This window comes from Massilia sp. X63, from assembly GCF_041023745.1.
Lineage (GTDB): Bacteria > Pseudomonadota > Gammaproteobacteria > Burkholderiales > Burkholderiaceae_D > Telluria.
Window position 1 is genome coordinate 286,367 of the sequence record NZ_JBFTEF010000002.1, and the last position, 115,111, is coordinate 401,477.

Genomic DNA, 115,111 nt, shown 5'->3' on the forward strand with positions numbered 1-115,111 from the left:
TGAAGACTTCCCACAGCGGCCATTCTTTGCTCATCTTGTATCTCCGTAATTCTTGTGCGGTCATGCGTAAGCTGGTTGAACGCGGGGGCGTTTGTAATTCCGGCCATTGGCCGAAATTACCCCGCCCACCCTACGAAAGGCGATTATGCGGCGGCCTTGGCGGCGGCTTTTTTCTCGGCGTGGGCGACCAGCGCGTCGCGGAACCATTCGCCGTCTTCATAGGCCTTCACACGGGTGCGCAGGCGCTCGCGGTTGCAGGGGCCGTTGCCCTTCAGGACGTTGTGGAACTCGCTCCAGTCGATCTCGCCGAAATCGTAGTGGCCGCGTTCCTCGTTCCATGCCAGGTCGGGGTCGGGAATGGTCAGGCCCAGGTATTCGGCCTGCGGCACGGTCTGGTCGACCATGCGCTGGCGCAGCTCGTCGTTCGAGAACAGCTTGATGCGCCAGGCGGTCGACTGCGCGCTGTTGACCGACTCGGCGTCCGAGGGGCCGAACATCATCAGCGAAGGCCACCACCAGCGGTTCAGCGCCTCCTGGGCCATCGCCTTCTGCTCGGGCGTGCCGCGGCACAGCGCCATCATGATGTCGTAGCCCTGGCGCGCGTGGAAGGACTCTTCCTTGCAGACGCGGATCATGGCGCGCGCATACGGCCCGTAGGAGCAGCGGCACAGCGGGATCTGGTTGATGATGGCCGAGCCGTCCACCAGCCAGCCGATGGCGCCCATGTCGGCCCAGCTCAGGGTCGGGTAGTTGAAGATGCTCGAGTATTTCGCCTTGCCCGCGTGCAGGGCCTGCAGCAGCTCGTCGCGCGACACGCCCAGCGTTTCGGCGGCACTGTACAGGTAGAGGCCATGGCCGGCCTCGTCCTGGATCTTGGCCAGCAGCACCGACTTGCGCTGCAGCGTGGGGGCGCGCGTGACCCAGTTACCCTCCGGCAACTGACCGACGATCTCGCTGTGCGCGTGCTGCGAGATCTGGCGGATCAGGGTCTTGCGGTAGGCCTCGGGCATCCAGTCCTTCGGCTCGATCTTGATGCCGGCGTCGATGCGGGCCTGGAACGCCGCTTCATCAAGGCCCATGTCTTCTTCGGACCTGACTTTCGTGAGTCCGGTCTCCACCATTTGTGCGTACATGCTGGTCTCCGTTGCGAACTTCTTCAAACCATAATACGATACAAAAAATCGGATGTACACCAAAATTTTGAATCATATTGCGCCAGTCTGCTACCATTACCAACATGCCAAGACTTACCAGCGGCGAGTGGATCGACCACTTCCTCAGCACCGACCCGCCACGCCATAAATCGCTGGTGATGACCGTGTGCGGCGACGCCATCGCCCCGCACGGCGGCGCCTTCTGGCTGGGCAGCATGATTGAGCTGCTGGGCCCGCTCGGCGTGTCCGACCGGCTGGTGCGCACCAGCGTGTTCCGCTTGGTGCAGGAAGGCTGGCTGGTCGCCAGCCGCGAGGGCCGGCGCAGCCGCTACGCGCTGGAGCCCAGGACCGTGCCGCGCTTCGAGCGCGCCAACCGCCGCATCTATTCGCCGCCGGCCCTGCACTGGGACGGCCGCTGGACCTTCGTGCTGGCGCCCACTAGCAGCATCGACGGCGAACTGCGCGCGCTGCTGCGCAAGGAAATGGAATGGGAAGGCTTCGCGATGCTGGCCACCGGCGTGATGGCCCATCCGGCGCCCGACCGCGACACCCTGCGCGAACTGCTGGCGCGCGCCGGCGGCGCGGACAAGGTCTTCGTGTGCGATGCCGCCGAGCTGCCCGGGGTGGGTTCGCGCCCGCTGCCCGAACTGGTGGGCGATGCCTGGGACCTGTCCAGCGTGGCCGCCGCCTACCGCCAGTTCATCGCCGGCTTCGCGCCGGTGGCGGCGCTGCTGGAAGACAAGCCCGACGTCGACGCCCAGGACGCCTTTGCCATCCGCAGCCTGCTGATCCACGCCTACCGCCGGGTGCAGCTGCACGATCCGATGCTGCCGGTCGGGCTGCTGCCCGACCCGTGGCCGGGCTCGGACGCCTACGAACTGGCGCGCCGCATCTACCGCCTGACCTGGGCCCGGGCCGAGGAACACATCATGGCGATGCTGCGCAAGGAAGACGAATTGACGCCGCCGGCCGACGGCCATTTCCATGACCGGTTCGGCGGCCTGGCCTGAGCCTTACGGTATCATGAACGTTTTTACCCAACACCCATAATCGGGACACACCATGTCTATCAAGATCAGCAGCCAGTTCGACGCTGGCGCCATCGAGGTCGTGAACGCCACCAGCGCCAACGCCATCGACCTGAACATCCGCAAGGACTCGCACGCCGATATCATCCAGTGGTTCTACTTCCGCCTGCAGGGCGCGCAAGGCCAGGCCTGCACGATCCGCTTCCTGAACGCCGGCCAGGCCGCCTATCCGGCCGGCTGGGAAGGCTACCAGGCGATGGCGAGCTACGACCGCGTGAACTGGTTCCGCGTGCCGACCTCGTACGACGGCCAGGTGATGAGCATCGAGCACACCCCGGGCATGGACAGCGTCTACTACGCCTACTTCGAGCCCTATTCGTGGGAACGCCACCTGGAGCTGCTCGACCGCGCCCAGATGTCCGAGCACGTGCGCATGCTCGACCTCGGCTCCACCGTCGACGGCCGCGACCTGAACATGCTGGTCATCGGCGAACCGGAACCCGAAAAGAAAAAGGTCTGGGTGATCGCACGCCAGCACCCGGGCGAGACCATGGCCGAGTGGTTCGTCGAAGGCATGCTCGACGCCCTGCTCGACCCGGCGCACCCGTTCGGGCGCCAGCTGTTGAAGGAATCGGTGTTCTACGTGGTGCCGAACATGAACCCCGACGGCTCGGTGCGCGGCAACCTGCGCACCAACGCGGCCGGCGCCAACCTGAACCGCGAGTGGATGAACCCGAGCATGGAACGCAGCCCGGAAGTCTTCCTGGTGCTGCAGAAGATGCATGAAACCGGCGTCGACCTGTGCCTGGACGTGCACGGCGACGAGGGCCTGCCCTACGTGTTCGTGGCCGGCAGCGAATCGCTCCCGACCTGGACCGAGGCCCAGGCCGCGCAGCAGCAGCGCTTCATCGACGACTTCAAGATCGCCAGCCCGGACTTCCAGGACGTGCACGGCTACGGCAAGACCCCGTTCACCGACGAGACGCTCACCATGGGCTCCTCGCACATCACCCACGCCTTCGGCTGCCTGTCGCTGACGCTGGAACTGCCGTTCAAGGACAACGCCAACGACCCGGACCCGCAAGTGGGCTGGGACGGCGCCCGCAGCGCGCGCCTGGGCGGCGCGGTGCTGCAGCCGGTGCTGAACGCGGTGCGCGCGCTGGGCGCGAAGTAGGAGCAGGCCATGAGCGTCTTTTCCGCTTCCGTGTTCGACGCCAGCGTCGTGTATGAAGGCCAGGAGCTGTTCAAGGGCCGCGGCGCGGCCCAGACCTGGGCCGAGAAGGTGGCCAAGGAGCTGGAAACCGAGGTGACGGTCGAGAAGATCGGCACCGGCTGGGCCCTGAAGGCCACGGTGGATGGCGAGCCGGTCGCCTGGGGCATCTATGGGCAGCGGCTGAGCCGCATCGAGCGGGCCGGCTAAGTCCGGCAAGCTCGCACAGTCGGCAAGCGCCCCGGATCGGTTTCCGGGGCGTTATTCATTGTGGGGTAACTACAGTTCGACGCCCAGGTGCTTGCCGACCCAGTTGCCGGCATCCTCGAGCGAATCGAAATGCAGGGTGGCGATGGTGGTCTTGTCCGGCGCCAGGAAGGTGGCGTAGGCCTTGCGCGCCTCGTTGCCCGAGCTGAGCAGGTCGGAAGGCTGGGACAGCTCGACGGTGGCCACGAGGTCGAGGTTGAGCAGGACGCTCTTCTGGCTGTTTTCTTTGTCGATGCGAACGAACTTGCTCATGCTCTCTCCTCAGGAACCGGCAACGACCATCTTCTCGATCAGGATCGAGCCGGTCGATTTATTGCCACGGGTAAGGACATCGTTGCCGATTGCCACGATTTGCGTGAACATCTCGCGCATATTGCCGGCGATGGTGATCTCTTCCACCGGGTACTGGATCACGCCGTTCTCGACCCAGTAGCCGGAGGCGCCGCGCGAATAGTCGCCGGTGACGTAGTTGACGCCCTGGCCCATCAGCTCGGTGACCAGCAGGCCGGTGCCCATCTTGCGCAGCATGCCTTCGAAGTCGTCGGCGCGTTTCGTCTGCGTCGAGACGATGTCGAGGTTGTGCGAGCCGCCGGCGTTGCCGGTGGTCTGCATGCCCAGCTTGCGCGCCGAGTACGACGACAGGAAATAACCCTGCAGAACGCCATTGTCGACCACCTTGCGGCGCACGGTGCGTACCCCTTCCTCGTCGAACGGGGCGGAGCCGACCGCGCCGACCAGGTGCGGGTCTTCGACGATGTTGATGTGGTCCGGGAAGATCTGCTTGCCCAGCGTGTCGAGCAGGAAGCTCGACTTGCGGTACAGCGCGCCGCCCGAGACGGCTTGCACGAAGGCGCCGAGCAGGCCGGCGGCCAGCGGCGCCTCGAACAGCACCGGGCAGGTGCGGGTGTCGAGCTTGCGGGCGTTCAGGCGCGCCAGTGCGCGTTCGGCGGCGTAGCGGCCGACCGCTTCGGGCTTGGCCAGTTTCCTGGGGTCGCGCGCCGAGGTGTACCAGTCATCGCGCTGCATCCGGTTGCCCTTGCCGGCGATGGGGGCGACCGAAATCGTGTGGCGCGAGAACGGGTAGCCGCCGATGAAGCCGCGCGAATTGGCGCCGACGAAATGCGACTGCTGCACGTAGACGCTGGCGCCTTCGCTGTTGGTGATGCGCGGGTCGACGCCGAAGGCCGCGTTCTCGCAGCGCTGGGCCAGTTCGACGGCTTCCTCGGTGCTGATCTGCCAGGGGTAGAACAGGCGCAGGTCGCGCGGCTTCGTTTCCAGCAGCTCGGCGTCGGGCAGGCCGGCGCAGTCGTCTTCGGCGGTGAAGCGGGCGATGTTCCAGGCCGCTTCCACGGTGTCCTTCAGGGACTTGGTGGAGAAGTCGGAGGTATTGGCATTGCCGCGCCGCTGGCCGTAATACACGGTGACGCCGATGCCCTTGTCCTTGTTCTGCTCGATGGTCTCGATCTTGCCTTTACGCACGGAAACCGACAGGCCGCTGCCTTCGCTGATCTCGACCGAGGCATCGGTGGCGCCCTGCTCCTTCGCGAAGGCCAGTACGTCGCGGGCGAGCTGTTTCAGCTGGTCCTGGGTATGGGTAAACGCAGAGGTGATCGCGGAGTCGTTCATATCGTGTTTTTCGTAGCTCGCCCTAAAACAGTTATCATAGCAGCCGTTTACAGTTTTCACTGATCGGCCCAGTGCCAATCGGATCAATCACCATCATGCCTAATCCAAACCGCGGCTCCGTCGGCTTCCAGTCCAACGAATTCGACCAGGAGTACGAACGCCCGTCCAAGTCCGAAGCCAAGCGCCATTCGAACGAGCTGCAGAAGCTCGGCGAACAGCTCGTCGAGGCGCCGCGCGACCGCGTCAAGCGCGTCGAGATGCCGGAAGACGTCAAGGAAGCCATCCTTACCTGCCAGACCATCAGCAACCACGAGGGCCGCCGCCGCGCCCTGCAGTTCGTGGGCAAGAAGATGCGCACGCTGGACGAGGAAGAAGTCGCCGTCATCCAGCGCACCATCGACAGCTGGAAAGGCGCCTCGAAAGCCGAGACCGCCGCGCTGCACGCCCTCGAGCGCCGCCGCGAAAAGCTGCTGGCCGACGACAAGGCCCTGACCCAGCTGCTGGAAGAGAATCCGGAGCTCGACGCGCAGCACCTGCGCACCCTGATCCGCAACGCGCGCAAGGAACAGGCGGAGAACAAGCCGCCCAAGGCCTACCGCGAGATCTTCCAGATCCTGAAGGACCTGGGCAAGAAGTCGAAGCAGGCCGACGCCGACGACGAGGAAACGGGCGATGACGAGTCCGACGACGAGTGATCAAACTCTGGTGATCGGCCTGGTGTCGGTCTCGGACCGCGCCAGCGGCGGCGTCTACGAAGACAAGGGCATCCCGGCCCTGTCCGACTGGCTGGCGCAGGCGATCACCACGCCATACCGGATCGAAACCCGATTGATCCCGGACGAACGCGCCGGCATCGAACGCACCCTGGCCGAACTGGTCGACCAGGCGCGCTGCCACCTGGTCCTGACCACCGGCGGCACCGGCCCGGCGCGGCGCGACGTGACGCCCGAGGCGACACTGGCCGTGGCCACCAAGGAGATGCCGGGCTTCGGCGAGCAGATGCGCCAGATCAGCCTGCGCTTCGTGCCGACCGCGATCCTGTCGCGCCAGACCGCGGTGATCCGCGAGACGCCCGACCACGCGGCCCTGATCATGAACCTGCCGGGCCAGCCCAAGTCGATCAAGGAAACGCTGGAAGGCCTGAAGGACGATGCCGGCAATGTGCTTGTCGGCGGCATCTTCGCGGCGGTCCCCTACTGCATCGACCTGATCGGCGGCCCCTACATGGAAACCGATCCGCGCGTCAGCAAGACCTTCCGCCCGAAATCCGCGCTGCGGCCTCCCGCCGCCTGAGCGCAAGCAAAGGAATCCCATGGAACTGCTGCAAAACATCGAGATCGAAACCGCGCCGAACCCGCAAGTGGCGGTGATCTGGCTGCACGGCCTGGGCGCCGACGGCAACGACTTCGTCCCGCTGGTCAACGAACTGGACCTCTCCGGCCTGCCGGGCATCCGCTTCGTGTTCCCGCATGCCAAGACGATGCCGGTGACGATCAACGGCGGCTACGTGATGCGCGCCTGGTACGACATCACCGGCGCCGAGCTGACCCGCCGTGAGGACGAAGGCGGCCTGCGCGCCTCGCAGCGCGACGTCGAAGCCCTGATCGCGCGCGAGAAGTCGCGCGGCATCCCGGCCTCGCGCATCATCCTGGCCGGCTTCTCGCAGGGCTGCGCGATGACGCTGCAGACCGGCATGCGCCACCCGGAAAAGCTGGCGGGCATGCTGTGCCTGTCGGGCTACCTGCCGCTGGCCGCGTCGGTGGCCGCGGAGCGCACCGAAGAGAGCCTGGCCACCCCGATCTTCATGGCCCACGGCACCCACGACAACGTGGTGCCGTTCGCGCGCGCACGCGACTCGAAAGAGGCGCTGGTGTCGCTGGGTTACCAGGTCGAATGGCACGAGTACACCATGCAGCACTCGCTGTGCCTGGAAGAGGTGCAGGACATCTCGAAGTGGATTCGCAAGGTGCTGGCGTAAGACGGCACCAATACCGTAGGGTGGGCGGCTCCACCCGACAATATGACTGGCAGTACCGTCAATGCCGCCCACGCGTTCAGCCGGCAGGAGAATAGCCGTTTCGGCGGTTCGAAGGCGATCTGAACGCGTGGGCGGCGTTTGCATTACCGGTGCATCGTATTGCAGGGTGGAGCCGCCCACCCTACTGCTTCAGCGCCGCCTCCACCGCATCCGCCAGCCGCGACACGATCTCCGACAGGTCCGCCGCCGTCGCGATGAAGGGCGGCGCCAGCAGCACGTGGTCGCCGGACTGCCCGTCGATCGTCCCGCCCATCGGGTAGACCATCAGCCCGTTTTCCATCGCCCTGGCCTTGATCGCCGCGTGCAGCTTGCGTTCCGGCGCGAACGGGGCCTTGGTCGCGCGGTCCTGCACGAGTTCCAGCGCCATGAACATCCCGCGCCCGCGGATGTCGCCCACGTGCTCGTGGGTCCCGAACACGTCGCCCAGCATGCGCCGCAGGGTCGCGCCGCGGCTGCGCACGCGGCCCAGGAGGTCGTCGCGCTCGATCACCTTCTGCACCTCGAGCGCGGCGGCCGCCGCCACCGGATGCCCGATGTAGGTATGGCCGTGCTGGAACATGCCGCTGCCGCTGCGCAGGCAGTCGACGATGGTCCGGTGCGCCAGCACCGCGCCGATCGGCTGGTAGCCCGCGCCCAGGCCCTTGGCGATGGCGACGATGTCCGGCGCCACGCCGTCCTGCTCGATCGCGTACATGGTGCCGGTGCGGCCCATCCCGCACATCACCTCGTCGGCGATGAACAGGATGCGGTAGCGGTCGCAGATGTCGCGCACGCCCTGGAAGTAGCCCGGCGTCGGCGGGATCGCGCCGCCGGTAGCACCCACCACCGGTTCGGCGACGAAAGCGATGATGTTCTCCGGACCCGCCTCCAGGATCCGGGTTTCCAGCTCGTCCAGCAGGCCGGCCGTGTAGTCGTCCACGCTCAGGTAGCCTGGGCGGCCGCGGTATTCGTAGCAGGCTGACACGCGCACGGTGTCCATCAGGAGCGGCGCGAAGGCCTTGCGGCGCCATTCGTTGCCGCCCACCGCCAGCGCGCCCAGCGTGTTGCCGTGGTAGCTCTGGCGCCGCGCCATGAACAGGCGGCGCTGCGGCTCGCCCGCCTCCACCCAGTACTGGCGCGCCAGCTTGAGCGCCGTTTCCATCGCTTCCGAACCGCCCGAGACCAGGTAGACGCCTTCGAGGTCGCGCGGCGCGCCGGCAACCAGGCGGTCCGCCAGCTCCTCGGCCACGTCGGTGGTGAAGAAGGCCGTGTGGGCGTAGGCACAGCGGTCGATCTGGCGGTGCATGGCGGCGATGATGTCCGGATGTCCGTGGCCCAGCGAGGACACGGCCGCGCCGCCGCTGGCGTCGATATACACCCGGCCGGCCTTGTCGCGCATGCGGATGCCGTCGGCGGAGACCGCGGTCGGCGGTACCTGGCGCAGGTTGCGGTGAAGGATATGGCTCATTGCGGCTCCTTGGTCAGAACAAGGCTTTGACGATAAGCGTGCGGCGCGCCGGTTCTTTTGATTTTTAGAGAACGCTGTGCAATTATTTTCTAATTACAACATTCCACGCTTCTTATGGACGACCGACTCGGACCGATCGCGCTGGAGGACATGACCCCGGCCCAGCGCACCGCGGCGCAGGCCATCATCGACGGGCCGCGCGGGGCCGTGTACGGGCCTTTCGTGCCGCTGCTGCGCAGTCCGGAACTGATGGAGTACGCCCAGCGCATGGGCGAATACCTGCGCTACCGCAGCGCGATCGGGGTGCGGCTGTCGGAACTGGCGATCCTGGTCACGGCGCGCCAGTGGAACCAGCAGGTCGAATGGGCGATCCATGCGCCGATCGCGGCGCAGGTGGGCACTCCCGCCTCGGTGATCCACGCGGTCGCCGAGCGCCGCCGGCCGGACGACATGCTGGTGGACGAAGCGGTGGTGCACGACTTCTGCATCGCGCTGCACCAGGGGAAGTCGGTGCCGGACCGGCTGTATGCGGACGCGCTGGCGCTGTTCGGCGAGCACGGGGTGGTCGATCTCATGGGGATCAACGGGTATTACACCTTCCTGGCCATCGTGATGAACACGGCCAGGACGGCGGTGCCGGCATCGAGCGCGGCGCCGCTGCCGGACTAGCGGCTTACTTCGGGAAGGCCACCACTTCCTGCTGCTGCTCGCCGAGGCCGGCGATGCCGAGACGCAGCTTGTCGCCCTTCTTGAGGAAGCGCTGCGGCGAACGGCCCATGCCGACGCCCGGCGGGGTGCCGGTGGTGATGATGTCGCCCGGCTCCAGGGTCATGAAGCGCGACACGTAACTGACGATGTGCGCCACCGAGAAGATCATGTTCGACGTGTTCCCGGTCTGCATGCGCTTGCCGTTCAGTTCCAGGTACAGGTCGAGGTCCTGCACGTCATGGATCTCGTCGCGGGTCACCAGGAAGGGGCCGACCGGGCCGAAGGTGTCGCAGCCCTTGCCCTTGTCCCACTGCGAACCCATCTCGAACTGGAAGGCGCGCTCGGACACGTCGTTGACCACGCAGTAGCCCGCCACGTACTTGAGCGCCTCGTCTTCGTCCACGTACTGCGCGCGGGTGCCGATCACCACGCCCAGCTCGACCTCCCAGTCGGTCTTCTTCGAGCCTTTCGGCAGCTGGACCGGATCGTCCGGACCGGACAGGCTGCTGATCGCCTTGGTGAAGAAGATCGGCTCCTTCGGCACCTCGGCGCCAGTTTCACGGGCGTGGTCGGCGTAGTTCATGCCGATGCCGATGAACTTGCCGACGCCCTTGACCGGCACGCCCAGGCGTGGGTTGCCGCGCACCAGCGGCAGCGTTTTCCAGTCGGTCTTCGCCAGCTTGCGCAGCGCCTTGTCCGACAAGACCGACGCGTCGATGTCGTCGATGATGCCGGACAGGTCGCGCAGGCGGCCTTCTTCGTCGAACAGGCCCGGCTTTTCCTTGCCCGGACGGCCATAGCGTACCAATCTCATTCTTGTATTCCCCGTGTTGAACAGGCCCATGCATGGGCATGGCGGCGATGATACCAAGGATCGCGCGGGACAGTCCGGCGCTCAGCGCGTCAGCAGATAGGCGCTGATGTCCAGCGCATCGCGTTCGCTCACGCCCATGTTGGGCATGGCGGTAGCGGGATCGACCGATTGCGGGTCGCGGATCCAGCGCACCAGCCCGGCCTGGTCGTTCGGCACCGCGCCGGCCAGCACCTTGCGCCGGGCCATGTCTTCGAGCGGGCGGCCGACATACACCTTCGATCCCGGCACGCCGGGAATGATGTGGCAGGACTGGCAGGCGTACTGCGTCACCGCGATCTTGCCGCGCTCCGGGTCGCCCTGCACGCCCACCGGCGGACGCTTGGGAGAACAGCCGGCCAGGCAGGCCAGCGCCAGCGCCACGGCGATGATGTGCGGCGCCCTCATTGCGGCGCCTCCTGCATGGCGACCTGGGCCATCCTGGCCCGGTAATCCTGGGCGCTCATCGCCGGCAGCCTTGTGACGAAGGCGGCCACCGCCCAGATCTCGTCTTCGCGCAGGTGGTATTCCCAGGCCGGCATGCCGCTCATCTTGATGCCGTGCTTCGTGATCCAGTACAGCTCGCGGGCCTCCCAGCGCTGGCTCGCATCCACCAGCGGACCGGGAATCGGCTGCATGCTCATGCCGATGGTCGACTGCGCCACGCCGGGCGCGCCGTGGCACTGCACGCACTTGTCGCGGTAGACCTGCGCCCCAAGGCGCAGCTGTTGTTCGCCGCCGAGCCGCGGCACCCGGATGTCCTGGGCGTGATGGCGCACCGAGTACATCATGCCCTCTTCCAGCACCGTGTAGACGATGGGGAAGTGCTGGGCGGTGGCGCCGATGTTGTACCAGCCGCCATACAGCACGGCCAGCCCGGCCGCGCCCGCGGCGGCGCCGGCCGCCAGCAGCGTCAGTACAGCGGTCTTCACGATCAGCCGGCGGCGGTTGGAAAGCATGTCGGGGTGCGTCCGATTGGATTCGTTAAAAAAAATGCATCACGCTTTGTGTATTATAAAAGCCACTCCACAATTGTGATTTCCAAGCGTGCGCCCCCGTCCCTCCCGCGATATCGTCCGCAAAAACACACAGCGTCTCGGCATGATGCTGGCCTGCGCCGCACTGCTCGCCGGGTGCAAGGACGCGCCGCGCTCGATCGTCCCGGGCGGCGAGGTGCAGCAAGGCCTGCGCCTGGTGACGCAGTACCAGTGCGGCGCCTGCCACGCGATTCCCGGGGTGCAGGGGGCCGCCGGCGGCGACGGGCCGGCGCTGGACCACATCGGCCGGCTGAGCTACATCGCCGGCGGCATCCCCAACCAGCCCGCCAACATGGTGCGCTGGCTGCGCGTGCCGCATGCCGTCAAGCCCGGCACCGAGATGCCGCCGATGGGCCTCACCGACCAGGAGGCGCGCCACATGGCGGCCTTCCTGTACACCCTGAGGTGAGCCCATGAACCAACACCTGCAATCGGTCCTGCACCCGGCCGGCTGGGACGCCGCCGTCATCAGCCAGTTCGCCTGGGTACTGTTCGGGGCCGGCGCCCTGATCCTGGCCGCCGTGATGGCGCTGCTGTTCCTCAGCCTGCGGCGCCGCGAACGGCCGGCGCGCGCCCTGTTGTGGATCGGCGGCGGGGGCATCGCCTTCCCGGTCGTGGTCCTCACCGCGCTGCTGGGGTGGAGCACCTGGCGCAGCGCCCAGCTGGCGCCGCAAACCTCGCGCGACGCGCTCACCATTTCGGTGACCGCCAAGATGTGGTGGTGGGAAGTGCGCTACCACGATCCGGCGACCGGACGCGACATCGTCACCGCCAACGAGATCCACATCCCCACCGGGCGCGCGGTCTACCTCGGCCTGAATTCGGCCGACGTGATCCACAGCCTGTGGGTGCCGGCGCTGGCCGGCAAGCGCGACATGGTGCCGGGCCGCGTCACCGGCCTGAACCTGCGCGCCGACAAGCCCGGCATCTACCGCGGCCAGTGCGCCGAATTCTGCGGCGCCCAGCACGCGAAGATGGCGCTGCACGTGGTGGCCCATCTCCCGCAGGATTTCGATGCCTGGCTGGCGCGCCAGGCCCAGCCTGCCCTGGCTGCGGACAATACGATCCTCGAACGCGGCCGCAGCGCTTTCCTGGAACAGCGCTGCCAGGCCTGCCACACGATCCGCGGCGTGGCGGAAGGCGCGCGCCTCGGCCCCGACCTGACCCACGTCGGCAGCCGCATGCACATCGGCGCCGGCGTCCTGCGCACCCACCGCGAGAACCTGTCGGGCTGGATCGCCGACCCGCAGGCAAGCAAGCCCGGCGTCTTCATGCCCGGCTCGCCGGACCTCGACCGCGCCACGCTGGACGCGCTCGCCACTTACCTCGAGCACCTGAAATGACGCGCCAGCTTCCCAACTCCCTGCCACGTCCGGACGGCGAATTCGAGCGCCTGAAGGAAGTCTGGCGCACGCCCACCGGCTGGCGTTTCTTCACCTCGGTGAACAACACCAGCATCGGCTTGCTCTACATCGGCACCGCGCTGCTGTTCTTCATCCTGGCCGGTATCCTGGCGCTCGTGATGCGGGTGCAACTGGCCGTGCCCGACAACACCCTGCTCAGCCCCGGCACCTACAACCAGGTCTTCACCATGCACGGCACGGTGATGATGTTCCTGTTCGCGATTCCGATCGTCGAGGCGATCGCGGTTTACCTGCTGCCCAACATGCTGGGCGCGCGCGACCTGCCCTTTCCGCGCCTGTCGGCCTACGCCTTCTGGGCCTATGCGTTCGGCGGCCTGGCCTTCTTCTGCACCATTTTCGTCGGGCTGGCGCCGGACGGCGGCTGGTTCATGTACCCGCCCAATACCGGCAACACCTATTCGCCCGGCCTGAACGCCGACTTCTGGCTGCTGGGGATCGGCTTCATCGAGATCTCGGCCATCGCCGGCGCGATCGAGCTGATCGTCGGCATCCTGTTTACGCGCGCGCCGGGCATGACGCTGCGCCGCATGCCGGTGTACGCCTGGGCCATGCTGGTGGTGGCGGTGATGATCGTGTTCGCCTTCCCGGCCGTGATCGCCGGCACCGCCCTGCTGGAACTGGAGCGCGCCTTCGACTGGCCTTTCTTCATCGCCGAGCGCGGCGGCGACCCGATCCTGTGGCAGCACCTGTTCTGGTTCTTCGGCCACCCCGAGGTCTACATCATCTTCCTGCCGGCCGCCGGCATGGTCTCGACCATGATCCCGACCATCGCCGGCACCCCGCTGGTGGGACGGCGCGCCATCATCGTGGCCCTGGTCGGGGTGGGCTTCTTCAGCTTCGGCCTGTGGGCCCACCACATGTTCACGGCCGGCCTGGGCGTGCTGGAGATGAGCTTCATCTCGGCCGCCAGCATGGCGGTGGCGATCCCGACCGGCATCCAGGTGTTCGCCTGGATCGCCACGCTGTGGAACGGCCGCGTGCGCATGCACGCTCCGGCCCTGTTCCTGATGGGCTTCATGTTCATCTTCGTGCTGGGCGGGCTGACCGGCGTGATGGTGGCGGTGATTCCCTTCGACTGGCAGGTGCACGACACCTACTTCATCGTGGCCCACCTGCACTACGTCCTGATCGGCGGCATGGTGTTCCCGGTGTTCGCGGCGATGTACTACTGGCTCCCGCTGGTCAAGGGCCAGCGCCTGTCGGAGCGCATGGCGCGCTGGGTGTTCTGGCTGATGTTCGGCGGATTCAATCTGTCCTTCTTCCCGATGCACATCACGGGCCTGTACGGGATGCCGCGCCGGGTCTACACCTACGATGCGCAGATGGGCTGGGATTTCCTGAACATGCTGTCCACCGCGGGCGCCTTCGTGTTCGCCTTCGGCGTGCTGCTGTTCATCGTCGACGCCGTGCGCACCCTGCGCCGGCCCGAGAAAGAGGTCGGCAATCCCTGGAACGCGCCGACGCTCGAATGGCTCCCCTCCGAGTCCTACGGCAACCGCAGCATCCCGCGCATCAGCTCGGTCAATCCGCTGTGGGACCAGCCGACCCTGTCCGCGGAAGTCGAGCGCGGCCAGCACTACCTCCCGCAAACCGCCACCGGCCTGCGCGAAACCATCGCCACCAGTCCGGTGAGCGCCGAACCGCGCTACCTGATGGTGCTGCCCGGCGACAGCTGGCTGCCCGTGATCGCCGCTCTCGGCACCGCCGGCTTCTTCCTGCTGCTGACGGTGAAGGCGATGCTGCTGGCCTGGATCTTCGGCCTGATGGCGGTGGGCGGCACCATCGCCTGGCTGTGGCAGTCGGACCGCAAGCCGCCCATCAAGGAGGCGCGCGTGGCCGACGACCTGGTGCTGCCGGTGAATGCCAAGACCACGGCCTCGCAGTCGTGGTGGGGCACGATGGTGATGCTGGTCGTGGATGCCTGCATCTTCGCCTCCTTCGGCTACGCCTACATCCACGTGTCGATGCGCCTGCTGGTCTGCCCGCCGCCGGGCGCGGCATTGCCGGCCCTGCCCTGGCAGCTGGCGTCAAGCGGCCTGCTGCTGGCCAGCTCGGCATCGATGCTGCTGGCGGTGCGCGCGCTCGGCAAGCGGCGCCTGCCCTGGCTGGTGCTGCTGGCGCTGGGCTGCACCACGGCCGCCTTCCTGCTGGACCTGCGCGGCCACCAGTTCGCCGGCCTCGACCCGACGGCCAGCGCCTGGGCCGCCGCGATCGGCGCCCTGCTCAGCTACCAGGGCCTGCACGTGGTGGTGCTGGCGATCGCCGGTCCCTACCTGTGCCTGCGCGCCTGGCGCGGCCACCTGGGAGAGCACAGCCGCGCCACGCTCGACAATGTGGCCCTGCTGTGGCACTACACGACGCTGCAGGGCATCGCCGGCATGGCGCTGGTGCAGGTCCTGCCGCTGCTGATGGAGTAAATCATGCACGACCATTTCTTCCGGCAGCTCCTGCGCGGTACCCTGCCCTTGCTGGTCTGGGCAACCCACTTCACCTTCTGCTACCTGCTGGCGGCGGCGCAGTGCACGCCGGCCTCGATGCGCACGGAGGGGCCGGACCGCATGCTGCTCGGGGCAGCAACGGCGGCGGCGCTCGGGCTATGCCTGTGGCTGGCCTGGCGCGAGCGCGCGATCCTGCGCCCGGGCGCCGGCGCCGCAGCCGGCCTGCTCGATTGGGCGGCGGCCCTCTCGGCCCTGCTGGCGCTGGTGGGAATTACCTGGACCGGCTTGCCGCTCCTGCTGGCGGGCGGCTGCGCGTAAGCTATCGGCGTGCGTTCGGCGTCACGCGCAGGGCCGATCAGGAAGTGCGACGGCGGCGAGCGCCTGCCAAGCCGAGAACGCCCAGGCCAATCAGCGCGAGGGAGGCTGGTTCAGGTACAGCCGCCGCGACATCCGCGCGCCAGACGTAATTCACGAATTGGCTGCCGAGGCCATCCTGCACAAAAGCAGAGCGGGCGCTCTGAGCACCGCCAGGGGTGTTGTAGCCAGGCGCGCCGAGATCGAGCTTGTAGTTTTCGTCGAACTCCATTCCCCAGTGCTCGCCCCAGCCGTCATACCAACCGGTATGCGTGATCGTGGTATGGTCCCTGGAATTGACGATCGAAATGAAATAATCGGACGCCTTGCCACCGAAGATCAGTGCGGCGGCTTCCGTCGCGGAATACACTTCCGGATTGACCACCCAGGCCGGACCGTCGTTGACCTGGTATGCGCCGACGAAAGTTGGAACCGCCTGGGCGGCCAGCGAGAACGTAGCTAATGCGAGCGCGGCGAGTGCTTTTTTCATGATATCCCTAGTTTTATTGTCGAGTTGGCAGTGCAGAACGGGTTTAGCAAAAGCCATGCCACTACGCAAACGTTATAAAATTCAACTACTTGCAGCCCCCTCGTCAATACACCCTGCTCGACTGTAAAAGATCCCGACAGGGCAATTTGCTGCGTGGCGATCTCGGCCTTGACGAGGGCGGCCCGGGAACTACCGGCCGACCGGCGCCACCCGCCATACCACGTTGCCGACGTCGTCCGCCACCAGGATCGCTCCCCGCTTGTCGATGGCCACCCCGACCGGGCGCCCGAGCGCATCGCCATTCCCGTCCACGAAACCGGTCAGCAGCTCGACCGGTTTCCCGGCCGGCTTGCCCTCCCTGAACGGCACATAGACCACGTTATAGCCGGCCAGCGGCTTGCGGTTCCAGGAGCCGTGCTGGCCGATGATGGCGCCGTTCTCGAACTGCGGCAGCAGCGCACCCGTATAGAAGGCCAGGCCGAGCGCCGCCACGTGGGCGCCGAGCGCGTAATCCGGGACGATCGCCTGTTCCACCAGGTCGGGGCGCTGCGGCGTGACGCGCTCGTCGACATGCTTGCCGTAGTAGCTGTACGGCCAGCCGTAGAAGCCCCCCTCCTTCACGGAGCTCAGGTAGTCCGGCACCAGGTCGCTGCCCAGCTCGTCGCGTTCGTTCACCACGGTCCAGAGCACGCCGCTTTGCGGATGCCAGGCCATGCCGTTCGGGTTGCGCAGGCCCGATGCGAACACCCGCGTCCGGCCGGTGGCGATGTCCACTTCGAGGATGGCGGCGCGGCCGGCCTCCTTGTCGATGCCGTTCTCGGCGACGTTGCTGTTCGAGCCCACGGTGGCGTACAGCCGGCGGCCGTCCGGGCTGGCGACGATGTTCTTGGTCCAGTGATGGTTCAACGGACCGCCCGGCAGCGGCGCCACCGGCTGCGGCTGTGCGCCGATCGCGGTGTCGCCTTCGCGGTAGGGGAAGCGCACGATGCCGTCGGTGTTCGCCACGTACAGCATGTCGCCCACCAGGGCCATGCCGAAGGGCGAGTTCAGGCCCTTCAGGAAGACTGTCTTCAGCTCCGCCACGCCGTCGCCGTCGGCATCGCGCAGCAGCGTGATGCGGTTCGCGCTCGGCACCGCGGCGCCGGCCTTCGCCATCACCTTGCCCATGACGTAGCCGCGGATGCCCTTGCGGTCTTCGGGCCGCTCGGGCGCATTGGTTTCGGCCACCAGCACGTCGCCGTTGGGCAGCACGTACAGCCAGCGCGGGTGGTCGAGGCCGGACGCAAGGGCCTTCACCGCCAGGCCGGCGGCGGGGCGCGGGGCGCCGCCTGGCGGCCAGCCCCTGGCGGGTGCGATGTCGACGGTCGGGATCAGGCGCCTGACCGGCGCCTTGATGGTCGGCTGCGGGCCGACGTCGGCGCCGCTCGGCAAGATGGATTGTTCGGCACAGGCGGCAAGCAGCAGGAGCATGGCGCCCGCGGCCAGGCGGGGCAGGATGGGGTCTCGCATGGTGCTCTCCCGGGAACGACGGACGGCGTCCATTCTGGCACGATATTAGCCAGTCCGGGCACATCGCGCCGTCCGTTACCCGAGAAATACCCGGCCTTCAGGACGTTACCGCCATGCCCTCGTCGACCGTGGGAGCCGTGTCGGCCCTGCGTTGGCGCCGGCGCCGCATGACGAAGCCGGCCAGTCCGGGCAGCTGCACCAGCACCAGTACCGCAAAGGCCACGCGGTAGGCCATTGCGGGAGCGTGGCCTGCCGCGTCGGCCGTCCACAGCCCGATCATCAAGCCGAATCCCGCCTGCACCACGAAGGCGCCGATGAAGATCAGGAGGTTCAGGCAGGTCGCCGCGCGCCCGGTCAGCTCACGCGGCATCGACTGCGCGATGATCGCGTACTCGATGCCGGTGATCGTCCCGACCAGCGTAAACAGCACCGACAGCAGCTGGAAGCTCGGCGCGTAACTGACGACGAAGGCGGCCTGCACCAGCAGGAAGACGCCGATGCCGGCCGCGGCGACGTCGAGCGGGGCGATGCCGCGCTTGCCCGCCCATTCCGTGATCGTGCCCACGGCGATGGCGCCGAAGATCACCGAGGCCATGCCCATGTAGAGCAGGTAGGCCACCGCGTCGTCCGGGAAACGCGCGACGTCGGTCAGCCAGCGCCCGATCCACAGGCCCTGGATGCCGAAGAACACCGCATGCGGAATCAGCACCAGCGAGGCCGTGGTGCGGAACACCGGCGCGCGAAACACGTCGCGCAAGGCCTGGCCGAGCGGCCCGCGCGAAGTCTGCGTCCCCGTGTCGCGCGGGTACAGCAACGCGATCAGCAGGCCGGAACAGGCCGTGAGCCCGGCCAGGATGGCGAACAGCCCGCGCCAGTCGGTGTACTCGAGCGCCAGGCGCACCGGCATGGTGGCGGTGGCCGCGCCCAGGCCGCCGACCGCGATCAGGTAGCCGTGCACCGAAGGCAGCTTGCTTGGGGCGATCCAGGTGGAGACCGCCTTGACCGCCGCCATGAAGCAGCCGCCCAGGCCGAAGCCCATGATGGCGCGCGCCACCACCAGTTGCCCGAAACCGCTGCCGCGCGAGAACAGCAACGCGCCGATGGCGCCGACCAGCATCATCGCCAGCTGCACCCGGCGCGGTCCCCAGCGGTCGAGCGCGATCCCGATCGGCAGCTGGACCAGCGCGAAGGCAAAGAAGAAGGCGCTGGTCAGCAGGCCCAGCTCGCCCGGGGTGAGCGCGAGCGCGCCCACCAGGTGCGAAGCCAGCACCGCGTTCACGTTGCGCAGCAGCGTGGATAGATAGTGCCCCAGCGCGAACGGCAGGAACACGTAGAAAAAAACCGCCACCCCGGACAGGCGTGGCGTGGTGGCGGAGTCCTGCATGGGCCAGGTCTCGATCGGTTCCCGGGGAGCGTGTCCGGTCTGGTCTCAGGCCGCGTCCTGGGCGCAGTGATCGCCGGGCTTGCCGTCGCTGCCCTGCCCCGCCGGCACCAGAGGAATCACGCGCCCGCCCGGGCCGCGCAGGGGACCGCCGCTCTCCTGCTCGAAGAAGAATTTGTCGCGGCCGAAGGCCGGCTTGAGGTGGTCGAGCCAGGTGGCGTCCGGATCGTACTTGGCGAAGAAGGGGCGGCGCACCCATTCCGGATTGCGCGCCTGCAGGAACTGCAGCGCGAACAGCTTTTCGCCGTTGATCGTGACCACGCCGTCGATCACCACCTTGCCGGGGAAGGCGCTCATCGACGGACCGCGCACGGTGCGCGACAGGCCCGACACCATGGAATAGGCCTCCTGGAAGATCTCGTGCGCGCGCGCCAGCGGCAGCGCGAAGTAGTCGCGCGGGCCGGTGTCGCGCTCGACGAACATGTAGTACGGGATGGCGCCCAGGCGCACGCCGGTGGTCCACAGCTCGGCCCAGCTCTTCGGGTCTTCGTTGATGTGGCGGATCAGCGGGCCCTGCATGCGCAGCGTGGCGCCGGTGCCGACGATGCGCTTGACCGCCTGCTGGGCGATCGGATGGCGCAGCTCGACCGCATGGTTGTAGTGGCCCATGATCGCGAGGTTCTTGCCGGACCTGACCACCTTCTCGAACAGGCGCATCAGGTCGTCGCTGTCCTTGTCCGACACGAAGCGCTGCGGCCAGTAGGCTACCGACTTGGTGCCGATGCGGATGTTCTGGATGTGGGCCAGGTTGGGTTCGAGCAGCGGTTCGAGGAACTCGGCCAGCGAACGCGTGTTCATGATCATCGGGTCGCCGCCGGTGATCAAGACGTCGGTCACGTCGGGATGGGTCTCGAGGTAGGACACCAGCTCGCTGGACTCGCGCGCATCGAACTTCATGTCGTCCATGCCGACGAACTGGGGCCAGCGGAAGCAGAAGGTGCAGTAGGCGTGGCAGGTCTGGCCAGAGCTCGGAAAGAACAGCACGGTTTCCTTGTACTTGTGCTGCAGGCCCTTGAGCGGCGCATCGTTCACGCGCGGCACGTTGTGCGTCATCTGCCCGGCCGGGTGCGGGTTCATGCGCATGCGGATGCCATGCACCAGCCTGGCGATGGCCGCCTCGTCCTTCTTGTACAGCACCAGGTCGCGCAGCTGCGCGTATTCGTTCGACGGCAGCATGTCGCGGTGCGGGAAGGTGAGCCGGTAGATCGGATCGTCCGGCACCTTGTCCCAGTCGATCAGCTCCTCCAGCACGTAGGCGTTCACGCGGAACGGCAGTACGTGGGACACCACCTGCACCGCTTCCTGCAGCTCCGGCGTCAGCCATTGCCATTGGCGCGCCGTGTGGATCGTCTGCCGGGTATAGGGCTTGAACTTGGAGGGCGTCGATTCGGTCGTGGTCACGGGAATTCTCCAGGATACGTGGGGATGAAAGAACCGGCTGACAGCGAGCGCACAAGTGCAGCGTTGCCGGGAAGAATTCATCTTACGCGGTGGAAATCATGGAAAATTGCCGTCAATCAATCAGATTGTTCCTATAGCGGGAGCTAAAACAATGAAGACTCAGAACGGGTCAATGATTGGACAGCGCCCGTTGCCGCATCCACTCGGCGAAGTGCGAGCCCACCAGCAGGTCGCCCTCATAGCTCAGGTGATTGGCGTCGCGGTACATCAGGCGCCCGTCGATCATGGCCTGGCAGCGATGGTTGTCGCACAGCGCAGTGGACGAATCGAACCAGGCGATCTGCGGGAACTCCCGCGCGAATCCAGCCAGCACCTGGCGATGCTGGACGACCTGCTGTTCCCATTCGGCGCGCGTGATCGCGCAGGGCACCCGCGTGGCCGACGAAGCGACGCCGGCGCGCTTGATGCACGAGCGCGGGTCGAAGCCGATGATCGGCACGTCGTTCATGAAGATCACCTGCTTGCCGGCCGCGATGAAGCGGCGGAAGGTGTCGCGCGCGGCGTCCACCCAGACACGCTGGTCGGGATTGGTCCCGAACCGCAGGTGGGTCGAGAACACCACGGTCTTCACCGAGGGCATGCCGAGGGCCAGTTCCAGCATCGGCTGGGTTGCCTGCTGGTAGGGATCGGCCTCGGGATCGAGGCCCCAGTACGGGTGGCGGGTGCCCAGCATCAGCAGGTTCTCGCCCACGCTGCCGTAATACTTCGTCAGGCCGGCGACCACGTGGTAGGCATGGCTGTCGCCGAGCAGCACCACGGTCGGATCCTTCACCGCATCGGCCTGCAGGCAGTACTCGTACATCGAATCGAAGCCGTAGCGCTTCTTGCAGGCCGCGGCGTTGGCCTTGTCCTCGACCACCACCAGCGCCTTCTGGTTGGCCAGGTTGTCCTGCACCACCTTGCGGGTCGGCAGGCCTTCGTTCAGGTAGATGTAGCCGGCAACCGCGGCGCAGGCTGCCATCAGCACCGACAGCAGCGCGACCTTCCAGCGCGCGGCGCCGCCGCGCAGCGGGCGTTCCACCACACGGTAGGTCAGCCAGGCCAGCAGCAGCGCCAGCAGCACCGCCCCGGCGCGGATTGCGGGCGCCGGCTCGCGCGATTCGATGATCTGGGCGAAGGACAGCAGCGGCCAGTGCCACAGGTAGAGCGGGTAGCTGACCAGCCCGACCCATACCATGGGGCGGTTCGACAGCACCACGCGGTTGAACCAGGCCTGCGGCCCGGCGGCGATCAGCAGCAGCGCGCCCAGCGCCGGCAGCAGCGCATACCAGCCGGGGAACTGGCTGGCGCGCGTGATGGACGCCAGGCCCGCGGCCAGCAGCGCCACGCCCAGCCAGGACAGCAGGTTCGGACCGGGGACCGGCAGGCGCCGGCTTGCGGCGGAGGCACGCGCATGCAGGCAGGCCAGGCCTGCGCCCAGCAGCAGTTCCCAGGCGCGGCTGGCCGGGGAATAGAAGGTGGCGGTGGGATGGCCGGCGATGCCGCCGACGTTGAGTGCGAAGGACGCCAGCGCCAGTATGGCCGCCACCGCGAACAGGTTGGCGCGCAGGCGCCAGCCCAGCAGCAGGATCACCGGCCACAGGATATAGAACTGTTCCTCGATGCCGAGCGACCACAGGTGCAGCAGCGGCTTGGTGTCGGCCGCGGTGTCGAAGTAGCCAACCTGGGCCCAGTAGAAGAAATTGGCGGCGAAGCCGGCGCCGCCGACCACGTGCTTGCCGAGCTGCTGGTATTCGTCGGGGAACAGGGCCAGCCAGCCGAAGGCCAGGCAGGCCGCCAGCACCAGCACCAGGGCCGGGAAGATGCGGCGCACGCGGCGCGCATAGAAGCCGGCAAAGCTGAACGTTCCATGCTGGAGCTCGCGCAGCAGGATGCTCGAGATCAGGAAGCCCGAGATGACGAAGAAGATGTCGACGCCGATGAAGCCGCCGCGCAGGACGGTGGGGAAGGCGTGGAACAAGACCACCGCCAGCACGGCGATGGCGCGCAGGCCGTCGATGTCGCGCCGGTAGGCCAGGTGCGTGGGGCCAGCAGGCGCAGGCGAATCCCCGTAAGGAATCTGTTTCTCTAGCTTCATGCTAACTCGTCAACAAAACTATCGATTTTACATTAGTAAATTTCATAAGAACAACATTTGTACTGAAAACCAACACATCTTTCCAAGGGTGCCGAATGAGGAAAGGGTCGGCATTGACTGACACCAATGTGAAACCTTCCTACGACGCTGCGCAAGGCCATTGCGCCATCGCAATTACTACCAATCCCAGCCCGGTACATTTGCCAATGCACTTTAGCAATATTGGTCCCAGAACATTCCAACTGAGGAGTCAACATGAAACTGTTCGCCACTACCGCCGCTGCCCTGTGCCTGGCCATCGCCGCCGTCCCTGCCCTTGCCAACAGCCCGACCGAGAAGGACGCCATCGCGATGGTCGAGCGCGGCGTGGCCCTGGTCAAGGCCAAGGGCAAGGATGAGATGATGAAACGCATCAATGCCAAGGATGCGGAATACGTCCAGGGCGAGCTGTACATGGACATCCGCGACCTGAAGACCGGCATCGTGCTGGCCCACCCCTACAACCCCTCGATCGTCGGCAAGGACCTGACCGACGTGCCGGACGCGAACGGCAAGAAGTACCGCCGCGAGATCATCGAGCTGGCTGCCGCCAAGGGCAAGGGCTGGGTCGACTACCAGTACAAGAACCCGACCAGCGGCAAGATCGAGCCGAAGACCACCTTCATCCAGCGGGTCGACGACGTGGTGCTGGAAGTCGGCATCTACAAGAAATAATCCCGGTCACCACCCGTCCACGCCCGGAGTCAAAGCATGCTGAACAAACTGAGGATCGGCCCGAAACTCCTGCTGGCCCCGGGCCTGGTGCTGGTGCTGCTGACGATGCTGTCGGCGGGCGCCTATTACGGCATGGTGCGCCAGAACGCCTCGCTCGAGCACATGGTGCAGGTGCGCGCCGCGCGCCTACAGGCCGTGGCCGACGTGGCGGGTGAAGCGCGCTTCGCACATGCCAACATCTACCAGTTGCTGGCCTGGGTGAACGGCAGCTTTGCAAAAGAACGCCTGGACGCCCTGACCGCCGACATCTACAAGAAACATGCGGCGATCGGCACCAAGCTCGGCGAGCTGGCCAAGCTCGCCGAACCGTCCGAGCGCACGCCGATCGAGAATTCGCTGGCGGCGCTGGCCAGCTACCGCAAGCTGGTGGGCGAGACCATCGAGCTGGCCCAGGTCGACCAGTCGATCGCCACCAACTCGATGCAGAAGGCCGAGAAACAGTTCGTGGCGCTCGACAGCGGCCTGCAGAACCTGGCCGCCCTGGAAAAGAAGCTGAGCGTCGAGGCGCACGCCGCCGCCAATGCCGAATTCCACACGCTCGGGATCACCATGGCCGGCCTGGTGCTGCTGTCGATCGGGCTGTCGCTGACGGTGACGATGCTGGTGCGGCGCGCCATGCTGTCGGACATCCGCTCGATCGCCACCGTGGTGCACGACCTGGCCGAAGGCCGCCTGCACCCGTCCGGCACCCCGGGCAACGGACGCGACGAGATCGCCGACACCTCGCGCGCCCTCGACCACTCGATCGTGCGCCTGAACGGCGCGCTGCACAGTATCCTGAATTCGGTGCATTCGATCGACACCGCCTCGAAGGAAATCGCGAGCGGCAACCTGGACCTGTCGACCCGCACCGAAATGCAGGCCGGCTCGCTCGAGCAGACCGCCAGCACGATGGAAGAGCTGACCACCGCGGTGAAGGAAAACGCCAACAATGCGCGGCTGGCATCCGACCTGGCGGCCGAGGCGGCGCAGCTGGCCTCGAACGGCGGCCAGGCCGTCGGCCGTGCGGTGGCGACGATGGAATCGATCCAGGCCAGCTCGCGCAAGATCGTCGAGATCATCAGCGTCATCGACGGCATCTCGTTCCAGACCAATATCCTGGCGCTGAACGCCGCGGTGGAAGCGGCGCGCGCCGGCGAGCAGGGACGCGGCTTTGCGGTGGTGGCGGCCGAAGTGCGCACGCTGGCGCAGCGCTCGGCGGGGGCGGCCAAGGAAATCAAGACCCTGATCGCGGATTCGGTGAAGATCATCGAGGACGGCAGCGCCTCGGTGAGCCAGGCCGGCGCCAGCATGGGCGACATCGTCGCTTCGGTGCGGCAGGTAAACGACATCATCGGCCGCATCAGCGTCGCCAGCACCGAGCAGGCCGACGGTATCGCCGAGGTGAACAAGGCGGTCGGCCAGATGGACGGCATGACGCAGCAGAACGCGGCCCTGGTGGAACAGGCCGCGGCGGCGGCCGAAAGCCTGCACGAGCAGACCGTCAACCTGGCCAAGGCGGTCTCGATCTTCAAGATCGACGGCGAAGCCGCCCCCATCGAAGACGCCGGCGAGGGCCAAGCGGCCGGGGACGAAGACGGCGACGAAGGCTTCCACGGCCTGCAGGAGCGGCGCGCGACGGGCAGCCCGATGCGCTGCCGTCCGGTGGCGGCCCTGCCTGCTGCCATTAGCGCCAAGGCGCAGCGCCGGCGCCAGGCCTGACGGCCCGGCTCAGCGGAACGGCCGGCTGACGAAACGCGAGCCGGCCAGGCCGAAGCGCCAGGGCACGTCCATCGCCTTGGAAATCCCGATGCGCGGGCCGGTCACGATCTCCAGCCCCGGCGGCGCGGCTTCCAGCTGGAAGGGCGGCAGCGCGATCGAGCTGCCGTTGAACGCGCGCGTCACCCCGAGCGCCTGGCACAGCTTGCCGGGGCCGGAACACAGTAGCCACTCGTCCTGGGCGTCGCGCCGGCGCCGCATCTCGTCGAGCCCGGCGAGCGGTTCGAGCGCGCGGATCAGCACCCCGGCGCCATGGCCTTCCTCGCGGCAGACGAAGTTCAGGCACCAGTGGATGCCGTAGGAGCGATAAACGTAGGCATGGGCGGGCGGCCCGAACATCGCCGCATTGCGTTCGGTGGGGCCGGAAAAGGCGTGCGAGGCGGGGTCTTCGCGGTCGTAGGCTTCGGTCTCGACGATCCGTCCGCCGATCCCGTCCACCAGCACTGTCACGCCGATCAGCTGGCGTGCGACGATCTCCGCCGGCTGGAAAAAATCGATTCCCGCTATTGTCGAAATGGCCATGCGCCGATTCTAACCCGGCCCGTTTCCGGGCGTCGCTTTGGTGAAATTGACACAGAATATGGTTTCGACGACAAGGCTTTTACATTGCTTTGCTGCAATAAAATAAGGCCTGGGGTATAGTGGCACGGTAGTTCGTTTCACTCTCGCAACTCTCCCGCCTGCCCCCATGAATACCGTCGCCGATCCCGTTCCGCACCTCGACCAGGTCGATGCCCTGATCAAGTCGATCCGCATCCCGCCCCGGCCGAGCCTGCTCGCCGACATGCAGCGCGAACTGGCGTCCGACGATCCGTCGCCGGAAGCGATCGGCAAGATCGTGGCGAGCGACGTCGGCATGTCCGGCGCCCTGCTCAAGCTGGCCAATTCGGCGATCTACGGCGGCCGCCGCAAGGCCAAGTCGGTCGAGCAGGCGATCCTGTTCCTGGGTATCAACCAGGTGGCGGCCCTGATGACCGGCCTGCTGGCACGCCAGGCGATTCCGGCCAACAGCGCCGCGCTGGCCAGCTTCTGGGATATCAGTACCCGGCGCGCCCAGGCCATGGTGTTCCTGTCGCGCCGCCTGCGCATCGGCGAAGCGGACGTGGCCCATACCTTCGGCCTGTTCTGCGATACCGGCGTGCCGCTGCTGATGGAGCGCTTCGCCGACTATGCCGCGACCCATGCCGCCGCTTCCCTCGAGACGGCGCGCCCGTTCACCGCGCTGGAGGACGAACGCCATTCCACCTCCCATGCCGCGGTCGGCTGCCTGCTGGCGCGCAACTGGGGCCTGTCGGGCGACGTCGGCTGGGCCATCCTGCACCACCACGATGTCGCGGTCCTGGACGACGCCGCCACCGCGGGCACGGTGCGCTCGCTGGTGGCGCTGTCGCTGCTGGCCGAGAGCGCGATCTGCCGCTACCAGGGCCATGCCGAGTCGCTGGAATGGAACAAGGGCGGCGCCGCCGCCTGCGCCTACCTCGGCTTGTCGGACGAAGAAACGGCAGAGCTGCTGGACGAACTGGTCGAAGCCTTCCACGAAGAGTAAGAGCTCTCCTTTGACATGACTCCGGTACAGGCAGATACTTCAGCCTGTAATTACACCGCACCGGAGCAAGTCATGAAGTGCATCGCCATCCTGCTATCCCTGTCCCTGCTGGCGGGATGCGCCAGCGTGCAGCCGCCCGCCGTGCCCCTTCCCCCGCTCGCGGACGCACGTTTCGTGCCGCCGTCCGAAAAGGTCGGCGCCGACGACCTGTTCACCCTCAGCCCTGAGATGCGCTCTTACCTGACCAGCCAGGCCTTCACCCGGCATCTGCGCCAGAAGGGCCAGCGCCACGGCCTGGTCGAGGCACTGTACAGCAAGACCGACCTGAGGCTCGAATACGAATCCTCGCGCACCCGCACGGCGGCGCAGACCTATGCCGACCGCTCCGGCAACTGCCTGTCGCTGGTGATCATGACCGCGGCCTTCGCCAGGGAGCTGGGCATGCCGGTGCGCTTCCGCAGCGTCGACGCCGACAGCACCTGGAGCCGCAGCGCCGGCCTGTACCTGGGCAGCGCGCACGTCAACATCAGCCTGGGCGACCGCCCGGACGTCGGGACGCGCAGCACCGACCAGTACGACGCGCTGGTGGTCGATTTCATCCCGCAGGACGAAGCCGCGCGCCTGCGCGCGCGCGAACTGGACGAAGACGACATCAGTGCCCTGTACCTGAACAACCGCGCCGCCGAGATGCTGGTGCAGGACCGCATCGACGACGCCTACTGGTGGGCGCGCGCGGCGGTGGCCAAGCGCCCCGGCATGGTCGCGGCACTGAACACGCTGGCGGTGATCTACGACCGCCACGGCGACGCCGCGCTGGCCGAACAGACCTACCGCACGGCGCTCGAGCGCGAGCCCGAGAACGTGATGGTGATGCGCAACCTGCAGCCGGTGCTGGCCGCGCTGGGCAAGCACGGCGAGGCGCAGGCGCTGGGGCAGCGTATCGCCGGCATCGAGCCCTTCCCGCCCTACTACTTCTTCGAGCAGGGCACGCTGGCCCTGCGCGAGGGCGACTACGACAAGGCCAAACGCCTGTTCGAACGCGAGGTCAAGCGCGCGCCCTACAACGACGAGTTCCGCTTCTGGCTGGGCGTGGCCCACCTGCGCCTGGGCGACGTCAAGCACGCACGCGAGCAGATCGCCAAGGCGGTCGACACCAGCACGCGCCAGGAAAATCGCCAGGCGTATTCGGCCAAGCTGGCCTACCTGCGGCGGGTGAGCGCGGGGACGGGGACGCTGATCCGCTGAAGCAGCGAGAAGGCACGGGCCTTCCGGATGAGGAAAGGCCTGCGCTGCTATACTCGTGACACCGCCAACCGGGCTGCCTCATCCGCCCTTCCTCAGTCTGCTCGAGTACCCATCTTGTCCGGCCGAATTGTCGTCGAAAACTTCGCAAGCAGCGTCCTCTTCAACAACCCGCTGGGCGACCCGGCCCTGCGCCAGGTGCCGGTCTACCTGCCGCCCGGCTATGACGCCGACACGGACATGCGCTATCCCACCGTCTACCTGCTGGCCGGCTTCAACGGCCGCGGCACCGTCTTCCTGAACGATACGCCGGGGGACGAGACCATCGCCCAGCGCATGGACCGCCTGATCGCCGCCGGCACGATCCGCCCGATGATCCTCGTGATGCCCGACTGCCTCACGCGCCTGGGCGGCAGCCAGTACATCAACTCGAGCGCGACCGGCCGCTACGAGGATCACCTGGTGGGCGAACTGGTGCCCTGGATCGACGCCCGCTACCGCACCCGCGCGACGCGCGACGCACGCGCCATCGCCGGCAAGAGTTCCGGCGGCTACGGCGCGCTGATCCAGGCGATGCGCCATCCCGACGTGTTCGGCCTGGCGGCCTCGCACAGCGGCGACCTGTATTTCGAACTCTGCTACAAGCCGGCCTTCGTGAAGTATGCCGGCGCGATCGGCAAGCTGGGCGGGCTGGATGGCTTGCTGCGGAACCTGCACACGCTGCGGCCGCGCGATGCAGGCTATCGCGCCGCGGTGAACACGCTGGCGATGGCGAGCTGCTACTCGCCGAATCCGCAAGCGCCGCACGGCTTCGACCTGCCCTTCGAGCCGCACACGGCGGAAATCATCGATGCCGTGTGGGCGCGCTGGCTGGAATGGGACCCGGTGCACCTGGTCGGACGCCACGAAGACGCCTTACGTTCGTTGCGCCTGCTCTACCTGGACGCCGGCAGCATGGACGAATTCCATCTCCAGTACGGCGCCCGCATCTTCTGCAACAAGCTGGCTGAGCGCGGCATTCCCTTTGTCCACGAGGAATTCGAAGACAGCCACCTGAACATCCCCTACCGCTTCGACAGCTCGCTGGCGGCGATCTCCAGGGCGATGTCAGAATAAGGAGGACTGCGGCGGCGACGCCTGCCGCCCGCTGTCCGGTCCGGCGGCCAACTGGCGCCAGACCTCCTGTTTCTGTTCGAACGTCATCGCCATGTGCGCCGGAGAACTCGACGGCAGCACCACGGTGCGATACCCATGCGCCGCGAACTGCGGGGCGAACTTTCCCGATGCCTGGCCGTTGAAACCCACCGTTTCCAGCAACGGACACAAGACGCGCAGGCGCGCGAAATCGTTGGCGGCCGGCTTGCGGATGGCGGAATCGAGACTGCCTTCGCGCTCGCAGGCCGCCAGCACGTCCCACAGGCCGACGTGGTGGGCCAGCAGGCGCGGCAGGCGCTCGGCATAGGGCAGCGCGGCCAGGTCGTCGCCGATCACGGCGGAGATCAAGCGCCAGAACTGGTTGCGCGGATGGGCGTAGTACTGCGCTGCGGCGAGCGACGCCGCGCCGGGAAAGCTGCCCAGCACGAGGATGCGCACGCCGGCATCGATGACCGGCGCCAGGCCGGTCAGGGTGGAAGATGATGCGGTCGTCATGCCGGCATTGTAGCGGCGCCGGTACTGGCGCCGCGCCAGGGTGGCCGGCTGCCCGTTTCATCGAGACCGAAAAAAAGCGGCGGGCGCTCGCGCGCACCGCCGCAAAGGGCAACAGCTTGGCAGGTGAATCGATCAGTGGCTTGCCAGCGCCACCTGCGGGACGGCGGGGGCATCCCAGCCGCCGCCCAGCGCGCGGATCAGCGCCACCGTCGTGACGGCGCGGTTGCCGCGCAGTTGCACCGCCGTGCGCTCGACCGCCGCCAGGTTGCGCTGGGCGTCGAGCAGTTCGAGGTAGCTGGAGCGCCCGGCCTCGTACAGCTTCTGCGCCAGGTCCGCCGAACGGCGCGCCGACAGCAGCGCCGCGTCGATCTGCTCGGTCTGCCCCGACAGGATGCGCAGGCCGGCCAGGTTGTCCTCGACCTCGGCGAAGGCCGCGAGCACGCTCTGGCGATAGGCGCCCACCGTTTCTTCCAGCACCGCCTCGCTGCGTTCCACGTTGGCGCGATTGCGGCCGCCGTCGATGATCGGCATCGAGGTGAGCAGGCCCAGCACCCAGGAGCGGCTGCTCCACTTGAACACTTCGGAGAAGGCGCCGCCGACGCCGGCGCCCGCCGCACTGATGGTCAGGGCCGGGAACATCGCGCCGCGCGCCACGCCGATGCGGGCATTGGCCGCCTCCATCGTGCGCTGGGCGGCCACAATGTCGGGGCGGCGCTCCAGCAGCGAGGACGGCAGGCCGGCCGGAATGCCCGGCAGCGCCGCCGCATCCAGCAGCGGGCTCAGGCCGGCCACGTAGTGCGACGCCGGCTTGCCCAGCAGGACCGCCAGCGCATGCTCGGCGGTGGCGCGCTGGCGCTGCAGGCCGATCGCCTCGGCGCGGGCGGTGGCCAGCTCGGTACGGGCGCGCGACAAATCGAATTCGCCGATGTCGCCCAGGTCGAAGCGGCGCTGGGTCACCTTGACGCTTTCTTCGCGCAGGCGCACGGTCTGCGCCACGGTGTCCAGTTCGGCATCAAACGCGCGCAGGCGGAAGTAGGTCTGCGCCACGTCGGCCTGCAGCGCCAGCAGCACCGAGCGGTAGTTCGCCTCGGAGGTGGCCGCATCGCTGCGCGCCGCCCACACGCCCGCCGCGACGCGGCCGAACAGGTCGACCTCGTAGCTGGCGGTGAGGTTCGCGGTGTAGCTGGTGGCCGGCTGGGTCGGCGCGCCCTGCGGCAAGCCGCTTTCCAGGGCCGATGGACGGGCGCGCTGGGCGCCGATGCCGACGCCGACCTGCGGCGCGCGGTCCGCCGCTGCGATGCCGGCGATCGCCCTGGCCTGCTTGACGCGGGCGGCGGCCACCGCCAGGTTGGCGTTGTTGGCGCCGGCTGCCTCGACCAGGGCGGTGAGTGCCGGGTCCTTGAAAGCCAGCCACCACTGGCCGCGCGGCTGCGCTTCGGCCGGCTCGGCCTTCTTCCAGCGGGCACCGTCGATGCCTGCGACGTCGGCGGCTGCCGGCGCCTGCGATTCGCGGAAGGCGGCCGGGGTCTCGACGGCCGGCTGCCGGAATTCCGGGGTGGCGCAGGCGCTCAGCAGCAAGGCTGCCATCAGTGTGGACAATGCGGGGGCCACGCCCCTTGCGATCATGCCTGTCATCTCAATGCACTCCTTCCAGGTCCAGCACCGGCGCCTTGGCTGGCGGCGCCTTTTTCTCGAAACGTTTGCCCAGCGTGCGCAGCAGGACATAGAACAGCGGCGTCAGGAACAGGCCGAAGAAGGTCACGCCCAGCATGCCGGCGAACACCGCCACGCCCATCGCATGGCGCATCTCGGCGCCCGCACCGGTCGAGAACACCAGCGGCACCACACCCATGATGAAGGCGATCGAGGTCATCAGGATCGGACGCAGGCGCAGGCGCGACGCTTCCAGCGCGGCGTCGATGACGCTGCGGCCGTGGTCTTCCAGCTCGCGGGCGAATTCCACGATCAGGATCGCGTTCTTCGAGGCCAGCCCCACCAGCACGAACAGGGCGATCTGGGTGAAGATGTTGTTGTCGCCGCCGGTCAGCTTGACGCCCACCAGCGCGCACAGGATCGACATCGGCACGATCAGGATCACCGCCAGCGGCAGGGTCCAGCTTTCGTACTGGGCGGCCAGCACCAGGAACACCAGCAGCACGCACAGCGGGAACACATAGACCATGGTGTTACCGGCCAGGATCTCCTGGTAGGTCAGCTCGGTCCATTCGTAGGCGATCCCCTTGGGCAGCGTTTCCTTGGCCAGCTGCTCCATGATGGCCTGGGCCTGGCCCGAGGATACGCCCGGCGCCGCACCGCCGTTGATGTCGGCCGCCACGTAGTTGTTGTAGCGCTGGACGCGGTCCGGGCCATAGCTGTCCTTCACGGTCATCAGGCTGGACAGCGGGATCATCTCGCCCTTGTCGTTGCGCACCTTCAGCTGGGCGATCTGCTCTGGTTGCGAGCGGAACTGCGCATCGGCCTGCACCCGCACCTGGTAGGTACGTCCGAACTGATTAAAGTCGTTCACGTACAGCGAGCCCAGGTTCACCTGCAGGGTCTGGTAGATGGTGGCCAGCGGCACGCCCAGCTGCTTGGCTTTCACGCGATCGACATCCGCGAACAGCTGCGGCACGTTGATCTGGAAGCTCGAGAACACGCCCGCCAGTTCGGGGGTGCCCCAGGCCTTGGCCTGCAGCGCCTGCGTGGCCTTGAACAGTTCGTCGTAACCGAGGTTGCCCCGATCTTCCAGCATCAGCTTGAAACCGCCGGTGGTGCCCAGGCCGTTCACCGGGGGCGGCGACAGCACCATCACGAAGGCGTCCTTGACTTCGCCCATGCGCTTGTTTATCTCCGCGGCGATGGCGTCGGCCGACTGCTCCGGCTTGCCTTTGCGCTCGCTGAAAGGTTTCAGGCCGGTGAACACGATGCCGGCGTTCGGCGCATTGGTGAAGCCATTGATCGACAGGCCCGGGAAGGCGATCGAGGATTCCACACCCGGGATTTCCTTGGCGATGGCCGACATCTTGCGGATCACCTCATCGGTGCGGTCGAGCGAGGCGGCGTCCGGCAGCTGGGCGAAGCCGATCAGGTAGCCCTTGTCCTGGGCCGGCACGAAGCCCGGCGGCACCACCTTGAACATGAAGATCGCGGCCACGGCCAGCGCCAGGTAGACGCCCAGGGTCGCGGTCTTGCGGCGCAGGACCGTCTTCACGCCGCCTTCGTAGCTGTGCGACGAGCGGCCGAAGAAGCGGTTGAAGGCGGCGAAGAAGCGGCCGAAGACCTTGTCCATGGCGCGGGTCAGGGCGTCCTTCGGCGCGTCGTGGGCTTTCAGGAGCGCGGCCGACAGGGCCGGCGCCAGGGTCAGCGACACGAAGGCCGAGATCACGGTCGAGATGGCGATGGTCAGGGCGAACTGGCGGTAGAACTGGCCGGTGAGGCCCGACACGAAAGCGATCGGCACGAACACGGCGCACAGCACCAGCGCGATGGCGATGATCGGGCCGGATACTTCCTTCATGGCCTGGATGGTCGCGTCGTGCGGCGACAGGCCGTTGCCGATGTTGCGCTCGACGTTTTCGACCACCACGATGGCATCGTCGACCACGATGCCGATCGCCAGCACCAGGCCGAACAGCGACAGGGTGTTGATCGAGAAGCCGAACATCAGCATCACGGCAAAGGTGCCGACCACCGATACCGGCACCGCCAGCAACGGAATGATCGAGGCGCGCCAGGTCTGCAGGAAGACGATCACGACCAGGGCGACCAGCACCACCGCTTCCAGCAGGGTCTTGATCACCGAGTCGATCGACTCGCGCACGAACTGGGTCGGGTCGTACACGATGCTGTACTCGACGCCTTCCGGGAAGTCTTTCGACAGCTCTTCCATCTTGGCGCGCACGTCGCTCGATAACTGCAGCGCATTCGCATTCGGCGCTTCGAAAATAGGAATCGCCACCGCCGACTTGTTGTTCAGCAGCGAGCGCAGCGCATACGAGCTGGAACCCATCTCCAGGCGCGCCACGTCCTTCAGGCGCGTCACCGCGCCGTCTTCGCCGGCCTTGACCACGATGTCGCCGAATTCCTCGACGCTTGACAGGCGGCCCTGGGCGTTGACGGTCAGCTGGAACTCGGCGTCCTTGCTCGGCCCCTGGCCCACCACGCCGGCCGCGACCTGCACGTTCTGCTCGCGGATGCTGGCGACCACGTCGCCGGCGGTCAGGTTGCGCGCCGCCACCTTCTGCGGGTCGAGCCAGACGCGCATGGCATAGTCGCCCGAACCGAACAGCTGCACCTCGCCCATGCCGTCCAGGCGCGCCAGCTGGTCCTTGATGTTGAGCACCGCGTAGTTGCGCAGGTACAGGTCGTCGTAACGGCCGCTGGGGGAATTCAGGTGCACCACCATGGTCAGGTTGGGCGAGCTTTTCACCGTGGTGACGCCGATCTGGCGCACCTCTTCCGGCAGGCGCGGCAGCGCGCGCTGCACCCGGTTCTGCACCTGGCTCTCGGCGCGGTCGATATCGGTGCCGATCGCGAAGGTCAGGGTCAGGGCCAGGGCGCCGTCCGAAGTGTTCTGCGAGCTCATGTAGAGCATGTCCTCGATGCCGTTGATCTGCTCTTCCAGCGGCGCGGCCACGGTTTCGGCGATCACCTTCGGGTTCGCGCCCGGATACTGGGCGCGCACTACCACCGAGGGCGGCACGACTTCCGGATACTCGGAGATCGGCAGCTTGAAGATCGAGATCAGGCCGCCGACGAAGACGATCACCGACAGCACGACCGCGAAGATCGGCTTGTCGACGAAGAAGCGGGAGAAGTTCATGTGATTACTCCTTGCCCACGGTGTTCATGGCGACCTGCTCGCCCTTGGCTTTCGCCAGCGCTGCGGCAGTCGCCGACGCGTCGGCATCCATCGGCACCATCTGCGGCGCCACCGGTGCTCCCGGGCGCACGCGCTGCAGGCCGCCCACGACGATCTTCTCGCCCGCCTTCAGTCCCGAACGCACCACGCGCATGCCGTCCACCACCGGTCCCAGGGTGACGGGACGGTACTCGGCCTTGCCGTCGGCGCCCACCACCACCACGAACTTGCGGTTCTGGTCGGTGCCCACGGCGCGGTCGTTGATCACCACGGCCTTGCCGGCTTCGCCGCTGCCCACCTGCACGCGGGCGAACAGGCCCGGCGCCAGGGCGCGGTCCGGGTTGGCGAGCAGGGCGCGCATGCGCACGCTGCCGGTGCGGGCGTCGAGCCGGTTGTCGACGAATTCGAGCTTGCCGGTGTGCGGGAAGCCTTCTTCGTTGGCCAGGCCCACCTTCACCACGGCTTCCCTGGCGCGCTGGTCGCGGGCGCCGACGCGCAGGTAGGTCTGTTCGTCGCCGTTGAAGCTGGCGTAGATGCGGTCCATCGATACCACCGAGGTCAGTACGGCGCTGGCGTCGACCAGGTTGCCGAGCGTGATCTCGGCCTTCGAGACGCGGCCGTCGATCGGCGCGGCCACGCGGGTATAGGCCAGGTTCAGGCGCGCCGCTTCGTACTGCGCCTGGGCGGCGCGCGCATTGGCTTCGAGTTCCTTCTGGGCGGCGGCCTTTTCGTCGAACTCGCGCTGGGCGATGGCCTTATCCTGCAGCAGGCGCTCGGCGCGCTGCAGCTCCAGGCGCGCCAGGTCGGCGCGGGCACGCGCCGCGCCAGCGGCGGCGCCGGCGCGGTCGGCTTCGGCCTGGTAGGGGCGCGGATCGATCACGAACAACACCTCGCCCTTCTTCACTTCGGCGCCCGGCTTGAAATTGACGGCGGTGATGTAGCCGCTGACGCGCGGGCGGATCTCGACCACCTCGACCGCTTCCAGGCGGCCCGAGAATTCCTGGGTCTCGGCCACCGGCTTTTCGATGACGACCGCCGCGGAGACCGGCGGCGCGGCCGGCGCCGCCGCCGCGCCGTCCTGGCTGTTGGCGTCGGCGCAGCCGGCGAGCACCGCGCCGGCCAGGCCGGCGGCGGCCAGCAATCCCACGAGTGCCTTGACGCTGCCCATCCGGCGTAGTTGCTTATTCATGATCAACCTTTCTTATGCATGTTGCTAACTGAGGAGACAAAACGATCCCTGCCGTCGCCGGATTCGCGCCGGAGACGAGGAAAAAAGGGGCCTCTCCGCGCCGCAGGCGTGGATGGCCGGTTCGTTACTGGTAAGGAGGACGCGCGCTCAGCGCGTCCGGGGCGCGGGCGTCAACAGCGCCGCTGGAGTCGGTTTGCAGGTGCCTGGTGCATACTCACCTCTTTCGAAAGACGGTCCCTCACGTCGCCGTGGCGACGAATTTTGGGAAAAACGGGGCCTCCCCGTGCGCGCAGCACGGTGGTTTCAGGAGGCTTGACGGTTAGTGCCGGTGCTGGACGGTCAGCGGTCCAGTCCTGCAAGGAAGGTGGATATCTCGGCGAGCGCGTGCACCTTGCATGCACATTCGTTGCGCCCGTCGGGCTCCTGCAGGGGGGCTGGCGGCATGCGCCGCACGGTGGTGCGCACGCCGGCGTTGATCAGTTTGGCGCCGTATTGTTCGGCCTCGTCGCACAATGGGTCGTCCTCGGCCGACAGGATCAGGGCCGGCGGCAGGTTCTTGAGCCGGGTCGAGCGCAGCGGCGAGGCGTAGGGATGCGCGCGGTCGGCGGCGTGCGGCAGGTAGCCGCGGTAGGCGGCAGCGCAATCGCTGGTGACTTTTTCGCGGTCCGGGCACTCGTTCATCTGGCGCATCGAGCAGGTCGACAGGCCCGGATCGAGCATCGGCATGATCAGGATCTGGCCGGCCAGCTTGGGGGCGGCGCGGTCGCGCGCCATCAGGGCGCAGACGGCAGCCAGGTTGGCGCCGGCCTCGATGCCCATCACCACCAGCTTCTTGCCGGACCAGCCGAGCCTGGCCTTGTTCCTGGTGGTCCACAGCAAAACCGCGTGCGCATCCTCCACCGCGGCCGGAAAGGGGCTGACGGTGGCCAGCGTGTAGTTCGAGGCAAGCACCGCGCGCTCTTCGTTGCACTGGGCCAGGTGACGCAGGAATTCGTCCGCTTCCTGCAGGTCGCCCGAGACGAAGCCGCCGCCGTGGAAGAACACGATCAGGGTGTCGCGCTTGACGCTTGCGCCGGCGGTGTACAGGCGCGCAGCGAGCGCGCCCTGCGCCCCGGCGGTTTCCAGTTCGCGCACGTCCACCGCGGCGGCGGGGCGCTCCAGCTCCAGCACCGCGCTCATTGGCGATCTCCTTCAGGCGCCACCGCCAGGCGGCCGGCCGCTTCTTCCGCACACGCGTCGCAACGCATCTCGACCTGCATCGAGAGCGCCTTCAGGCCGCGCGCTTCGGCGCCGGCTGCCTGCGAATAGGCATCGGTCGCCAACAGGCCAGCGACCGCAACCCCGCTCAGGGCGACTGCTACCGTGGTGAAGATTCCGTCCCGCATGCTCATGACCAGCTCCGTGTGTGTTTACTTTTTGTTGCGATGCACACACTATAGTCGTCAAGTACAATCAGATAAAGATGGCAATAACGAATTGATTGTTCAGATTGTCGAACAATCGGCGAGAACAGGAAGCGGAGGCCCCACCATGAACAAGCTCCAGGCCATGGAAGTATTCATCCAGGTCGTCGATTGCGGCAGCTTCACCAAGGCTGCCGAAATGCTGAACATGCCCAAGGCAACCGTCTCGACGCTGGTGCAGACGCTCGAGGCCACGCTGGCGGTCAAGCTGCTGCACCGCACGACGCGCCAGGTGATGATCACCTCGGACGGCGCCGCGTACTACGAGCGCTGCGTGCAGATCCTGTCGGACGTGCGCGACGCCGAAGAATCGCTGTCGCGCCACCGCTTGAGCCCGAGCGGACGCCTGCGCATCGACACCCCCACCGGCCTGGCCTCGGAAATCCTGATCCCCGCCCTGCCCGCCTTCTTCGAGCGCTACCCGGACATCACGCTGGAACTGGGCAGCACCGACCGGCCGGTCGACCTGGTCGAGGAAGGGGTCGACTGCGCGGTGCGCGGCGGCGAGCTGGTCGACCCCAACCTGATCGCCCGCCGCATCGGCGTGATCAACTTCGTCACCGCCGCCGCCCCCGCCTACGTCGAGCGCTTCGGCATGCCGCAGCATCCGCGCGACCTGGAACGCCACCGCTGCGTCAACTACTTCTCGGCCAAGACCGGCAAGGTCTCCAAATGGGATTTCACGCGCGACGGCGAACGCATCGAAGTCGCCCTGCCCGGCCCGATCGCGCTGAACGATTCGAATGCCTACGTGCAGGCCGGCCTGGCAGGCCTGGGCGTGATCATGATGACAGACTACCTGCTGACCCAGCACATCGCGGCCGGGCGCATGCTGCAGGTGCTGCCCGAGTGGAGCAGCGACCCGCTGCCGGTGCACGTGGTGTACCCGCAGAACCGCCACCTGTCGGCCAAGGTGCGGGTGTTCGTCGAGTGGATCTCGGAGCTGTTCGCGGCGCACCCGCACCTGCGGCTGCAGGCGCCGCGGCCGGCCGTCCAGGCGGAGATCGAGACGGTGTAGAATCAGGCAAAACAACCGGGCACCGGGAGACGAACATGGACCACAGCTCACAGCCGCGCAGCATCGACATCCTGCTGGCGCGCTACGCCGAAAGCCACCGCAACCACATCAACGAGATCATCCACTTCGTGTGCATCCCGCTGATCGTCCTGAGCCTGCTCGGCATCCTGTGGGCGATCCACCCGGTGGTGGCCGTCGCCGCCACGCTCGCCTCGCTCTACTACTACACCAGGCTGTCGCCCCGGTTCGCCATCGGCATGGGCGCGATGAGCGCCGTCATGCTGGGCATCCTGGCCATGATGCCGGACATGACGGTGCTACCGGTGTCGATCGCGATCTTCGTGGTGGCCTGGATCGGCCAGTTCATCGGCCACAAGATCGAAGGCAAGAAGCCCTCGTTCTTCGAGGACCTGCGCTTCCTGCTCATCGGGCCGCTGTTCGTGCTGTCCTTCCTGTACCGCCGCCTGAATCTGGCTTATTAATTAATGCAGGGTGGGCAGGTTCCCTGCCCGCGCGTTCAACGAACAGCTTGGAACCACGGAGCGTCTTTGCCCATGTGATTTGAACGCGCGGACGTTTGTAGTTCAGGCCACTGGCCTGAACTACCCCGCCCACCCTACGAAACCCCATATCGCGGCGTGCGAGAAAACGGCGAAGCACGTATACTCGCGCGATGCCCTCTTCCGCCCTCTTTACCGTCGCCTCCCTGATCTGGGGTTCGACCTTCTTCGCCATCACCCTGCAGCTGGGCGAAGCGCCGCCCGCGGTGTCGGTGGCCTACCGCTTCTTCCTGGCCGCCGCCACGCTGTTTGCGATCTGCCTGTTCCGCCGCGACAGCCTGCGCCTGCCCTTGCGCACCCACGGCTGGATGGCGCTGCAGGGCGTGCTCACTTTCTGCATCTCCTACCTCTGCACCTATCAATCGGAACAGTACGTGGTCTCGGGCCTGGTGGCGGTGGTGTTCGCATTGATGGTGTTCTGGACGCCGCTCCTGAGCAGCCTGTTCTTCGGCACCGGGATCAGCCGCCGCACCGTCGCCTGCGGCGTGGTCGCGATCGCCGGCGTCGCCCTGCTGTTCTGGCATTCGATCGGCACCGCCTGGCGCGACTTCCAGGCGGGCGGCAGTCCGGCCTTCATCGCCGGCGTGGTGCTGGCGCTGGCCGCGACCATCGCCAGTTCGGCCGGCAGCATCGTGGTCACCAAGGTCAAGGAACAATGCGCCAACCTGCCGCTCACCATGGCCTGGTCGATGCTGTGGGGCGCTTCGCTGGTCACCGTCTGGTCGCTGGCGCACGGCGACCGCTTCGTGATCCCCAGCAGCCCGACCTACTGGGCCGGCCTGGTCTACCTGTCGATCTTCGGCTCGGTGATCGCCTTCTTCGCCTACTTCACCCTGATCGGGCGCATCGGCGCGCAAAAGACCGTGTATATCGGCGTCATCACGCCGGTGCTGTCGGTGCTGCTGTCGATCAAGCTCGAAGGCTATCGTCCCGGCCCGGTCGAATTCGCCGGCATGATCCTGTGCCTGGCCAGCGTGGCCTGGGCCCTGCGCGCACCCGCAGCCAACCCTGTGCAATCCGCAAACCTGAACAATCCACTCGAAACGCCATGACCACTTTCTCCATCCGTCCCGCCCAGCCTTCCGACGTCTCGCACATCCATTCCATGATCCTGGAACTGGCCGTGTTCGAAAAACTCGAACACATGGTGGTGGCCACCGAAGCGCTGCTGCACGAAGGCCTGTTCGGCGCGCATCCCTCGTGCGAAGCCATCATGGGCGAGGAAGACGGCGAAGTGGTTTGCTTCGCCCTGTTCTTCCATAATTTCTCGACCTTCCTCACCAAGAAGGGCCTCTACCTCGAAGACCTGTACGTGCGCCAGTCGCATCGCGGCAAGGGCTACGGCACCAAGATGCTGACCCGCCTCGCTAGAATCGCGGTGGAGCGCAACTGCGGCCGCTTCGAGTGGTCGGTGCTGGACTGGAACGAGCCGGCGATTCAGTTCTACAAGGCGATGGGCGCCGACATCCTGCCCGACTGGCGCATCTGCCGCCTCACCGGCGACACCCTCGACGCGCTGGCCGAACGCCGCATCTGACAAGGCGCGTAAGAAGGCGAATCAGGGCGCACAAAGAAAAACCCACGGGGCCGGAGGGCGCCGTGGGCGAACCCATTTTCGTCAAATGGGGAGGGGAGATGGTGAATCACACGTATGCAATATAGGTGTGGATTCTTAATGATCAATTAAGGCTTACATTTGCTTACCCTTGTTACGAAGCGTTTTGCTTGCCGTTGAAGTGATCATTCCCCGAGTTGGAATCCGGTGGTTTGACGCGGGTCAAGCCAAGTAGATTCTGCAGGCTGTGCGTTGTGGATGCGTAAGGGATGAGGGATCCCCGTCGCCAGAGCGTCACACCGCAGCCTGCGCAAGGCAGCCTTACACCGCGATGTGTGCCGCCCGGACGACGCCGTCCTTGACCACCGTGCGGCAGGGATTCGATCCCATGGCATAGGCCAGGTCGGCCGGCCGCGCGATATCCCACAGGGCCAGGTCGGCCCGCTTTCCCGTCTCCAGCGTACCGATCTCGCCGTGCAGGCCGAGTGCGCGCGCCGCGTGGATGCTTGCGCCCTGCAGCGCTTCCTGCGGCGTCAGGCGCCACAGGGTGCAGGCCATGTTCATGGCCAGCAGCAGGGAAGTCATCGGCGAGGTGCCGGGATTGCAGTCGGTGGCCACCGCCATCGGCACCCCGGCCTTGCGCAGCGCGTCGATCGGCGGCTCTACCTTCTCGCGCAGGAAGTAGTAGGCGCCCGGCAGCAGCACGGCCACGGTGCCGGCGCGCGCCATGGCGTCGATGCCGGCCTGGCTGAGGTGCTCGAGGTGGTCGGCCGACAGCCCGCCATGGCGCGCCACCAGTTCGGCGCCCTGCTGGTCCGACAGCTGTTCGGCATGCAGCTTGACCGGCAGGCCGAGCCGGCGCGCGGCAAGGAACATGCGCTCGGTCTGCGCGTTGGTAAAGCCGATCCGTTCGCAGAAGGCGTCCACCGCGTCGACCAGCCCTTCGCCCGCCAGCTGCGGCAGCATGCGTTCGCACAGTGCATCGACATAGTCGTCCGCGCGGCCGGCGAATTCCGGCGGCAGCGCATGCGCGCCCAGGAAGGTGGTGGCGACCCGCACCGGCAGGCGCCGGCCGACCTCGCGCGCGGCGCGCAGCATGCGCGCCTCGGCTTCCAGTTCCAGCCCGTAGCCGGACTTGATCTCGAGCGTGGTCACGCCCTCGGACAGGAGCCTGGCCACGCGCGGCAGGCTTTGCGCCAGCAGCGCGTCGACGTCGGCGGCGCGGGTGGCGCGCACGGTCGACATGATGCCGCCGCCCTGGCGCGCGATGTCCTCGTAGGTGGCGCCGTTCAGGCGCGCTTCCCATTCGTTGCTGCGGTTGCCGGCGTGGACGATGTGGGTGTGGCAGTCGATCAGCCCCGGCGTCATCCAGGCGCCGCCGCAGTCGTGTTCCGTGCGGGCCGGCGGCGCGTCGCGGCGCGCGCCCAGCCAGGCGATGCGGCCATCCTTCACCGCCAGCGCGGCATCCGGCAGCGCACCATAGCCGTCCGCGGCGCCGGGCGCCATGGTGGCAAGGTGCACGTTGGTGAACAGCAGGTCGGCCGCTTCACTCATAAGACGCTTCGTCCTGTTCGTCCTCGTGGTACCAGACGTCCACGATGAAGATCATGCCCTGCCCGGCTTCCAGCTTCCAGGTCGAGCCGGCTTCCAGCACCACCGCGTCGAAGCGCACCAGGCCGATGCGCTCCTTCTCGTTACGCAGCTCCAGGGAATCGCCCTCGGCCAGGAACAGCACGGTCACGTCGGCGCGCGCCACGAATGTGGAAGATGCGGTGGACGATGCGGTGGAGTCGCCCGACAGCCGGCGGCGGCCGAAGGTGTGGTAGCAGCGTTCGCTGCGCGTCATGACGTTGAAGTCGGTGCTGGCGCCGCGGCTGAGCTTTGCGATCACGTTTGAGGCGCCGTCGAAGGCCACCACCGGCTCGGTCTCGGTCACCAGGGTCGGCTCGCCGTCGATCTCGAGCGTCATGCCATGCCCTTCGACCAGGGCCAGCGTGCGGTCGACGCCGGGGAACAGCGAGAACGCACCATCCTTCTCGATGGTGGCCAGGCTGATGCGCCACTCGAAATCCTCGAAGCCGGCGTCATGCGGTCCGATGGCGATTTCGGTCGTGCTGCCGCCGCCGTTTTTCCACGGCACCGGCGACAGCCCTGCGAACGGGATCAGTACGGTCATTGGCCTACCTCGCTAGAGTCGCGCAATTCAATCATGGCCTGGCGGTAGCGCTGCGTGACCGCATCCTGCGCCACGTGGCGTCCGCCCTGCACCACCCAGCGCCCGCCGCACAGCACGTCGCGCACCAGATTGTCGTTACCGCAAAACAGGAAGCGGCCGAGGACATCCGCCTCCGCCACGCCGTCCAGGTTCGGATGGCTGCCGTCCAGCACCAGCAGGTCGGCGCGCAGGCCTTCCCGCAGGGCGCCGACCTTGCGGCCGGCCGCCTGGGCGCCGCCGCGCAGGGCGGCCTGCCACAGGTACTGGCCGACGTCGCGCTGCTCATTCGTGAAGGCGACGTTGCGGCGCTGGTGGACCAGGCGCTGGCCGTACTCCAGCCAGCGCAGCTCCTCGACCGGGCTTTGCGACACATGGCTGTCGCTGCCGATGCCGAAGCGCCCGCCGAGCGCGATGAAGCGCTGCAGCGGGAACAGGCCGTCGCCCAGGTTGGCCTCGGTGGTCGGGCACAGGCCGGCGACGGCGCCGCTGCGCGCGATCGCCTGAACTTCCGCGTCGTCCAGGTGGGTCGCGTGCACCAGGCACCAGCGCGCGTCGACCTCGACCTGCTCCATCAGGTTTTGCACCGGGCGGCGGCCCGAGAATGCGATGCTCTGCTCGACTTCGGCCTGCTGCTCGGCGATGTGGATGTGCAGCGGACGTCCGGCCGGCAGGCCGGAGGCCAGCTCGCGCACCTGCCCGATCGTCGCCGCGCGCAGCGAGTGCGGCGCGGCGCCGACCTCGAGCTGGCCGCCGCGCAGCGGCTGCAGCGCTTCGGCGATGCCGAGGATGTCGTCGACATTGGTGCGGAAACGCCGCTGTTCGGGACGCAGGGGCTGCTCGCCGAAGCCGGCATGGCTGTACAGCACCGGCAGCAGGGTCAGGCCCATGCCGGTGGCATGGCCGGCCGCGGCGACGCGCTCGGCGGTTTCAGCCGGCCGCGCATAGGCCTGGCCGTCGGGGCCGCGCTGCAGGTAATGGAACTCGCACAGCGAGGTATAGCCGTGGCGCAGGCACTCCACGAACAGCTGGGCCGCGATGGCCTCGATCTGTTCCGGCGTGATGCGCGCCGCGAAGCGGTACATCAGGTCGCGCCAGGTCCAGAAGCTGTCCGGACCTTCGCCCGCTCGCTCGGTCAGCCCGCCCAGCGCGCGCTGGAAGGCGTGCGAGTGCAGGTTGACCATCCCCGGCAGCACGTAATCGGCGCGCGCCACGCCGAGCGGCGCCGCCGCTTCCGCTTCGACGCGCGTCAGGTCGCCGTACGCATCCCATTCGAGCAGCACGTCGCGCCGCCACCCCTCGGGCAACAACGCATGGCGGACAAACAAGGCTCTCATGCGCGCGCCCCCTCGCCTGCCCACCCGGCCGCGGCGCCGATCATGTCCTTCAGCAGCGGCTGCACCCTTGCTGCCACCTCGGGACGGTATGCGAAGGGCGGCGCTTCGTCCATGTACAGGCACTGGCACATCTCGAGCTGGATCGCGTGCACTCCCTGCTGTGGCTGGCCATACCTGCGCGTGATGTGGCCGCCCTTGAAGCGCCCGTTGACGGCGATGCTGAAGCGGTCCTGGGCGCGCGCGACGCCCACCACCGCCCCCTCCAGTCCGGGATCGCAGGACTTGCCGTCCGCGGTGCCGAAGTTGAGGTCCGGCAGGCGGCCCTCGAAGAAGCGCGGCACGACCGAAGCAATGGAGTGCGCATCCCACAGCACCACCCTGCCGAACCGCCGCTTCAGGCGCTCGAGTTCGGTGCGCAGCTGTTCGTGGTAGGGCATCCAGTAGCGCTCCAGGCGGCGCCGCACTTCGGTTTCATCGGGCGTCTTGCCGGGCAGGTAGAGGCTTTCGCGGCCGAAGGTGTCGACCGGGCACAGCCCCGTGGTATCCATCCCGGGATACAGGTTGGTGTCCTCGGGCGGCCGGTTCAGGTCGATCAGGTAGCGCGACCAGCGCGCCGAGATGGTCGACACCCCCATCTCTTCCAGGAAGCCGTACAGTTCGGGCAGGTGCCAGTCGGTGTCGGCGCGCGCGGTGGCGCAGGACGCCATGGTGCTTGCGACTTCGTCCGGGATGTCGGTGCCCGCGTGGGGCATCGACACGAGCATGGGGAGCCTGCCTGCCTTGAACCGGAAATCCATTGCCTCTCCTGAATGCGTTGTTAGGGGTGCAGTACGCTGAACAATTCCTTGCACGAGGCCGACAGCTCGCCGTTCACGACCATCAGGCGCGCGGCCTCGATGTCGGGAGCGAAGAAGCGGTCGGCGTCGTAGGGCGCTACCCGCGCGCGCAGCTGGGCATGCACGTGCTCGAGGTGCGCGGAACTCTTCAGGGGACGGTGGAACTCGATACCCTGCGCCGCCGCCAGCAGCTCGATGCCCACGATCACGGACGTATTGTGCGCCATCTGGTCCAGACGGCGCGCCGCGAAGGTGGCCATGCTGACGTGGTCTTCCTGGTTGGCCGAGGTCGGCAGGCTGTCGACGCTGGCCGGGTGGGCCAGCGACTTGTTTTCCGAAGCCAGCGCGGCGGCCGTCACGTGGGCGATCATGAAGCCCGAATTCAGGCCAGGTTCCTTCACCAGGAAGGCCGGCAGGCCGGACAGGTTGGCGTCGATCAGCAGCGCGATGCGGCGCTCGGACAGCGCGCCGACTTCGGCGATGGCCAGGGCCAGCGTGTCGGCGGCGAAGGCCACCGGCTCGGCGTGGAAGTTACCGCCCGAGATGATCGCACCGTCCTCGGGGAACAGGAGCGGGTTGTCGGTCACGGCATTGGCTTCGATCAGCAGGGTGCGCCCGGCGTTGGCGATCAGGTCCATGGCCGCGCCCATCACCTGCGGCTGGCAGCGCAGGCTGTACGGGTCTTGCACGCGCTCGTCGCCGACCAGGTGCGAGGCGCGGATGGCGCTGCCCGCCACCAGCTCGCGGTAGATCGCGGCAGCCGCGATCTGGCCCGGCTGGCCGCGCACCGCGTGGATGCGCGGGTCGAACGGCGCGTCGCTGCCGCGCGCGGCATCCACCGACAAGGCGCCGGCCACCATGCCCGCTTCCAGCACGCGCTCGGCCATGAACAGGCCGTGCAGCGCCAGCGCGGTCGAGACCTGGGTGCCGTTGATCAGGGCCAGGCCCTCCTTGGCGGCCAGGGTCACCGGCTCGATGCCGGCCGCGCCCAGGGCCTGCTTCGCGTCCATCAGTTCGCCGCGATAGCGCACCGGTCCGACGCCCAGCATGGCCAGGGTCATGTGGGCCAGCGGCGCCAGGTCGCCCGAGGCGCCGACCGAGCCTTGCGACGGGATCGCCGGCATGATGCCCGCGTTGTACAGGGCGATCAGGGTCTCGATGATCAGGGGGCGCACGCCCGAGTAGCCGCGCGCCAGGCTGCCGATCTTGGTCAGCAGGATCAGGCGCACGATGTTGTCGGCGATGAGTTCGCCGGTGCCGACCGCATGCGACAGGATCAGGTTGCGCTGCAGCGTCGCCAGCTGGTCGTTCGGGATGTGGGCCTTGGCCAGGATGCCGAAGCCGGTATTGATGCCGTAGGCCGGGTCGCCCTTGGCGGTGATGCGCTCGACCAGGGCGCAGGACGCCTTGACCGGCTCCCAGGCTTCCGGCGTCAGGCTCAATGGCAGGTGGGCGGCCCAGACGGCGCGCAGGTCGGCCAGGCGCAGTTCGCCCGGTTGCAGGATGAGATGGTGGTGCGAGTCGTTCATGCTGTACCCAGTTTGTGCTGTATTACTTGATCATCGGAAGAATCAGGCCGTTGCGCTTGGCCGTGTCGATCGCGCTCTGGTAGCCGGCGTCGGCATGGCGCATCACGCCCGAGCCGCTGTCGTTGACGAGCACGCGCGCCAGGCGCTTGGCAGCCGCCTCGGTGCCGTCGGCCACGATGACCACGCCCGAGTGCTGCGAATAGCCCATGCCGACGCCGCCGCCGTGGTGCAGCGAAACCCAGGTGGCGCCGCCGGCGGTGTTCAGCAACGCGTTGAGCAGCGGCCAGTCGGACACCGCGTCGGTGCCGTCGCGCATGGCCTCGGTTTCGCGGTTCGGGCTTGCCACCGAGCCGGTGTCGAGGTGGTCGCGGCCGATCACGATCGGCGCCTTCAGCTGGCCGGTGCGCACCATCTCGTTGAAGGCCAGGCCGGCCAGGTGGCGCTCGCCCAGGCCGAGCCAGCAGATGCGCGCCGGCAGGCCCTGGAAGGCGATGCGATCGCGCGCCATGTCGAGCCAGCGGTGCACCCGTGCGTGCTGCGGGAACAGCTCCTTGATCTTGGCGTCGGTTTTATAGATGTCTTCCGGGTCGCCCGACAGCGCCACCCAGCGGAACGGACCGCGCCCTTCGCAGAACTGGGGACGGATATAGGCCGGAACAAAACCCGGGAAGTCGAAGGCATTCTCGACGCCCTCGTCCTTGGCGACCTGGCGGATGTTGTTGCCGTAGTCGACGGCGTAGGCGCCCATGGCCTTGAAGTCGAGGATGGCGCGCACGTGCACGGCGCAGGATGCGGCCGCGGCGGCTTTCAGGCGCGCGTGCTGGCCTGGGTCCTGCTGGGCGGCCTTCCATTCCTCGACGGTCCAGCCGGAAGGCAGGTAGCCGTTGATCAGGTCGTGGGCCGAGGTCTGGTCGGTGACCAGGTCGGGCACCATCCCGCCAGCCCTGGCGCGGCGCACCAGTTCCGGCAGTACGTCGGCCGCATTGCCGAGCAGGCCGATCGAGACGGCTTCGCGCTTTTCCGTATGTTCCTTGATCATCGCCAGCGCCTGGTCGATGTCCCGCGCCTGCTTGTCGAGGTAGCGGGTGCGCAGACGGAAGTCGATGCTGCTCTGCTGGCATTCGATGTTGAGCGAGACCGCGCCGGCGAAGGTAGCGGCCAGCGGCTGGGCGCCGCCCATGCCGCCCAGGCCGGCCGTCAGGATCCAGCGGCCCGCCATGTCGCCGCCGAAGTGCTGGCGGCCGGCTTCGGCGAAGGTCTCGTAAGTGCCCTGCACGATGCCCTGGGTGCCGATGTAGATCCAGCTGCCGGCAGTCATCTGGCCGTACATGAACAGGCCCTTGCGGTCGAGTTCATTGAAGTGTTCCCAGTTGGCCCACTTGGGCACCAGGTTGGAGTTCGCCAGCAGCACGCGCGGAGCGTCGGCATGGGTGCGGAACACGCCCACCGGCTTGCCCGACTGGATCAACAGGGTCTGGTCGTCTTCCAGCTCGCGCAGCGAGGCCAGGATCTGGTCGTAGCACTCCCAGTTGCGGGCGGCGCGCCCGATGCCGCCGTAGACCACCAGCGCCTGGGGGTTCTCGGCCACCTCGGCGTCGAGGTTATTCTGGATCATGCGGTAGGCCGCTTCGGTTAGCCAGCTCTTGCAAGAGAGCTCGCTGCCGCGCGGTGCGCGGATGACGCGCGATGGATCGAAGCGGGGGTCGTGGGGCATCGGTGAGTTCATGGCGGCTCCTGGTTGGAATCTGCGATGAGTCTAGGTTGTCTATACAACCAAGTCAATCCATTTATTCATCACCTTTGCTGCTTTTGTAGGGTGGGCGGCTTGCCGCCCACGCGGTGATAGTTAGCAGCAAGATCATCCGGCACGATAACGGAGCTTTCTGCTATCACCGCGTGGGCGGGAGACCCGCCCACCCTACGGTTTACCTCATTTCTTGAACACCTGCTTCCCGCCCACCCAGGTCTCCAGCACCCCGGTCTTGAAGATGTCGTAGGTCGGCATGCGGAACAGGTCGCGGTCGATCACGATGAAGTCGGCGTGCTTGCCCGGCTCCAGCGAACCGAGGCTGTTTTCCTGGTGGCCGGCGTAGGCCGCATCCAGGGTAAAGCAACGGAAGGCTTCCTTCAGCGACATCGCCTGGTTCGGGTACCAGCCCGCCACCGGCTGGCCGGCGTGGTCCATGCGGGTGACGGCGGCGTGGATGCCGAAGAACGGGTTCGGCGACTCCACCGGGAAGTCCGAGCCGCAGGCGATGCGCGAGCCCTGGTGCAGGAAGCTGCGCCAGGCGTAGGCGCCCTTGATGCGTTCCGGGCCGACGCGGGTCTCGGCCATGTTCTTGTCCGAGGTGGCGTGGGTCGGCTGCATCGAAGGGATGATGCCCAGGGTGTTGAAGCGCGGGATGTCCTGCGGGCTCACCACCTGGGCGTGCTCGATGCGGTGGCGCTGGGCTTCGCTCTTCGTCGCTTTCAATTCCTTCTGGTAGATGTCGAGGATCTGCTTGTTGCCGGCGTCGCCGATGGCGTGCACGTTGACCTGGTAGCCCTTGCGCATGGCCTTGGTCATCATCGCGTCCATCTGCGCGCTCTTGAAGAACAGCAGGCCGTGCGAATGCGGCTCGTCGCTGTAGGGCTTGATGAGCGCAGCGCCGCGGCTGCCCAGCGCGCCGTCCGAATACAGCTTGACCGCGCGCAGCGCGTACATGCCGTCGCCGTAGTCCTTCAGCGGGCCATTTTTTGCCAACTGGTCAAAATCCTCGCCGGTGCCGCCGATCATGGCGTAGACGCGGGTGGTGAGCTTCTTCTTGTCCGCATAGTCGCGGTACAGGCGGTCTTCGCCCACGCCGATGCCGGCGTCGTGCACGGCGGTCAGGCCCATGCGCGCGATCTCCTGCAGCGAGCGGTCCAGCACCATGCGCCCTTGTTCTTCGGTCTGGGCCGGCATGACCTTGGTCACCAGTTCCTGCGCCGCGTCCACCAGCACGCCGGTGGCCTCGCCGTTCGCGTCACGCATGATCTTGCCGCCGGCCGGATCGGGCGTCGATCTGGTGATGCCGGCCAGCGCCAGCGTGCGGCTGTTGGCCCAGCCGGCGTGGCCGTCGACGCGCTCCAGCCAGACCGGACGGCTCGATTCGACGGCATCCAGCTCGGCGGCAGTCGGGAAGCGGCCCAGCTTCCAGTTTTCCTGGTTCCAGCCGCGGCCGCGGATCCAGGCGTGGTTGGCGTTCTCCTTGGCATACGCCGCGATGGCGCGGGTCGCATCCGCCAGCGAGGTGCTGCCGGACAGGTCGAGCTGGGTCAGCTGCTGGCCCAGGCCGAACACGTGGCCATGCGCGTCGATCAGGCCCGGCAGCACGGTGCGCCCGCCCATGTCGACCTGGCGCGCGCCCTTGGCCCTGGCCGCCACCTCGGCATTGCTGCCGACCGCCGTGATGCGCCCTTTGTCGTCGAAGGCCAGCGCGCTGAACTGCACCAGCTCGCCCTTGGCGTTCAGGGTGTAGCCGTTGGCGTTGGTGATGACGGTGTCGGCGTGGGCCGAGGCGAGGACGCCGAGGCCGGCAAGGACGATCATGGAACACAGGGGGATCTGGCGCGCGCGCATGCTTTCTATTCTCCGTTGTCGATGGGTGACCGCGCTTCGCGGGCGCGGCACGCAGAGTGTATAGAAAATCAAGGAGCGGGCATAGCGGGCCCTTATCCGGCGTCGTGGAAGATGATTCCCAAAGTCTGCCGGGTGCCGCGCCGCAGCCGGCTGACGCCATGGCGCATCGCCACCCGATAGACGCCGCGCGCGCCCTGCACCGGCCGCTGGTTGACGGCGAAGACCACCGCGTCGCCCTGCTCCAGCGGCACCACCTCGGCGCGCGACTGCATGCGCGGGCGCTGTTCCGTCAATACGAACTCGCCGCCCTCGAAGTCGCTGCCCGGCCGCGACAGCAGCACCGCCACCTGCAGCGGGAACACCAGCTCGCCGTACAGGTCCTGGTGCAGGCAGTTGTAGTCGCCTTCGCGGTAGCGCAGCAGCAGCGGGGTCGGCTTGAGCTGGCCGGCCGCATGGCAGCGCGCCAGGTAGTCCGCGTGCGCCGCCGGGAAGCGGGTGTCGATGCCCAGCACCTGGTGCCAGCGATTGGCGATGGCGGCCAGCGGCGGGTACAGCGCGGTGCGCAGCGCCTCCAGCGGCGCCGGCAGCGGATAGGCGAAATACTGGTACTCGCCGCGGCCGAAGCCGTGCTGCTGCATCAGCACGCGGCTGCGGAACAGCGCGGGCCGGTCGTACAGCGCGCAGGCAGCCGCGCAGTCCTGCGGCGCCAGCAGGCCGGGAATCACGGCGCAGCCGAAGGCGTCGAGTTCTCCGGCCACGCGCGCCCAGTCGATGTCGTTCACTGGCCGGCCTCGCGCTCGAGCAGCGTGCGCTTGCGTTCGATGCCCCAGCGGTAGCCGGACAGCGCGCCGTCGGTACGGACCACGCGGTGGCAGGGAATCGCCACCGCCACCGGGTTGGCGGCGCAGGCGCCCGCCACGGCGCGCGCCGCGGTCGGCATGCCGAGCCGTTCGGCCAGTTCGCTGTAGCTGACGGTGGCGCCGGCGGGAATGGCGCGCAGCGCTTCCCACACGCGCCGCTGGAAGGCGGTGCCGCGCACGTCGAGCGGCAGGTCGAGCCCGAGGCGCGGCGCCTCGACGAAACCCACCACCTGCGCCACCGTGCGCTCGAAGCCGGGCTCCGCGCCCACCAGGTCGGCCTGCGGGAAGCGCTGCTGCAGGTCCTGCAGCAGCGGCTCCGGCTCGTCGCCGATCAGGATCGCGCAGATGCCGCGCCCGGTACTCGCCACCAGGATGGCGCCGAGCGAACAGCCGGCCAACGCGAAGCGGATCGTCTCGCCCCGCCCGCCGGCGCGGTAGCGGCCGGGCGCCATGCCGAGCGCGCCGGCGCTGGCTTCGTAGAAGCGCCCGCTCGATCCGAAGCCGGCCGCGTACAGCGCGTCGGTCACGCTCGGCGCGGCCGCCAGGCCCTGCTGCAGGCGCGCGGTGCGGCGCGCCGCCGCGTAGGCTTTCGGCGTGATGCCGGTATGCGCCTTGAAGACGCGGTGGAAGTGGAAGCGGCTCATGCCGGCGGCCTGCGCCAGGCTGTCCAGATCGGGCGCCTGCTCGGCTGCGTCGATCAGCCGGCAGGCCTGCGCCACCGCCGCGGCCTGGCGTTCGGCCAGCGGGGCCTGCGCCGGCTTGCAGCGCAGGCAGGCGCGGAAACCGGCCGCCTCGGCCTCGGCGCAGCTGGCGTGGAAGGCGACGTTGGCGCGCCGCGCCGTGCGCGAGGGGCACGAGGGCCGGCAGTACACGCCGGTACTGCGCACGGAATAATAGAACTGGCCGTCGGCGTCGCGGTCGCGGCGCTGCACGGCGGCCCAGCGCGCCTCGTCGCTATCGAACAGGCTGGTCATGGCGGTCATGGTGGAGTCCTCGATCGGTTACAGGATGCGTCCAGCGTAGCGTAGCGCCGGCGGCAAGGCACTCCGGGTCTTGCTTTCAATTCGCTTTTGACTGCGGTGCTAGAATTTGGTGTCGCGGCAGCTTCGCCGCCCATGCCTTCCCGGAGAGTAGTTTGGAAGAAACGATCGCGCAAGACAGCACCCCTATTTTCCAGCGAATCAAGGATTACCTGGTCGGCGAAATCGCGTCCGGGCGCTGGAAAGAAGGCGACCTGGTGCCGTCCGAGCAGGCGCTGGTGCGCCAGTTCGGCGTGTCGCGCATGACCGTGAACCGCGCGGTGCGCGAGCTCACCGCCGAGCAGATCCTGGTGCGGCGCCAGGGCTCGGGCACGTATGTGGCGCCGCAGAAGTACCAGGCGACGCTGGTCGAGATCCGCAACATCGCCGACGAGATCCGCGCACGCGGCCGCGCCCACCGCAGCCATTTATGCCTGCTGCGCGCCGAGATCGCCACCGACGCGCTGGCGGCCGAATTCGAGCTGGCGCCCGGCGTCACGCTGTACCACTCGGTCATCGTCCACTTCGAGAACGAGGCGCCGATCCAGGTCGAGGACCGCTGGGTCAACCCCGACTGCGCGCCGAGCTACCTCGACCAGGATTTCGGCAGCATCACCCCGAACGAGCACCTGATGGCGGCCGCGCCGCTGCAGGGCGCCACCTACGCGATCGAAGCCCAGCCGGCGCCGGCCGAGATCGCCCCGCTGCTGGGGATCGCCGCGGGCCGGCCCTGCCTGGTGCTGCACCGCCGCACCACCTCGGGCGGACGGGTGGCTTCGGTGGCCACCATGTGGCATCCAGGCCACTTGGCGCGCTTCACGGGCAGTGTTTGAGGCCCCTCCCCGCCGATTGCTGTTCAATATCTCCACGGAATCGAAAAACTTCGCCATAATGGCCACCTTCGAACTGCCCTCGACCACGCCTGCATGAAGCCCCTTTCTTCGCCCGCACTGCACGCCGCGCCGCGCCGCGTGCTGCTGCTCGACGATGACCGTTTCATGCTCGAGGTGCTGCGCGAGATGTTCGACGTGCTCGACGAGGGCGACGGCAGCGGCCCGTTCGACGTGCACGCCGAGAACGACGCCCGGCGCGCCTTGATGGCCCTGCCGCGCCATGCGCCCGAGCTGCTGGTCTGCGACCTGGCGATGCCCGACATGGACGGCATCGAGTTCCTGCAGGCCGCGGCCGGCCAGGGTTTCAATGGCCGGGTGATCCTGGTCACTGCCATGGAAGACGGCGTGCGCGACGCCGCCAGCGAGCTGGCGCGCGCCCTCGGTCTGCAGGTGGCGGGCGCCTTCCGCAAACCGCTCGCCATCGAGCAGTTGCGCCTCGCGGTGCAATGTTGAGATTTTGTACAAAGCGACCCACACTTTTTGAAAAAATGGGGTATTATTCGGCACATCCCCGCCTGACACCCCCTGCCGTCTTTCCATATTGAATTTTGCACACAGTGCCTCCACCATTGTGTAGCAGCTAGTTATTCGATTAGCAGTACGCGGAAACCGGCCAGGCCACGCAGGTATGGCGTTAGCCACAGGCGTTAATTGATCCTTACCTCTTTTGAGGAACATAATGAGCGAAAACATTAAACACATCACCGATGCAAGCTTCGATGCCGAAGTGCTCAAGTCCGAGCTTCCGGTCCTGGTCGATTTCTGGGCCGAGTGGTGCGGCCCGTGCAAGATGATTGCACCGATCCTGGAAGAAGTCGCCCAGCAATACGCGGGCAAGCTGGTGGTGGCCAAGGTCGACGTCGACGCCAACCAGGCCGTGCCGGCCCAGTTCGGCATCCGCGGTATTCCGACCCTGATCCTGTTCAAGAACGGCGCTGCCGCTGCACAGAAAGTCGGCGCCATGGCCAAGGGCCAGCTGGTTCAGTTTATCGACAGCAACATCTGATACTGATACCATGAGCGGCGGCAGCGCGCCCGCGTTGCCGTCATGTCGGGAAGCCTCGGCTCCGGTGCTTCCCAGCTTACATAAACCCCGTAGTTCCCTCCCCTACCTTTACTTTCCCGTCACGGGACACCCACACAAACATGCATTTATCTGAACTGAAGGCAATGCACGTCTCCGCGCTGCTGGAGATGGCCATCGGCCTCGACATCGACAACGCAGCCCGCCTGCGCAAACAGGAACTGATGTTCGCGATCCTGAAGAAGCGCGCCAAGCAGGGCGAACAGATCTTCGGCGACGGCGCCCTCGAAGTCCTGCCGGACGGCTTCGGCTTCCTGCGCTCGCCGGACGCCAGCTACATGGCCTCGACCGACGACATCTACATCTCGCCGTCGCAGATCCGCCGGTTCAACTTGCATACGGGTGACTCGATCGAAGGCGAAGTGCGTACGCCGAAGGACGGCGAGCGCTACTTCGCGCTGGTGAAGGTGGACAAGGTCAACGGCGAATCGCCGGAAGCCTCGAAGCACCGCATCCTGTTCGAAAACCTGACGCCGCTGCACCCGAACGAGCCGCTGCGCCTCGAACGCGACATGAACGGCGCCGAGAACATCACCGGCCGCATCGTCGACCTGATCTCGCCGATCGGCAAGGGCCAGCGCGGCCTGCTGGTGGCCTCGCCGAAGTCGGGCAAGTCGGTCATGCTGCAGCATATCGCCCACGCGATCACCGCGAACCACCCGGACGTGACCCTGATCGTCCTGCTGATCGACGAGCGTCCTGAAGAAGTGACCGAGATGCAGCGTTCGGTGCGCGGCGAAGTGGTCGCCTCGACCTTCGACGAACCGGCCACCCGCCACGTGCAGGTCGCCGAGATGGTGCTGGAAAAAGCCAAGCGCCTGGTCGAAATGAAAAAGGACGTCGTGATCCTGCTGGACTCGATCACCCGCCTGGCACGCGCCTACAACACCGTGATCCCGGCCTCGGGCAAGGTGCTGACCGGCGGTGTCGACGCCAACGCCCTGCAGCGTCCGAAGCGCTTCTTCGGCGCCGCCCGTAACGTCGAAGAAGGCGGCTCGCTGACCATCGTCGCCACCGCCCTGATCGAGACCGGCTCGCGCATGGACGACGTGATCTACGAGGAATTCAAGGGCACCGGCAACATGGAAGTGCACCTCGAGCGCCGCCTGGCCGAGAAGCGCGTCTACCCGGCGATCAACCTGAACAAGTCGGGCACCCGCCGCGAAGAGCTGCTGATCAAGCCTGACCAGCTGCAGAAGATCTGGATCCTGCGCAAGCTGCTGTACTCGATGGACGAGATCGAGGCGATGGAGTTCATCCTCGACAAGATGCGCGCAACCAAGAACAATGTCGAATTCTTTGACATGATGCGCCGCGGCGGCTAAGCCGACGCTGCGTGTTGCGCGAATGAGGCGGCCTGCGGGCCGCCTTTTTTGTTGCCCTTCGGATACATTATGCACCAAAAAGGGGCATTTTTATTAACTAAATTGCATTTTTATTGCAATTTAGAATTATATTTATGGTAGTCTTCCGACCCTTACAAATATTAGCTCCTGGCGATGGAGCGAAAACGGATCGATGACTTCCTGGACAATGAAAAAAACGTTTACCTGGGCCGTGCTCGGCTGGATCGTGCTGGCCCTCGTATTTGCCCTGACGCTGTATCGCGTAGGGCATACCCAAGCCCAGGTATCGCATGCCTACAAGCTGCGTTACCAGTCCTATATTTTGGCCGACGAGCTGCGCCAGAGTTCGGACGACCTGACCCGTTTGGCGCGCACCTATGTGGTCACGGGCGAGGCCAGCTACGAGCAGCAATATCTCGACATTCTGGACATTCGCAACGGCAAGAAGCCGCGCCCCGAAAATTACGAACGCATCTATTGGGATTTCGTGGCCGCCGGCGAAGCCAAGCCGCGCCCGGATACCATCGCGATCTCGCTCAACGAGTTGATGAAGAAAGCCGGTTTCTCGGAGCAGGAATTCGCGAAATTGAAGGAAGCGCAGGATAATTCCGATGCGCTGGTCAAGACCGAGACGGTGGCCATGAACGCCGTGAAGGGCCTGTTCGACGACGGCAACGGGCGCTTCGTGCCGAAGGACGGTCCGGATATGGACATGGCCCGCCAGCTGGTGCACAGCACTGACTACCACCGCATCAAGGCGCAGATCATGAAGCCGGTAGACGCCTTCTTCGAGCTGCTCGACGCGCGCACGCAGCGCGCCGTGGTCGAGGCCGAAGCGGCAAGCCGCCAGGCCTTCATGGCGGCTGCCGCGCTGCTGCTGGTCTCGGTGCTGGCCGTCGCCGCCGGTCTTGGCCTGCTGTACCGCCGCCTGAGCAGGCAGCTTGGCGCGGAGCCGGCCACCGCACAGCAGCTTGCCACTGAGATTGCCGCAGGCAACCTGGCCGTCGACATCGCGCTGCGTCGAGACGATGAAGCCAGCCTGCTGCGCGCCATGCAGAAGATGCGCGACAACCTGGCCCAGGTGATTGGCGAGCTGCGCCAGGGCACCCAAACCATTGCCGCCGCGTCGGGCCAGATTGCCACGGGCAACCGCGACCTGTCGGAGCGCACCGAGCAACAGGCCAGCGCACTGGAAGAAACTGCTTCGTCCATGGAAGAACTGACCTCCACGGTACGCCAGAACGCCGACAACGCGAAGCAGGCCAACGAATTGGCGCTTAGCGCCTCGCAGGTGGCCGCCAAGGGCGGCGCCGTGGTGGCGCAAGTGGTGAACACGATGGGCTCGATCGATGCCTCCTCGCGCAAGATCGTCGATATCATCGGCGTCATCGACGGCATCGCCTTCCAGACCAATATCCTGGCGCTGAATGCGGCGGTGGAAGCGGCGCGCGCCGGCGAGCAAGGCCGCGGTTTTGCGGTCGTGGCATCCGAGGTACGCAACCTGGCCCAGCGCTCGGCCGCGGCCGCCAAGGAAATCAAGGAACTGATCAACGACTCGGTCCATCAGGTCGACGTCGGCAGCAAGCTGGTGAACGAAGCCGGCATGACGATGACCGAAGTGGTCGACAGCGTGCGCCGCGTGACCGGCATCATGGGGGAGATCATGACCGCCAGCCAGGAACAAAGCGCCGGCATCGACCAGATCAACCACGCAATCAGCGGCATGGACCAGGGTACCCAGCAGAACGCCGCCCTGGTCGAGGAAGCGGCGGCGGCATCGCAAGCGATGCTCGACCAGGCGATGCGCCTGGCGGAAGTGGCCAGCATCTTCCGGCTAGACCAGGGCCACTCCCTGGGAACGCAGCCGGAGACGGGTGCGCGCGCCAGCCGGCGCGCGGCGCTTCCGGCACCGCTTGCCGAATGAATAAGCGGACGCCCTGCACGCGCCGGATTTCTTGAATGGCATTGCTTCGGCCGGCGAAGCACTTTATAATCGCCGGTTCAGTCCAACCCCAGGCAAGTGATCGGCAATCGGGTCAAGAAGCAAGGCGACCGACGAAGTGCTGTTTGGCTACCAACATGAGAAAGCAGAAATTATGAAGACCGATACCCATCCGGATTACCGCGAAGTCCTGTTCCACGACGTGTCCTGCGACTTCAAGTTCATCACCCGTTCGACCATCAACACCCGCGAAACCGCTACCCACGAAGGTAAGGAATACCCGCTGGTCAAGATCGAAGTCTCGGCTGAATCGCACCCGTTCTACACCGGCAAGCACAAGATCGTCGACACCGCCGGTCGCGTCGAGAAGTTCCGCCAGAAGTTCGGCTCGGTCGGCTCGAAGACCTCGGTCGCCAACGGCTAATTCGCCCAGGCACCATGCAAGCTCCCGGGCGACATCGTCCGGAGTTGCCAAAAAGAAGCCGGTTCTCCCGGCTTCTTTTTTTTTCGCGGCTATACTACGCGACTATTCTCTCCCGCTGCACTGAACGATGAAACCCGTCCGCCTTCCCGCTGCCGCCACCCTGGCGCTGCCCCGCTGGGCCCTGCTCGCGCTGGGCATGCTGTACATCCTGCCGGGCCTGATCGGCCGCCACCCGTGGAAGGAAGACGCCGGCCCCTTCGGCATCATGTGGACCATGGCGCATGGCGGCCTGGACGACTGGCTGTACCCGAACATCGCCGGCCTGGCCGCCGCCGAGGAAGGCCCGCTGGCCTTCTGGCTGGGCGCCATCTGCATCAAGCTGTTCGGCTGGATCCTGGGCGACGTGCTGGCCGCGCGCGTCTCGACCATCGCCATCTTCGTGACCGGCGCGATGTCGCTCTGGTACACCGCCTTCCACCTGGGCCGCCGCGCCGAGGCGCAGCCGCTGCGCCTGGCCTTCGGCGGCCAGCCCGAACCCGACGACTACGGCCGCACCCTGGGCGACACCGCGGTCCTGATCTACCTGGGCTGCCTCGGCCTGCTGGTGCAGAGCCACCTGACCCTTGCCGCCACCCTGCAGGGCGCCCTGCTCGCCTATTTCCTGTACCGCGCGGTGCGCTACGTCGAGACCTCCTCGAACCGCAATGCCGTGCTGGTCGGCCTGTCGCTGGGCGCGCTCGCGCTCACCCGCGGCGTGCTGGCGCCGGCGGCGCTGGTGCTGGCGCTGTACGCCTGCACCCGCTACCTGAAGCTGGCCACCCGCGACAGCCTGCGCCACCTGGCCATCGCGGCAGGTGTCGGATTTCTTATCACCCTGCTCTGGATCGTGCCGGCCGCACTGTTGCGTCCCTACGGCCTGTCGCCGGTCGGCGAGTGGCTGAACTGGAACGCCAGCCAGGTCGGCCTGCCGACCCTGGCCTCGCTGAGGGACTTCTTCCGCATCGGTGTGTGGTTCTTCTGGCCGGCCTGGCCCTTCGCCCTGTGGGCAGTGTGGGCCTGGCGCCGCCAGCAGCACCTGCTGCACATCGTGATGCCGGTGATGTTCTTCATGGCCCTCACGCTGCTGCTGCTGTGCGATCCGGCGCCCGAGAACGGCGACTTCCTCAAGATGCTGGCGCCGCTGGCGCTGATGGCCGCCTTCGGCCTGCCGACCATGAAGCGCGGCGCGATCAATGCGATCGACTGGTTCTCGGTGACGGTGCTGACCATCCTGGGCGCCCTGGTCTGGCTGTTCTGGATCGCCAAGCTCACCGGCTGGCCGGCCCAGCTGGCCAAGAACGCGCTCAAGCTGGTGCCGGGCTTCAAGCCGGAAGTCGGCGTCGTCGCCTTCCTGGTGGCCGCCGCGACCAGCATCGGCTGGATCATGCTGGTCCACTGGCGGCTGTCGCGCCAGCCCTCGGTGCTGTGGCGCGCGGTGGTGCTGTCCTCGAGCGGCCTGATCCTGCTGTGGGTGCTCCTGATGACCCTGTTCCTGCCCGACCTGAACTACAGCAAGAGCTACGCCGGCGTGGCCCAGCAGATCGCGGCGCGCCTGCCGGCCGACGCCGACTGCATCGAGACCAACCTCGGCCCGGCCCAGCGTGCCTCGATCGCCTACTTCGGCCGCCTGCCCTTCGTCACCCTGGCCGGCGGGCGCTGCAACTACGTGCTGCTGCGCGACAGCATCCGCAACCGCGACGACAACGAGCTGGCGCGCCGCTACGGCGTGCGCGGCGCCGAGGTGCTGTGGGAAGGCCGGCGCGCCTCCGACCGCGACGAACGCTTCCGCCTGTTCCGCCGCACACGCTGATTCCCGCTCCCTGCAAAGGCCGCCCGCCTCACCGCCGGCGGCTTTCGTTTTTCTGGCACGATTCCTGCATAGTTTTCATCAGTGCGCGGCACACCAGCCCGATATGAGAATCTACGACTGCATGGCGGTATGTTTGAGTGGAATCAATTGAGCCGTGGGGCTGGTCGTCACAATAAAACAGGTCGTTTTTTGTTGGCACCACGAGCTCGACCGTCAAGCAGCGCTGCGAGGAGACACCATGAAAAGCGTTACCTTTTCGGAAATTGTACGGATTCGCGAACGGCCTTTTTTCCTGCGCCGTCCCGCCACCTGGCGCCAGCTGTTCCCCTGGGCCGTCACGGTAGGCTTCGGCCTGCCGCTGCTGATGTTCGTGCTGCATGCCATCGATCCGGGCACGCCGCTCCCCTACATCGTGTTGCCGGCCCTGGCCGGCGGCGTGCTGCCGGTCGCCATGATGGGCCCGGGCCGCTTCGAGATGCGCACCCGCTTCGACTCCCACTACATGATCGGCACGCTCGACGAAGCCCTGGTCTCGCTCGGCTACCGCCGCATGGCGTCCGATCCCGAGCGCATCAGCTACTTCCGCCCGCAGCCCTGGCTGCGCGGCCGCGAGGGCTCGATCGAAGTCGCGGTGCAGCCGCACACGCTGCAGGTGGTCGGCCCGGTCGGCAGCTTGCGCCTGCTGCAGCAACGCATCGCTTGCTGAGCCGATTTGCGGCCGGCTACGGGGCTGGCCGGAATCCTTTACCGGGATACTGGTCAGTCCTGCAATCGATGTGCTAAGATGCGCGCCTGCTATTGGGCCTCTGTGGCGGAATTGGTAGACGCACTTGACTCAAAATCAAGCGCCGTAAGGCGTGCCGGTTCGATTCCGGCCGGAGGCACCACCACCCATTTGCATGCATCGCGTCACCTAGGCGCATCGCCGACTTGGCGCGACCGGCGCCGGCGTTTCCGCACCTCCCCTGTTTTCCGTCGGAATAATTTACACCTCACCGTTAGCGGACACCCGGGCAAGTCCGTGCGCCCCCTCAAGGCTGCCTGAGCGGCTGCCCCCAGTTCTCGTAATTGCGCTCGATGCGCCGCCCGCTGCCGTCGCGCGCCATGGCCTCGAAGGCCGCGTTGAGGCGCGCCACCACCGCGTCCGGCACGCCCGGGTTGCAGGCCAGGTAGAGCTCGATACGGTTGAATACCAGTAGGGGCACGATCTTCTTGTCGTAGCCGTACCTGGTCAGGATGGTGCTGCCGCTGCGCAGGCTGGCGGCCCACAGGTCGATGCGGTCGAGCAGCAGCTTGCCGGCATTGGCCAGGTCTTCGTTGGCGGCGTCGACCCGGAAGCCACGCGCGCGCAGGTAGGCGTCACGGGCGTCGCCATTGTAGGTGCCGATGCGCAGGCCGCGGGCATCCTCGAGGCTGCGCAGCTTCAGTTTGCTGTCGGCGCGCGCCATCAGCACCCATTCGGCCACGGCCGTCGGCCCCACCCACTTGAACAGTGCTTCGCGCTCCGGCGTGCGCGAGGTCGAATAGACGCAGGCGTCGGGCCGCTGCAGGGCGGCCAGGTAGGCGCGCTTCCACGGCAGCAGTTCGATGCTGTAGTCGACCCCCGCGCGCTGCATGGCTTCGCGCACCTTGTCGGTGGCGATGCCGATCACGCGCGTCCCGTCCAGCATGCTCGAAGGCGCCGAGGTCTCGGTCGTGAGGTAGAGCCGCGGCCGCGCGCCCGGCGCCGTCTCCACGGCGCCATTGGCCGCTGCGCTGGCGATGGCAAGCGCCAAGCTTAAATATATTTTGAGCAACATTTTAAAGGGACCGGAACGCGGGATGAGCCGTGTGTCGATGCAGATTAGCATTCCCTCGATTTTTTCCGCAATGCATGTAACGACGACCTTCGTCCGGGTGGCGTAGGTGCGACACATTGCCATGTCAAATTCGAATGATTCTCGGCCTCAACGAGACTTTCTTTGACGAAAATGAGATACTGCCGAGACCATTTCCGGGCGCTTTTCATGCCCACATCACCGCAAAAGCCGCCCCATGCTGCAAATCTTCTCAGTTCCGGACGACCCGTCGCTGCTCACGTTCGGCGTTTACGAACCGCGCTTCGTGCTGCTGTCGGTCCTGATCGCCATCTTTTCTTCGTGGATGGGCCTGCAGATTGCCGGCCAGGCGGCCGCCAGCCGCAGCCACCGCGCCCTCGTCCTCGGCAGCGGCAGCCTGGCCCTCGGCGCCGGGGTGTGGGCGATGCACTTCATCGGCATGCTGGCTTTTAACCTGTGCACCCCGGTCTCCTACGATCCGCTGATCACGCTCCTGTCGGCGCTGCCGAGCATCGGCGCGTCGGCGGTGGCGCTGGCGCTGATCTCGCGCCAGCGCCTGGGCGCGGCCGGGCTGCTGGCAGGCGGCGTGGTGGTCGGCGCCGGCATCGGCGCCATGCATTACTCGGGCATGGCCGGCATGCAGATGAGCCTGCAGCTGCGCTACGACCCGGCCATGTTCGCCCTGTCGATCGTGGTCGCCGTGGTGCTGGCCACGCTGGCGCTGGGGGTGCGCTTCGGCCTGTCGCGCTTGACCTCGCTGAGTGAATCGCAGCGCCTGTTGCTGGCCGCGACCGTCATGGGTTGCGCCATCGCCGGCATGCACTATACCGGCATGGCCGCCGCGCGCTTCGTCGGCCAGGTCCCGGCCGGCGCGCTCGCGTCGAACATCGACTCGGCGAGCAGCTCCTTCCTGGCCGTGGCCCTCTCGCTCATCACCATCGTGTTCACCGGCCTGGTGCTGGCCGCCAACGGCCTGCTGCGCTACCGCCAGATGTTCCTCGACCTGCGCCGCAGCGAGGCCTGGATGCGCGCCCTGCTCACCACCACGGTGGACGGCGTGATCACCATCGCGCGCGACGGCACCATCACCGAATTCAACGCCTCGGCCGAGCGCATCTTCGGCTGGCAGCGCGACGAGATCGTCGGCCAGAACGCCGGCGTCCTGATCGCCGACGACGATGCGGCCACGCATGACGGCCTGCTGGGCATCATCCGCAACGGCTACACCCCGGCGCTTTCCGGCAGCAGCAGCGAGGTCATGGGCAAGCGCAAGGACGGCAGCCTGGTGCCGATCCGCCGCGCGATGGGCCACGCGCGCCTGGGCCAGCAAGACCTGTTCGTCTGCTTCATCACCGACATCAGCGAGCGGCGCGCCATCATGCACGCGCTGCATGCAAGCGAGGCGCAGTTCCGCTCCCTGATCGCGAATATTCCCGGCATCTCGTTCCGCTGCACGCTCGACGGCGACTGGCCGATGGTCTTCATCAGCGACGCGGTCGAACGCGTCACCGGCTATCCGGCGGCGGACTTCGTCGGCCAGCCGCCGCGCCGCCTGTACGGCACCCTGATCCACGCGACCGACCGCTTGCAGGTCAACGCGGAACTGGAAGCCGCGCTGCGCGAAGACCGCCCTTACCTGATCGAGTACCGCCTGCTGCACGCCGACGGCAGCGTGCGCTGGATGTGGGAAAACGGCAGCGGCGTGCGCGACGACGAAGGCAAGGTGACCTGGCTCGACGGCGTCATCCTCGACATCACCGAGCGCCGCCAGATGGAAGACGCGCTGCGCGAGGCGAAGGACAGGGCCGAGCAGGCCGCCGCCGCGCGCGCCACTTTCGTGGCCAACATGAGCCACGAGATCCGCACGCCGATGAACTCGATCCTGGGCTTCACCGACGTGCTGCTCGACGGCGAGCTGAACAAGGAACAGCGGCGCCACCTCGACACCATCCGCAACGCCGGCCGCTCGCTGCTGCGCCTGCTCAACGAGATCCTCGACACCGCCAAGCTGGAAAAAGGCGCGGTGGAGCTGGAGCAGAACGACTACAACCTGCTGTCGCTGATCGACGAACTGTCCTCGACCCTGGCCGCCAACGCGCGCGCCAAGGGCCTGCACCTCGACATCCACTACGATCCGGCGCTGCCGACCGGGTTGCGCGGCGACGAGCTGCGCGTGCGCCAGGTGCTGACCAACCTGCTCGACAACGCGATCAAGTTTACGCCGCAGGGCACGGTCACGCTGCGCGTCGGCGCCGAAGGCGACCAGCTGTGCATCGCCGTCAGCGACACCGGCATCGGCATCGCGTCGGAGCGCCTGCAGGCGATCTTCGATCCGTTCACCCAGGCCGACGCCTCGATGACGCGCCGTTTCGGCGGCACCGGGCTGGGCACCACGATCAGCAAGCAGCTGGTCGAGCTGATGGGCGGGAAGATCTGGGCCGAGAGCGAGCTTGGCAAGGGCACCACCTTCCACGTGCGCCTGCCGCTGGTGCTGGCGCGCTTCGCCAGCCAAGCGCCGCGCGTGCGCAGCGCCGCCGTGCTGCCGCCGTTGCGCGTGCTGGCCGCCGACGACGTGCCGCAGAACCTGGAACTGCTGCAGTTGCTGATGGCGCGCCGCGGCCATTCGCTCACCGCCGTGGCGGACGGCGCCGCGGTGCTGGAGCAGACGATCAACGGCGACTTCGACCTGGTGCTGATGGACTTCCAGATGCCGACGCTCGACGGCCTGGCCGCCACCCGCGAGATCCGCGCCCACGAAGCCGCGACGGGCAAGCGCCGCACCCCGGTGATCGCGATGACCGCCAGCGTTCTGGCCGAGCACCGCCGCGCCAGCGTCGAAGTGGGCATGGACGGCTTCGCCACCAAGCCGGTCGACTGGTTCTCGCTGTCGCACGAGATCGCGCGCGTGCTGGGCTTCGACCAGCAACAGGCGAACCCGGACCTGGCCGCCATTCCCGCACCGGCGCGCGAAGTGCTGAACCGCCGCGCCGGCCTGCACCGCTGGGCGGACAAGGCCGACGTCTATGCCGAGGCGCTCGATCATTTCGGCCGCCAGTACGCCGACCTCGCCACCACCCTGCAGATGCACGCGGCCGGCGGCTCGCACCAGGCGCTGCGCATGCTGGCGCACAAGGTGCGCGGCGTGGCCGCCAACGTCGGCCTGGAACGGCTGTCGGACGCGCTGTCCAAGCTGGAACAGGCCACCAATGTGCTGCCGACCGACGAGCGCGAAGCCGCGGCCGCGCTGGAGGCGTCCACCGCCGCCCTGGGCGAAGCGCTGGCCGCGATCCGCGCCGGCAGCCCGCAACCGACGCTGGCGCCGGAAGCGGCGCCCTACGACCTGGCGCGTGCGCGCCGTGCCGGCGGCGTGCTGCTGCAGGCCCTGCGCCGCGGCGCCCTCGACGACGCCTCACTGGCCGGCCTGGCAGCCTCGCTGGCCGGCCATTCGGTGGCCCCGCGCGTGGCCCAGATCCAGCGCGCGATCGGCGACTTCGAATTCGATTCCGCCCTGGAGCAGCTGGAAGCCGTGATGGCGACCCTGGACGAATAAAGTTTTTCTGGATTACCGTATGACCCAACCGAACAACCGGCCGCTGATCCTCGCTGTCGACGACGAGGCCAGCAACCTGCAGTTGCTGCGCCAGATCCTACAAGACCACTACCGCCTCCTGTTCGCCAAGGACGGCGCGCGCGCGCTCGAACTGGCGCGCCAGGAGCGTCCCGACCTGGTGCTGCTCGACGTGATGATGCCGGGGATGTCCGGCTACGAAGTGTGCGCCTCGCTCAAGGCGAACCCGGAGACCGCATCGACGCCCGTGATCTTCGTGACCGCCCTGACCGACACCGCCGACGAGCTGGAAGGCTTCGAGGCCGGCGCGGTGGACTACATCACCAAGCCGGTGAGCCCGCCGATCGTGCGCGCACGCGTGCGCACCCACCTGTCGCTGGTGCGCATGGAAGAGCTGCGCGCGACGCGCCTGGAGATCGTGCAGCGCCTCGGCCTGGCGGCCGAGTACAAGGACAACGAGACCGGCCTGCACGTGATCCGCATGAGCCACTTCTCGCGCATCCTCGGCATCGCGGCCGGCATGAGCGAGCTGGAAGCCGACGACCTGCTGCACGCCGCGCCGATGCACGACGTGGGCAAGATCGGGATTCCCGACCGCATCCTGCAGAAGCCGGGGCCGCTGGACCCGGACGAGTGGAAGGTGATGCAGAGCCACGTGATGATCGGCGCCGAGATCATCGGCGAGCACGAAGCCGGCATGCTGGCGCTGGCCTCGCAGATCGCGCTCACCCACCACGAGAAGTACGACGGCAGCGGCTACCCGCGCGGCCTGCGCGGCGACGCGATCCCGCTATCCGGGCGCATCGTGGCGATCGCCGACGTGTTCGACGCCCTGACCTCGAAGCGCCCCTACAAGCGCGCCTGGACCGAGCAGGAAGCGCTCGACTTCCTGCGCGAGCAGAAAGGCCGCCACTTCGATCCGGCGCTGGTGGACCTGTTCATCGAGCAGATGCCGGCGGTGCGGGCGGTGCAAGAGCGCTGGGCGGAAGCCTGATCCGGGCCGGCGCCGCCGGCCCGGCGCGCATCAGCCGTAGGGCGTGTACGGGAAGCCGTCCGCGATCACCTTCAGCACCGCCTCCTGGTTTTCCGCGCTTTCGCTGATCATGGCCAGCACCTGGGCTTTCGTCACCAGCTTGTTGTCGAGCGCCGACGACCAGTAATCGAGCCCGCCCTGTTCCGCCGCGCGGTGCAGCACGTTGGTGTAGATCTTCGACACCAGGTCCCGGTTGCTCGGATTCGCGCCGTAGAGCTTCGCGAACTCGGGCGAAGACATGAACCCGGCCGCCACCTCTTCCAGCGTGGTGCCCTTGTCCATCGCGCTGAGCCAGAATCCGAGGCCGCCGGCGTCGGGGGTGCGGTCGAACGCCGCCTGGTAGATACGGTAGGCCTGGCCGCCGGTGCCGTCGATGTCCAGCCCGATGCTGGTGTCGGCGAACTTGAGGCGCTCGACGCCGACCACCAGCTCGACGCGGCCGCCCGCGGCTTTCTCGGCGACGAGATAGCCGTCCTTGCTCGCGCTCACCGTGTAGTTGCTGCGCGGTCCCTGGTAGCTCACCGTGTCAACAGCGCTGCTGCCCGTGACCTGGTTCCAGGTGGTGGTGTCGATGATAGTCGCCACGCCGGCGGTCTTGGCGATGGTGCCGTTGACCGCATCGCTCAGCTTCAGCGAGATGCTTTCGTTGCCTTCCGAGAGCATGTCGGCATTGACCGCTACCCGCACCGTTTGCGTAGTCACGCCCGGCGCAAACACCAGCGTGCCGCTGGCATACAGGTAATCATAATTCGGGTAACCGTAACTGGCAGTTCCGTTCGCGGTGTTGTAGTCGACCGACACCTGGGTCGACGATGGGGCGCCGAGGGTGACGACGAACTCGATATAACCATCGCTTTCACGCGCCACCGGGTCATTGATGTTGATCGTGGGTCGACTCACCGGCGACTGGCCATGGGCGCCGATCGTGGCGGTACCCGTAGCGTGTCCGACGACCACGTGGCCGGCGCCGCTGCCGGATACCGCGCCCAGTGCGAGCTTGAAGGTTTCAGCGGCTTCAGCCGCGTTATCGTGCGGCAGCACCACCGACACGGTCTTGACGGTCTCACCCGCCTCGAACGTCAGAATGCCGCGGGTGTCCAGGAAATCGCTGCCTGCCGCGGCGCTTCCACCCACCGTGCCATAGGCAATGTTGAAGTTGCTGCTGACGGCCTTGTCGAGGGAAATCGTGAAGGTTGCCAGGTCGCTGCTGGCGTCGATTACCAGGTCCTGCACCGACAGTACGGCGCGGTGGGCCGCATCGGCCAGGGTGTCGTTGTCGAACAGGGTCGCATAGCCGTAGCGGTGGGCGATGACGGCGTTGGTTGGCGAACTCAACGACAAAGCGAAGTTCTCGACCCCTTCCGCCAGGTTGTCGTCGTTGATGGAAACGCGCACCACCTGGGTGGTCTGCCCAGGCGCAAACACCAGCTTGCCACTGGTGTACGCGAAGTCGTAGTCAGGATAACCGTAGTCTGCCAGCATACCCACGGTCGAGAATTCCACGCTGACCTGGGCCACAGCCGGCGCGCTCAGCGACACGACGAACTCCACCACGCCATCCTTTTCGCCGGCCACCGGGTTGCTTACGTAGATCGTCGGCGTCGCCACCGCCGTCTGACCGTGGCGACCGATCATGGCCTGGCCGCTGCCATCGCCGACCGTGACCACCCCGGCCGCATCGCCGCTGACCGCGCCGAGCACGAGGTTGAACAGCTCGACCGGCTCGGCCGAGCGGTCGTGCGGCAGCGCGACGGTGACGTTCTTCACCGTCTCCCCGGGAGCGAAGGTCAGGACGCCGGAAGCGGCCAGGTAGTCGCTACCGGCAACGGCGTTGCCGTCGGCGGTGCCATAGGCAACGCTGAAGCTGCCAGTGACCGCCTTGTCGAGCGTTACCGCGAACGTCACGTAGTCCGCGCTGGCATCGACGATGACGTCGCTCACCGATAGCTGGGCGCGCAGGGCGGCGCTGCCCAGGGTATCGTTATCGACGATGGTGGCAATACCGAATGGATGCGTAACGGTGGCATTGACCGGAGACGACAGCGCCAGTGCGAAGGTTTCCGGCACTTCGGCCAAGTTGTCGTTGCTGATCGCGACCCGCACGGTTTGGGTGGTGACACCCGGTGCGAACACCAGCGTGCCGGATGCGAAATCGAAGTCGTAGTCGGGGTAGCCATAATCCGCATAGACGCCGCGGGTGGCGTATTCAACCGAGACTTGCTGCAGGCCGGGCGCGCTCAAGGTGACGACGAAATCCACGTAGCCGTCGGCTTCGCTGACCACCGGGTTGCTGACGCTGACCATGGGGGTCGCCACCGGGGTCTGGCCGTTACGGCCGATGATGGCTTCGCCGCTGCCGTCGGCGATGCGCACCACACCGGCGCCGCTGCCCGACAGATTTCCCAGGACCAGATCGAACATCTCGGCGAATTCGGCCTCGCCTCGCGGCGGCAGCGTGACCACGACCTGCTTGACGGTTTCCCCTGCGGCGAACGTCAGGCTGCCACTGGCGGCGGTGTAGTCGCTGCCGGCCAGTGCGGTACCGTTGCGGGTACTGTACGTGACCGAGAAAGGCGCGCTGGCGGCCTTGTCCAGCACGACGTCGAATACCGCCGTGCCGGCGCCGGCATCGACCACCACATCACGCACCGACAGGTTGGCGCGGTTGGCCGCGTCGGCGATCACGTCATTGTCGATGATGCCGAGCATGACTTCCGCGTTGACGATAACGGCATTCTCGGGGCTGCTAAAACGCATTTGCAGGAATTCGGTGCCTTCCGCGATCATGTCGTCCGTGACCGGCACCCGGATTGTCTGGGTCACTACGCCGGGAGCAAACACCAGCTTGCCGCTGGTGAAGGTGAAGTCGTAGTCCGGATAGCCGTAGCCTGCAGTCCGCCCGGCGGTCGAGTATTCGACGCTGACCTGGAGGGTCGATGCTGCGCTGAGGGTGACGACGACTTCGATGAAGCCATCCTTTTCACTACGGAGTACGTTCTTTGCCTGGATGTAAGTTGCCATTGCTGTTCTCGCGGAATTGGGGACCGCCACGACCGTGGCGCAGGGGCATACAGTATTGGCGGTCCTTGTTCCTGGGGCAACTCATAAACTTGTTAGTCAGACACAATTTAACGTCAAAAATTATGCATAATTAACAATTTTGTGGGAATTTGTTATTCAAAACGATATGGAAATTGGGACAATCGCATGGTCGGTCTGAACGATCATTTTCACATTTTCATATGCGGTTTACTGATGATGACCTGCACCTGCTGGGAGCCTCCCAAGCTTCCGTATTCGACTATGTCGCAGGCCGTTTCGCACGCCTTGGTTTCAGCTTTTGCAGCTACGGCATCAGGCTTCCGGTACCGCTCGCGCAGCCACGCATTCTGATCCAGGACAGCTATCCCGAAGCCTGGATGAAACGCTTCGATTCCCAGCATTACCTGGCGGTCGACCCCACGATCGCGCATGCAGCCCGCTCCGACGATTTCGTCCTGTGGAGTCCCGAGCTGTTCCGGGACGCCGGCAACATGTGGGAAGACGCCAACGCCCATGGTCTCAATGTCGGCTGGGCCAAACCTAGCCGCCATAATGGCACCGTGGGGATGCTTTCGCTGTCGCGGGAGGCCGATCCGCTCTCGCCGACCGAGATCGCCGCCCATGCGGCCGACATGGCCAAGATGAGCGAGATGCTGCTGGTATCGAGCGCGCCGCGCCAGGTCGCGACCGAGATTCCGGAGTCGCGGGCCCTGCTGAGCGAGCGCGAAAAGGAGATCTTGCGCTGGACCGCGGACGGCAAGACCTCGCACGAAATCGGCTGCATCCTGTCGCTGTCCGTTGCCACCATCAATTTCCATATCAATAAGGCAGTCGCGAAACTCGCGTCTGTTAACAAGACACAGGCCGTGGTGAAGGCCGCGCTGCTCGGCCTGCTCTGAGCACTCCTGTTACATCCGGCGGCCGCTAACAACATTGTTAGTTTCTTGCCATTCGCCGCTGGCCCATAATCCGCCCCTCACGGCCGCAACGATTGCGCGCCACTACTTACCCTGGGGAGCTTTATCGTGTCGGCAGTCATCCTATCCTGTACCGGCTGCGGCGTTGCGGCGCCGGCCGCATCCAAGTTCTGTCACGCCTGCGGCGCGCCATTTCCATCGCCCCGGTCCGCACTGCGCGTTGTCAGGGGCAGAATTTTGCGCGACACGAATGCGGGCGCGGGCATGCTGTCGGTGGATGGGCGCCAGCTCGCCTTTTCGCTCGAACAGCACTGGCGCGGCCAGAGCGCGCCGCAGGTCGACATGAGCGTCGAGGTCACTCTCGATGCCGAAGGCGCGCCCTGCTTCGTGACACCGGTCTCGGATGCCATGCTGGCCAGGGAAGGTTTGTCCGAAGTCGGCGGCATCGTCGCAGGTCTGGCCAGCCGATACGCCCCGGCTGGCCGGCAGCTTGCCGTCCGCATCGGCAAGCCGGTGCTGGCCGCTACCGGCGTGCTGGCACTAAGCTGGCTATGGCTGCCGGCGGTCTCGATACGGCTGAATGCATTCGCCTCCACGGATCTGAGCCTGTTCAAGGTGCTGGCGCTGGCCAATTCGGCAAACAGCCTCGACGGCATCGGCACGCTCGACGGGGCCAGCAGCGGATTCTACGGGTTCCTGGCCTTTCTGGCCCTGGTGGCGCCGCTGGCGGCCGCCGTCCTGCGGCACCGTCTGGCGCCGCTCGCCTCGTGTGCACCGTTGGCTTTCATGCTCGTTACGGGCCTGGCCGGATGGTTGAAGCTGCGCGGACTGGCCAGCCAGGCCACCGAGGGCGCGCGCGCCTTTGGCGGCAGGCAAGGCGAAGAGATGGTCGCAGCCATGCTGGCCCAAGTCATGAAGGCAGTCTCGCTCGGGTATGGCAGTTATATCGCACTGGCGGCGGCGCTTGCGCTGGCCTGGTTCGGCCTGCGCCGCCTGATCCATTTTCGTTAAACCACAAGCACCTCACCATGCACACTACACAGACTCTTCGTACCTTGATCATCGGCGCTACGATCGCCGCGACGCTTGCCGGCTGCGCCAAGAAAGAGGACACGCCGGTTGCCGGCACGCCGGCGGCGACGGCGCCGGCACCGACCTTGGCCGACGCCACCGGCGCACAGGGCGTCGCCGCCGCTGCCCAGGCCAGCCTGCCCAAAGGCGACCCGGCCACGCCGCTGTCCAGCTACCAGAAGATCAACAGCGGCAACACCATCATGTTCCTGTACTATGGGATCCTGAACCTGCCCACCCAGTACGACAAGATTGCCGAAGCCTATTCGGCGGAGTACCGCCGGACCAGCGACGGTTTCCAGCGCAAGGACATCCTGAAGGCGCTCCAGCCACGCATCGATCAGGAGATCGGCCGCGCCAAGGCCAACCGCTACGTGGTCCTGGAGCAGGACGGCTATAGCCTGCTGTCGCGCTACGACTTCGACAAGAAAAGCTTCGGCGTGAACGAGATGAGCGACGAACGCTACACCTACTTCAATGACAATTCGGGCTACACGCTGGGAACCACCAATGCGGCTGCGTTCTCGACCCTCCCGATCGCGGACGAAGCCGTCGCGCGCAAGATCGAAGCCCACTTGAGCAAGAACGACAAGCTGCGCATGGAGGTCTACGCCTATGCCCAGGATGCAGATCCGAGCAGCAACCGCGTCAAACTGGAAATCATGAAGATGCGCCTGTATGGCCCCGGCAACGAGTTGCTGGCCGAACGCTGACATCTGCCACCTCGTTCAAGAAAAAAGCGGCCTTGCCTGGATTCAGGCAAGGCCGCTTTTTCATGCGGCTCATCGCGCTACCGGAAGCCGTGCGCACTCAGCCTGCTGGCGGCAACCCCGCCAGGCCAAGGCCATCCTTTTCGGCAGCTGTCTTGCGGCGCCCCACCAGCTCCTGGTATAACGCCGTATAGTTGCTTGCCATCTGTTCTGAAGTGAACAGCTCGTGGTAGCGCTGCTCCGCGCGCGCGCCCATGCGGCGTGCCAGCTCGGGGTCGTTCCACAGCTGCTGCATCGCATCGCGCAGGGCCGCCGGATCGGAGGGCGGTACCGCCAGGCCGGTCTCGCGGTCGCGGTTGATGTAGGTGGTGCCGGTGCCGATCTCGCACGAGATCATCGGCTTGCCGTACATCGCGCCTTCGAGCAGCGAGATGCCGAAGGCTTCCGAGCGCAGGTGCGAGGGAAAGGCGAGCGCATAGCACAGGGAAAGCAGCGCCGCCTTGTCGGCTTCTTCGAGCGCTCCGGTGAAAATCACGTGCTTCAGCCCCAGGCGCGCGGCCTGTTCCTTCAGCGCCGTTTCTTCCGGCCCGGTGCCGACGATCACGATCGGATAGTCCAGCCCCTGCGCCGCCTCGAGCAGGAAGTGCAGGCCCTTGTAGTAGCGCAGCACGCCCACGAACAGGAAGAACTTCGGCCCCACCTTGGCGCGCCAGTGCGCCAGGCGGCAGGGTTCGACGTTTGGATAGGTGGTCTTGTCCAGGCCGTAGGTGATGACGCGGGTCTTGTCGCGGTAGCTCGCCAGCACCCTGGACGAGGCCAGGTAGTTGGGCGAGGCCGCGACGATCGCGTCGACGCTCTCGAGGAAACGGTGCTTGAGCGGCTGGTACAGGCGCAGCCAGCGCTTCTGGCGCACGATGTCGGAGTGGTAGCTGACCACGGTCGGCTTGTCCACGCGCGCCATGAAGTGCGCCAGGTCCATGAAGGGCCAGGGGAAATGATAGTGGACCACGTCGGCCTCGCGCGCCATGCGCGCCAGCGCGCCCAGCGCCTGCACCGAGCAGGCGTTCGAGGCGATCTCGAAGTTCACCGGCACGCGCTGCACCGTATGGCCGTCGAACTGGATCGGCGCCAGGTCCTTGTGGCGCGACAGCGACAGCACGGTATTGGTCACGCCCAGGCGCGTCGTGCCGACGCACAGCTGGCGGATCACCTGTTCGATGCCGCCGACCGAATCCGGATAGTACGTCTTGTAGAAATGAAGGACACGCATGTTGGAAGCTTACTGCGAAAGGACGGCACGGTACACGTCGGCGGTTTGCCGTGCGGTGGCGTGCCAGGTCAGTTGTTCGGCGCGCGCACGCCCGGCTGCAATGCAGCGCGCGCGTTCGCGGGCATCGCCGGCGAGGGCCTGCAAGGCCTCGGCCAGCTGCCCGGTGTCGAGCGGATCGACCTCGAGCGCGGCGCCCTGCGTCACCTCGGGCAGCGAACTGGCGTTCGAGGCCACCACCGGCACGCGCGAGGCGAAGGCCTCGACCACCGGGATGCCGAAGCCTTCGTACAGCGAGGGGAAGGCGAACACGCCGGCCCCGGCGTACAGGTGGCGCAATTCATGCGCGTCGGTGAGCCGGTCGAGCCAGACCAGGTTCTCGCCCTTCTCCACCGCCGCCTGCAGCTGCGCCACCAGTTCCTCGCAGCGCCAGCCACGCGCGCCGACCACCACCAGGGCACGCTCGTCGCGCAGGGCTTTCGGCAGGCTCAGCCAGGCATCGAGCAGGCGACCGACATTCTTGCGCGGCTGCAGTGTACCCACGGTGAGGAAATAGCCCGGTGTGAGTCGATATCGCGCCAGCGTGGCCGCCACCTCGGTCTCCACCGGCGGCGCGAGCCATTCGTCGTCCACGCCGCAATAGACCACCGAGACCCGGTTCGGGTTCACGCCGAAGCACGCGACCAGCTCGTCGATCGCGAAATGGGACAGCGCGATGACGTGGTCGGCCTTGGCCGCGGCCTTGCGCTGCAGCCAGTTCTTGACGCTGCGCAGGCGCGGGTTGCACCACTCGGGATACTTGATCGGCAGGGCGTCGTGCAGGGTCGCCACCACCGGGCAATCCATGCGCACGATGCGGTAGTCGGTGACGTGGAACAGGTCGGCCGGCATGTGGACGCGGTGCGCGCCGGGCGTGGCGAGGTCGACCAGCGAGGCCTTTTCAAAGGATTGCGGCATCGGCTGGCCGATGCTGATGCCTTCCGGGCCGGAGCGCATGCGCGGCCAGGAATACGGAAGCACGGTACAGCCGGTACGCGGCAGGTGGCGCATCAGCGCGCGGGTATAGACCCCGATGCCATCGAGGCGGCCGCCGGTCAGGCCCGGCTCGATCATGGTCGTGCCGAGTCCGACCGTGAGACCGCCCGCGCTCACGCCCGGTACATCCAGCGCAGCGTCTCGGACAGCGGCGTGGGGTCGAGTTGGCCGATGACGGCGGTGAGCTTGCTGTTACTGCCCGACAGCGTGAGCACGTCGTTGGCGCGCACAAACGCCGGATTGACGTGCACGTCGATGTGATAGCCGGCGATCTCGCTCATCATGTCGATCAGGTTGGCCAGCGAGTGCGAGCTGCCCGAGCAGACGTTGAAGGCTTCGCCGGCGGGCGCCACGGCCAGCAGGCGGCGGTAGGCGCGCGCCACCATGCGCACGTCGGAGAAATCGCGCGCGATCGCCAGGTTGCCCAGCTCGATGCGCTTTTCGCTGCGGCGGAAGTGGGAGACGATCTTCGGCAGCAGGAAATTCTCGGCCTGGCCGATGCCGGTGTAGTTGAACGGGCGCGCGATGGTGATCGGCAGCTTGTCCATCCACAGGCGCGCCATGTATTCCATGGCCAGCTTGCTGACGGCGTAGTCGTTGGCCGGCGCCGGCGGCACGTTCTCGTCGATGACGGGCACGCTGGCGTTGCCGTAGATGTTGGCGGACGAGGCCAGCAGCACGCTGGTGGGGCGATGCTTGCCCTCGGCCAGCGCTTCCAGCAGGTTGCGCGTGCCGACCACGTTGACGCGGTAGATCAGTTCGGAATTCGTGTGGGCCACGAAGGCGATGCCGGCCAGGTGCGCGACCACGTCGGGCTGCACCTCGTCGACCATGCGCGCCACGGCCTCGCGGTCGCACAGGTCGACCGCATGGATGTCCGGGCCGAGCTCTTCGCCCGGCATGACGGTGCCGTAGACACGGTAGCCGGCAGCAGTCAGTTCCTGCGCCATGTAGTAGCCGGTGAAACCGCGCAGGCCCGTGATGAGCGCGCGCCGTCCCTCGCCTTCTCTCCCGCCGATGAATGCCGGGATGTCATCCGTGGCCATGCGTTCCATGATTTAGAACGAGAATCCGATTTCGTTGCGACGCAGGTCGGCGTCGACCATCATCTGGCACAGCTCTTCGAGCGTGGTCTTCGGCTCCCAGCCGAGCACCTGCTTCGCCTTGGCCGGATTACCGATGAGCAGGTCGACTTCGGCCGGGCGGTAGAACTTCGGCGACACGCGCACCAGCTCCTTGCCGGTACGGGCGCAGCGGCCGGTTTCGTTCTCGCCCTCACCGGAGAATTCGATGTCGATGTTGGCGCCCTTGAAGGCCATCGTGACGAAGTCGCGGACGGTCTCGGTGCGGTTGGTGGCCAGCACGAAGGTGTCGGGCTCGCTGGCCTGCAGGATGCGCCACATGCCTTCGACGTATTCCTTGGCATAGCCCCAGTCGCGCTTGGCGTCGAGGTTGCCCAGCTCGAGCACGTCGAGCTTGTTCAGGACAATCTTGGCGACCGAGTCGGTGATCTTGCGGGTGACGAACTCGCGGCCGCGCAGCGGCGACTCGTGGTTGAACAGGATGCCCGAGGAACCGAAGATGCCGTAGGACTCGCGGTAATTGACCGTCATCCAGTGGGCGTAGAGCTTGGCGACGCCGTAGGGGCTGCGCGGGTAGAAGGGCGTGTCTTCGATCTGCGGGATCGCCTGCACCTTGCCGAACATTTCAGAGGTCGAGGCCTGGTAGAAGCGGATCTTCGGATTGACGATGCGGATCGCTTCGAGCAGGTTGACCGCGCCCAGGCCGGTGATCGAGGCGGTGGTGACGGGCTGCTCGAAGGACACGCCGACGAAGCTCTGCGCCGCCAGGTTGTACACCTCGTCGGGCTGGCTGCTTTCGACCAGGCGGATGCTCGACGACAGGTCGGTGAGGTCGTATTCGACCAGCGACAGGTTCGGGTGCTTCTCGATGCCGAGCTCTTCAATGCGCCAGAAGTTGACCGAACTGGAGCGGCGGAAGGTGCCGGTCACGTGGTAACCTTTTTCCAGGAGAATCTGCGCCAGGTAGGCGCCATCCTGGCCGGTAATGCCAGTGATCAGGGCTCTTTTCGTTGTGTGCATGTTCTTGGGTTCTAGAAGATGGTCTCGCAGGCGGCCAGACTTAGGGCAGCCGGGATTGTATCAGAGAGGACGTGCTGGATCCTTTACACAGCAGAAACTGCTGCAATAAAAGCAACACTGATCTGGACATTATGCCCCGAAATGGCTGGGAGCCGGGGTCCGCTTACGGTTTGTTACCGTTGTATTTGTGCGAAGACAAATAGCGAAACTCTAAGACAAGCACGCCTGATGCAGATCAAACGACTGCATCAGGCGCGCGCCCTAATGAGAGTTGGCGCTCACTTACCGCTGCGACACTGCATCAACGACACACAACGCCGTCATGTTGACGATGCGGCGCACCGTCGACGACGGGGTGAGGATGTGCACCGGACGTGCGCAGCCCAGCAGGACCGGGCCGATCGCGATGCCGTTGCCGGCCGCGCTCTTGACCAGGTTGTACGAGATGTTGGCGGCGTCGATGTTCGGCATGACCAAGAGGTTGGCGTCGCCGGTCAGGGCCGAGTTCGGCATGATCTTCATGCGCACCTTGGCTTCGATCGCGGTGTCGCCATGCATCTCGCCGTCGATTTCCAGGTTCGGCTTGGCGGCCTGCACCAGCGGCAGGACCGCGCGCATCTTCTGGGCCGATGCGCTGTTGGCGGTGCCGAAGTTCGAGTGCGACAGCAGGGCCGCGCGCGGCTGCATGCCGAAGCGCTCCATCTCCTCGGCCGCCATGACGGTGATCTCGGCCAGCTCCTCGGCGCTCGGGTTCTCGTTGACGTGGGTGTCGACGATGGCCAGCTGGCGGTCCGGGGTGATCAGGAAGTTCATCGCCGCGTACACGTTGCTGCCGGCGCGCTTGCCCAGCACCTGGTCGATGTAGTGCAGGTGCATCCAGGTGGTGCCGTAGGTGCCGCAGATCAGGCCGTCCGCATCGCCCTTGTGGACCATCATGGCCCCGATTAGGGTATGACGGCGGCGCATCTCGATCTTGGCCAGGTCGATGGTCACGCCCTTGCGCTTGGCGATCTCGTAGTAGGTCTGCCAGTAGTCGCGGTAGCGCTCGTCGAAGTCCGGGTTGATGACGTCGACGTGCTGGCCGAGCTTGAGGCGCAGGCCGAACTTCTCGATGCGCTTTTCCAGCACCGCCGGGCGGCCCACCAGGATCGGGCGCGCCAGCTTCTCGTCGACCACCACCTGCACCGCGCGCAGCACGCGCTCGTCCTCGCCCTCGGCGTAGACGATGCGCTTGGCTTCCAGCGGCGCGGCCTTGGCCACCGAGAACAGCGGCTTCATGAAGGTGCCGCTGCGGTACACGAACTGCTGCAGGCTCTCGGCGTAGGCGGCGAGATCCGCGATCGGACGGGTGGCGACGCCGCCGTCCTGGGCCGCCTTGGCCACCGCCGGGGCGATGTGGGTCAGCAGGCGCGGATCGAAAGGCATCGGGATCAGGTATTCCGGGCCGAAGGACAGGTTGGCGATGCCGTAGGCCGAGGCCACGATGTCCGACTGCTCGGCGTGGGCCAGGTCGGCGATCGCATGCACCACCGCGATTTCCATGGCGCGGGTGATGGTGGTCGCGCCGCAGTCCAGCGCGCCGCGGAACATGTAGGGGAAGCACAGGACGTTGTTGACCTGGTTCGGGTAGTCCGAACGGCCGGTGGCGATGATGGCGTCGCTGCGCACGGCCTTGACGTCTTCCGGCAGGATTTCCGGGTTCGGGTTGGCCAGCGCCAGGATCAGCGGGCTCGGCGCCATCTTGGCGACCATGTCCTGCTTCAGGACGCCGCCGGCCGACAGGCCCAGGAAGATGTCGGCGCCGGGGATCACGTCGGCCAGGGAACGGTGCTCGGTATCCCGGGCGAAGCGTTCCTTGTCCTCGTCCATCAGCTCGGTACGGCCCTTGTAGACCACGCCGGCCAGGTCGGTGACGAAGATGTTCTCGATCGGGAAGCCGAGGTCGACGATCAGGTCGAGGCAGGCCAGCGCGGCCGCGCCGGCGCCGGACACCACCAGCTTGCAGTTCTTGATGTCCTTGCCGACCACCTTCAGGCCGTTCAGGATGGCGGCGCCGACGATGATCGCGGTGCCGTGCTGGTCATCGTGGAAGACCGGGATCTTCATGCGCTCGCGCAGCTTGCGCTCGATGTAGAAGCACTCGGGCGCCTTGATGTCCTCGAGGTTGATGCCGCCGAAAGTCGGTTCGAGCGAGGCGATGATGTCGACCAGCTTGTCCGGATCGTTCTCGTTGACCTCGATGTCGAACACGTCGATCGCCGCGAACTTCTTGAACAGCACGCCCTTGCCTTCCATGACCGGCTTGGAAGCCAGCGGGCCGATGTTGCCCAGGCCGAGCACCGCGGTGCCGTTCGAGATCACGGCGACCAGGTTGCCGCGCGCGGTGTACTTGTACGAGTTGGCCGGGTCCTTGACGATTTCCTCGCAAGGGGCGGCGACGCCCGGCGAATACGCCAGCGCCAGGTCGCGCTGGTTCAGCAGGCCCTTGGTCGGGGTGACGCTGATCTTGCCGGGGCGGGGAATCTGGTGGTATTCGAGCGCTGCAGCACGCAGTTGTTGACGCAATTCTTCTTTCTTGTCCGATGACGAGTCCATGCCTGGCAGCCTTCCTGAAACTAGAGGGGAACCTCCAATTTTATCAGACCGGGCATTGACAAAGGCTAGGTATTTTCACCAAGCAGCCCTTTGATTCATAAGCAAAGCTGATACTGATGATCTATTTAGATGCTGAGCTTATGATGTCGCCGTAAAGCATTATCGACCTGACAATGTTGGCGACGGGCTGCGCCCGGTACAATCCGCGCATGCTCTCCGAATTCGACCTCATCAAGCAGTTCTTCAAGCGCGACCGCCCCGGCCGCGCCGACCTCGGCATCGGCGACGACTGCGCCCTGCTCACCCCCACGCCCGGCCGCCAGCTGGCGATTTCGTCCGACATGCTGGTCGAGGACCGGCATTTCTTTGCCGGCGCCGATCCCTTTATGCTGGGCCATAAGAGCCTGGCGGTGAACCTGTCCGACCTGGCGGCGATGGGAGCGCGGCCGGTGGGCTTCACGCTGGCCCTCAGCCTGCCCGCCGCCGATCCCGTATGGCTGGAAGGCTTTTCGCGCGGGCTGTTCGCGCTGGCCGACGCGCACGATTGCGAACTGGTCGGCGGCGACACCACCAAGGGGCCGCTGAACATCTGCATCACCGTGTTCGGCGAGCTGGCGCCGGGCCATGCGCTGCGGCGCGATGCGGCGCGCGCGGGCGACGACATCTGGATCTCGGGGACGCTGGGCGACGCGCGCCTGGCCCTGGCCGGCTACTGGAAGGAAGTGACGCTGCCCGAAGCCGACCACGCGGCGGCGGCGCAGCGCATGCACATGCCGACCCCGCGCGTGGCGCTGGGCCTGGCGCTGGCGGCGCAACCGATCGCCCATGCCGCGCTCGACATCTCGGATGGGCTGGTCGGCGATCTCGGGCATATCCTGGCCGCGTCCCGCGTCGGGGCGACGCTGGACGTCGACGCGCTGCCGGCGGGACCGGTGCTGGGGCGCCAGCCGGCGGACCTGCGGCGCCGGTTCACGGCCGCGGGTGGCGACGATTACGAGTTGTGCTTCACGGCGCCGGCCGCACAGCGCGCGGCGGTGCTGGAGGCCGGGCGCGCCAGCGGCACGGCGGTGACGCGGGTCGGCACGATCGAGGCGGCGCCCGGACTACGTTTTGTCGATGCCCAGGGAGCGCCGCTCGACCTCGGGCTGAGCGGCTGGGACCACTTCAGCTGAAGCAGCCGTTTTCGCCGCACTGTCGCGCGGCGTCTTGCGGTCGTCGTACGGCCCATACGTCAGCCAGTAGTGCCGGAACGCCAGCCGGATGTTCTCGCGCAGCTGCAGCTCGTTCCACGGCTTGGTGTAGAAGCGGTAGATCGCGCCGCGGTTGATCGAGTCGAGCACCGTCTCCACCCCGGTATAGCCCGACAGGATGATGCGGATCGTCTCGGGATACATCTCCTTGACCTTGCTGAGGAATTCGGTGCCGCTCATCACCGGCATGCGCTGGTCGCACAGGATCACCTGCACCCGGTACAGCGCCAGCAGCTCGAAGCCTTCGGCCGGCGACGAGGCCGTCAGCACCCGGTAGTTGTCGCGCCTGAACAGGCGGTGCAACGCGGTGAGCACGTTGACGTCGTCGTCGACGATGAGCAGGGTCTGCGCCTTGTCGTCCTGGGCAGGAGGCTGGTCGGGCTGGGCGCGGTTGTCCTGTACCAGCCGCGCCAGCTCCTCGGCGGGAAGGGCGCGCGAAAAATGGAAGCCCTGGATCTCGTCGCAGCGGTGGCGCCGCAGGTAGGCCATCTGCGCGCGCGTCTCGACGCCTTCGGCGATCACCTGCATGTGCAGGCTGTGCGCCATGCTGATGATCGCCAGCGCGATCGCCGCGTCGTCCGGATTGGTCACGATGTCGCGCACGAACGCGATGTCGATCTTGAGCTTGTCGATCGGGAAGCGCTTGAGGTAGGCGAGCGACGAGTAGCCGGTGCCGAAGTCGTCGATCGCGATCCGGATGCCGAGTTCCTTCAGGCGCCCCAGCACGGCGATGGTGTGCTCGGCGTTCGACATCAGCGCGCTTTCGGTGAGCTCCAGCTCGAGCAGGCCGGGCTCGACCTCGTGGCGCTGCAGCGCCGCGCGGATCACGCCTTCCAGGTCGCCCTCGACGAACTGGCGGCTCGACACGTTCACCGCCACCCGCACGTCGCGCACCCCGCTGGCGTTCCAGGCCGCGATCTGGCGGCAGGCTTCGTCGACGATCCACTCGCCGATGCGCACCACCAGCCCGGTCTCTTCCATGATCGGCACGAATTCGGCCGGATACACCAGCCCATAGCCGGGGCGGTTCCAGCGCAGCAGCGCCTCCACGCCCGAGATGCGGCCGGTGTTCAGTTCCAGCTTGGGCTGGTAGTACAGCACGAACTGGCCGCCTTCGAGCGCGCCGCGCAGCGCCAGCTCCAGGTCGAGGCGCGCCAGCACCTGCACGTTCATCCCGGCGGTAAAGAAACGGTAGCCGTCGCGTCCTGCTTCCTTGGCGCGCACCATGGCGGTGTCGGCGTACTTGACCAGCGCGCCCGGTTCGGTCGAGTCTTCCGGATACATGGCGATGCCGATGCTGGCCGTCAGTGCCGCCTGCTGGCCGTGCAGGTCGAAGGGCGCGCGCAGCGACTCGCGGATCTCGTTGGCGACGTTCACCGCCTCCTGCTGGTCGCGGGTCATGGTGAGGAACAGCGCGAACTCGTCGCCGCCCAGGCGCCCGACCGTGTCGCGCAGGCGCACCACGCGCACCAGGCGCGTGCTGAACTGGCCCAGCAGCTCGTCGCCACGCGCGGTGCCGAGCGAATCGTTGATGATCTTGAAGCGGTCGAGCGTGATGCACAGCACCGCCACGCGCCAGTTCTTGTCGCGCGCCAGTTCGATGGCTTCGCGCAGGTTCTGGAAGAACAGGGTGCGGTTCGGCAGGCCGGTGAGCGCGTCGTAGCTGGCCATGTGGCGCATCCGTTCCTGCGCGTGCAGGCGCTCGCTGATGTCGCGCGCCACCGCGATCAGCATGCGGCTCTTGCCCAGGTCCTGCAGCTTCCAGCTGATCTCCACCGGCACCGCGCCCTGCCCGCCCGCGCGCAGCAGATCGGTCTCGACGATGTCGCCCGGCAGCGCGCCGAATTCCGCCTTGCCGTGTTCCTGCTGCCCTTCCTGGCCCGGCGCGGGCGCCGGCACGCCCCGGTGGGCCAGCGCATCGGCCGCCAGGTGGCGTTCGAGCAGCTCGCGCGTGGCCAGGCCGAGCGCCACCGGGTCGATGCGCAGCAGCGCCTCGCGCGAGAAACCCAGCATGCGGCAGGCGCCGTCGGAGACGTCGACCATCGCCATCGAGGCGGTGTCGATCAGGAAGATCGCGTCGGGGGTCGCATCCATCGCGCCGCGAAAGCGCGCCAGCTCGGCGGTGCGCTCGCGCACTTCGCGTTCCAGCTGCACGCCGTAGTCCTGCGATTCGCGATGCAGCAGGCGCACTTCCAGCAGGTTGCGGATGCGCGTCATGACCTCGACCGTATCGAAGGGCTTGCCGATGAAGTCGCGCGCGCCGGCTTCCAGCGCGGCCAGCTTCTTGTCCGGCTCGGCCGTCACCACCAGCACCGGCAGCCACGAATCGCTCTCGAGCGGCTTCAATGCCTCCATCACGTCGAAGCCGTCCATGCCGGGCATGTGCAGGTCGAGGATGATCAGGTCGAAGCGGTGCTTGAGGTGCAGCGACACCACCTGGCGCGGATCGTAGGTACTCGAGACGTTCTCGTACCCGGTGGTCTTCAGCAGGTACTCGAGCAGCTGGACGTTGACGGGTTCGTCGTCCACGACCAGGATGCGCGCGCGGCGGATATCTTGCAGTGAAATCATTCGGCCTTCCTTTCGGCCGGCGCGCTTCCCTTGGCATGGAGGCGCGCCAGCGTACTGTTGATCGCTTCGGTGAACCTGTCGATGTCGATCGGTTTGGTCAGGTAACGGGTAAAGCCCGCGGCCAGGCCGCGCTCGATGTCGCGCGGCATGGCGTTGGCGGTCAGGGCGATGACCGGGATGGCGGCGGTGAGCGGGTCGGCGCGCAGCTGCCTGAGCACCTCGATGCCGCTCATGCCGGGCAGGTTCAGGTCCATCAGGATGATCTCCGGTCGGTGCGCGCGCGCCAGCGCCAGGCCGACGTGGCCGTCGTGCGCCGACAGCAGCCGCAGGTCGGACCGGAAGCGCACGATCTCTTCCACCAGGCGCAGGTTGGCCGGATTGTCCTCGACGTACAGGAGCAGGTGCGGGTTCAGTTCCGACGCATCCTGGTCCGGCACGGCCTCGGCATCGGGCGTCTCGCCGGCCGCGCCTTCGGGCGCCTGCACCGCCAGCGGCGCGGTGGTGGCCAGCTCGATCCAGAACACGCTGCCCACGCCGGGGCTGCTGGACACGCCGATGTCGCCGCCCATCAGCTCGACCAGGCGCTTGGTGACCACCAGGCCGATGCCGGTGCCTTCCTGGCTGCCGCCTTCCTGGCCGAGCCGGTTGAAGGGCTGGAACAGGCTGGCCACCTGTTCCGGGTCGAGGCCGGCGCCGGTGTCCTGCACCGACAGGCGCAGCCGGTTCGGGCCCACCTGCGCGCAGCTCACCACCACGGCGCCGGCTTCGCGGTTGTACTTCACCGCATTCGACAGCAGGTTGAGCAGCACCTGCTTCAGGCGCGTGCGGTCGGCCAGCAGCACCGCTCCCGGGGTTTCCGGGAACAGCACCCGTACCCCGCGGCTGGCCGCGATCGGCTCGACCATCGTGCGCGTTTCCGCCAGCGTCTCGGCCAGCGCCACCGGCTCCATCGACAGCGTCACCGTGCCCGACTCCACCTTGGCCAGGTCGAGGATCTCGTTGATCAGGGTCAGCAGGTGCCGCCCCGACTTCAGGATGTGGCTGGCGAACTCCTTTTTCTGCTCGAGCGTCGAGGGCAGCGTATCCGAGGTCAGGATCTGGGCGAAGCCGAGGATCGCGTTGAGCGGCGTGCGCAGCTCGTGGCTCATCGAGGACAGGAAGGCCGACTTGGCCTGGTTGGCGCTGCGCGCCTCCTCGATCGCATTGGCCAGCTCGGCGTTGGCCAGGGCCAGCTGCAGGGTACGCTCGTCGACGCGCTGCTCGAGCTGTTCGTTAAGGCGCATGACTTCCTGTTGGGCGCGTGAACGCTCCGCCGCCTCGCGCGCGATCTCGCTGCTGGAGGTCTCCAGCTCGCGGGTGCGGCCCTCGATCTCGGTCAGCATGGCATTGAAGGAGTCGACCAGTTCGCCCGCCTCGTCGTTGCTGATGCGCGGCGCGCGGCGCGAGTAATCGCGGGTGGCGACGACGTCGCGCGCGATCTCGGTGATGGCCACGATCGGCGCAGTCACCACGTATCCCATGCGGCGCATCAGCAGGTAGGCCACCCCCATCGCCAGCAGGGTCACCAGGGCGGCGATGCTCAGGTAGTCGACGATGCGCGCCAGCAGCCGGTTCTCGGCGCGCAGGTAGACGGTGCCGAGCGTCTCGCCATTCTCGACGATGCGCTGGTGGATGACGAGGTCCTCGTCGTTGCTGGCGGGCGCGCCGGGCAGGGCCGCCGGCAGCGCGCGCGACTCGCCCGGCGCCCGGTAGGAGGCGAACAGCGCGCCGTCGGCGCCGTAGATGGCGGCGGCGCGCACCTGCGGGCGGGTGCGCAGCAGCGCCAGGTTCTCGTTGGCCAGGCGCGGGTCGTCGAAGCTCAGCGCGGCCGAGCTCATGTGGCCGACCAGCTCGGCCTGGGTGGCAAGGTCGTTGACCAGGCTGCGCTGGTAACTGCGCAGGTCGTACCCGACGATGATGGCGATCGACACCAGCAAGGCCGCCAGCGTGGTCGCCATCACGGCCCGCACCAGCTTGCTGCGGATCGAGCGGAACTGGCTCATGCGGTCCCCGGCACGGGCCGGACAGGCACGCACCGCCCCCCGGCGCGGCAATGCCGGTCCGACGGCCCGAAGGCTGGGAGCGCCAGCGCGGCAGTGCAACACGGTAGCGCCGGCCCCTTCCGGTCACGCACAGGTCGTTCGAGCGGCATTCAGGGTCCTACGAAAAGCGGAATCAGCGGAAAACAAGGGAAACAGGTGAAAAAGCGGCATCCCGGACTATATACGGTCCCGCCGGGTTGGTGCGGCGGCGCTGACAGCATAGCGGAGCGCATCGTGACATGTCGCACGGAACTTTTCACGATTCATCTCTTCGCCCATCGCCCATACAGCCCATGCACGACGGGTAAAAACCCGCCGGGCATGTCCTGCACGCTTTCTGTGTCAGCGCGGCACGGACCGCGCTAGAATGGACTGCACACCGCATGCGTGCGCCACACCGCGGCCTCGGTTCGGTGCTGGCTTGGCAGTCGGCTGTAGAAAACGGTCCATCCGCACTCAAAGGAGCCTCACGTGACGAACGATATTCTCGATCTTGCTACCAAAGTTGGCCGGGCGCTCGAGGCCAAGCGCCTGATGCTGGCCACCGCCGAGTCCTGTACCGGGGGCGGCGTGTCCCAGGCAATCACCGAAATCCCGGGCTCCACCGGCTGGTTCGACTGCGGCTTCGTCACCTATTCCAACGCCTCCAAGACCGAGCTGCTGGACGTGTCGGCCGCGCTCGTCGCGCAATTCGGCTCGGTGAGCGAGGAAGTGGCCGGCAAGATGGCCGAGGGAGCGCTGGCCAACAGCACCGCCGACGTCGCGGTGTCGACCACCGGCATCGCCGGCCCGACCGGCGCGGTGCCGGGCAAGCCGGTGGGCACGGTGTGTTTCGGCTGGGCGCGCGGCGACACCACCTATACCGAACGCCTGGTATTCCAGGGCGACCGCAAGTCGGTGCGCGAGCAGACCGTGGCGCATGCGCTACAGGGACTGTTGCGCTTTATTGAATAAGCGCGAATAAGCCGCTGGCCCCCATGAGCCGAATGGCGCCGCGCCTGCTGGGCGGCCTGGCGCTGCTCGCAGCCGTCGGGCCCGGCCTTGCCTCCACTGCCGCCGGCGCTGGGGTCACGGTGTACGCGGCCGGCGACATCGCGCGCTGCAAGCATCCCGACCCGCGCTGGTCCGGGGCCGCCGCCACCGCCCGGCTGGTGGAGGGCCTGCTGCGCAGCGACGCCCACGCCGGTGTGCAGTCGGCAGTGCTGACCCTGGGCGACCATACCTACCCGAAGGGCACGGCGGCCGAGTTCGCACGCTGCTACGCCCCCACCTGGGGGCGCTTTCGCGACCTTACCTGGCCCACGCCCGGCAACCACGAGTATGCGAGCGCGGGCGCGCAGCCCTACTTCGCCTATTTCGGCGAACGCGCGGGCAGCCCGCAGCGCCCCTGGTACAGCCTGCGGCTCGGCAGCTGGCTGGTGATCTCGCTGGACAGCAACCTGAAGGGCGCCGCGCACGCCGCCCAGCTGGCCTGGCTGCGCGAAGAACTGGTACGCCAGACCGGCGCCTGCACCCTCGCCTTCTGGCACCACCCGCTGTACAGCTCGGGCGGCCACCTGGGGCCGGGCCGCATGCGCGACGCCTTCGCCCAGCTGCACGCGGCCGGCGCCGAGATCGTCCTGTCGGGCCACGACCACGACTACGAGCGCTTCGCGCCGCAGGATGCCGACGGCCGGCTCGACCGCGCGCGCGGCCTGCGCCAGTTCGTGGTGGGCACCGGCGGCGCCTACCCCACGCCCTTCCTGCAGCTCACCGCCAACAGCGAGGTGCGCGAAGCGAGCTACGAGGGCGTGCTGGCGCTGCGCCTGCTCGACGGCGCCTACGAATGGCGCTTCCTGCCGGCCTATCCCGGCCGCGTGCCGGCCGGCGCCACCCCCGACCACGGACGTGGCAAATGCCACTGAAGGAGCAGCGCATGCGATACTTCCGGCTGCTCGCCCTTATTCTCGCTTTTTCCCTCTGCATGACCAATTTCGCCCCACCGGCCGGCGCCCAGTCCGCGCCAGCACCATTGCCTGCCATCGCCTACGAGAAAACCACGCTGCCCAACGGACTGCAGGTGATCCTGGTCGAAGACCGGCGCCTGCCGATCGTCGCAGTCAACATCTGGTACCACGTCGGCCCCGCCAACGAGGCGCCCGGGCTGACCGGCTTCGCCCACCTGTTCGAGCACATGATGTTCGCGGCCACGCGCCACATCCCGCGCGGCATGGCCGACCGCCTGCTGGAAGGCGCCGGCGCCACCGACAGCAACGGCGGCACCGGCTACGACCAGACCAGCTACTACGACACCGTGCCGTCCAACCAGCTCGAACTGGCGCTGTGGGTGCACGCCGACCGCATGGGCTACCTGCTCGACGTGCTCGACCAGAAAGCCCTGAGCAACCAGCAGGACGTGGTGCGCAACGAGCGCCGCCAGACCGTCGAGGACGAGCCCTATGGCCTGGTGGAGGAAGCGCTGGCGCATGCGCTGTTCCCCAAGGGCCACCCCTACTACGCCTCGATCATCGGCTCGCACGCCGACATCCAGAGCGCCAGGCTGGAAGACGTGCACGAGTTCTTCGCCCGCTACTACGGACCGAACAACGCCAGCATCGTGATCGCCGGCGACATCGACAAGAAGAAGGCGCGCGCGCTGGTCGAGCGCTACTTCGGCAGCTTCCGGCGCAGCCCGCCGGTGGCGCGCCCGAGCGTGGTTACACCGCCGATCACCAGCGAACGCCGCGTGGTGGTGCACGACCGCGTGGAACTGCCGCGCATTTTCATGGGCTGGCTCACGCCGCCGGCCTACCAGCCGGGCGACGCCGAGCTGGCGGTGGCCGCCGCCATCCTGGGCGGCGGCAAATCGAGCCGGCTGTACAAGAAGCTGGTCTACGAGCGCCAGATCGCCCAGGACGTCGACGCCACCCAGAATTCCTACGGCCTGAGCTCGACCTTCGTCATCGACGTCACCGCGCGCCCCGGCGTCGAAGCGCGCGCGCTGGAAGCGGCGGTCGACGCCGAGCTGGCCGAACTGCGCGAGCACGGCCCCTCGCAGCGCGAGGTCGAGCGCGCCCGCAACAGCATCGAGACCGCGCTCCTGAGCTCCATCGAGAAGCTCGGCGGCGACGGGCTGGCCGACCAGCTCAACCACTACAACCAGTACACCGGCGACCCCGGCTACCTGGCCAAGGACCTGGCGCGCCTGCGCAGCATCACCCCCGCCGACGTGCAGCGCGCCATCCGTTCCTACCTGGGCCCGCAGGCGCGCGCCGTGGTCACCGGCCTGCCCGGCAAGCCGGTGATCGACGATCCGCGCCCGCCGAAGAACAAGCGCGCCGCGCCGGCAGCGGCGCCGGACCGAACGAAACCCGCGATCAATGTGCCCGAACCCTGGCGCGCGCAGCAGCCGAAGCCGGGCCCGGCACCGCACTTCACCCTGCCGCAGGGCGAGGCCTTCAAGCTCGCCAACGGCCTGACCGTGATCCACCACTACAAGCCGGGCCTGCCGCTGGTCTCGAGCCAGCTGGTGGTGCGCAGCGGCAGCGCGGCCAATCCCGCCGCGCTGCCGGGCCTGGCCAGCTTCACCGCGCAGATGCTGGAAGAAGGCACGGCCACGCGCAGCGCGCCGCAGATCGCCGACGAGATCGCGCAGCTCGGCGCCTTCCTCGACAGCGGCAGCAGCGCCGACGCCTCGATCGTCTCGCTGCTGTCGCTGCGCTCGACCTTTGCTCCGGCGCTGGACGTACTGGCCGACATCGTGCAGCGCCCGGCCTTCCCCAACGCCGAGGTCGAGCGCCAGCGCGCCAACCGCACCGGAGAACTGATCCAGCAGCGCGACGACCCGGAAGCGGTGGCGGCGGTGGCCTCGCTCGGCGCGCTGTACGGCGGCAAGCACCCAAAAGGCTACGGCCAGCTCGGCATCGAGCCGGCGATCCGCCAGGTCACGCGCGACGACCTGGTGGACTTCTGGCGTCGTCACTACGTGCCGGAGAATGCTGCGCTGGTGGTGACGGGCGATATCGCGCGCAGCGAACTGAAGGCGCTGGTGGAAGCGCGCTTCGCAGGCTGGGCGCGCGCTGCGGCCCCCGCCGGCGGCGCGGGCGAGCCGGCGGGCACGCGCGCGCGCCTGGTGCTGGTCGACCAGCCGGACGCGGTCCAGACCGCGCTGCGGGTCGGCAGCATCGGCGTGGCGCGCGACACCCCCGACTTCGCGGCGCTGCAGGTCATGAACGGCGCGCTCGGCGGGATGTTCTCCAGCCGCCTCAACAACAACCTGCGCGAGACCAAGGGCTACACCTACGGCATCCACTCGTGGTTCCGCTACGACCGCACGCCGGGACCCTTCGTCATCGCCGGCAGCGTGGAACGCGCGTCCACCGGGGCCTCGGTGCGCGAGATCTTCCGCGAGGTGAACGGCATGCGCGACGCGCCGCTGCCGCCGGCCGAACTGGCCGCCGCGCGCGACGCCCAGGTGCTGTCGCTGCCCGGCCAGTTCGAGACCAGCGCCGACATCGGCGCCAGCCTGGCCGAGATCTTCATCTACGGCCTGCCGCTCGACTACTACACCCGCCTGCCCGCCCAGTTGTCCAGCGTCACCGCGGCCCAGGTGCAGGCCGCGGCACGCACGCACCTGGCGCCGGAAAAAATGATCGTGGTGGCGGTCGGCGACCGCAAGCGCATCCTGCCGCAGCTGCAGCCGCTCGGCCTGGGGGCGGCGGAAGTGCGCGACAGTGACGGACAGATGCCGAGGCCGCGGGAATAGATGTCCGCAAGCCGGGCAAGCGCGGCCGAGGACGTGCTTGCCGACGATGGCCATTTGGACTAACATGTGAACAACTCTTCACATGTTAACGATGACGACATTACCCGAATTCGCCCACGCGGCCGGCGCCGTCGAGGAACTGGCCGACCTGTTCCACCTGCTCGGCGACGCCACCCGCCTGCGCATCGTGCTGGCCTGCCTGGCGCAGCCGACTGCGGTGGGCGACATCGCCGCCTCGCTTGACCTGTCCAGTTCGCTGGTCAGCCACCACCTGCGCCTGCTGCGCGCCGCCCGCATCGTCAAGGCCGAGCGCCAGGGCAAGCAGGTGTTCTACTCGGCTGCCGATGCCCACATCAGCAGCCTGCTCGCCAACATGTTCGAGCACATCGCCGAACCAGCCAACGGAATGGACGCATGAGCACCACCCACCAGCACGATCATCACGATCACGATCACGATCACGGCCACCATCACGGCTTCGGCCACCACCATCACCCCATGCCCGACCCGGCCGGTCATGAACGCGCCTTCGCGCTGGCGATCGCTCTCAACACGCTGTTCGTGGCCATCGAATTCATCTACGGCTTCATCGCCCACTCCACCGCGCTGATGGCGGACGCCGGCCACAACCTGTCCGACGTGCTGGGCCTGGCGCTGGCCTGGGGCGCGGCCGCGCTGGCGAAGACCGCCCCGACCCGGCGCTACACCTATGGCCTGCGCGGCTCCTCGATCCTGGCGGCGCTCGGCAACGGCCTGCTCCTGATGGTGGCCTGCGGCGCGATCGCCCTGGAGGCGGTGCAGCGCTTCGCCGAGCCGGTGCCCGTGCAGGGCGTGACGGTGTCGGTCGTCGCGGCGATCGGCGTGCTGGTGAACGGCTTTTCGGCCTGGCTGTTCATGGCCGGCAGCAAAGGCGACCTGAACCTGCGCGGGGCCTACCTGCACATGGCCGCCGACGCCGCGATCTCGCTGGGCGTGGTGATCTCGGGCCTGGTCATCCTGGGCACCGGCTGGACCTGGATCGACCCGGCGGTGAGCCTGGCGATCGTGGTCGTGATCGTGCTCGGCACCTGGTCGCTGCTGCGCGAATCGGTGCAATTGTCGCTGGCGGCGGTGCCGCCCGGCGTCGACGCCGGCGCGGTGCGCGACTGGCTGGCCGCCCAGCCCGGCGTGAAGGAGGTGCACGACCTGCACATCTGGGCGATGAGCACCACCGAGAACGCGCTGACGGCGCACCTGGTGATGCCGGACGGGTATCCGGGCGACCGGGTGCTGGACGAGATGGTGGCGCAGCTGCGCAGCGAATTCGGCATCCACCATTGCACCCTGCAGGTGGAAGAAGGCACGACGCATCACCATTGCGCGCTGGGCGGCCATGGCCATGACAGCCACGACCATGCCCATGCACACTAGGCCGTTCAGTCGGCCAGGTTGGCGTACAGCGCCGTGCTGAGGTAGCGCTCGCCGAACGAGGGAATGATGGTCACGATCAGCTTGCCCGCGTTCTCCGGCCGCTGCGCCACCTGGATCGCGGCCCACAGGGCGGCGCCGGACGAGATCCCGACCAGCAGCCCTTCCTCGCGCGCGGCCGCGCGCGCGGTCTCGAAGGCGTCCTCGTTCTTCACGGTGATGACTTCATCGTAGGCGCCGGTATTGAGCACCGCCGGCACGAAGCCGGCGCCGATGCCCTGGATCGGGTGCGGGCCCTTGCTGCCCCTGGAGAGCATGGGCGAGGCTTCCGGCTCCACGGCGATCGCCTTGAACCCCGGCTTGCGCGCCTTGATCACTTCGCTCACGCCGGTGATGGTGCCGCCGGTGCCGATGCCGGCCACCAGGATGTCGACCTTGCCCTCGGTATCGCGCCAGATTTCCTCGGCCGTGGTGTTGCGGTGGACTTCCGGATTGGCCGGGTTGTTGAACTGCTGCGGCATGAAGCAGCGCGGGTCGGACGCCACCAGTTCTTCGGCGCGGCGGATGGCGCCCAGCATGCCTTCGCTGCCGGGCGTCAGCACCAGCTCGGCGCCGTAGGCGCGCAGCAGCATGCGCCGCTCGTTGCTCATGGTGTCGGGCATCACCAGCCTGCAGCGGTAGCCGCGCGCGGCGCACACCATCGCGAGCGCGATGCCGGTGTTGCCGCTGGTGGGTTCGACGATGATGGTGTCGGGCTTGATCAAGCCGGCCCGCTCGGCGGCCTCGATCATGGCCAGGCCGATGCGGTCCTTGACGCTGTGCGCCGGGTTCTGGAATTCGAGCTTGCCGAGGATCTCGGCGCCGGCATGGGGAGCCAGCCTGCGGATTCGTACGAGGGGAGTGTTGCCGATGAGTTCAGTAACGTCGTTTGCGATGCGCATGCCGGGCTCCCAGGGACTTTAGCGTTGGACTACTTCACGTTCACCAGTTCCACATCGAAAATCAGATCGGCGTCGGGCGGGATCATGCCGCCGGCGCCGCGCTTGCCGTAGGCCAGTGCGCTCGGGATGATCAGGGTACGCTTGCCGCCCACCTTCATGCCGGCCACGCCCTGCTCCCAGCCCTTGATGACGCGGCCCGCGCCCAGCTGGAACTCGAGCGGATCGCCGCGGTCGAGCGAGGAATCGAACTTCTTGCCGCGCTGCTTGGGCGCCAGCGGCTTGTGCAGCCAGCCGGTGTAGTGGACCAGCACCGTGCTGCCGGTAGTGGCTTCCTTGCCCTTGCCGACCACGCGGTCGATGATCTCGACCTGCGGCGCCGGCGGCACCGGCGCGGCCGGCTCGGCCTGCGGCGGGGTTTGCTGAACCGTGCCTTGCGGCTGGGTGGCTTGCGGCACGGTCTGCTGCTCCGGCGCAGGCTGGGTGGTCGGCTTGGACGCGTCCTGCTGCTGGGCGGTGGCGTCCTGGGCGTTGGCGGTAGAGGTAGCAGTAGCGGCGGCCAGCATCAGGGCGGCAAAGGCGGTACGACGGATCATGTGGGCTCTTCCATCAAAGGGATCAATAACTGATCCTATGATAGCAAGGCCTCTTCCGCTTGCACAGTTTGCGCGTCAGCGAGGGCCTCGGTCCGGGCTTGCGCGTTGGCGGCGTCGGCCAGCTTGCGCAGCAGGTGGCCGGCCGCCACCATGCCGAAGGTGGCCGTGACCACCATGCTCGAGCCGAAGCCGGCGCAGTTCAGGCCGGTGACACCGTTCGGGTCGATCGCGCAGGCGTCGCCGCTGTCCGGATAGCGCAGCGGTTCCATCGAGAACACGGCGTCGATGTGGTATTTGTTCTTCTCGCCCTTGGCGAAGCCGTACTGGGCGCGCAGGATCTTGCGCACTTTCTTCAGCAGCGGCTCCTGCTCGGTACGGGCCAGGTCGCGCACTTCGATTTTCGTCGGGTCGGTCTGGCCACCGGCGCCGCCGATGACGACCAGCGGCAGCTTATTCGCGCTGCAATACGCGATCAGGGCCGCCTTGGCCTTGACGCCGTCGATGGCGTCGACCACGTAGTCGAAGCCTTTACCGGCGATCATGCTGTCGATGTTGTCCGGGTCGATGAAGTCCTCGACCAGGGTGACCTTGCAGAACGGATTGATCTGCGCGATACGCTGCTTGAGCGCCTCGATCTTCGGCATGCCGATGGTCGAGCTCAGGGCCTGCAGCTGGCGGTTGATGTTCGACTCGGCCACGTTGTCGAGGTCGATCAGGGTCAGGTGGCCGACGGCGCTGCGCGCCAGCGCCTCGACGATCCAGGAACCGACGCCGCCGACACCGATCACGCAAACGTGCGCCGCACGGAAGCGTTCGAGTGCACGCTCGCCATAGAGGCGCGCAATCCCGCCGAAGCGGCGTGCGAAGTCGACTTCGTCGTCCAGGGTGGCTGCAAGAGTGGGGGTATCGATCAGGTTCATCCCGCCATTTTAACGGACGTCGCTTGCGCATCTGCACTAAAATAGCTTCTAGTCAACCAAATTCTTCTTGTGTGTCAACAAACTGCCCCATGACCTCACTCCTCCCGGACACCGCCCCCGATTTCGACCAGCCGATCGCCGTCCTCAAGCATTGCCACGGCCGCATCCGCAAGCAGATGGCCACCCTCGACAAGCTGCTCGCCCACCTGCCGGAATTCGGCGCCGACGAGCAGGCGCGCCAGGCGGCGCGCGCGGTGCTGAACTACTTCGAGAAGGCAGCCCACCTGCACCACGAAGACGAAGAACAGGACCTGATCCCGATGCTGCGCGCCGTCGCCCAGGGCGAGGACGCCGCCACGCTGCAGGCGCTGGCGCCGGTGATCCTGCAGGACCACAAGGACATGGATGCGCTGTGGCAAGATTTGCATGAACAACTGAGCGCCATCGCCGAGGGCCATGCGGCCACGCTGTCGGCCAGCGCGGTGCAGCGCTTCAGCCAGCGCTATTCTTCCCACATGGAGCGCGAGGAAGGGACCATGGCGCCGATGGCGCTGCGCCTGTTCAGTCCGGAGCAGATGGCCCAGCTGGGCAAGGCAATGCAGGCGCGCCGCGGCATCGGCCAGCCTGCCGGCCAGGCTGCGGGCGCGGCCTCGCCGGCGGCATCGGTGGTGGGCCAGGCCGTGGCCGACCTGCGCAAGGACTACGGCCAGGCCAGCCTGAACGAAAACGATGTGATGGACGACCCGATGCTGCAGTTCACGCAGTGGTTCGAGCAGGCGCTGAAGGCCGAGGTGAACGAGCCGAACGCCATGTCGGTGGCCACCGTGGCCGCCAACGGACGCCCGAGTTCGCGCATCGTGCTGGTCAAGCAGTTCGACGAGCGCGGCTTCACCTGGTACACCAACTACGACAGCCGCAAAGGCCAGGAGTTGGAGGATAATCAATATGCAGCCTTGTTGTTCTTCTGGAGCGAACTGGAACGCCAGGTTCGCATCGAAGGACGTGTAGAGCGCACCTCGAGCGAGGAAAGCGACCGGTATTTCCGCAGCCGTCCGCTGAAAAGCCGCCTGTCGGCCATTGCCTCGCACCAAAGCGCTCCCATCGGCAGCCGTGCCGAGCTGGAACAGAACTACGAGGCCGTGGCACGGCAGGCCGGTGACGACCCGGCGCGGCCGGGCAACTGGGGCGGTTTCCGCCTCGTGCCCGAGCGCCTGGAATTCTGGCAGGGACGCCGCTCCCGCTTCCACGACCGCATCGTCTACGAGCGGCAGGAAGACGGCAGCTGGACCCGCCAGCGTTTGCAACCCTAGGGAGGCCCTACTCCTCCCTGGGCCGGTCATGGCGCAGGGAGAGTCATGCGCACAGGGCCGGTCTTCGACGCCGGAGGTGAACGTGTTCGAGCAAATGATGCTATCGGCCTGGAGCGAAGGCCTGCGTGACAAGCTGTCCCTGCCCTTGCGGGTCGAACTGTGGGACGGCCGGCAACTCGAGTTCTCGTCCGAGCCCCCACGGGTCACCATCCAGGTGCCCGACCGCTCGGCCCTGCGCTACCTGCGCTCGCCCTCGCTGTACAACCTCGGCCGCGCCTACGTCGAGGGGGCGATCGACATCAAGGGGCGCGCCGCCGACATCATCAACATCGGCAATGCCCTGGCGGCCAGCCTGGACAAGGGGCGCAGCCGGCTGGGCGACGCGCTGCGCCTGGGCAACCGCCTGGCGCCGCACACGCGCCGGACCGACGCCGAGGCGATCCGCTACCACTACGACGTCTCCAACGATTTCTACGCCGCCTGGCTCGACCCGGCCATGGTGTATTCCTGCGCCTATTTCGAGAACGGCATCGAAGACCTCGCCACGGCGCAGCAAAAAAAGATCGACCACATCCTGCGCAAGATCGACCTGCGGCCCGGCCAGACCTTGCTGGACATCGGTTGCGGCTGGGGTGCGCTGGTGCTGCGCGCCGCGCAAGGCTTCGGCGCGCGCTGCATCGGCGTCACCCTGTCGGAGAACCAGGCGCAGCTTGCGCGCGAACGGGTCGAGCGCGCCGGCCTGCAGGGACAGGTCGAGATCCGCCTGCAGGACTACCGCGACGTCGACGGCGTGTACGACCGCATCACCAGCGTCGGCATGTTCGAGCACGTCGGCGTACAGCACCTGCCCGCGTATTTTTCACGCGTGAACCGGCTGCTGGCCCCGGACGGGGTCGTGATGAACCACGGCATCACCACCGCCAACGTCGACAACAGCGCCACGCCCTATGGGGGCGGCGAGTTCATCGACCAGTACGTCTTCCCGCACGGCGAACTGGCCCACCTGTCCACGGTGGTACGGGCGATGCAGGAAGGCGGACTGGAAGTGCGCGACGTCGAAAACCTGCGGCGCCATTATGCGAAGACCTGCGCCATCTGGACCGACAACTTCGAAGCCAATGCCGAGCACATCCGCACGCTGACGGACGAGAAACGCTTCCGCATCTGGCACGTGTACCTGGCCGGCTGCGCCTATGCCTTCGCGCACGGGCGGATCAGCCTGTACCAGATCGTGTGCGGGAAGGCCGACGGAGACGTCGAGCAGTTGCCGTGGTCGCGCAGGTACATGTATCCGTGATGTCGGAACCCTACTTCAGCCGCTCCGAAAAGGTCTTGCGGAACTTCGCCACCTTCGGCGCCACCACGAAGGCGCAGTAGCCCTGCAGCGGATGCTGCGCGAAGTAATTCTGGTGGTAGTCCTCGGCCTTGTACCAGGTTTCGTGCGGCAGCAGCTGGGTCACCAGCGGCGCATCCCACACCGCCGCCATCTCGGCCATCACCTTGCGGGCGGTGGCTTCCTGTTCCGGCGAGGTGGTGAAGATCACCGAGCGGTACTGCGGGCCGACGTCGTTGCCCTGGCGGTCCTGGGTGGTCGGGTCGTGGATGGTAAAGAAAATCTCCAGGATGTCGCGATAGCTGATCACCGCGGGATCGAATTCCACCCGCACCACCTCGGCATGGCCGGTAGTGCCCGCGCACACTTGCTCATACGTCGGATTGGCGGCATGGCCCCCCATGTAGCCCGATTCCACGCGCGTCACGCCGCGCGCTTCCAGGTAGACCGCTTCCAGGCACCAGAAGCATCCGCCACCCAAAATGGCCACCTCGATTCCTGATTGCTCGCTCATCGCACACCTTGTTTTCATCAGTTTTTGATACTTCTTAATGTAACGCAAAGCCGTGTTTCGTGCAGTCGCTAGCGAATGCGGGACCGGGGAAGCGCCCGACAGTGGCATAATGGCGACCAATGAATACACGTTCTCCCCGCGCCCAGACGCGCGGTTTCGATTCGGCGCATTTTCGCCACGCGCTGTCGCAATTCGCCACCGGTGTCACCGTCATCACCACGCGCCTTGCCGACGGCTCTTTCCGCGGGCTGACCGCCAGTTCCTTCAACTCGGTCTCGCTCGAGCCCCCGCTCGTCCTGTGGAGCCTGGGCGCCGGCGCCAACAGCCTGCCCATCTTCAGCGGCAACTCGCACTACGTCATCAACGTGCTGGCGGCCGGCCAGCAGGATCTGGCGCTGCGCTTCTCGCGGCGCAGCGTCGACGACCCGTTCGAGGGCGTCGACTACGAACTGTCGCGCACCGGCCTGCCGATCCTGAAAGGCGTCTCGGCCTGGTTCGAATGCCATAACCGCAGCCGCTACCCGGAAGGCGACCACGTGATCTTCGTGGGAGAAGTCGAGGAATGCGCGGTCCACCCGCAAGCGGCGCTGCTGTTCCACGGCGGACGCTTCGGGGCTACCGGCTAGGCCGGGCGACTGCGGCGCCTGGCTGGGCAGCATCGCTGTATTGCCCAGCATATTGCCCAGCGAAACTTCCCCGGTGTCGAGTAAAAATGAAAATGCCTGTCGCAGATTCAAAAGATGCGGCGGTGCGTCATTCCTATAATGGTCAGGCTATGGCGCGTCCCAGGGACGGGTGCGTGCCTTCGTTTTCGTGAGAAAAAACCCCTACCGAGACAGGAAGATCCATGAGCCATTCCGATTCGCCCCGCAAAGCCGCTTTCCACTGGGATGACCCGCTGCTGCTGAACAGCCAGCTCACCGACGACGAGCGCATGGTGCGCGACGCCGCGGCCAGCTACTGCCAGGACAAGCTGAAGCCGCGCATCCTCGAGGCCTTCCGCCACGAGCGCATGGACACCTCGATCTTCCGCGAGATGGGCGAACTCGGCCTGCTCGGCCCGACCATCCCGGAACAGTACGGCGGCCCCGGCCTGAACTACGTCGCCTACGGCCTGATCGCGCGCGAAGTCGAGCGCGTCGACTCCGGCTACCGCTCGATGATGAGCGTGCAGTCCTCGCTGGTGATGGTGCCGATCTACGAGTTCGGCAATGAAGAGACCAAACAAAAATACCTGCCGAAACTGGCCACCGGCGAATGGATCGGCTGCTTCGGCCTGACCGAGCCGAACCACGGTTCCGACCCGGCCTCGATGGTCACCCGCGCCCGCAAGGTCGAAGGCGGCTATAGCTTGAGCGGCTCCAAGATGTGGATCACCAACTCGCCGGTCGCCGACGTGTTCGTGGTCTGGGCCAAGGACGACGAAGGCGCGATCCGCGGCTTCGTGCTGGAAAAGGGCTGGAAGGGCCTGAGCGCCCCGGCCATCCACGGCAAGTTCGGCCTGCGCGCCTCGGTCACCGGCGAAATCGTCATGGACGAAGTGTTCTGCCCGGAAGAAAACGCCTTCCCGGACGTGCGCGGCCTGAAGGGCCCGTTCACCTGCCTGAACTCGGCGCGCTACGGTATCGCCTGGGGCGCCCTGGGTGCGGCCGAGGACTGCTGGCACACCGCGCGCCAGTACGTCATCGACCGCAAGCAGTTCGGCAAGCCGCTCGCCGCCAACCAGCTGGTGCAGAAGAAGCTGGCCGACATGCAGACCGAAATCACCCTCGGCCTGCAAGGCTGCCTGCGCCTGGGCCGCATGAAGGACGAAGGCACCGCCGCGGTCGAGATCACCTCGATCATGAAGCGCAATTCCTGCGGCAAGTCGCTGGACATTGCCCGCGTTGCACGTGACATGCTCGGCGGCAACGGCATCTCGGACGAGTTCGGCATCGTGCGCCACATGGTCAACCTCGAGGTGGTCAACACCTACGAAGGCACCCACGACATCCACGCGCTGATCCTCGGCCGCGCACAGACCGGTATCGCCGCGTTCTGATCTCCCAAACGCGCCGCTGCCCCAGCGGCGTGTTTTCTGATGTGCATTAGCTTATCTACAACATTCTTTTCTAATTTCAATCGCGCTGCGTCAATACGACTCGGTTTTTGCGCTACCATGGTTACCTGCCACATATAACCAAATCTACAACACCTTTCCCGACCAATTTCGAGAGGCCGCATGAGCGCTCTTGACCGACCGCAGCCCCAGGCAATTAGCAACGACCATGTGATGTCGCTCGAACGCCTGCTACAGAGTTTGCCCGGCGCCGCTTACCGCTGCCATGTCGATAGTGACTGGACAATGGAGTATGCCAGTGAGGGGATCGGTAGGCTGACTGGATATCCTGCCGCTGCATTTTTAGCGAAGTCGGGCTTGAGTTTTGCAACTATCATCCATCCTGACGACCGGCTTGCTGTGGAACGTGGGGTAAGCCTGGCAATGGAACAGGGCAGATCCTATCAGCTGACCTATCGTATTCGTTGCGCTAACGGCGAAACCAAATGGGTGTTCGAACAGGGTGCCGCAACGCCAGGCAGCAATGGCCGTTTGATCGAAGGGTTCATTTTCGACTATACCCAACTGCGCAACGCCAACGTGCTGGTGCACGAGCAGGCCTCCTACCTGCAGCAAGCGCGCGACGCGATCATCGCGATGGACCTGAATTCGCGCATCACCTACTGGAACAACGGCGCCGAACGGCTGTACGGCTGGAGCGCGGCCGAGGCGCGCGGCAAGAAGTTCTCGGACCTGCTGTGCGAGAACCTGCCGGCCTACCATGCCGCCTACGAGAACACGCTCGCCAACGGCGAATGGAGCGGCGAGCTGTCGCACCTGCGGCGCGACGGCGTGTGCATCGAGACCGACACCCGCTGGACCCTGCTGGCCGCCGACAGCGACACCGGCGCGCCCCGCAAGATCCTGGTGATCGGCACCGACATCAGCGAGCGCAAGCACAACGAGGCGAAGATCTACCGTCTCGCCTTCTTCGATCCGCTGACCGACCTGCCAAACCGCGCCAGCCTGCTCGACCACCTGCGCCGCGCCTTGCTGGGCAGCGCCCGCACACGCAAGTGCGGCGCCCTGATGTTCTGCGACCTCGACAACTTCAAATACCTCAACGACTCCCAGGGCCACGCGGCCGGTGACCTGCTGCTGCAGGCGGTGGCGCGCCGCCTCGAGCACTGCGTGCGCGAAGCCGACATGGTGGCGCGCCTGGGCGGCGACGAATTCGTGATCCTGATCCAGCCGGTGGAAGACACGCGCGAAGGCGCGGCTTCCCAGGCCGAAACCGTGGCGGCCAAGGTGGTGGCCGCGATGGCCGCCCCGTTCCAGCTGGCCGATTCGACGTACGCGGTCTCGGTCAGCATCGGCGTGACCACCCTGTGCGGCACCGTGGACACGGTCGAATCGACGCTGCGTCATGCAGACGCCGCGATGTACCAGGCCAAGGCCTGCGGGCGCAATACCTACCGCTTTCACGATCCGGAGGTACAGGCCGCCTGGTCCGCCCGGGCCGAGCTGGAAAACGCGATGCGGCGTGCGTTGCGCGACAAGGAGTTCGTGCTGCACTACCAGCCGCAGCTGGACCGCAGCAGCCGCGTGATCGGCGCCGAGGCTCTGTTGCGCTGGCGCCTGCCGGACGGTCGCTTGCTGTATCCGGCCGAGTTCATCCAGGCCGCCGAGGAGAGCGGCCTGATCATCGACATTGGACGTTGGGTGCTGCGCACTGCCTGCGCCGAGCTGGCGCACTGGCAGCGCTATCCCGACATGGCCGGGCTGACGCTGTCGGTCAACGTCAGCGCCGGCCAGTTCATGGAACCGGACTTCGTGCCGATGCTGCAGCAGGTATTCGAGGAGACCGGGGTGCAGCCGTCCAGCCTCAAGCTCGAGCTGACCGAGAGCCTGATGGTGAGCGACTTCACCCACACTGCGCGCACCATGGGCATGCTCAAGCAGCGCGGCATCAGCTTCTCGCTGGACGACTTCGGCACCGGCTACTCGTCGCTGGCCTACCTGCGCAAGCTGCCGCTCGACCAGCTCAAGATCGACCAGTCCTTCATGCGCGACGTACTGACCGACCAGAACGACGCCTCCATCGTCCGCTCGATCATCGCGCTGGGCGACAGCCTGGGCCTGCAGGTGATCGCCGAAGGCGTGGAAACGCCCGGCCAGCGCCAGTTTTTATCCGACGCCGGCTGCTTCATCTACCAGGGTTTCCTGTACCAGCATGCGCTGAGCGCCGATCTCTTCACCCAGTACGCGCGCGCGCTGCACTAAGCTTCGCCGCGTGCCGGAAACGCACACCGAGCGAATCCGCCGGTCCGCCACCGCGGCCGGCCTTTGGTGACAGTCTGCGATGTTTCGGCGCTGGCAAGCTGCTATGCTGAGCCCAAGGGCCGGCCTCGGCCAAGAGCCGACCTCTTCATTCTTGGGCAACAATTCAATGAACAATCACATCACGGCGGTCGTCGTGGACGACGACACGATTTTGCTCGACGGGCGCAAGCTCCTTGGAATGCTTGAGGTAGCCAACGCACTCAAGTCGGCGCTGGAAAGCGATCCACATTTCACGCTCGTCATCGAGTCAGAGTCCACCGGGCACTACCGCGGTATCGGTACGGTGATCTATGCCAGCCAACGCGTCGGCGTGCCGGTCGAGAACCTGCGTTGGAAGATGGACGACGGTGCGCTGGTATCTCTTGACGAGTTGAGGGCCCAGAGTGCCCCTCCGGGCACGTGATGGGAAGGTCTGCGCGGGTCGGGGCCGTCATGAATTGGATGGCTGAGAGCGGCCAGAAGCGGACCTGATTGAATGACTAAGCTCAAGTGAGAACAACATGCTTGCACTCAAAACCCTTACGCTTATTTTCTTGATTGTTTTTGGCATTCCTAACCAAATAATCGACTATAAACATCGGAAGCGATACGAACCCGGACATGCATGGGGGTACTATGCAAAACTCAGCAAGGAAGGCAACTGGGAAGGACGCTTCATGATGTGGTCAGGCTACATCGGGATTTATTTCATTATCGGCGTGCTCTGTTACACCTTCTATTTGCTGACGCAATAGGAATCGACGATACAAGCTACGCTCAGGCCATGCGCTAAGCCCCAGCACCGGCCTGGCGCCGCACCGACGCATCGCCGTGCAGCGCCAGCGGCACCCCGCGCGCCCAGCGGTTCGAGGACAGCGAAAACTCCAGCGCGCGCACCTGGTGGAACCAGCCGGCCGGCACGTAGAGCAGGTCGCCGGGTGCGACGTCGCAGGACACCGTGGCCGCCTGGCGCGCCAGCGGATAACTGTCGTAGTCGGGCGCTTCCGGGTCGAAGGGAGAACCGAACAGCACCGGGTTGGCTTCGCTCGCGTACAGGTATGCGTCGTGATGCGGCGGCGCCAGGAAGATGCGCTTGCGGCCCCAGATCTGCGCGAAGATGTTGTCGTCGAAGTCGCAGTGCAGCGGCGTCATGGTGCCGATGGGGCCAAGCCAGAAACGGGGCGGCCCCATCTTGCCGAAGTAGGCGGGCCAGTGGCACAGGCGGTTCAGCTCGCGCAGTTCCATGTTGCCGACGTAGGGCGGCGGTTCATCCTGGCCATGGATGCGCTCCGGCTCGAGGTCGAGATAGTCGCGCAGCAGCATGTCGCGCATCGGGCGGTCGGCGCGGAAGGGCTGGCGGATGTAGTCGCCGACGCGGGCGCGCACCGGCATGTCGCCGTAGCGTTCGCGCAGGTCGAGCGGGGAGAGGCTGCACAAGGGCCAGCGTCGCACCAGGCCGGTCATGATGAAGGGAAGTCCCTGGGCGGCACGCGCGGCAAAGGCGGCGGCATCCAGACGCTTGAGGCGCGGTATTCCGGAAAGGACGGGCAGCGTGCGCGCATGCTGCTTGACGGCCTGGCGCATCGCCGCGATCGAGACCACGCCGCGCACCGCCGCGTCGCGCGCTTCCTGCGCCAGCTTCCTGGCCGCCGCGTCTTCCGGCGTCGCCGCCAGCGTGGGCAACGGCGGCAGCTGCCCTTTCAGATCACTCTCTTTGCCCGACATACTCTTCAGCACTCCACACGAAACCGCGCACAGGTTAACGTGTGGAGACAGAAAAGTCGAATCAGGCCGTGGCGAAGGGCGTCTCGGCCAGGCCGCTCACGCCCGGGCGCAGCAGCACGACCGAACCGGCCTCGCCCCCTGGCCCCGGGTCGATCGAGGTCACCAGCAGGGTATCGAGCGCCGGGCCGCCGAAGGCGCACATCGACGGCTTGGCCATCGGCAGCGCGATCTCGCGGTCCAGCTTCCCGCCTGGCGTAAAACGCTGCAGCAGGCCGCCGTCGTTGGCGCAGGTCCAGTAGCCGCCGTCGGCATCGACGGCGGCGCCGTCCGGGCGGCCCTTCTGCCCGCCCAGGTCGAGGAACACGCGCTTGTTGTGCGGGATGCCCTGCTCGGTGTCGTAGTCGAAGGCCCACACCATGCGGCGCTGCGGATGCGAATCCGACAGGTACATGGTGCGCCCGTCGGGCGACCAGGCCAGGCCGTTCTGCGTGAGCAGGCTCGTGACGACCGGACCGTGCAGGCCGTCGTCGCTGCTGTAGCGATACAGTCCGCCGACCGCGCGCGCCGCCCCCATGTCCATGAACATGGTGCCGCTCCAGAAACGGCCCTGGCGGTCGCAGCGGCCGTCGTTGAAGCGCATGCCCTCGCCCAGCTCGGACAATGGCGGCGCGGCCAGGCGCTTGGCCTCGGCCTTGCCGTCTTCGCCCAGCTGCAGGCGAAAGATGCCGGTCTCCATGCCGGCCACCAGGCTGCCGTCGTCGGCGGCCGCGACGCAGGCCACCATCTCGGGCGCTTCCCAATGGCGCACGGCGCCGCTGGCGTGCTCCATGCGCCAGACGCGGCGCGCCGGGATGTCGACCCAGTACCAGGCGCCTTCGGCCGCATTCCAGGTCGGGCTTTCGCCGGTGGCGCAGTGCACGCCGGCGACGCGAACGATCTCCATGCCCATCACAGGTCGGTGATCTCGCGGTGCGCCGGCACCAGGGCCTTCATCACCAGCCAGGCGGTCAGGTAGGCCAGCGCGCAGATCGAGAACATGATCATGTAGCCGGTCTCCAGGTGGCCCAGGGCGCCGTAGTAGTCGAACAGCCAGCCTCCCAGCTTGGTGATCAGGACGCCGCCCAGGCCGCCCGCCATGCCGCCGATGCCGACCACCGAGCCGACGCTGTGTTTCGGGAACATGTCGGAGACGGTGGTGAACAGGTTGGCCGACCACGCCTGGTGCGCCGAGGCGCCGATGCCGATCAGGATCACCGGGATCCAGAAGCCCAGGTAGCCGAGCGGCTGGGCCAGCAGCACCACCAGCGGGAACAGGGCGATGGTGAACATGGCGCGCATGCGGCCCTGGTAGATGCTGTGGCCGCGGTTCAGGAACCAGGTCGGCAGCCAGCCGCCGCCGATCGAACCGACCATCGTCATGCTGTACAGGACGGCCAGCGGCACGACCATCTCCGGCCCGGTCAGGCCGTACTGCGCCGACATGTACTTGGGCAGCCAGAACAGGAAGAACCACCACACGCCGTCGGTCATGAACTTGCCGAAGGCGAAGGCCCAGGTCTGGCGGTAGCCGAGCAGCTTGAACCACGATGCCTTCGGCTTGGCCGCTGCCGCGCTCGGTGCGGCTTCCGCCGGCGTGCTGTCGCTGTTGATGTAGGCCAGTTCGCCGGCGCTCAGGCGCTTCTGGCGGTCCGGCGTGTCGTACAGCCAGATCCAGACGCCCATCCAGAGGAAGCCGATGGCGCCGACCGCGATGAAGGCGGCCTGCCAGCCCCAGAATTCGGCGATCAGGGGCACCGTCAGCGGCGCCAGCACTGCGCCGATGTTGGCGCCCGAGTTGAAGATGCCGGTGGCGAAGGAACGCTCGCGCTTGGGGAAGTATTCGGCGGTGGCCTTGATCGCAGCCGGGAAGTTGCCGGCCTCGCCGATCGCCAGCACCGCGCGGCCGACCATGAAGCCGATGATCGACACCGGCACCGCGGCCAGGCCGAGGGTGGTGAACACGCTGTTGACGGCGGTGCCGATGCCGATCGCGTAGGCATGCGCGATGGCGCCCAGCGACCAGACCACGATCGCCAGCACGAAGGCGCGCTTGGTACCCAGGCGGTCGATCACGCGGCCGGCGAACAGCATCGAAATGGCGTAGACGAACTGGAACACCGCGGTGATGTTGGCGTAGTCGGTGTTCGACCAGCCGAATTCCTTGGTCAGCAGCGGCGCCAGCAGGCTCAGGACCTGGCGGTCGAGGTAGTTGATGGTGGTAGCGAAGAACAACAGGGCGCAGATGGTCCAGCGATATTTGCCCACCGTCGAGGAGAGCCCGGGGGTCTGCTGCGCGCGTTGCTCGGTAGTTGCGCTCATGACTTGCTGATTCATGGGATCAGTTCTTTTCAAACGAAACAGCCGGTGTCTCCCCCGGCTGGTGCATCAATCGGTTTCAGGTCGAGAAAGGGGCGCCCCAAGGCGCCCCTTCGCATCAACCTACGACTTTCAGGTCACCGTCCACCACGCGTGCGAGGCGCAGTGGATTGTCGTCGCGAAGCGCCTCCGGCAGCAAGCCCTCCGGCACGTTCTGGTAGCACACCGGACGCAGGAAGCGGTCGATCGCGCTCGCGCCCACCGAAGTGCTGCGGCTGTCGCTGGTGGCCGGGAACGGGCCGCCGTGGACCATCGCGTGCGACACCTCGACGCCGGTCGGGAAGCCGTTGAACAGCACCCGGCCCGCCTTGCGTTCCAGGATCGGCAGCAGGGTAGCTGCCAGCGGGTGGTCGGCCGGCTTCACGTGCACGGTGGCGGTCAGCTGGCCGTGCAGCTGCTCGGCGGCCTGCAGCAGCTGCTCGGCGCTGTCGAAACGCACCACCAGCGCGGCCGGGCCGAAGACCTCGTCCTGCAGGTCCGGGTTGGCCAGGAAATCGGCGGCCTCGCACTCGTACAGCGCAGCCTGGGCGGCGCAGCCGATGCCTTCGGTACTGCCCTGGGCTACCAGGCGCACGCCGGAGGTCGCGCCGAAGCGCGCGATCCCGCTGTTGTAGGCTTCATGGATGCCGGCGGTCAGCATGGTGCCGGCGCCCTTTCCTGCCAGCGCCGTGGTGGCCGCTGCCGTAAAGGCATCCAGTGCCGCGCCCTTGACCGCGAACACCAGGCCCGGGTTGGTGCAGAACTGGCCGACGCCCAGGGTCAGCGAATCGACGAAGCCGGCCGCCAGCGCGGCGCCGCCTTCTTCCAGCGCTGCCGGCAGCAGGAACACCGGATTCACGCTGCTCATCTCGGCATAGACCGGGATCGGGACCAAGCGGGCCGCAGCGGTGCGCATCAGCGCGGTGCCGCCGCCACGCGAACCGGTGAAGCCGACCGCCTTGATGGCCGGATGGCTGACCAGTTGCTGGCCGATGGTGCGGCCGTCGCCGAAGACCATCGAGAACACGCCTTCCGGCATGCCGCAGTCGAGCGCCGCGCGCTGGACGGCGCGGCCGACCAACTCCGAGGTGCCGAGGTGGGCGCCGTGGGCCTTGACGATGACCGGGCAGCCTGCTGCCAGGCTTGATGCGGTGTCGCCGCCCGCGACCGAGAAGGCCAGCGGGAAGTTACTGGCGCCGAAGACGACGACCGGGCCGAGGCCGATCTTGGCCAGGCGCAGGTCGGGGCGCGGCGGGGCGCGTTCCGGCAGCGCGCTGTCGATGGTGGCGCCGAGGAAGCGGCCGTCGCGCACGACTTTCGCGAACAGGCGCAGCTGGTTCACGGTGCGCATGCGCTCGCCTTCCAGGCGGGCCTGCGGCAGCCCGGTTTCCTGCTGGGCGCGTTCGATCAGGAGCGGGCCGATGGCCAGCACCTGCTCAGCGATCGCTTCCAGGAAGCGGGCACGCTGCTCCAGCGGCAGTGCGCGGTAGGGGTCGAAAGCGGCGGCGGCGAGTTCGCAGGCGCGCTCCACGTCGGCGCCGCTGGCCTGGCCGAAGCCCGGGCCGATCTCGCCGCGGGTGGACGGGTTGTAGGCGAGCACCTCGCCCGCGTTGCCGCGGACGAGTTGGCCACCGATGATCATTTCACCAGTGATCTGCATGGCTTATACCGCGTTCTTCTGTTTCTGGATCAGGGCCAGCAGCATCTCGTCTTCGGCAGGGGTCAGGTCGGTCAGCGGCGGACGCACCGGACCGGCGCCGTGGCCGACCAGGCGGGCGCCGGCCTTGACGATGCTGACGGCGTAGCCGGCCTTGCGGTTGCGGATCTCCAGGTACGGCAGGAAGAAATCGTCCAGCAGGCGGTTGGTGGTGGCGGTGTCGCCCGAAGCGGTGGCGTGGTAGAAGTCCATCGCCAGCTGCGGCACGAAGTTGAACACGGCCGACGAGTACACCGGGGTGCCCAGGGCTTTATAGGCGCCGGCGTACACTTCCGCAGTCGGCAGGCCGCCCAGGTAGCTGAAGCGGTCGCCCATCTTGCGGTAGATCGAGACCATCAGTTCGATGTCGCCGATGCCGTCCTTGAAGCCGATCAGGTTCGGGCAGCGGTCGGCCAGCTTGGCCAGCGAGTCGGCGCTCAGGCGGCAGGCGGCGCGGTTGTAGACCACGACGCCGATCTTCACGGAGCGGCACACCGCTTCGACGTGGGCGATCAGGCCGTCCTGGCTGGCTTCGGTCAGGTAGTGCGGCAGCAGCAGCAGGCCTTGCGCGCCCTGGCGCTCGGCTTCCTGTGCGTGGGCGATGGCGGTGCGGGTCGGGCCGCCGCAGCCTGCCAGGATCGCCACGCCGGTGCCGGCGCAGGTGTCGACCGCGGTCTTGACGATCTGGCTGTATTCCTCGCCGTGCAGCGAGAAGTATTCGCCGGTGCCGCCGGCGGCGAACAGCGCGGTCGCGCCGTACGGCGCCAGCCATTCCAGGCGCTTCTGGTAACCGGCCTGATCGAATTCGAGTTCGGCGTTGAAGTCGGTGATCGGGAAGGACAGCAGGCCGTGCGACAGGACTTTTTGTAGTTCGAGTGCTTGCATTACAGAGTCTCCAGGACAGGTTATCGGGTGAAGTGCTGCTGATGAAGGAATGGCGATGCAGTGTTCCGTTCAGTTGTATGTCATCGTACAACTGAAACGATGTGCTCGCAAGCGAAATGTGCGCTATTTTTTGGAAAGGCTACAAACGGCAGGGCAAGCGTGATCCGACCGGAGGCGCGGATGCGACGCTGCCCGCGAGGGAATGCGAGTGCTGCGAGAGACTGCGAAGACTGCGCTTAATTGATCCGCGATTCGATGCGGCGCTGCGCCTCGACCAGGCGCTCGCGGCTGTTGGACAGGTGGGTGCGCATGGCCGCGCGCGCGGCCTCCGGGTCGCGCCGTTCGATGGCGCGGAAGATGTCGTCGTGCTCGCGGCCGACGCGTTCGTTGAAGTTGGCCGGCTTGTCCTCCTCCAGCTCCACCGTGTTCAGGCGGCTGCGCGGGATGATCGCATTGCCGAGCTGGGTCAGGATGTCTTCGAAATAGCGGTTGCCGGTGGCTTGCGCGATCAGCAGGTGGAAGCGCTTGTCGGCCTCCACTGCCGACCTGCCGACCGCCATCGCCTCGTGCATCTCGGCCAGCGCGGCGCCCAGTTCCCGCACGTGCTCGTCGGTGCGGCGCACCGCGGCCAGGCCGGCGGTCTCGGTTTCCACGCCGATGCGCAGCTCCAGGATCGACAGCACGTCGCGCAGGGTCAGGATGCTTTCGGCATCGATCCCCAAGCCGGCCGGCGGGCGCTCCAGCACGAAGGTGCCGATACCGTGGCGCGTCTGCACCAGGCCCGAAGCCTGCAGGTGCGAAATCGCCTCCCGCACCACGGTGCGGCTCACCCCGTGCTGCGCCATCATCGAGGATTCGGTCGGCAGCTTTTCGCCCGGCTTGAGCAGGCCCTGGCGGATGTTGCTGCTGATCTGCTCGACGACGCCCTGTGCGAGGTTGCGGGGTTTGCGCTGCATGGGAATCATGGAGATATCGAAGCTGGAAAAGGAATAAGACGATTATATAACAAGACAAGATGTCTGACGTCTTATGTCAGGACGTCTTAGTATTGATTGTATGCCGGACGCCACGGAACCAGGCACGTGGACTTGCCGGCCTGACCGCTTGATAAATTGGTCAGGCCAAAATAGAATCTGTCGAACCTTTAGGAGCCCGTCCATGCTACATCCCGTCCGTTCCCTCGCCTGTTGCATCCCCCTGCTGTTCGCCACCAACGCCGGCGCAGGAAACGTTGCCGCCGCCCTGCCCGACCGCGTGATCCTGGTCGGCGACTCCACCATGGCCAGCACCACCGGCTACGGCGACGCCCTGTGCGCGCGCTTCACGCCCGAAACCGCCTGCCACAACCTGGCGCGCGGCGGCCGCAGTTCGGGCAGCTTCCGGGCCGAGAAGCGCTGGGACGAAGTCATGGGACTGCTGCGCGAGGGCGCAGGCTTTCGCAAGACCTACGTGCTGATCCAGTTCGGCCATAACGACCAGCCGGGCAAGCCCGGGCGCTCCACCGATTTCGTTACCGAATTCCCGGTCAACATGCAGCGCTACGTCGACGAGGCGCGCTCGCTCGGCGCGGTCCCGGTGCTGGTGACGCCGCTGACCCGGCGCAGCTTCAAGAACGGCTACGTGCACAACGACCTGGCGCCCTGGGCCGGGACGGTGCGCCAGGTCGCGCGCACCACCAGGACACCGCTGGTCGACCTGAACGCGCTGTCGCTGGACGCGGTGCAGGCCATGGGCCCGCAGGAAGCCGACAAGCTGGCCCGCACCGGCGCCAATTTCGACTACACCCACCTCGGCCCGCTCGGGGCCGAGCGCTTCTCGGGCATCATGGCCAAGGAACTGGTGCGCCAGGTGCCGGCCCTGTCCGCATCGATGCGGGGCGCACGGTGAGCGCGCCTGTCGCGGCCATCGCGCTGGCCCTGGCCGGCGCGGCCGCCACATCCCTGGACAATCCGGTCGCCGCTCCCGCCGCCGACGCATCGGCCGCCTCCACCGCGGTCGCGCTGGCCGAACGCCAGCATGCGCCCTTCGACGGCTGGGCCGCTCAGGAAGGCGGCACCCGCGGCGGGGCGCTGGCCAGTCCCGCCCACGTCTACACGGTACGCGACCGGGCGCAACTGCTGGCGGCCTTGAAAGCGCCGGCCCCCGCGCGCATCGTACGCGTGGCGGCCAGCATCGACATGAGCGAAGGCCGCCCGTTCGCCAGCAGCGAAGACCAGGCCCGGCGCGGCACGGTGCGCATTCCCTCGAACACCACCCTGATCGGCGTGGCGCAGGATGCCGGCTTCGTCAACGGCAGCCTGTCGGTGGCGAACGTCTCGCAAGTGGTCATCCGCAACCTCGCGCTGCGCAATCCCTGCGACGTCGGGCCGCGCTGGGATCCGAAGGACGGCGCCAAGGGCAACTGGAACTCGCTGTTCGACGCCATCACGGTGTCCGGTTCGCACCACGTGTGGATCGACCACAACAGCTTCACCGACGCGCCGCATACCGACGACAGGCAGCCGGTGGAGAACGGCATGCGCAAGCAGTGCCACGACGGTGCGCTCGACATCAACCAGGGCGCGGACTTCGTCAGCGTCACCTATAACCATTTCGCCCAGCACGAGAAAAACATGCTGATCGGCTCGAGCGACCGCGCGCTGGGAGACCAGGGGCACCTGCGCGTGACGCTCAAGGCCAACCTGTTCGAGCACGTGGCCGAGCGTGCGCCGCGGGTGCGCTACGGCCAGGTCCACCTGCTGAACAATTATTACGTCGGCGACCGCCGGCACCCGGTCTACGGCCACCATTACAGCATCGGCGCGGCCCACGCGTCGCACATCGTTTCGGACGCCAATGCCTTCGACATCGCCGGCGCCACCACGTGCAAACAGGTGGTGCGCGACCCGGCCTCGAGTCCGGGCGTGTTCGCCGACACCGGTTCGCTGCTCAACGGCCGGCCGCTGGCCGACTGCCCCTATGGCGGCAACCCCGGCTGGCGCGTGCCCTACGGCTTCACGGCCCTGCCGGCGGCCGAGGTGGCGCGCCACGTGCGCGACAATGCCGGCCCGCGCGCGCTGCAGGAGCGGGACTTGGGCTATGCCGAGGCGCGCATCGTGCCCGCCATCGGCGCGCCCTTCCTGCTGCGCGTACGCCAGGATGCCACGGGCGACTGGCAAGGCGCCAGCCTGCAACTGGCCGAGGGCGGCAAGGTGCTGCAGGTCGAGTTGCTGGAATCGCGCGGCGGCGACGTCAAGCGCATCAAGCAGGTGCGCCGCAATGCCGGGCTGCCGGACGTTCCGGTGGTGCTGCGCCATGCCGCCGAACAGGGACCGCAGGGCGGCCTGCTGACCGTTTCGGTGGACGGCGACCGCGCCACCTGGCTGGTGGCGCCGCCGATGCCTGCGCTGCAGCCGGTGTCCTGGGATGCCGGCGCCGCCAGCCTGCTCGACCTGCGCGGCGGCCCTGCCGGCGCGCCCGAGCGCGTGACCGTGCACGTGGGCGCGGACCGCCTGGCCATGCAGGCGGGCGATGCACCCGACACCCTGCGCGTCGGCGGCGCCTCGCGCCTCGGCGCCAGCGCCGCGGACCCGCGCATCGCCTCGGTCGAGGCGGCCGACGGCGGCGTACGCGTGACGGCGCACGCGCCGGGCCGCACCGCCGTGACGGTGCGCAGCCTGGATGACCCTTGGGCACAGGCTGTGTTCAATGTCGACGTGGGCGCGCCCTTCGCCGCGCCGCGCCGCGCCACCCTCCCCGCCTCGGCCACCGCCTTCCCGGCCCAGGGCGAGCGCGGCGTGCCGCCGGACGCACCGCTGCGCCTCGTCTTCGACAAGCAACCCGTGCTCACCGGTGAAGGCAGTGTGCGCGTCTACCGGCAACGCGACCAGGTACTGGTCGCCGTGGTCCGTCCCGGCGAGACCGTCACCGCACTCGGCCCGCAGGGCCGCCAGCGCCTGGTGCGCCAGCATCCGCTCAAGCTGCTCGGCAAGGAACTGTACGTGCGCCTGCCCCGGGCGCTGGAACGCGGCGTCGACTACGAAGCGGTGGTGGATGCGCGCCTGGTCCAGGCCGATGGTTTCAACGGGGCGCGCTGGTCCTTCCGCACCTCGCCCTACCTGCCGGTGGGCGATAGCGTGACCGTGGACGACGACGGGCGCGCCGACTTCCGTACCGTGCAGGGTGCGCTCGACTACGCCATGTCGCTGCCGCGCGACAAGGCGATCACGGTCAACGTGCGCGACGGCGTCTATCCCGAGCTGCTCTACCTGCGCGACAAGGACAATGTCATGCTGCGCGGCCAGAGCCGCGAAGCGACGATCATCCGCGCCGCCAACAGCGACACCCGCAACCCCGGTTCGGGCACCGGCCAGCCGGACGGCAGCGCCGGCGTGATGGGCGGCCGCTCCCTGTTCCTGGCACAGGACAGCGATTTACTGGAGCTGCGCGACATCGCCCTGCACAACAGCACCCGCCGCAGTGACGGCCATTCGGCGCAGGCCGAGACCCTCTTCTTCAGCGGCGACCAGGAGCGCCTGGTCGCGCGCAACGCCCATTTCATGAGCGAGCAGGACACGCTGCAGCTGCATGGCTACGCCTGGTTCTACAAGTCGCTCATCGAAGGCAACGTCGATTTCGTCTGGGGCAACAATCGCGCGGCCCTGTTCGAGGACAGCGAACTGCGCACCGTCGGCGACAGCGCCAACCCGGCAAGCGGCGGCTACATCGTACAGGCGCGCACCGTCGGCAAGGACGATCCGGGCTTCGTCTTCCTGCGCTCGCGCCTGACGCGCGGGCCCGGTCCCCTGGGGAACCTGCCGCCCGATGGCGCCACCTATTTCGCGCGCTCGCCCGGCACCGCCAACACCTGGGACAAGGTCGCCTTCATCGCATGCAGCGTTGGCCCGCATATCGCCCCGGATGCCTGGTACCGCAAGCCGGCGCCCAACCCGCTCGAAGGAGGATGGCGCGAGTTCGGCAACCGGCTTGACGACGGACAGGCGCGCAGCTACGGCGGCTTGCAGATGGACCGCGCCCAGGCCGAACGCCTGTCGACGCGCGCCGCGGTGTTCGCGGGGCGCGGCTGGAACCCGCAGCCCTGAGCGGACCAAAAAAGCGTCACACGGCGCTTGACGGCATCGTTTACAGATGTAATCATTGAACTGAATTACATTTGTGAATGGTGCTGCCAATGTCGACTACCCCCATCAACATCAGCGACGCCGAGTCGCACGTCATGGAAGTGCTGTGGCGCGCGCCCGGCCCGGTAGTGGCCGAGCAGGTCGTGGTCGCGCTTTCCGAGAGCCAGCACTGGCAGACCGCCACGGTCAAGACCCTCCTCAACCGCCTGCTCAAGAAAGGCGCGATCGCCGCGCAGAAGGATGGCCGGCGCTTCCTCTACCACGCCGTGCTGCCGCGCGAGGCCTGGCTGGCGCGCGAGAGCGAAAGCCTGGTGCAGCGCCTGTTCGGCGGGCGCATCGCGCCGCTGGTGGCGCACTTCGCCCAGCGGCGCGGGCTGTCGCCGGCGGACATCCAGGACTTGCGCAAGCTGATCGACGGGCTCGAAGGCGGCGCACGGGACGCCCGCTGAGCCGGCACCGAAGGAAGATAAAACAGGGGCAAGGGCGGCTTCGCCACACTGTTGGCATATAATTGGTTGGTCCACTTGCAACATTACCCGCACCAAACTAAGATTCGCTGTTTGGCATCGGCCACCTTATTTACGAACGACGGACCCATCGATGAAGAAAACCGCTGCGCTGAACGAGAACAGCGTCAACGAGCCACGGCTGTACCGGGTGGTCTCGGCCAAGATCGAGGAGCTGATCCGCGCCGAGAACATCCGCCCGGGCGAGCGCCTGCCGGCCGAACGCGAACTGGCCACCAAGCTCGGTGTCAGCCGCACCTCGCTGCGCGAGGCCCTGATCGCCCTCGAACTGGGCGGCAAGGTCGAAGTGCGCGGCGGTTCGGGCGTGTATGTCAGCGAACAGGCCAAGCCGCAGGCCGAGGTGCCGAGCGCCGGCCCCGGCCCCTTCGAGGTGCTGGCGGCGCGCCGCCTGATCGAGGTCGAAGTGGCGGCCCTCGCCGCCAAGCATGCCAGCGACTCGGCCATCGACGCCATCCTGCGCGCGGTCGAAGAGATGGAACAGCACCACGAAGACCGCAGCGGCAACGAATCAGCCGACCGCAACTTTCACCTGGCGATCGCCCGCGCTACCGGCAACAGCGCGATGGTGGGCGTGATCGAATACCTGTGGAGCCAGCGCGGCTCGCTCTGGCACAAGCTGAAGGAGCATTTCCAGACCGAGGAACTGCGCCAGCAGACCCTGATCGACCACCGCAACATCTTCGCCGCCATCGCGTCGCACGACGTGGCCGGCGCCCGCACCGCCATGCGCGCGCACCTCGACCGCGTGACCCGCACCTTCTCGCGCGGCTGATTCCCTCCGGCCGGACCATGGGTCCGGCAACTCTCCTCTCTCCATATTGCGGGGCGCCCTGCGCCGCGCCTGTATTCCCTCGCCGGCAAGATGATTGTTTCGTCAATTGGTCGGGCCGCTTAGCGCTTGTAATGACGATACAAAAATAAGTGGCTCGTCCAGATTGCGGAAGCGGTCAGACCAAAGTAGAATCGCCGACAAGCCAATGATTGCTGAGTCCCCTCGTTCGCCTCCGCCTCCAAGGCCTGGCTCCCGCGGACAACAGTGCTGTGCATTGGTCGGCAGTGACATCGGCCCAGGCTTCGTCACCACCGCGCGGATACCCGCCGTATCCATTCGCGCGATCCAGGGATACACCTGGACGCAATTCCGATTTGAGCAGTTGAGCAGGAGACTTGCAGTGAAACACCAACCCATCAACCAACCGCGCTTCCTTCTGTCGGCAATCACTGTCGCAGTGCTGACCATGACGAACACTGCAGCCGCGCAGGAAGCGCCGATGCAGCGTGTCGAAGTCACGGGTTCTTCGATCAAGCGCCTCGCCACCGAGAATGCCCTCCCCCTCACCACGATCAAGGCCGAAGAGCTGGAAAACCGTGGCCTGACCACGATGTCGGAAGTCGCCGTGGCCCTGACCGTCGGGGCGACCAACGAACCGGTGGGCGGCGGCGGCAGCGGCACCATGATCAACATGCGCGGCCTGAACACCAACCGTACCCTGGTCCTGCTGAACGGCCGCCGCCTGGCCAACGAAGCACTGGGCGACAGCTCGGTCAACGTCGACGTCATGCCGATGGCCGCCATCGAGCGCGTTGAAGTGCTGCGCGACGGCGCCTCGGCCCTGTACGGCACCGACGCGATCGCCGGCGTGGTCAACTTCATCACCAAAAAATCGATCCAGGGCGTAAAGCTCAGCGCCAGCACCGTGCAGCCGGAAGCCTCCGGCGGCGGCGCGCAGCGCCGCGCCGGCATCGTGGCCGGCAAGGGCGACCTGGCCACCGACGGCTGGAACGTCTACACCGCCTTCGACATCCAGCGCCGCGATTCGCTGCTGCAGCGCGACCGCCCGAACATCACCGACCCGGCCAAGATCGCGCAACTGGGCGGCACCCCGTTCAGCCCGAACACCTCGGGCGGCGCGGCCTCGCCTGCGAACTTCACCATCTACCGCAACGGCAAGTCGGCCAGCATCACCGGCAACCCCTATTTCGCGGCCGGCTGCGTGACCCCGTACGCGGTGCAGACCACGATCCCGTCGACCCGCACCAGCGCCAACGGCGGCAAGACCTGCATCACCGACCCGACCTACTATCCGGAACTGCTGCCGGAAGCCCAGCAGGCCACCCTGTTCACCAAGGGCAGCCTGGCGCACGGCGACGGCGGCCTGCTTACCGTCGAACTGAACCTGTCGAAGTCGTATATCGACGCTTCCGACGCACCGCAGCCCTTCGGCGCCAGCACCGACTACGACCGCCTGACGGCCTCGCGCCGTCCGCTGATGATCACCAAGGCCAGCAAGTGGTACCCGGGCGGCAGCGGCGGCGTGCCGGCCGTGGCCGGCCTGAACGGCGAAGACCTGGCGCTGACCTGGAGCCTGGACGAACTGGGCCCGGTCACCAGCCACGACGAGCAGGAAAACCACCGCCTGGTGGTCCAGGACGAAGGCCAGATCAAAGGGTGGGACTACCGCGCCGGCGTCTCCTA

Annotated in this window: 99 protein-coding genes and 1 tRNA gene (2 of these 100 cut by a window edge); 52 read left to right on the top strand and 48 right to left on the bottom strand. The window is 66.9% G+C overall.

What is annotated here, in order from left to right; genetic code table 11:
• A protein-coding gene (gene paaB, locus AB3347_RS05430) for a 1,2-phenylacetyl-CoA epoxidase subunit PaaB (RefSeq protein WP_369090760.1) crosses the window boundary here: on the bottom strand, positions 1-34 show its 5' portion. The gene continues 251 nt to the left of window position 1, outside the view; the window shows 34 of its 285 coding nt (coding positions 1-34); the start codon lies at positions 32-34; its stop codon lies beyond the left edge, outside the window.
• Positions 35-143: 109 nt separating this feature from the next.
• A complete protein-coding gene (gene paaA / locus AB3347_RS05435) occupies positions 144-1,133 on the bottom strand; it encodes a 1,2-phenylacetyl-CoA epoxidase subunit PaaA (protein ID WP_369090761.1) in 990 nt (329 codons plus the stop codon).
• Positions 1,134-1,237: 104 nt separating this feature from the next.
• On the opposite strand from paaA, the gene paaX reads away from it, so the two are divergent.
• The 3 genes from paaX to AB3347_RS05450 are packed head-to-tail and all read left to right on the top strand — an operon-like array spanning position 1,238 to position 3,602.
• The gene (gene paaX, locus AB3347_RS05440) at positions 1,238-2,164 is read left to right on the top strand and encodes a phenylacetic acid degradation operon negative regulatory protein PaaX (protein WP_369090762.1); all 927 of its coding nucleotides are present in this window, start codon (positions 1,238-1,240) and stop codon (positions 2,162-2,164) included.
• A gap of 52 nt (positions 2,165-2,216) precedes the next feature.
• Positions 2,217-3,356, top strand: coding sequence for a M14-type cytosolic carboxypeptidase (locus tag AB3347_RS05445; RefSeq protein ID WP_369090763.1), 1,140 nt, complete (start codon positions 2,217-2,219; stop codon positions 3,354-3,356).
• Positions 3,357-3,365: 9 nt separating this feature from the next.
• A complete protein-coding gene (locus tag AB3347_RS05450; protein WP_369090764.1) occupies positions 3,366-3,602 on the top strand; it encodes a hypothetical protein in 237 nt (78 codons plus the stop codon).
• Between the two features lie 69 nt (positions 3,603-3,671).
• Here AB3347_RS05450 and AB3347_RS05455 read toward each other — a convergent pair whose 3' ends face one another.
• Both AB3347_RS05455 and pmbA read right to left on the bottom strand, forming a co-directional pair.
• Positions 3,672-3,911 carry a hypothetical protein gene (locus AB3347_RS05455; protein WP_369090765.1) on the bottom strand — a complete coding sequence of 80 codons (240 nt, stop codon included), beginning with the start codon at positions 3,909-3,911 and terminating at the stop codon, positions 3,672-3,674.
• A gap of 9 nt (positions 3,912-3,920) precedes the next feature.
• Positions 3,921-5,285 carry a metalloprotease PmbA gene (gene pmbA / locus AB3347_RS05460; protein ID WP_369090766.1) on the bottom strand — a complete coding sequence of 455 codons (1,365 nt, stop codon included), beginning with the start codon at positions 5,283-5,285 and terminating at the stop codon, positions 3,921-3,923.
• A gap of 95 nt (positions 5,286-5,380) precedes the next feature.
• Here pmbA and yjgA point away from each other — a divergent pair, with 95 nt between their 5' ends.
• The 3 genes from yjgA to AB3347_RS05475 are packed head-to-tail and all read left to right on the top strand — an operon-like array spanning position 5,381 to position 7,263.
• Positions 5,381-5,980 (top strand): ribosome biogenesis factor YjgA, encoded by a 600-nt coding sequence (gene yjgA / locus AB3347_RS05465; RefSeq protein WP_369090767.1) that lies wholly within the window; start codon positions 5,381-5,383, stop codon positions 5,978-5,980.
• Positions 5,958-6,578, top strand: a complete 621-nt coding sequence (gene mog / locus AB3347_RS05470; RefSeq protein ID WP_369090768.1) for a molybdopterin adenylyltransferase — start codon at positions 5,958-5,960, stop codon at positions 6,576-6,578. The genes yjgA and mog overlap by 23 nt, the downstream gene beginning before the upstream one ends.
• A 19-nt stretch (positions 6,579-6,597) precedes the next feature.
• Positions 6,598-7,263, top strand: a complete 666-nt coding sequence (locus AB3347_RS05475) for an alpha/beta hydrolase (RefSeq protein WP_369090769.1) — start codon at positions 6,598-6,600, stop codon at positions 7,261-7,263.
• Positions 7,264-7,444: 181 nt separating this feature from the next.
• On the opposite strand, the gene AB3347_RS05480 is transcribed toward AB3347_RS05475, so the two are convergent.
• Entirely contained in the window at positions 7,445-8,770 is a 1,326-nt protein-coding gene (locus tag AB3347_RS05480; RefSeq protein ID WP_369090770.1) for an aspartate aminotransferase family protein, read from the bottom strand.
• Between the two features lie 114 nt (positions 8,771-8,884).
• Here AB3347_RS05480 and AB3347_RS05485 point away from each other — a divergent pair, with 114 nt between their 5' ends.
• The gene (locus AB3347_RS05485) at positions 8,885-9,439 is read left to right on the top strand and encodes a carboxymuconolactone decarboxylase family protein (protein WP_369090771.1); all 555 of its coding nucleotides are present in this window, start codon (positions 8,885-8,887) and stop codon (positions 9,437-9,439) included.
• Between the two features lie 4 nt (positions 9,440-9,443).
• Here AB3347_RS05485 and AB3347_RS05490 read toward each other — a convergent pair whose 3' ends face one another.
• The 3 genes from AB3347_RS05490 to AB3347_RS05500 form a co-directional block, all read right to left on the bottom strand.
• Complete coding sequence (locus tag AB3347_RS05490; RefSeq protein WP_369090772.1) at positions 9,444-10,292, bottom strand: fumarylacetoacetate hydrolase family protein; 849 nt, start codon at positions 10,290-10,292, stop codon at positions 9,444-9,446.
• 81 nt (positions 10,293-10,373) lie between these two features.
• The gene (locus AB3347_RS05495; RefSeq protein ID WP_369090773.1) at positions 10,374-10,736 is read right to left on the bottom strand and encodes a cytochrome c family protein; all 363 of its coding nucleotides are present in this window, start codon (positions 10,734-10,736) and stop codon (positions 10,374-10,376) included.
• Positions 10,733-11,287 (bottom strand): cytochrome c, encoded by a 555-nt coding sequence (locus AB3347_RS05500; RefSeq protein WP_369090774.1) that lies wholly within the window; start codon positions 11,285-11,287, stop codon positions 10,733-10,735. Before AB3347_RS05500 ends, AB3347_RS05495 begins: the two co-directional genes overlap by 4 nt.
• A gap of 142 nt (positions 11,288-11,429) precedes the next feature.
• On the opposite strand from AB3347_RS05500, the gene AB3347_RS05505 reads away from it, so the two are divergent.
• The 4 genes from AB3347_RS05505 to AB3347_RS05520 are packed head-to-tail and all read left to right on the top strand — an operon-like array spanning position 11,430 to position 15,545.
• A complete protein-coding gene (locus tag AB3347_RS05505) occupies positions 11,430-11,774 on the top strand; it encodes a cytochrome c family protein (RefSeq protein WP_369090775.1) in 345 nt (114 codons plus the stop codon).
• Positions 11,775-11,778: 4 nt separating this feature from the next.
• Positions 11,779-12,708, top strand: coding sequence for a c-type cytochrome (locus AB3347_RS05510; protein ID WP_369090776.1), 930 nt, complete (start codon positions 11,779-11,781; stop codon positions 12,706-12,708).
• A complete protein-coding gene (gene ctaD / locus AB3347_RS05515) occupies positions 12,705-15,206 on the top strand; it encodes a cytochrome c oxidase subunit I (protein ID WP_369090777.1) in 2,502 nt (833 codons plus the stop codon). Before AB3347_RS05510 ends, ctaD begins: the two co-directional genes overlap by 4 nt.
• A 3-nt stretch (positions 15,207-15,209) precedes the next feature.
• Complete coding sequence (locus AB3347_RS05520; RefSeq protein WP_369090778.1) at positions 15,210-15,545, top strand: hypothetical protein; 336 nt, start codon at positions 15,210-15,212, stop codon at positions 15,543-15,545.
• A gap of 37 nt (positions 15,546-15,582) precedes the next feature.
• Here AB3347_RS05520 and AB3347_RS05525 read toward each other — a convergent pair whose 3' ends face one another.
• From AB3347_RS05525 to AB3347_RS05545, 5 genes are all read right to left on the bottom strand, one after another.
• Entirely contained in the window at positions 15,583-16,071 is a 489-nt protein-coding gene (locus AB3347_RS05525) for a PEP-CTERM sorting domain-containing protein (RefSeq protein ID WP_369090779.1), read from the bottom strand.
• A gap of 189 nt (positions 16,072-16,260) precedes the next feature.
• Positions 16,261-17,580 carry a sorbosone dehydrogenase family protein gene (locus AB3347_RS05530; protein ID WP_369090780.1) on the bottom strand — a complete coding sequence of 440 codons (1,320 nt, stop codon included), beginning with the start codon at positions 17,578-17,580 and terminating at the stop codon, positions 16,261-16,263.
• 97 nt (positions 17,581-17,677) lie between these two features.
• Complete coding sequence (locus AB3347_RS05535) at positions 17,678-18,964, bottom strand: MFS transporter (protein ID WP_369090781.1); 1,287 nt, start codon at positions 18,962-18,964, stop codon at positions 17,678-17,680.
• A gap of 45 nt (positions 18,965-19,009) precedes the next feature.
• The gene (locus tag AB3347_RS05540) at positions 19,010-20,422 is read right to left on the bottom strand and encodes a KamA family radical SAM protein (protein ID WP_369090782.1); all 1,413 of its coding nucleotides are present in this window, start codon (positions 20,420-20,422) and stop codon (positions 19,010-19,012) included.
• A gap of 169 nt (positions 20,423-20,591) precedes the next feature.
• Complete coding sequence (locus tag AB3347_RS05545; RefSeq protein ID WP_369090783.1) at positions 20,592-22,559, bottom strand: acyltransferase family protein; 1,968 nt, start codon at positions 22,557-22,559, stop codon at positions 20,592-20,594.
• 255 nt (positions 22,560-22,814) lie between these two features.
• Between AB3347_RS05545 and AB3347_RS05550 the strand changes: the two genes are divergently transcribed.
• Both AB3347_RS05550 and AB3347_RS05555 read left to right on the top strand, forming a co-directional pair.
• A complete protein-coding gene (locus AB3347_RS05550; protein WP_369090784.1) occupies positions 22,815-23,273 on the top strand; it encodes a cache domain-containing protein in 459 nt (152 codons plus the stop codon).
• Positions 23,274-23,309: 36 nt separating this feature from the next.
• Positions 23,310-25,034 (top strand): methyl-accepting chemotaxis protein, encoded by a 1,725-nt coding sequence (locus tag AB3347_RS05555; protein ID WP_369090785.1) that lies wholly within the window; start codon positions 23,310-23,312, stop codon positions 25,032-25,034.
• Positions 25,035-25,043: 9 nt separating this feature from the next.
• Here AB3347_RS05555 and AB3347_RS05560 read toward each other — a convergent pair whose 3' ends face one another.
• On the bottom strand, positions 25,044-25,613 hold the full coding sequence (locus tag AB3347_RS05560) for a DNA-3-methyladenine glycosylase (RefSeq protein ID WP_369090786.1): 570 nt from the start codon (positions 25,611-25,613) through the stop codon (positions 25,044-25,046).
• Between the two features lie 166 nt (positions 25,614-25,779).
• On the opposite strand from AB3347_RS05560, the gene AB3347_RS05565 reads away from it, so the two are divergent.
• From AB3347_RS05565 to AB3347_RS05575, 3 genes are all read left to right on the top strand, one after another.
• Positions 25,780-26,637, top strand: coding sequence for an HDOD domain-containing protein (locus tag AB3347_RS05565; protein WP_369090787.1), 858 nt, complete (start codon positions 25,780-25,782; stop codon positions 26,635-26,637).
• A gap of 72 nt (positions 26,638-26,709) precedes the next feature.
• Positions 26,710-27,882 carry a tetratricopeptide repeat protein gene (locus AB3347_RS05570; RefSeq protein ID WP_369090788.1) on the top strand — a complete coding sequence of 391 codons (1,173 nt, stop codon included), beginning with the start codon at positions 26,710-26,712 and terminating at the stop codon, positions 27,880-27,882.
• Between the two features lie 114 nt (positions 27,883-27,996).
• Complete coding sequence (locus AB3347_RS05575) at positions 27,997-28,995, top strand: alpha/beta hydrolase (protein WP_369090789.1); 999 nt, start codon at positions 27,997-27,999, stop codon at positions 28,993-28,995.
• On the opposite strand, the gene AB3347_RS05580 is transcribed toward AB3347_RS05575, so the two are convergent.
• From AB3347_RS05580 to AB3347_RS05605, 6 genes are all read right to left on the bottom strand, one after another.
• Positions 28,987-29,529 (bottom strand): DNA-deoxyinosine glycosylase, encoded by a 543-nt coding sequence (locus tag AB3347_RS05580; protein WP_369090790.1) that lies wholly within the window; start codon positions 29,527-29,529, stop codon positions 28,987-28,989. The genes AB3347_RS05575 and AB3347_RS05580 overlap by 9 nt on opposite strands.
• A gap of 132 nt (positions 29,530-29,661) precedes the next feature.
• The gene (locus AB3347_RS05585; RefSeq protein WP_369090791.1) at positions 29,662-31,164 is read right to left on the bottom strand and encodes an efflux transporter outer membrane subunit; all 1,503 of its coding nucleotides are present in this window, start codon (positions 31,162-31,164) and stop codon (positions 29,662-29,664) included.
• Between the two features lies 1 nt (position 31,165).
• Positions 31,166-34,351 (bottom strand): efflux RND transporter permease subunit, encoded by a 3,186-nt coding sequence (locus AB3347_RS05590; RefSeq protein ID WP_369090792.1) that lies wholly within the window; start codon positions 34,349-34,351, stop codon positions 31,166-31,168.
• A gap of 4 nt (positions 34,352-34,355) precedes the next feature.
• Positions 34,356-35,579, bottom strand: coding sequence for an efflux RND transporter periplasmic adaptor subunit (locus AB3347_RS05595; RefSeq protein WP_369090793.1), 1,224 nt, complete (start codon positions 35,577-35,579; stop codon positions 34,356-34,358).
• A 339-nt stretch (positions 35,580-35,918) separates the two neighbouring features.
• On the bottom strand, positions 35,919-36,758 hold the full coding sequence (locus AB3347_RS05600; protein WP_369090794.1) for an alpha/beta hydrolase: 840 nt from the start codon (positions 36,756-36,758) through the stop codon (positions 35,919-35,921).
• Positions 36,755-36,970: a hypothetical protein gene (locus tag AB3347_RS05605; protein WP_369090795.1), complete on the bottom strand. Its 216-nt coding sequence runs from the start codon at positions 36,968-36,970 to the stop codon at positions 36,755-36,757. The genes AB3347_RS05600 and AB3347_RS05605 overlap by 4 nt, the downstream gene beginning before the upstream one ends.
• Before the next feature lie 139 nt (positions 36,971-37,109).
• Between AB3347_RS05605 and AB3347_RS05610 the strand changes: the two genes are divergently transcribed.
• The 4 genes from AB3347_RS05610 (at position 37,110) to AB3347_RS05625 (ending at position 40,157) form a co-directional block, all read left to right on the top strand.
• Positions 37,110-38,060, top strand: a complete 951-nt coding sequence (locus AB3347_RS05610; protein ID WP_369090796.1) for a LysR family transcriptional regulator — start codon at positions 37,110-37,112, stop codon at positions 38,058-38,060.
• 35 nt (positions 38,061-38,095) lie between these two features.
• Entirely contained in the window at positions 38,096-38,542 is a 447-nt protein-coding gene (locus AB3347_RS05615; RefSeq protein ID WP_369090797.1) for a DUF962 domain-containing protein, read from the top strand.
• Between the two features lie 191 nt (positions 38,543-38,733).
• Complete coding sequence (locus AB3347_RS05620) at positions 38,734-39,672, top strand: DMT family transporter (RefSeq protein ID WP_369090798.1); 939 nt, start codon at positions 38,734-38,736, stop codon at positions 39,670-39,672.
• Positions 39,669-40,157 (top strand): N-acetyltransferase family protein, encoded by a 489-nt coding sequence (locus tag AB3347_RS05625; RefSeq protein WP_369090799.1) that lies wholly within the window; start codon positions 39,669-39,671, stop codon positions 40,155-40,157. The genes AB3347_RS05620 and AB3347_RS05625 overlap by 4 nt, the downstream gene beginning before the upstream one ends.
• A 339-nt stretch (positions 40,158-40,496) precedes the next feature.
• On the opposite strand, the gene hutI is transcribed toward AB3347_RS05625, so the two are convergent.
• The 9 genes from hutI to ada form a co-directional block, all read right to left on the bottom strand.
• Entirely contained in the window at positions 40,497-41,729 is a 1,233-nt protein-coding gene (hutI, locus tag AB3347_RS05630) for an imidazolonepropionase (RefSeq protein ID WP_369090800.1), read from the bottom strand.
• The gene (locus AB3347_RS05635; protein ID WP_369090801.1) at positions 41,722-42,351 is read right to left on the bottom strand and encodes a HutD family protein; all 630 of its coding nucleotides are present in this window, start codon (positions 42,349-42,351) and stop codon (positions 41,722-41,724) included. The genes hutI and AB3347_RS05635 overlap by 8 nt, the downstream gene beginning before the upstream one ends.
• Complete coding sequence (locus tag AB3347_RS05640; RefSeq protein ID WP_369090802.1) at positions 42,348-43,724, bottom strand: formimidoylglutamate deiminase; 1,377 nt, start codon at positions 43,722-43,724, stop codon at positions 42,348-42,350. The genes AB3347_RS05635 and AB3347_RS05640 overlap by 4 nt, the downstream gene beginning before the upstream one ends.
• Positions 43,721-44,521 carry an N-formylglutamate deformylase gene (gene hutG, locus AB3347_RS05645; protein ID WP_369090803.1) on the bottom strand — a complete coding sequence of 267 codons (801 nt, stop codon included), beginning with the start codon at positions 44,519-44,521 and terminating at the stop codon, positions 43,721-43,723. The genes AB3347_RS05640 and hutG overlap by 4 nt, the downstream gene beginning before the upstream one ends.
• A 20-nt stretch (positions 44,522-44,541) precedes the next feature.
• Positions 44,542-46,089, bottom strand: coding sequence for a histidine ammonia-lyase (gene hutH, locus AB3347_RS05650; protein WP_369090804.1), 1,548 nt, complete (start codon positions 46,087-46,089; stop codon positions 44,542-44,544).
• A gap of 22 nt (positions 46,090-46,111) precedes the next feature.
• Positions 46,112-47,815 carry a urocanate hydratase gene (gene hutU / locus AB3347_RS05655; protein ID WP_369090805.1) on the bottom strand — a complete coding sequence of 568 codons (1,704 nt, stop codon included), beginning with the start codon at positions 47,813-47,815 and terminating at the stop codon, positions 46,112-46,114.
• 204 nt (positions 47,816-48,019) lie between these two features.
• Positions 48,020-49,690, bottom strand: coding sequence for an amidohydrolase (locus AB3347_RS05660; protein ID WP_369090806.1), 1,671 nt, complete (start codon positions 49,688-49,690; stop codon positions 48,020-48,022).
• Positions 49,691-49,782: 92 nt separating this feature from the next.
• Positions 49,783-50,520 (bottom strand): 2OG-Fe(II) oxygenase, encoded by a 738-nt coding sequence (locus tag AB3347_RS05665; RefSeq protein ID WP_369091076.1) that lies wholly within the window; start codon positions 50,518-50,520, stop codon positions 49,783-49,785.
• Complete coding sequence (gene ada / locus AB3347_RS05670; protein ID WP_369091077.1) at positions 50,469-51,524, bottom strand: bifunctional DNA-binding transcriptional regulator/O6-methylguanine-DNA methyltransferase Ada; 1,056 nt, start codon at positions 51,522-51,524, stop codon at positions 50,469-50,471. The genes AB3347_RS05665 and ada overlap by 52 nt, the downstream gene beginning before the upstream one ends.
• 161 nt (positions 51,525-51,685) lie before the next feature.
• On the opposite strand from ada, the gene hutC reads away from it, so the two are divergent.
• From hutC to AB3347_RS05715, 9 genes are all read left to right on the top strand, one after another.
• Positions 51,686-52,402, top strand: coding sequence for a histidine utilization repressor (gene hutC, locus AB3347_RS05675; RefSeq protein WP_369090807.1), 717 nt, complete (start codon positions 51,686-51,688; stop codon positions 52,400-52,402).
• 93 nt (positions 52,403-52,495) lie between these two features.
• Positions 52,496-52,915 carry a response regulator gene (locus AB3347_RS05680; RefSeq protein ID WP_369090808.1) on the top strand — a complete coding sequence of 140 codons (420 nt, stop codon included), beginning with the start codon at positions 52,496-52,498 and terminating at the stop codon, positions 52,913-52,915.
• A gap of 226 nt (positions 52,916-53,141) precedes the next feature.
• Positions 53,142-53,468 carry a thioredoxin TrxA gene (trxA, locus tag AB3347_RS05685; RefSeq protein ID WP_369090809.1) on the top strand — a complete coding sequence of 109 codons (327 nt, stop codon included), beginning with the start codon at positions 53,142-53,144 and terminating at the stop codon, positions 53,466-53,468.
• Positions 53,469-53,608: 140 nt separating this feature from the next.
• Complete coding sequence (gene rho / locus AB3347_RS05690; protein WP_005665081.1) at positions 53,609-54,871, top strand: transcription termination factor Rho; 1,263 nt, start codon at positions 53,609-53,611, stop codon at positions 54,869-54,871.
• Between the two features lie 208 nt (positions 54,872-55,079).
• Positions 55,080-56,816, top strand: coding sequence for a methyl-accepting chemotaxis protein (locus AB3347_RS05695; protein ID WP_369090810.1), 1,737 nt, complete (start codon positions 55,080-55,082; stop codon positions 56,814-56,816).
• 172 nt (positions 56,817-56,988) lie between these two features.
• Positions 56,989-57,258, top strand: coding sequence for a type B 50S ribosomal protein L31 (locus AB3347_RS05700; RefSeq protein ID WP_369090811.1), 270 nt, complete (start codon positions 56,989-56,991; stop codon positions 57,256-57,258).
• A 127-nt stretch (positions 57,259-57,385) separates the two neighbouring features.
• Positions 57,386-59,107, top strand: a complete 1,722-nt coding sequence (locus AB3347_RS05705) for an ArnT family glycosyltransferase (protein WP_369090812.1) — start codon at positions 57,386-57,388, stop codon at positions 59,105-59,107.
• A gap of 238 nt (positions 59,108-59,345) precedes the next feature.
• Positions 59,346-59,813, top strand: coding sequence for a hypothetical protein (locus AB3347_RS05710; protein ID WP_369090813.1), 468 nt, complete (start codon positions 59,346-59,348; stop codon positions 59,811-59,813).
• A gap of 96 nt (positions 59,814-59,909) precedes the next feature.
• A tRNA-Leu gene (locus AB3347_RS05715) sits at positions 59,910-59,994 on the top strand.
• Positions 59,995-60,138: 144 nt separating this feature from the next.
• On the opposite strand, the gene AB3347_RS05720 is transcribed toward AB3347_RS05715, so the two are convergent.
• Complete coding sequence (locus AB3347_RS05720; protein ID WP_369090814.1) at positions 60,139-60,882, bottom strand: substrate-binding periplasmic protein; 744 nt, start codon at positions 60,880-60,882, stop codon at positions 60,139-60,141.
• Between the two features lie 259 nt (positions 60,883-61,141).
• Here AB3347_RS05720 and AB3347_RS05725 point away from each other — a divergent pair, with 259 nt between their 5' ends.
• Together AB3347_RS05725 and AB3347_RS05730 are read left to right on the top strand one after the other, a co-directional pair.
• Positions 61,142-64,474: an MHYT domain-containing protein gene (locus AB3347_RS05725; protein ID WP_369090815.1), complete on the top strand. Its 3,333-nt coding sequence runs from the start codon at positions 61,142-61,144 to the stop codon at positions 64,472-64,474.
• Between the two features lie 19 nt (positions 64,475-64,493).
• Positions 64,494-65,486: a two-component system response regulator gene (locus AB3347_RS05730; protein ID WP_369090816.1), complete on the top strand. Its 993-nt coding sequence runs from the start codon at positions 64,494-64,496 to the stop codon at positions 65,484-65,486.
• Positions 65,487-65,516: 30 nt separating this feature from the next.
• On the opposite strand, the gene AB3347_RS05735 is transcribed toward AB3347_RS05730, so the two are convergent.
• Positions 65,517-68,546 (bottom strand): Calx-beta domain-containing protein, encoded by a 3,030-nt coding sequence (locus AB3347_RS05735; protein ID WP_369090817.1) that lies wholly within the window; start codon positions 68,544-68,546, stop codon positions 65,517-65,519.
• Between the two features lie 221 nt (positions 68,547-68,767).
• Between AB3347_RS05735 and AB3347_RS05740 the strand changes: the two genes are divergently transcribed.
• The 3 genes from AB3347_RS05740 to AB3347_RS05750 all read left to right on the top strand — a co-directional run bounded on the left by AB3347_RS05740 (position 68,768) and on the right by AB3347_RS05750 (position 71,268).
• The gene (locus AB3347_RS05740) at positions 68,768-69,466 is read left to right on the top strand and encodes an autoinducer binding domain-containing protein (protein ID WP_369090818.1); all 699 of its coding nucleotides are present in this window, start codon (positions 68,768-68,770) and stop codon (positions 69,464-69,466) included.
• Between the two features lie 255 nt (positions 69,467-69,721).
• Positions 69,722-70,495 (top strand): hypothetical protein, encoded by a 774-nt coding sequence (locus AB3347_RS05745; RefSeq protein WP_369090819.1) that lies wholly within the window; start codon positions 69,722-69,724, stop codon positions 70,493-70,495.
• 17 nt (positions 70,496-70,512) lie between these two features.
• Positions 70,513-71,268 (top strand): DUF4852 domain-containing protein, encoded by a 756-nt coding sequence (locus AB3347_RS05750; protein WP_369090820.1) that lies wholly within the window; start codon positions 70,513-70,515, stop codon positions 71,266-71,268.
• 97 nt (positions 71,269-71,365) lie between these two features.
• Here the strand turns inward: AB3347_RS05750 and AB3347_RS05755 are convergent, their stop codons facing one another.
• From AB3347_RS05755 to AB3347_RS05775, 5 genes are all read right to left on the bottom strand, one after another.
• Complete coding sequence (locus tag AB3347_RS05755) at positions 71,366-72,535, bottom strand: glycosyltransferase family 4 protein (protein ID WP_369090821.1); 1,170 nt, start codon at positions 72,533-72,535, stop codon at positions 71,366-71,368.
• Between the two features lie 9 nt (positions 72,536-72,544).
• A complete protein-coding gene (locus AB3347_RS05760; RefSeq protein ID WP_369090822.1) occupies positions 72,545-73,684 on the bottom strand; it encodes a glycosyltransferase family 4 protein in 1,140 nt (379 codons plus the stop codon).
• A complete protein-coding gene (locus AB3347_RS05765) occupies positions 73,681-74,613 on the bottom strand; it encodes a GDP-mannose 4,6-dehydratase (protein WP_369090823.1) in 933 nt (310 codons plus the stop codon). Before AB3347_RS05765 ends, AB3347_RS05760 begins: the two co-directional genes overlap by 4 nt.
• A 12-nt stretch (positions 74,614-74,625) precedes the next feature.
• Positions 74,626-75,669 (bottom strand): GDP-mannose 4,6-dehydratase, encoded by a 1,044-nt coding sequence (gene gmd, locus AB3347_RS05770; RefSeq protein ID WP_369090824.1) that lies wholly within the window; start codon positions 75,667-75,669, stop codon positions 74,626-74,628.
• 282 nt (positions 75,670-75,951) lie between these two features.
• Entirely contained in the window at positions 75,952-78,264 is a 2,313-nt protein-coding gene (locus AB3347_RS05775; protein WP_369090825.1) for an NADP-dependent malic enzyme, read from the bottom strand.
• Positions 78,265-78,473: 209 nt separating this feature from the next.
• Here AB3347_RS05775 and thiL point away from each other — a divergent pair, with 209 nt between their 5' ends.
• The gene (gene thiL, locus AB3347_RS05780; RefSeq protein ID WP_369090826.1) at positions 78,474-79,436 is read left to right on the top strand and encodes a thiamine-phosphate kinase; all 963 of its coding nucleotides are present in this window, start codon (positions 78,474-78,476) and stop codon (positions 79,434-79,436) included.
• On the opposite strand, the gene AB3347_RS05785 is transcribed toward thiL, so the two are convergent.
• Together AB3347_RS05785 and AB3347_RS05790 are read right to left on the bottom strand one after the other, a co-directional pair.
• Complete coding sequence (locus tag AB3347_RS05785; RefSeq protein WP_369090827.1) at positions 79,368-82,085, bottom strand: EAL domain-containing protein; 2,718 nt, start codon at positions 82,083-82,085, stop codon at positions 79,368-79,370. The genes thiL and AB3347_RS05785 overlap by 69 nt on opposite strands.
• Positions 82,082-84,127, bottom strand: coding sequence for an ATP-binding protein (locus AB3347_RS05790; protein ID WP_369090828.1), 2,046 nt, complete (start codon positions 84,125-84,127; stop codon positions 82,082-82,084). Before AB3347_RS05790 ends, AB3347_RS05785 begins: the two co-directional genes overlap by 4 nt.
• A 510-nt stretch (positions 84,128-84,637) precedes the next feature.
• Between AB3347_RS05790 and AB3347_RS05795 the strand changes: the two genes are divergently transcribed.
• From AB3347_RS05795 to AB3347_RS05815, 5 genes are all read left to right on the top strand, one after another.
• A complete protein-coding gene (locus AB3347_RS05795) occupies positions 84,638-85,120 on the top strand; it encodes a CinA family protein (RefSeq protein ID WP_369090829.1) in 483 nt (160 codons plus the stop codon).
• A gap of 23 nt (positions 85,121-85,143) precedes the next feature.
• The gene (locus tag AB3347_RS05800; RefSeq protein WP_369090830.1) at positions 85,144-86,070 is read left to right on the top strand and encodes a metallophosphoesterase; all 927 of its coding nucleotides are present in this window, start codon (positions 85,144-85,146) and stop codon (positions 86,068-86,070) included.
• 11 nt (positions 86,071-86,081) lie between these two features.
• Positions 86,082-88,910: a M16 family metallopeptidase gene (locus tag AB3347_RS05805; protein WP_369090831.1), complete on the top strand. Its 2,829-nt coding sequence runs from the start codon at positions 86,082-86,084 to the stop codon at positions 88,908-88,910.
• A 91-nt stretch (positions 88,911-89,001) separates the two neighbouring features.
• Positions 89,002-89,328 (top strand): ArsR/SmtB family transcription factor, encoded by a 327-nt coding sequence (locus AB3347_RS05810; RefSeq protein ID WP_369090832.1) that lies wholly within the window; start codon positions 89,002-89,004, stop codon positions 89,326-89,328.
• Positions 89,325-90,320, top strand: coding sequence for a cation diffusion facilitator family transporter (locus tag AB3347_RS05815; RefSeq protein WP_369090833.1), 996 nt, complete (start codon positions 89,325-89,327; stop codon positions 90,318-90,320). The genes AB3347_RS05810 and AB3347_RS05815 overlap by 4 nt, the downstream gene beginning before the upstream one ends.
• Before the next feature lie 5 nt (positions 90,321-90,325).
• On the opposite strand, the gene cysK is transcribed toward AB3347_RS05815, so the two are convergent.
• The 3 genes from cysK to tcdA are packed head-to-tail and all read right to left on the bottom strand — an operon-like array spanning position 90,326 to position 92,771.
• Positions 90,326-91,258, bottom strand: a complete 933-nt coding sequence (cysK, locus tag AB3347_RS05820; RefSeq protein ID WP_369090834.1) for a cysteine synthase A — start codon at positions 91,256-91,258, stop codon at positions 90,326-90,328.
• Between the two features lie 29 nt (positions 91,259-91,287).
• Positions 91,288-91,851 carry an FKBP-type peptidyl-prolyl cis-trans isomerase gene (locus AB3347_RS05825; RefSeq protein ID WP_369090835.1) on the bottom strand — a complete coding sequence of 188 codons (564 nt, stop codon included), beginning with the start codon at positions 91,849-91,851 and terminating at the stop codon, positions 91,288-91,290.
• 35 nt (positions 91,852-91,886) lie between these two features.
• Positions 91,887-92,771, bottom strand: a complete 885-nt coding sequence (gene tcdA, locus AB3347_RS05830) for a tRNA cyclic N6-threonylcarbamoyladenosine(37) synthase TcdA (RefSeq protein ID WP_369090836.1) — start codon at positions 92,769-92,771, stop codon at positions 91,887-91,889.
• Positions 92,772-92,860: 89 nt separating this feature from the next.
• On the opposite strand from tcdA, the gene pdxH reads away from it, so the two are divergent.
• Both pdxH and AB3347_RS05840 read left to right on the top strand, forming a co-directional pair.
• Entirely contained in the window at positions 92,861-94,081 is a 1,221-nt protein-coding gene (gene pdxH / locus AB3347_RS05835; protein WP_369090837.1) for a pyridoxamine 5'-phosphate oxidase, read from the top strand.
• A gap of 82 nt (positions 94,082-94,163) precedes the next feature.
• Positions 94,164-95,378: a class I SAM-dependent methyltransferase gene (locus AB3347_RS05840; RefSeq protein WP_369090838.1), complete on the top strand. Its 1,215-nt coding sequence runs from the start codon at positions 94,164-94,166 to the stop codon at positions 95,376-95,378.
• 10 nt (positions 95,379-95,388) lie between these two features.
• Here the strand turns inward: AB3347_RS05840 and msrA are convergent, their stop codons facing one another.
• On the bottom strand, positions 95,389-95,928 hold the full coding sequence (gene msrA / locus AB3347_RS05845; protein ID WP_369090839.1) for a peptide-methionine (S)-S-oxide reductase MsrA: 540 nt from the start codon (positions 95,926-95,928) through the stop codon (positions 95,389-95,391).
• Between the two features lie 119 nt (positions 95,929-96,047).
• Here msrA and AB3347_RS05850 point away from each other — a divergent pair, with 119 nt between their 5' ends.
• From AB3347_RS05850 to AB3347_RS05870, 5 genes are all read left to right on the top strand, one after another.
• Positions 96,048-96,554, top strand: coding sequence for a flavin reductase family protein (locus AB3347_RS05850; RefSeq protein ID WP_369090840.1), 507 nt, complete (start codon positions 96,048-96,050; stop codon positions 96,552-96,554).
• Positions 96,555-96,775: 221 nt separating this feature from the next.
• On the top strand, positions 96,776-97,969 hold the full coding sequence (locus AB3347_RS05855) for an acyl-CoA dehydrogenase (RefSeq protein ID WP_369090841.1): 1,194 nt from the start codon (positions 96,776-96,778) through the stop codon (positions 97,967-97,969).
• A 231-nt stretch (positions 97,970-98,200) separates the two neighbouring features.
• On the top strand, positions 98,201-100,249 hold the full coding sequence (locus tag AB3347_RS05860; protein ID WP_369091078.1) for a putative bifunctional diguanylate cyclase/phosphodiesterase: 2,049 nt from the start codon (positions 98,201-98,203) through the stop codon (positions 100,247-100,249).
• Positions 100,250-100,415: 166 nt separating this feature from the next.
• Positions 100,416-100,712, top strand: a complete 297-nt coding sequence (locus AB3347_RS05865; protein WP_369090842.1) for a hypothetical protein — start codon at positions 100,416-100,418, stop codon at positions 100,710-100,712.
• A gap of 97 nt (positions 100,713-100,809) precedes the next feature.
• Complete coding sequence (locus AB3347_RS05870) at positions 100,810-101,043, top strand: hypothetical protein (protein ID WP_369090843.1); 234 nt, start codon at positions 100,810-100,812, stop codon at positions 101,041-101,043.
• A gap of 34 nt (positions 101,044-101,077) precedes the next feature.
• Here the strand turns inward: AB3347_RS05870 and AB3347_RS05875 are convergent, their stop codons facing one another.
• From AB3347_RS05875 to AB3347_RS05900, 6 genes are all read right to left on the bottom strand, one after another.
• Complete coding sequence (locus tag AB3347_RS05875; protein WP_369090844.1) at positions 101,078-102,013, bottom strand: cupin-like domain-containing protein; 936 nt, start codon at positions 102,011-102,013, stop codon at positions 101,078-101,080.
• A 61-nt stretch (positions 102,014-102,074) separates the two neighbouring features.
• Positions 102,075-102,956 carry an SMP-30/gluconolactonase/LRE family protein gene (locus tag AB3347_RS05880; protein ID WP_369090845.1) on the bottom strand — a complete coding sequence of 294 codons (882 nt, stop codon included), beginning with the start codon at positions 102,954-102,956 and terminating at the stop codon, positions 102,075-102,077.
• A gap of 5 nt (positions 102,957-102,961) precedes the next feature.
• The gene (locus AB3347_RS05885; RefSeq protein WP_369090846.1) at positions 102,962-104,371 is read right to left on the bottom strand and encodes an MFS transporter; all 1,410 of its coding nucleotides are present in this window, start codon (positions 104,369-104,371) and stop codon (positions 102,962-102,964) included.
• Positions 104,372-104,486: 115 nt separating this feature from the next.
• Positions 104,487-106,067 (bottom strand): aldehyde dehydrogenase (NADP(+)), encoded by a 1,581-nt coding sequence (locus tag AB3347_RS05890; protein WP_369090847.1) that lies wholly within the window; start codon positions 106,065-106,067, stop codon positions 104,487-104,489.
• Between the two features lie 3 nt (positions 106,068-106,070).
• Positions 106,071-106,988: a 5-dehydro-4-deoxyglucarate dehydratase gene (gene kdgD, locus AB3347_RS05895; RefSeq protein WP_369090848.1), complete on the bottom strand. Its 918-nt coding sequence runs from the start codon at positions 106,986-106,988 to the stop codon at positions 106,071-106,073.
• 236 nt (positions 106,989-107,224) lie between these two features.
• The gene (locus tag AB3347_RS05900) at positions 107,225-107,953 is read right to left on the bottom strand and encodes a FadR/GntR family transcriptional regulator (RefSeq protein ID WP_369090849.1); all 729 of its coding nucleotides are present in this window, start codon (positions 107,951-107,953) and stop codon (positions 107,225-107,227) included.
• A gap of 193 nt (positions 107,954-108,146) precedes the next feature.
• On the opposite strand from AB3347_RS05900, the gene AB3347_RS05905 reads away from it, so the two are divergent.
• The 5 genes from AB3347_RS05905 to AB3347_RS05925 form a co-directional block, all read left to right on the top strand.
• Complete coding sequence (locus AB3347_RS05905; protein WP_369090850.1) at positions 108,147-108,875, top strand: rhamnogalacturonan acetylesterase; 729 nt, start codon at positions 108,147-108,149, stop codon at positions 108,873-108,875.
• On the top strand, positions 108,872-112,069 hold the full coding sequence (locus AB3347_RS05910; protein WP_369090851.1) for a pectinesterase family protein: 3,198 nt from the start codon (positions 108,872-108,874) through the stop codon (positions 112,067-112,069). Before AB3347_RS05905 ends, AB3347_RS05910 begins: the two co-directional genes overlap by 4 nt.
• Before the next feature lie 89 nt (positions 112,070-112,158).
• Positions 112,159-112,557, top strand: coding sequence for a BlaI/MecI/CopY family transcriptional regulator (locus AB3347_RS05915; protein WP_369090852.1), 399 nt, complete (start codon positions 112,159-112,161; stop codon positions 112,555-112,557).
• Between the two features lie 151 nt (positions 112,558-112,708).
• A complete protein-coding gene (locus AB3347_RS05920; protein ID WP_369090853.1) occupies positions 112,709-113,407 on the top strand; it encodes a FadR/GntR family transcriptional regulator in 699 nt (232 codons plus the stop codon).
• 466 nt (positions 113,408-113,873) lie between these two features.
• Positions 113,874-115,111: the 5' portion of a TonB-dependent receptor gene (locus tag AB3347_RS05925; protein WP_369090854.1), read on the top strand. It continues 1,504 nt past the right edge of the window; the window shows 1,238 of its 2,742 coding nt (coding positions 1-1,238); the start codon lies at positions 113,874-113,876; its stop codon lies off the right edge, out of view.

Coding starts and splice junctions, on each gene's coding strand:
- paaA (WP_369090761.1), bottom strand. CDS start 1,133: ATGTACGCACAAATGGTGGAGACCGGACTCACGAAAGTCAGGTCCGAA.
- paaX (WP_369090762.1), top strand. CDS start 1,238: ATGCCAAGACTTACCAGCGGCGAGTGGATCGACCACTTCCTCAGCACC.
- AB3347_RS05445 (WP_369090763.1), top strand. CDS start 2,217: ATGTCTATCAAGATCAGCAGCCAGTTCGACGCTGGCGCCATCGAGGTC.
- AB3347_RS05450 (WP_369090764.1), top strand. CDS start 3,366: ATGAGCGTCTTTTCCGCTTCCGTGTTCGACGCCAGCGTCGTGTATGAA.
- AB3347_RS05455 (WP_369090765.1), bottom strand. CDS start 3,911: ATGAGCAAGTTCGTTCGCATCGACAAAGAAAACAGCCAGAAGAGCGTC.
- pmbA (WP_369090766.1), bottom strand. CDS start 5,285: ATGAACGACTCCGCGATCACCTCTGCGTTTACCCATACCCAGGACCAG.
- yjgA (WP_369090767.1), top strand. CDS start 5,381: ATGCCTAATCCAAACCGCGGCTCCGTCGGCTTCCAGTCCAACGAATTC.
- mog (WP_369090768.1), top strand. CDS start 5,958: ATGACGAGTCCGACGACGAGTGATCAAACTCTGGTGATCGGCCTGGTG.
- AB3347_RS05475 (WP_369090769.1), top strand. CDS start 6,598: ATGGAACTGCTGCAAAACATCGAGATCGAAACCGCGCCGAACCCGCAA.
- AB3347_RS05480 (WP_369090770.1), bottom strand. CDS start 8,770: ATGAGCCATATCCTTCACCGCAACCTGCGCCAGGTACCGCCGACCGCG.
- AB3347_RS05485 (WP_369090771.1), top strand. CDS start 8,885: ATGGACGACCGACTCGGACCGATCGCGCTGGAGGACATGACCCCGGCC.
- AB3347_RS05490 (WP_369090772.1), bottom strand. CDS start 10,292: ATGAGATTGGTACGCTATGGCCGTCCGGGCAAGGAAAAGCCGGGCCTG.
- AB3347_RS05495 (WP_369090773.1), bottom strand. CDS start 10,736: ATGAGGGCGCCGCACATCATCGCCGTGGCGCTGGCGCTGGCCTGCCTG.
- AB3347_RS05500 (WP_369090774.1), bottom strand. CDS start 11,287: ATGCTTTCCAACCGCCGCCGGCTGATCGTGAAGACCGCTGTACTGACG.
- AB3347_RS05505 (WP_369090775.1), top strand. CDS start 11,430: ATGATGCTGGCCTGCGCCGCACTGCTCGCCGGGTGCAAGGACGCGCCG.
- AB3347_RS05510 (WP_369090776.1), top strand. CDS start 11,779: ATGAACCAACACCTGCAATCGGTCCTGCACCCGGCCGGCTGGGACGCC.
- ctaD (WP_369090777.1), top strand. CDS start 12,705: ATGACGCGCCAGCTTCCCAACTCCCTGCCACGTCCGGACGGCGAATTC.
- AB3347_RS05520 (WP_369090778.1), top strand. CDS start 15,210: ATGCACGACCATTTCTTCCGGCAGCTCCTGCGCGGTACCCTGCCCTTG.
- AB3347_RS05525 (WP_369090779.1), bottom strand. CDS start 16,071: ATGAAAAAAGCACTCGCCGCGCTCGCATTAGCTACGTTCTCGCTGGCC.
- AB3347_RS05530 (WP_369090780.1), bottom strand. CDS start 17,580: ATGCGAGACCCCATCCTGCCCCGCCTGGCCGCGGGCGCCATGCTCCTG.
- AB3347_RS05535 (WP_369090781.1), bottom strand. CDS start 18,964: ATGCAGGACTCCGCCACCACGCCACGCCTGTCCGGGGTGGCGGTTTTT.
- AB3347_RS05545 (WP_369090783.1), bottom strand. CDS start 22,559: ATGAAGCTAGAGAAACAGATTCCTTACGGGGATTCGCCTGCGCCTGCT.
- AB3347_RS05550 (WP_369090784.1), top strand. CDS start 22,815: ATGAAACTGTTCGCCACTACCGCCGCTGCCCTGTGCCTGGCCATCGCC.
- AB3347_RS05555 (WP_369090785.1), top strand. CDS start 23,310: ATGCTGAACAAACTGAGGATCGGCCCGAAACTCCTGCTGGCCCCGGGC.
- AB3347_RS05560 (WP_369090786.1), bottom strand. CDS start 25,613: ATGGCCATTTCGACAATAGCGGGAATCGATTTTTTCCAGCCGGCGGAG.
- AB3347_RS05565 (WP_369090787.1), top strand. CDS start 25,780: ATGAATACCGTCGCCGATCCCGTTCCGCACCTCGACCAGGTCGATGCC.
- AB3347_RS05570 (WP_369090788.1), top strand. CDS start 26,710: ATGAAGTGCATCGCCATCCTGCTATCCCTGTCCCTGCTGGCGGGATGC.
- AB3347_RS05580 (WP_369090790.1), bottom strand. CDS start 29,529: ATGACGACCGCATCATCTTCCACCCTGACCGGCCTGGCGCCGGTCATC.
- AB3347_RS05585 (WP_369090791.1), bottom strand. CDS start 31,164: ATGACAGGCATGATCGCAAGGGGCGTGGCCCCCGCATTGTCCACACTG.
- AB3347_RS05590 (WP_369090792.1), bottom strand. CDS start 34,351: ATGAACTTCTCCCGCTTCTTCGTCGACAAGCCGATCTTCGCGGTCGTG.
- AB3347_RS05595 (WP_369090793.1), bottom strand. CDS start 35,579: ATGAATAAGCAACTACGCCGGATGGGCAGCGTCAAGGCACTCGTGGGA.
- AB3347_RS05600 (WP_369090794.1), bottom strand. CDS start 36,758: ATGAGCGCGGTGCTGGAGCTGGAGCGCCCCGCCGCCGCGGTGGACGTG.
- AB3347_RS05605 (WP_369090795.1), bottom strand. CDS start 36,970: ATGAGCATGCGGGACGGAATCTTCACCACGGTAGCAGTCGCCCTGAGC.
- AB3347_RS05610 (WP_369090796.1), top strand. CDS start 37,110: ATGAACAAGCTCCAGGCCATGGAAGTATTCATCCAGGTCGTCGATTGC.
- AB3347_RS05615 (WP_369090797.1), top strand. CDS start 38,096: ATGGACCACAGCTCACAGCCGCGCAGCATCGACATCCTGCTGGCGCGC.
- AB3347_RS05620 (WP_369090798.1), top strand. CDS start 38,734: ATGCCCTCTTCCGCCCTCTTTACCGTCGCCTCCCTGATCTGGGGTTCG.
- AB3347_RS05625 (WP_369090799.1), top strand. CDS start 39,669: ATGACCACTTTCTCCATCCGTCCCGCCCAGCCTTCCGACGTCTCGCAC.
- hutI (WP_369090800.1), bottom strand. CDS start 41,729: ATGAGTGAAGCGGCCGACCTGCTGTTCACCAACGTGCACCTTGCCACC.
- AB3347_RS05635 (WP_369090801.1), bottom strand. CDS start 42,351: ATGACCGTACTGATCCCGTTCGCAGGGCTGTCGCCGGTGCCGTGGAAA.
- AB3347_RS05640 (WP_369090802.1), bottom strand. CDS start 43,724: ATGAGAGCCTTGTTTGTCCGCCATGCGTTGTTGCCCGAGGGGTGGCGG.
- hutG (WP_369090803.1), bottom strand. CDS start 44,521: ATGGATTTCCGGTTCAAGGCAGGCAGGCTCCCCATGCTCGTGTCGATG.
- hutH (WP_369090804.1), bottom strand. CDS start 46,089: ATGAACGACTCGCACCACCATCTCATCCTGCAACCGGGCGAACTGCGC.
- hutU (WP_369090805.1), bottom strand. CDS start 47,815: ATGAACTCACCGATGCCCCACGACCCCCGCTTCGATCCATCGCGCGTC.
- AB3347_RS05660 (WP_369090806.1), bottom strand. CDS start 49,690: ATGCGCGCGCGCCAGATCCCCCTGTGTTCCATGATCGTCCTTGCCGGC.
- ada (WP_369091077.1), bottom strand. CDS start 51,524: ATGACCAGCCTGTTCGATAGCGACGAGGCGCGCTGGGCCGCCGTGCAG.
- AB3347_RS05680 (WP_369090808.1), top strand. CDS start 52,496: ATGAAGCCCCTTTCTTCGCCCGCACTGCACGCCGCGCCGCGCCGCGTG.
- trxA (WP_369090809.1), top strand. CDS start 53,142: ATGAGCGAAAACATTAAACACATCACCGATGCAAGCTTCGATGCCGAA.
- rho (WP_005665081.1), top strand. CDS start 53,609: ATGCATTTATCTGAACTGAAGGCAATGCACGTCTCCGCGCTGCTGGAG.
- AB3347_RS05695 (WP_369090810.1), top strand. CDS start 55,080: ATGAAAAAAACGTTTACCTGGGCCGTGCTCGGCTGGATCGTGCTGGCC.
- AB3347_RS05700 (WP_369090811.1), top strand. CDS start 56,989: ATGAAGACCGATACCCATCCGGATTACCGCGAAGTCCTGTTCCACGAC.
- AB3347_RS05705 (WP_369090812.1), top strand. CDS start 57,386: ATGAAACCCGTCCGCCTTCCCGCTGCCGCCACCCTGGCGCTGCCCCGC.
- AB3347_RS05710 (WP_369090813.1), top strand. CDS start 59,346: ATGAAAAGCGTTACCTTTTCGGAAATTGTACGGATTCGCGAACGGCCT.
- AB3347_RS05725 (WP_369090815.1), top strand. CDS start 61,142: ATGCTGCAAATCTTCTCAGTTCCGGACGACCCGTCGCTGCTCACGTTC.
- AB3347_RS05730 (WP_369090816.1), top strand. CDS start 64,494: ATGACCCAACCGAACAACCGGCCGCTGATCCTCGCTGTCGACGACGAG.
- AB3347_RS05735 (WP_369090817.1), bottom strand. CDS start 68,546: ATGGCAACTTACATCCAGGCAAAGAACGTACTCCGTAGTGAAAAGGAT.
- AB3347_RS05740 (WP_369090818.1), top strand. CDS start 68,768: ATGCGGTTTACTGATGATGACCTGCACCTGCTGGGAGCCTCCCAAGCT.
- AB3347_RS05750 (WP_369090820.1), top strand. CDS start 70,513: ATGCACACTACACAGACTCTTCGTACCTTGATCATCGGCGCTACGATC.
- AB3347_RS05755 (WP_369090821.1), bottom strand. CDS start 72,535: ATGCGTGTCCTTCATTTCTACAAGACGTACTATCCGGATTCGGTCGGC.
- AB3347_RS05765 (WP_369090823.1), bottom strand. CDS start 74,613: ATGGCCACGGATGACATCCCGGCATTCATCGGCGGGAGAGAAGGCGAG.
- gmd (WP_369090824.1), bottom strand. CDS start 75,669: ATGCACACAACGAAAAGAGCCCTGATCACTGGCATTACCGGCCAGGAT.
- AB3347_RS05775 (WP_369090825.1), bottom strand. CDS start 78,264: ATGGACTCGTCATCGGACAAGAAAGAAGAATTGCGTCAACAACTGCGT.
- thiL (WP_369090826.1), top strand. CDS start 78,474: ATGCTCTCCGAATTCGACCTCATCAAGCAGTTCTTCAAGCGCGACCGC.
- AB3347_RS05785 (WP_369090827.1), bottom strand. CDS start 82,085: ATGATTTCACTGCAAGATATCCGCCGCGCGCGCATCCTGGTCGTGGAC.
- AB3347_RS05790 (WP_369090828.1), bottom strand. CDS start 84,127: ATGAGCCAGTTCCGCTCGATCCGCAGCAAGCTGGTGCGGGCCGTGATG.
- AB3347_RS05800 (WP_369090830.1), top strand. CDS start 85,144: ATGAGCCGAATGGCGCCGCGCCTGCTGGGCGGCCTGGCGCTGCTCGCA.
- AB3347_RS05805 (WP_369090831.1), top strand. CDS start 86,082: ATGCGATACTTCCGGCTGCTCGCCCTTATTCTCGCTTTTTCCCTCTGC.
- AB3347_RS05810 (WP_369090832.1), top strand. CDS start 89,002: ATGACGACATTACCCGAATTCGCCCACGCGGCCGGCGCCGTCGAGGAA.
- AB3347_RS05815 (WP_369090833.1), top strand. CDS start 89,325: ATGAGCACCACCCACCAGCACGATCATCACGATCACGATCACGATCAC.
- cysK (WP_369090834.1), bottom strand. CDS start 91,258: ATGCGCATCGCAAACGACGTTACTGAACTCATCGGCAACACTCCCCTC.
- AB3347_RS05825 (WP_369090835.1), bottom strand. CDS start 91,851: ATGATCCGTCGTACCGCCTTTGCCGCCCTGATGCTGGCCGCCGCTACT.
- tcdA (WP_369090836.1), bottom strand. CDS start 92,771: ATGAACCTGATCGATACCCCCACTCTTGCAGCCACCCTGGACGACGAA.
- pdxH (WP_369090837.1), top strand. CDS start 92,861: ATGACCTCACTCCTCCCGGACACCGCCCCCGATTTCGACCAGCCGATC.
- msrA (WP_369090839.1), bottom strand. CDS start 95,928: ATGAGCGAGCAATCAGGAATCGAGGTGGCCATTTTGGGTGGCGGATGC.
- AB3347_RS05850 (WP_369090840.1), top strand. CDS start 96,048: ATGAATACACGTTCTCCCCGCGCCCAGACGCGCGGTTTCGATTCGGCG.
- AB3347_RS05855 (WP_369090841.1), top strand. CDS start 96,776: ATGAGCCATTCCGATTCGCCCCGCAAAGCCGCTTTCCACTGGGATGAC.
- AB3347_RS05860 (WP_369091078.1), top strand. CDS start 98,201: ATGTCGCTCGAACGCCTGCTACAGAGTTTGCCCGGCGCCGCTTACCGC.
- AB3347_RS05865 (WP_369090842.1), top strand. CDS start 100,416: ATGAACAATCACATCACGGCGGTCGTCGTGGACGACGACACGATTTTG.
- AB3347_RS05870 (WP_369090843.1), top strand. CDS start 100,810: ATGCTTGCACTCAAAACCCTTACGCTTATTTTCTTGATTGTTTTTGGC.
- AB3347_RS05875 (WP_369090844.1), bottom strand. CDS start 102,013: ATGTCGGGCAAAGAGAGTGATCTGAAAGGGCAGCTGCCGCCGTTGCCC.
- AB3347_RS05880 (WP_369090845.1), bottom strand. CDS start 102,956: ATGGAGATCGTTCGCGTCGCCGGCGTGCACTGCGCCACCGGCGAAAGC.
- AB3347_RS05885 (WP_369090846.1), bottom strand. CDS start 104,371: ATGAGCGCAACTACCGAGCAACGCGCGCAGCAGACCCCCGGGCTCTCC.
- AB3347_RS05890 (WP_369090847.1), bottom strand. CDS start 106,067: ATGCAGATCACTGGTGAAATGATCATCGGTGGCCAACTCGTCCGCGGC.
- kdgD (WP_369090848.1), bottom strand. CDS start 106,988: ATGCAAGCACTCGAACTACAAAAAGTCCTGTCGCACGGCCTGCTGTCC.
- AB3347_RS05900 (WP_369090849.1), bottom strand. CDS start 107,953: ATGATTCCCATGCAGCGCAAACCCCGCAACCTCGCACAGGGCGTCGTC.
- AB3347_RS05905 (WP_369090850.1), top strand. CDS start 108,147: ATGCTACATCCCGTCCGTTCCCTCGCCTGTTGCATCCCCCTGCTGTTC.
- AB3347_RS05915 (WP_369090852.1), top strand. CDS start 112,159: ATGTCGACTACCCCCATCAACATCAGCGACGCCGAGTCGCACGTCATG.
- AB3347_RS05920 (WP_369090853.1), top strand. CDS start 112,709: ATGAAGAAAACCGCTGCGCTGAACGAGAACAGCGTCAACGAGCCACGG.